The sequence below is a fragment of the Ensifer adhaerens genome (assembly GCF_013283195.1).
Lineage (GTDB): Bacteria > Pseudomonadota > Alphaproteobacteria > Rhizobiales > Rhizobiaceae > Ensifer > Ensifer adhaerens_G.
The window spans coordinates 326,234-441,576 of sequence record NZ_JABEKT010000004.1; the positions used below are offsets into that span (position 1 = coordinate 326,234).

Annotated in this window: 97 protein-coding genes (2 of these 97 running past the window's edge); 48 read left to right on the plus strand and 49 right to left on the minus strand. The window is 62.4% G+C overall.

Annotated features, from left to right (window positions below; translation table 11 throughout):
- Window positions 1–60 carry the beginning of a hypothetical protein gene (locus LPJGGPFB_RS28005; RefSeq protein WP_173423200.1) on the minus strand. Its footprint begins 90 nt before the window's first position, so the window shows 60 of its 150 coding nt (coding positions 1–60); the start codon lies at window positions 58–60; its stop codon lies beyond the left edge, outside the window.
- 204 nt (window positions 61–264) lie between these two features.
- Between LPJGGPFB_RS28005 and LPJGGPFB_RS28010 the strand changes: the two genes are divergently transcribed.
- The 11 genes from LPJGGPFB_RS28010 to LPJGGPFB_RS28060 all read left to right on the plus strand — a co-directional run bounded on the left by LPJGGPFB_RS28010 (window position 265) and on the right by LPJGGPFB_RS28060 (window position 9,753).
- Window positions 265–744 carry a GNAT family N-acetyltransferase gene (locus LPJGGPFB_RS28010; RefSeq protein ID WP_173423201.1) on the plus strand — a complete coding sequence of 160 codons (480 nt, stop codon included), beginning with the start codon at window positions 265–267 and terminating at the stop codon, window positions 742–744.
- Between the two features lie 24 nt (window positions 745–768).
- The gene (locus LPJGGPFB_RS28015) at window positions 769–1,791 is read left to right on the plus strand and encodes a glycoside hydrolase family 3 protein (RefSeq protein ID WP_173423202.1); all 1,023 of its coding nucleotides are present in this window, start codon (window positions 769–771) and stop codon (window positions 1,789–1,791) included.
- Window positions 1,792–1,826: 35 nt separating this feature from the next.
- Entirely contained in the window at window positions 1,827–3,476 is a 1,650-nt protein-coding gene (locus tag LPJGGPFB_RS28020; RefSeq protein ID WP_173423203.1) for an ABC transporter substrate-binding protein, read from the plus strand.
- 159 nt (window positions 3,477–3,635) lie between these two features.
- Window positions 3,636–4,613, plus strand: coding sequence for an ABC transporter permease (locus tag LPJGGPFB_RS28025; protein WP_173423204.1), 978 nt, complete (start codon window positions 3,636–3,638; stop codon window positions 4,611–4,613).
- A 1-nt stretch (window position 4,614) separates the two neighbouring features.
- On the plus strand, window positions 4,615–5,505 hold the full coding sequence (locus tag LPJGGPFB_RS28030) for an ABC transporter permease (RefSeq protein ID WP_173423205.1): 891 nt from the start codon (window positions 4,615–4,617) through the stop codon (window positions 5,503–5,505).
- Window positions 5,502–6,305, plus strand: a complete 804-nt coding sequence (locus LPJGGPFB_RS28035) for an ATP-binding cassette domain-containing protein (RefSeq protein WP_173423206.1) — start codon at window positions 5,502–5,504, stop codon at window positions 6,303–6,305. The genes LPJGGPFB_RS28030 and LPJGGPFB_RS28035 overlap by 4 nt, the downstream gene beginning before the upstream one ends.
- Before the next feature lie 5 nt (window positions 6,306–6,310).
- Window positions 6,311–7,210: an ABC transporter ATP-binding protein gene (locus LPJGGPFB_RS28040; RefSeq protein WP_173423445.1), complete on the plus strand. Its 900-nt coding sequence runs from the start codon at window positions 6,311–6,313 to the stop codon at window positions 7,208–7,210.
- A gap of 417 nt (window positions 7,211–7,627) precedes the next feature.
- Entirely contained in the window at window positions 7,628–8,866 is a 1,239-nt protein-coding gene (locus LPJGGPFB_RS28045; protein WP_173423207.1) for a tyrosine-type recombinase/integrase, read from the plus strand.
- Complete coding sequence (locus tag LPJGGPFB_RS28050; protein WP_173423208.1) at window positions 8,863–9,171, plus strand: hypothetical protein; 309 nt, start codon at window positions 8,863–8,865, stop codon at window positions 9,169–9,171. The genes LPJGGPFB_RS28045 and LPJGGPFB_RS28050 overlap by 4 nt, the downstream gene beginning before the upstream one ends.
- A 157-nt stretch (window positions 9,172–9,328) precedes the next feature.
- Entirely contained in the window at window positions 9,329–9,553 is a 225-nt protein-coding gene (locus LPJGGPFB_RS28055) for a hypothetical protein (protein ID WP_173423209.1), read from the plus strand.
- Entirely contained in the window at window positions 9,550–9,753 is a 204-nt protein-coding gene (locus tag LPJGGPFB_RS28060) for a helix-turn-helix domain-containing protein (RefSeq protein WP_173423210.1), read from the plus strand. The genes LPJGGPFB_RS28055 and LPJGGPFB_RS28060 overlap by 4 nt, the downstream gene beginning before the upstream one ends.
- Before the next feature lie 70 nt (window positions 9,754–9,823).
- Here the strand turns inward: LPJGGPFB_RS28060 and LPJGGPFB_RS28065 are convergent, their stop codons facing one another.
- The 12 genes from LPJGGPFB_RS28065 to LPJGGPFB_RS28120 all read right to left on the minus strand — a co-directional run bounded on the left by LPJGGPFB_RS28065 (window position 9,824) and on the right by LPJGGPFB_RS28120 (window position 21,526).
- Entirely contained in the window at window positions 9,824–12,163 is a 2,340-nt protein-coding gene (locus LPJGGPFB_RS28065; protein WP_173423211.1) for a phage tail length tape measure family protein, read from the minus strand.
- 3 nt (window positions 12,164–12,166) lie between these two features.
- Window positions 12,167–12,637 carry a hypothetical protein gene (locus LPJGGPFB_RS28070; protein ID WP_173423212.1) on the minus strand — a complete coding sequence of 157 codons (471 nt, stop codon included), beginning with the start codon at window positions 12,635–12,637 and terminating at the stop codon, window positions 12,167–12,169.
- Between the two features lie 48 nt (window positions 12,638–12,685).
- Window positions 12,686–13,003 carry a hypothetical protein gene (locus tag LPJGGPFB_RS28075; RefSeq protein WP_173423213.1) on the minus strand — a complete coding sequence of 106 codons (318 nt, stop codon included), beginning with the start codon at window positions 13,001–13,003 and terminating at the stop codon, window positions 12,686–12,688.
- The gene (locus tag LPJGGPFB_RS28080) at window positions 13,000–13,344 is read right to left on the minus strand and encodes a hypothetical protein (protein ID WP_173423214.1); all 345 of its coding nucleotides are present in this window, start codon (window positions 13,342–13,344) and stop codon (window positions 13,000–13,002) included. The genes LPJGGPFB_RS28075 and LPJGGPFB_RS28080 overlap by 4 nt, the downstream gene beginning before the upstream one ends.
- Window positions 13,345–13,349: 5 nt before the next feature.
- The gene (locus LPJGGPFB_RS28085) at window positions 13,350–14,462 is read right to left on the minus strand and encodes a phage major capsid protein (protein WP_173423215.1); all 1,113 of its coding nucleotides are present in this window, start codon (window positions 14,460–14,462) and stop codon (window positions 13,350–13,352) included.
- A 395-nt stretch (window positions 14,463–14,857) separates the two neighbouring features.
- Window positions 14,858–15,238 (minus strand): hypothetical protein, encoded by a 381-nt coding sequence (locus tag LPJGGPFB_RS28090; RefSeq protein WP_173423216.1) that lies wholly within the window; start codon window positions 15,236–15,238, stop codon window positions 14,858–14,860.
- Window positions 15,238–15,534: a hypothetical protein gene (locus LPJGGPFB_RS28095; protein WP_173423217.1), complete on the minus strand. Its 297-nt coding sequence runs from the start codon at window positions 15,532–15,534 to the stop codon at window positions 15,238–15,240. The genes LPJGGPFB_RS28090 and LPJGGPFB_RS28095 overlap by 1 nt, the downstream gene beginning before the upstream one ends.
- A gap of 83 nt (window positions 15,535–15,617) precedes the next feature.
- The gene (locus LPJGGPFB_RS28100) at window positions 15,618–16,280 is read right to left on the minus strand and encodes a hypothetical protein (protein ID WP_173423218.1); all 663 of its coding nucleotides are present in this window, start codon (window positions 16,278–16,280) and stop codon (window positions 15,618–15,620) included.
- 33 nt (window positions 16,281–16,313) lie between these two features.
- On the minus strand, window positions 16,314–16,757 hold the full coding sequence (locus LPJGGPFB_RS28105) for a hypothetical protein (RefSeq protein WP_173423219.1): 444 nt from the start codon (window positions 16,755–16,757) through the stop codon (window positions 16,314–16,316).
- A 143-nt stretch (window positions 16,758–16,900) separates the two neighbouring features.
- A complete protein-coding gene (locus tag LPJGGPFB_RS28110) occupies window positions 16,901–17,980 on the minus strand; it encodes an AAA family ATPase (protein ID WP_173423220.1) in 1,080 nt (359 codons plus the stop codon).
- 716 nt (window positions 17,981–18,696) lie between these two features.
- A complete protein-coding gene (locus LPJGGPFB_RS28115) occupies window positions 18,697–19,740 on the minus strand; it encodes a glutamine synthetase beta-grasp domain-containing protein (RefSeq protein ID WP_173423221.1) in 1,044 nt (347 codons plus the stop codon).
- A 388-nt stretch (window positions 19,741–20,128) separates the two neighbouring features.
- A complete protein-coding gene (locus tag LPJGGPFB_RS28120) occupies window positions 20,129–21,526 on the minus strand; it encodes an aminotransferase-like domain-containing protein (RefSeq protein WP_427858586.1) in 1,398 nt (465 codons plus the stop codon).
- A gap of 101 nt (window positions 21,527–21,627) precedes the next feature.
- Here LPJGGPFB_RS28120 and LPJGGPFB_RS28125 point away from each other — a divergent pair, with 101 nt between their 5' ends.
- Window positions 21,628–22,491: a DMT family transporter gene (locus LPJGGPFB_RS28125; RefSeq protein WP_173423223.1), complete on the plus strand. Its 864-nt coding sequence runs from the start codon at window positions 21,628–21,630 to the stop codon at window positions 22,489–22,491.
- Between the two features lie 22 nt (window positions 22,492–22,513).
- Here LPJGGPFB_RS28125 and LPJGGPFB_RS28130 read toward each other — a convergent pair whose 3' ends face one another.
- Window positions 22,514–23,407: a LysR family transcriptional regulator gene (locus tag LPJGGPFB_RS28130; RefSeq protein WP_173423224.1), complete on the minus strand. Its 894-nt coding sequence runs from the start codon at window positions 23,405–23,407 to the stop codon at window positions 22,514–22,516.
- 117 nt (window positions 23,408–23,524) lie between these two features.
- Between LPJGGPFB_RS28130 and LPJGGPFB_RS28135 the strand changes: the two genes are divergently transcribed.
- A complete protein-coding gene (locus tag LPJGGPFB_RS28135; protein WP_173423225.1) occupies window positions 23,525–24,436 on the plus strand; it encodes an NmrA family NAD(P)-binding protein in 912 nt (303 codons plus the stop codon).
- Between the two features lie 26 nt (window positions 24,437–24,462).
- A complete protein-coding gene (locus LPJGGPFB_RS28140) occupies window positions 24,463–24,711 on the plus strand; it encodes a DUF2798 domain-containing protein (RefSeq protein ID WP_173423226.1) in 249 nt (82 codons plus the stop codon).
- 211 nt (window positions 24,712–24,922) lie between these two features.
- Here LPJGGPFB_RS28140 and LPJGGPFB_RS28145 read toward each other — a convergent pair whose 3' ends face one another.
- Complete coding sequence (locus LPJGGPFB_RS28145) at window positions 24,923–25,963, minus strand: dipeptidase (RefSeq protein ID WP_173423446.1); 1,041 nt, start codon at window positions 25,961–25,963, stop codon at window positions 24,923–24,925.
- A gap of 285 nt (window positions 25,964–26,248) precedes the next feature.
- Between LPJGGPFB_RS28145 and LPJGGPFB_RS28150 the strand changes: the two genes are divergently transcribed.
- The 7 genes from LPJGGPFB_RS28150 to LPJGGPFB_RS28180 all read left to right on the plus strand — a co-directional run bounded on the left by LPJGGPFB_RS28150 (window position 26,249) and on the right by LPJGGPFB_RS28180 (window position 33,871).
- Window positions 26,249–27,847, plus strand: coding sequence for an ABC transporter substrate-binding protein (locus LPJGGPFB_RS28150; protein WP_173423227.1), 1,599 nt, complete (start codon window positions 26,249–26,251; stop codon window positions 27,845–27,847).
- A complete protein-coding gene (locus LPJGGPFB_RS28155) occupies window positions 27,844–28,857 on the plus strand; it encodes an ABC transporter permease (RefSeq protein ID WP_173423228.1) in 1,014 nt (337 codons plus the stop codon). Before LPJGGPFB_RS28150 ends, LPJGGPFB_RS28155 begins: the two co-directional genes overlap by 4 nt.
- A complete protein-coding gene (gene nikC, locus LPJGGPFB_RS28160; protein WP_173423229.1) occupies window positions 28,854–29,756 on the plus strand; it encodes a nickel transporter permease in 903 nt (300 codons plus the stop codon). The genes LPJGGPFB_RS28155 and nikC overlap by 4 nt, the downstream gene beginning before the upstream one ends.
- Before the next feature lie 3 nt (window positions 29,757–29,759).
- A complete protein-coding gene (locus tag LPJGGPFB_RS28165; RefSeq protein WP_173423230.1) occupies window positions 29,760–30,590 on the plus strand; it encodes an ABC transporter ATP-binding protein in 831 nt (276 codons plus the stop codon).
- Entirely contained in the window at window positions 30,587–31,327 is a 741-nt protein-coding gene (locus LPJGGPFB_RS28170) for an ABC transporter ATP-binding protein (protein ID WP_173423231.1), read from the plus strand. The genes LPJGGPFB_RS28165 and LPJGGPFB_RS28170 overlap by 4 nt, the downstream gene beginning before the upstream one ends.
- Window positions 31,328–31,366: 39 nt before the next feature.
- Window positions 31,367–32,881 (plus strand): serine hydrolase domain-containing protein, encoded by a 1,515-nt coding sequence (locus tag LPJGGPFB_RS28175; protein ID WP_173423232.1) that lies wholly within the window; start codon window positions 31,367–31,369, stop codon window positions 32,879–32,881.
- 87 nt (window positions 32,882–32,968) lie between these two features.
- Window positions 32,969–33,871 carry a LysR substrate-binding domain-containing protein gene (locus LPJGGPFB_RS28180; protein ID WP_173423233.1) on the plus strand — a complete coding sequence of 301 codons (903 nt, stop codon included), beginning with the start codon at window positions 32,969–32,971 and terminating at the stop codon, window positions 33,869–33,871.
- 72 nt (window positions 33,872–33,943) lie between these two features.
- Here LPJGGPFB_RS28180 and LPJGGPFB_RS28185 read toward each other — a convergent pair whose 3' ends face one another.
- The 3 genes from LPJGGPFB_RS28185 to LPJGGPFB_RS28195 all read right to left on the minus strand — a co-directional run bounded on the left by LPJGGPFB_RS28185 (window position 33,944) and on the right by LPJGGPFB_RS28195 (window position 37,097).
- Complete coding sequence (locus LPJGGPFB_RS28185; protein ID WP_173423234.1) at window positions 33,944–34,810, minus strand: D-amino-acid transaminase; 867 nt, start codon at window positions 34,808–34,810, stop codon at window positions 33,944–33,946.
- Window positions 34,811–34,835: 25 nt separating this feature from the next.
- Complete coding sequence (locus LPJGGPFB_RS28190; RefSeq protein ID WP_173423235.1) at window positions 34,836–35,891, minus strand: P1 family peptidase; 1,056 nt, start codon at window positions 35,889–35,891, stop codon at window positions 34,836–34,838.
- A gap of 168 nt (window positions 35,892–36,059) precedes the next feature.
- Complete coding sequence (locus LPJGGPFB_RS28195; RefSeq protein WP_173423236.1) at window positions 36,060–37,097, minus strand: DUF930 domain-containing protein; 1,038 nt, start codon at window positions 37,095–37,097, stop codon at window positions 36,060–36,062.
- A gap of 123 nt (window positions 37,098–37,220) precedes the next feature.
- Between LPJGGPFB_RS28195 and LPJGGPFB_RS28200 the strand changes: the two genes are divergently transcribed.
- From LPJGGPFB_RS28200 to LPJGGPFB_RS28220, 5 genes are all read left to right on the plus strand, one after another.
- A complete protein-coding gene (locus tag LPJGGPFB_RS28200; RefSeq protein ID WP_173423237.1) occupies window positions 37,221–37,499 on the plus strand; it encodes a hypothetical protein in 279 nt (92 codons plus the stop codon).
- A 206-nt stretch (window positions 37,500–37,705) separates the two neighbouring features.
- Window positions 37,706–38,749, plus strand: a complete 1,044-nt coding sequence (locus LPJGGPFB_RS28205; protein ID WP_173423238.1) for an amino acid ABC transporter substrate-binding protein — start codon at window positions 37,706–37,708, stop codon at window positions 38,747–38,749.
- Between the two features lie 19 nt (window positions 38,750–38,768).
- Window positions 38,769–39,959: an amino acid ABC transporter permease gene (locus tag LPJGGPFB_RS28210; RefSeq protein WP_173423239.1), complete on the plus strand. Its 1,191-nt coding sequence runs from the start codon at window positions 38,769–38,771 to the stop codon at window positions 39,957–39,959.
- The gene (locus tag LPJGGPFB_RS28215; RefSeq protein WP_173423240.1) at window positions 39,956–41,029 is read left to right on the plus strand and encodes an amino acid ABC transporter permease; all 1,074 of its coding nucleotides are present in this window, start codon (window positions 39,956–39,958) and stop codon (window positions 41,027–41,029) included. Before LPJGGPFB_RS28210 ends, LPJGGPFB_RS28215 begins: the two co-directional genes overlap by 4 nt.
- 82 nt (window positions 41,030–41,111) lie before the next feature.
- Entirely contained in the window at window positions 41,112–42,320 is a 1,209-nt protein-coding gene (locus tag LPJGGPFB_RS28220; protein ID WP_173423241.1) for a TIGR03862 family flavoprotein, read from the plus strand.
- A 118-nt stretch (window positions 42,321–42,438) separates the two neighbouring features.
- On the opposite strand, the gene LPJGGPFB_RS28225 is transcribed toward LPJGGPFB_RS28220, so the two are convergent.
- Window positions 42,439–44,253, minus strand: a complete 1,815-nt coding sequence (locus LPJGGPFB_RS28225) for an ABC transporter ATP-binding protein (RefSeq protein ID WP_173423242.1) — start codon at window positions 44,251–44,253, stop codon at window positions 42,439–42,441.
- A 500-nt stretch (window positions 44,254–44,753) separates the two neighbouring features.
- On the opposite strand from LPJGGPFB_RS28225, the gene LPJGGPFB_RS28230 reads away from it, so the two are divergent.
- The 7 genes from LPJGGPFB_RS28230 (at window position 44,754) to LPJGGPFB_RS28260 (ending at window position 54,616) form a co-directional block, all read left to right on the plus strand.
- A complete protein-coding gene (locus tag LPJGGPFB_RS28230; protein WP_173423243.1) occupies window positions 44,754–46,103 on the plus strand; it encodes an ABC transporter substrate-binding protein in 1,350 nt (449 codons plus the stop codon).
- Window positions 46,103–48,007 (plus strand): ATP-binding protein, encoded by a 1,905-nt coding sequence (locus LPJGGPFB_RS28235; protein WP_173423244.1) that lies wholly within the window; start codon window positions 46,103–46,105, stop codon window positions 48,005–48,007. The genes LPJGGPFB_RS28230 and LPJGGPFB_RS28235 overlap by 1 nt, the downstream gene beginning before the upstream one ends.
- Window positions 48,004–49,344, plus strand: a complete 1,341-nt coding sequence (locus tag LPJGGPFB_RS28240) for a sigma-54-dependent transcriptional regulator (protein WP_173423245.1) — start codon at window positions 48,004–48,006, stop codon at window positions 49,342–49,344. The genes LPJGGPFB_RS28235 and LPJGGPFB_RS28240 overlap by 4 nt, the downstream gene beginning before the upstream one ends.
- 161 nt (window positions 49,345–49,505) lie before the next feature.
- Window positions 49,506–50,825, plus strand: a complete 1,320-nt coding sequence (locus LPJGGPFB_RS28245) for an ABC transporter substrate-binding protein (RefSeq protein WP_173423246.1) — start codon at window positions 49,506–49,508, stop codon at window positions 50,823–50,825.
- Window positions 50,826–51,042: 217 nt separating this feature from the next.
- Window positions 51,043–52,752: an ABC transporter permease gene (locus tag LPJGGPFB_RS28250; protein ID WP_173423247.1), complete on the plus strand. Its 1,710-nt coding sequence runs from the start codon at window positions 51,043–51,045 to the stop codon at window positions 52,750–52,752.
- Between the two features lie 18 nt (window positions 52,753–52,770).
- Window positions 52,771–53,871 carry an ABC transporter ATP-binding protein gene (locus tag LPJGGPFB_RS28255; protein WP_173423248.1) on the plus strand — a complete coding sequence of 367 codons (1,101 nt, stop codon included), beginning with the start codon at window positions 52,771–52,773 and terminating at the stop codon, window positions 53,869–53,871.
- An 85-nt stretch (window positions 53,872–53,956) separates the two neighbouring features.
- Window positions 53,957–54,616, plus strand: a complete 660-nt coding sequence (locus LPJGGPFB_RS28260; protein ID WP_173423249.1) for a histidine phosphatase family protein — start codon at window positions 53,957–53,959, stop codon at window positions 54,614–54,616.
- Window positions 54,617–54,745: 129 nt separating this feature from the next.
- Here the strand turns inward: LPJGGPFB_RS28260 and LPJGGPFB_RS28265 are convergent, their stop codons facing one another.
- From LPJGGPFB_RS28265 to LPJGGPFB_RS28275, 3 genes are all read right to left on the minus strand, one after another.
- The gene (locus tag LPJGGPFB_RS28265; RefSeq protein ID WP_173423250.1) at window positions 54,746–56,530 is read right to left on the minus strand and encodes a sensor domain-containing diguanylate cyclase; all 1,785 of its coding nucleotides are present in this window, start codon (window positions 56,528–56,530) and stop codon (window positions 54,746–54,748) included.
- A 306-nt stretch (window positions 56,531–56,836) separates the two neighbouring features.
- A complete protein-coding gene (locus LPJGGPFB_RS28270; RefSeq protein ID WP_173423251.1) occupies window positions 56,837–59,047 on the minus strand; it encodes a TonB-dependent siderophore receptor in 2,211 nt (736 codons plus the stop codon).
- Window positions 59,048–59,226: 179 nt separating this feature from the next.
- The gene (locus LPJGGPFB_RS28275) at window positions 59,227–60,111 is read right to left on the minus strand and encodes a helix-turn-helix domain-containing protein (RefSeq protein ID WP_173423252.1); all 885 of its coding nucleotides are present in this window, start codon (window positions 60,109–60,111) and stop codon (window positions 59,227–59,229) included.
- Between the two features lie 249 nt (window positions 60,112–60,360).
- Between LPJGGPFB_RS28275 and LPJGGPFB_RS28280 the strand changes: the two genes are divergently transcribed.
- Complete coding sequence (locus LPJGGPFB_RS28280) at window positions 60,361–60,567, plus strand: hypothetical protein (protein ID WP_173423253.1); 207 nt, start codon at window positions 60,361–60,363, stop codon at window positions 60,565–60,567.
- Window positions 60,568–60,612: 45 nt separating this feature from the next.
- On the opposite strand, the gene bla is transcribed toward LPJGGPFB_RS28280, so the two are convergent.
- A complete protein-coding gene (gene bla, locus LPJGGPFB_RS28285) occupies window positions 60,613–61,473 on the minus strand; it encodes a subclass B3 metallo-beta-lactamase (protein ID WP_234903106.1) in 861 nt (286 codons plus the stop codon).
- A gap of 253 nt (window positions 61,474–61,726) precedes the next feature.
- On the opposite strand from bla, the gene LPJGGPFB_RS28290 reads away from it, so the two are divergent.
- On the plus strand, window positions 61,727–62,776 hold the full coding sequence (locus LPJGGPFB_RS28290) for a polysaccharide deacetylase family protein (RefSeq protein ID WP_173423254.1): 1,050 nt from the start codon (window positions 61,727–61,729) through the stop codon (window positions 62,774–62,776).
- A 96-nt stretch (window positions 62,777–62,872) separates the two neighbouring features.
- Here the strand turns inward: LPJGGPFB_RS28290 and LPJGGPFB_RS28295 are convergent, their stop codons facing one another.
- Window positions 62,873–63,790 carry a LysR family transcriptional regulator gene (locus LPJGGPFB_RS28295; RefSeq protein WP_173423255.1) on the minus strand — a complete coding sequence of 306 codons (918 nt, stop codon included), beginning with the start codon at window positions 63,788–63,790 and terminating at the stop codon, window positions 62,873–62,875.
- Between the two features lie 448 nt (window positions 63,791–64,238).
- Here LPJGGPFB_RS28295 and LPJGGPFB_RS28300 point away from each other — a divergent pair, with 448 nt between their 5' ends.
- Window positions 64,239–66,692 (plus strand): penicillin-binding protein 1A, encoded by a 2,454-nt coding sequence (locus LPJGGPFB_RS28300; protein WP_173423448.1) that lies wholly within the window; start codon window positions 64,239–64,241, stop codon window positions 66,690–66,692.
- 1 nt (window position 66,693) lies between these two features.
- Window positions 66,694–68,433, plus strand: coding sequence for a peptidoglycan D,D-transpeptidase FtsI family protein (locus LPJGGPFB_RS28305; RefSeq protein WP_173423256.1), 1,740 nt, complete (start codon window positions 66,694–66,696; stop codon window positions 68,431–68,433).
- A gap of 13 nt (window positions 68,434–68,446) precedes the next feature.
- On the opposite strand, the gene LPJGGPFB_RS28310 is transcribed toward LPJGGPFB_RS28305, so the two are convergent.
- The 3 genes from LPJGGPFB_RS28310 to LPJGGPFB_RS28320 are packed head-to-tail and all read right to left on the minus strand — an operon-like array spanning window position 68,447 to window position 70,117.
- Complete coding sequence (locus LPJGGPFB_RS28310) at window positions 68,447–68,851, minus strand: DUF2177 family protein (RefSeq protein WP_173423449.1); 405 nt, start codon at window positions 68,849–68,851, stop codon at window positions 68,447–68,449.
- Window positions 68,852–68,885: 34 nt separating this feature from the next.
- Window positions 68,886–69,551, minus strand: coding sequence for a ChrR family anti-sigma-E factor (locus LPJGGPFB_RS28315; protein WP_173423450.1), 666 nt, complete (start codon window positions 69,549–69,551; stop codon window positions 68,886–68,888).
- Entirely contained in the window at window positions 69,551–70,117 is a 567-nt protein-coding gene (locus LPJGGPFB_RS28320) for a sigma-70 family RNA polymerase sigma factor (RefSeq protein ID WP_173423257.1), read from the minus strand. Before LPJGGPFB_RS28320 ends, LPJGGPFB_RS28315 begins: the two co-directional genes overlap by 1 nt.
- Before the next feature lie 229 nt (window positions 70,118–70,346).
- Here LPJGGPFB_RS28320 and LPJGGPFB_RS28325 point away from each other — a divergent pair, with 229 nt between their 5' ends.
- Both LPJGGPFB_RS28325 and LPJGGPFB_RS28330 read left to right on the plus strand, forming a co-directional pair.
- Window positions 70,347–71,702, plus strand: a complete 1,356-nt coding sequence (locus LPJGGPFB_RS28325; protein ID WP_173423258.1) for an NAD(P)/FAD-dependent oxidoreductase — start codon at window positions 70,347–70,349, stop codon at window positions 71,700–71,702.
- Window positions 71,699–72,517, plus strand: a complete 819-nt coding sequence (locus LPJGGPFB_RS28330; protein ID WP_173423259.1) for a DUF1365 domain-containing protein — start codon at window positions 71,699–71,701, stop codon at window positions 72,515–72,517. The genes LPJGGPFB_RS28325 and LPJGGPFB_RS28330 overlap by 4 nt, the downstream gene beginning before the upstream one ends.
- 9 nt (window positions 72,518–72,526) lie before the next feature.
- Here the strand turns inward: LPJGGPFB_RS28330 and LPJGGPFB_RS28335 are convergent, their stop codons facing one another.
- The 18 genes from LPJGGPFB_RS28335 to LPJGGPFB_RS28420 form a co-directional block, all read right to left on the minus strand.
- Window positions 72,527–73,318, minus strand: a complete 792-nt coding sequence (locus tag LPJGGPFB_RS28335; RefSeq protein WP_427858597.1) for an SDR family NAD(P)-dependent oxidoreductase — start codon at window positions 73,316–73,318, stop codon at window positions 72,527–72,529.
- 49 nt (window positions 73,319–73,367) lie between these two features.
- Window positions 73,368–74,696 carry an MFS transporter gene (locus tag LPJGGPFB_RS28340; RefSeq protein WP_173423261.1) on the minus strand — a complete coding sequence of 443 codons (1,329 nt, stop codon included), beginning with the start codon at window positions 74,694–74,696 and terminating at the stop codon, window positions 73,368–73,370.
- The gene (locus tag LPJGGPFB_RS28345) at window positions 74,693–75,199 is read right to left on the minus strand and encodes a DUF3833 family protein (protein WP_173423262.1); all 507 of its coding nucleotides are present in this window, start codon (window positions 75,197–75,199) and stop codon (window positions 74,693–74,695) included. Before LPJGGPFB_RS28345 ends, LPJGGPFB_RS28340 begins: the two co-directional genes overlap by 4 nt.
- Window positions 75,200–75,270: 71 nt before the next feature.
- On the minus strand, window positions 75,271–75,657 hold the full coding sequence (locus LPJGGPFB_RS28350; protein WP_173423263.1) for a hypothetical protein: 387 nt from the start codon (window positions 75,655–75,657) through the stop codon (window positions 75,271–75,273).
- A 302-nt stretch (window positions 75,658–75,959) separates the two neighbouring features.
- Complete coding sequence (locus LPJGGPFB_RS28355) at window positions 75,960–76,562, minus strand: nitroreductase family protein (RefSeq protein WP_173423264.1); 603 nt, start codon at window positions 76,560–76,562, stop codon at window positions 75,960–75,962.
- 49 nt (window positions 76,563–76,611) lie between these two features.
- Window positions 76,612–76,815: a hypothetical protein gene (locus LPJGGPFB_RS28360; protein ID WP_173423265.1), complete on the minus strand. Its 204-nt coding sequence runs from the start codon at window positions 76,813–76,815 to the stop codon at window positions 76,612–76,614.
- 201 nt (window positions 76,816–77,016) lie between these two features.
- Window positions 77,017–77,613 (minus strand): DsbA family protein, encoded by a 597-nt coding sequence (locus LPJGGPFB_RS28365; protein ID WP_173423266.1) that lies wholly within the window; start codon window positions 77,611–77,613, stop codon window positions 77,017–77,019.
- Window positions 77,614–77,662: 49 nt separating this feature from the next.
- Entirely contained in the window at window positions 77,663–78,724 is a 1,062-nt protein-coding gene (locus LPJGGPFB_RS28370; protein ID WP_173423267.1) for an LLM class flavin-dependent oxidoreductase, read from the minus strand.
- 9 nt (window positions 78,725–78,733) lie between these two features.
- Window positions 78,734–79,678, minus strand: coding sequence for an ABC transporter substrate-binding protein (locus LPJGGPFB_RS28375; protein ID WP_173423268.1), 945 nt, complete (start codon window positions 79,676–79,678; stop codon window positions 78,734–78,736).
- 70 nt (window positions 79,679–79,748) lie between these two features.
- Window positions 79,749–80,693 (minus strand): ABC transporter substrate-binding protein, encoded by a 945-nt coding sequence (locus tag LPJGGPFB_RS28380; RefSeq protein ID WP_173423269.1) that lies wholly within the window; start codon window positions 80,691–80,693, stop codon window positions 79,749–79,751.
- Between the two features lie 77 nt (window positions 80,694–80,770).
- Window positions 80,771–82,546, minus strand: coding sequence for an amino acid ABC transporter permease/ATP-binding protein (locus tag LPJGGPFB_RS33550; protein WP_173423270.1), 1,776 nt, complete (start codon window positions 82,544–82,546; stop codon window positions 80,771–80,773).
- Window positions 82,547–82,594: 48 nt separating this feature from the next.
- Complete coding sequence (locus tag LPJGGPFB_RS28390; RefSeq protein WP_234903107.1) at window positions 82,595–83,146, minus strand: GNAT family N-acetyltransferase; 552 nt, start codon at window positions 83,144–83,146, stop codon at window positions 82,595–82,597.
- Window positions 83,147–83,172: 26 nt separating this feature from the next.
- The gene (locus LPJGGPFB_RS28395) at window positions 83,173–84,360 is read right to left on the minus strand and encodes a M20 aminoacylase family protein (protein ID WP_173423271.1); all 1,188 of its coding nucleotides are present in this window, start codon (window positions 84,358–84,360) and stop codon (window positions 83,173–83,175) included.
- A gap of 19 nt (window positions 84,361–84,379) precedes the next feature.
- A complete protein-coding gene (locus tag LPJGGPFB_RS28400; RefSeq protein ID WP_173423272.1) occupies window positions 84,380–85,729 on the minus strand; it encodes an LLM class flavin-dependent oxidoreductase in 1,350 nt (449 codons plus the stop codon).
- Window positions 85,730–85,752: 23 nt separating this feature from the next.
- Complete coding sequence (locus LPJGGPFB_RS28405; protein WP_173423273.1) at window positions 85,753–86,748, minus strand: LLM class flavin-dependent oxidoreductase; 996 nt, start codon at window positions 86,746–86,748, stop codon at window positions 85,753–85,755.
- Between the two features lie 382 nt (window positions 86,749–87,130).
- Window positions 87,131–87,658 (minus strand): DUF992 domain-containing protein, encoded by a 528-nt coding sequence (locus LPJGGPFB_RS28410; protein ID WP_173423274.1) that lies wholly within the window; start codon window positions 87,656–87,658, stop codon window positions 87,131–87,133.
- A gap of 293 nt (window positions 87,659–87,951) precedes the next feature.
- Window positions 87,952–88,179 carry a hypothetical protein gene (locus LPJGGPFB_RS28415; RefSeq protein ID WP_173423275.1) on the minus strand — a complete coding sequence of 76 codons (228 nt, stop codon included), beginning with the start codon at window positions 88,177–88,179 and terminating at the stop codon, window positions 87,952–87,954.
- 114 nt (window positions 88,180–88,293) lie between these two features.
- Window positions 88,294–89,472, minus strand: a complete 1,179-nt coding sequence (locus LPJGGPFB_RS28420) for a glycosyltransferase (RefSeq protein ID WP_173423276.1) — start codon at window positions 89,470–89,472, stop codon at window positions 88,294–88,296.
- A 417-nt stretch (window positions 89,473–89,889) separates the two neighbouring features.
- Between LPJGGPFB_RS28420 and LPJGGPFB_RS28425 the strand changes: the two genes are divergently transcribed.
- From LPJGGPFB_RS28425 to LPJGGPFB_RS28455, 7 genes are all read left to right on the plus strand, one after another.
- Complete coding sequence (locus tag LPJGGPFB_RS28425) at window positions 89,890–91,128, plus strand: polysaccharide biosynthesis/export family protein (protein WP_234903108.1); 1,239 nt, start codon at window positions 89,890–89,892, stop codon at window positions 91,126–91,128.
- 46 nt (window positions 91,129–91,174) lie between these two features.
- Window positions 91,175–93,448, plus strand: a complete 2,274-nt coding sequence (locus tag LPJGGPFB_RS28430; RefSeq protein ID WP_173423278.1) for a GumC family protein — start codon at window positions 91,175–91,177, stop codon at window positions 93,446–93,448.
- Window positions 93,427–94,365, plus strand: a complete 939-nt coding sequence (locus LPJGGPFB_RS28435) for a glycosyltransferase family 2 protein (RefSeq protein WP_234903109.1) — start codon at window positions 93,427–93,429, stop codon at window positions 94,363–94,365. Before LPJGGPFB_RS28430 ends, LPJGGPFB_RS28435 begins: the two co-directional genes overlap by 22 nt.
- Window positions 94,366–94,369: 4 nt before the next feature.
- Window positions 94,370–95,677: a glycosyltransferase family 4 protein gene (locus LPJGGPFB_RS28440; RefSeq protein WP_173423279.1), complete on the plus strand. Its 1,308-nt coding sequence runs from the start codon at window positions 94,370–94,372 to the stop codon at window positions 95,675–95,677.
- 229 nt (window positions 95,678–95,906) lie between these two features.
- Window positions 95,907–96,584 (plus strand): sugar transferase, encoded by a 678-nt coding sequence (locus tag LPJGGPFB_RS28445; protein WP_173423280.1) that lies wholly within the window; start codon window positions 95,907–95,909, stop codon window positions 96,582–96,584.
- A 441-nt stretch (window positions 96,585–97,025) separates the two neighbouring features.
- The gene (locus LPJGGPFB_RS28450; protein ID WP_173423281.1) at window positions 97,026–98,546 is read left to right on the plus strand and encodes an oligosaccharide flippase family protein; all 1,521 of its coding nucleotides are present in this window, start codon (window positions 97,026–97,028) and stop codon (window positions 98,544–98,546) included.
- A gap of 46 nt (window positions 98,547–98,592) precedes the next feature.
- Window positions 98,593–99,414 (plus strand): methyltransferase, TIGR04325 family, encoded by an 822-nt coding sequence (locus LPJGGPFB_RS28455; protein WP_345791090.1) that lies wholly within the window; start codon window positions 98,593–98,595, stop codon window positions 99,412–99,414.
- Between the two features lie 129 nt (window positions 99,415–99,543).
- On the opposite strand, the gene LPJGGPFB_RS28460 is transcribed toward LPJGGPFB_RS28455, so the two are convergent.
- Window positions 99,544–101,268: an FAD-dependent oxidoreductase gene (locus tag LPJGGPFB_RS28460; RefSeq protein WP_173423283.1), complete on the minus strand. Its 1,725-nt coding sequence runs from the start codon at window positions 101,266–101,268 to the stop codon at window positions 99,544–99,546.
- A gap of 275 nt (window positions 101,269–101,543) precedes the next feature.
- Between LPJGGPFB_RS28460 and LPJGGPFB_RS28465 the strand changes: the two genes are divergently transcribed.
- Together LPJGGPFB_RS28465 and LPJGGPFB_RS28470 are read left to right on the plus strand one after the other, a co-directional pair.
- A complete protein-coding gene (locus LPJGGPFB_RS28465; RefSeq protein ID WP_173423284.1) occupies window positions 101,544–102,725 on the plus strand; it encodes a DegT/DnrJ/EryC1/StrS family aminotransferase in 1,182 nt (393 codons plus the stop codon).
- Window positions 102,715–103,515, plus strand: a complete 801-nt coding sequence (locus LPJGGPFB_RS28470) for a 4'-phosphopantetheinyl transferase family protein (RefSeq protein ID WP_234903110.1) — start codon at window positions 102,715–102,717, stop codon at window positions 103,513–103,515. The genes LPJGGPFB_RS28465 and LPJGGPFB_RS28470 overlap by 11 nt, the downstream gene beginning before the upstream one ends.
- Here the strand turns inward: LPJGGPFB_RS28470 and LPJGGPFB_RS28475 are convergent.
- The 3 genes in view from LPJGGPFB_RS28475 to LPJGGPFB_RS28485 are tightly spaced (at most 24 nt apart) and all read right to left on the minus strand, a layout consistent with a single transcriptional unit that may run on beyond the window.
- Window positions 103,436–105,022 (minus strand): glucosamine inositolphosphorylceramide transferase family protein, encoded by a 1,587-nt coding sequence (locus LPJGGPFB_RS28475; protein ID WP_173423285.1) that lies wholly within the window; start codon window positions 105,020–105,022, stop codon window positions 103,436–103,438. The two genes, LPJGGPFB_RS28470 and LPJGGPFB_RS28475, sit on opposite strands and share 80 nt — an antisense overlap.
- 24 nt (window positions 105,023–105,046) lie before the next feature.
- Entirely contained in the window at window positions 105,047–107,851 is a 2,805-nt protein-coding gene (locus LPJGGPFB_RS28480) for a condensation domain-containing protein (protein WP_173423286.1), read from the minus strand.
- On the minus strand, window positions 107,848–115,343 hold the 3' portion of the coding sequence (locus LPJGGPFB_RS28485) for a non-ribosomal peptide synthetase/type I polyketide synthase (RefSeq protein ID WP_173423287.1). 592 nt of this gene lie beyond the right edge of the window; the window shows 7,496 of its 8,088 coding nt (coding positions 593–8,088); its start codon lies beyond the right edge, outside the window; the stop codon is at window positions 107,848–107,850. The genes LPJGGPFB_RS28480 and LPJGGPFB_RS28485 overlap by 4 nt, the downstream gene beginning before the upstream one ends.

Sequence of the window (115,343 nt, forward strand, 5' to 3'; positions counted from 1 at the left end):
CCGCAGCTTGGTGACGTCGAAGACATTGGATTTTGAAGAGAACTTGGCGATTCGCTGCATCGCCGATTGCAGATTTGCCGAAGCGAACAGGTTTTCGCACGACAATACTATGCGCCGCTCAGCGGTCTCGCCCTCTCCCTGAACGACAGGCCAAGCGTACCACCTTCCCCGCGATTGCCGGTTGACAACCCGCATGAGATCAGGACACATATTGCATTACAAAGGGATCAATTCCTTAATAAGGGAATAAACGGAGGACTTGGGGTGCCGGACTTGCTTGTGAGCTTGTATTCGCCGACGCTCGCCAATCTCAAGCGGAAAACCGACACGACGGGCATTCGCATTCGCCCGGCGCTTCCGCCGGAAATGCATGTCGTCGTCGAATGGGTAAGGCAGAACTTCAGTGAGAATTGGGCGAGCGAGGTTTCCGTCGCCTTTTCCCGCCAACCGATTGCCTGCCTGATTGCGGTGGACGATGGAAAGCTGCTCGGCTTTGCCTGCTACGACACGACCGCGCGCGGCTTCTTTGGCCCGACCGGAGTGTCGCCCGAAAGTCGCGGCCGCGGCATCGGCGTCGATCTGCTCACCGCGTCGCTCGAGACCATGAAGACACTCGGACACGCCTATGCCTTCATCGGCGATGCCGGTCCGGTCGACTTCTACGCCAAGACCATCGGCGCGGTCGCCATCCCCGCCACCGACAAGGGCATCTACGAAGGCATGCTTCGTAGCCCATCCAAATAATCACCTGAACATCGGAGCTTTCCCATGGCATCGACGCCGCTTGCCCTTTTCGTCGGGCTTCCCAATCCCACACTCTCGGACGACGAGTTCGCGCTGTTTCGCGAAACCAATCCGCTCGGTCTCTTCGTCGGCCGCCGCAATCTGCGCGAGCCTGGCCAGGTCAAGATCCTGATCGAGCGTTTTCGCGAGGCCGTCGGCCGCGAGGACGCGCCTGTCTTCACCGATCAGGAAGGCGGTCGCGTCCAGCATCTCGACGCCGGTCCCTGGCCGCTTTTCCGTAGCTTCGGCCAGTTTGCCGAACTGGCACGCCATGACCTTGACCTCGGCCGGAAGGCGCTTCGCCTGTCGTCGCAGGCCATGGGCACCATGATGACCGAACTCGGACTGACCAGCGGCTGCTCGCCGGTTCTCGATCTCGTCTTCGAAACGACCAGCTCCGTCATCGGCGCGCGTTCCTTCGGTTCGGATCCCGATTTCATCGCAGCACTTGGCCGCGAAGTCGTCGACGGCCTGCTCGAGACCGGCAACATGCCCGTGATGAAGCACATCCCCGGCCATGGCCGCGCAACACGTGATTCCCACAAGGAACGCCCTGTCGTCGACGCGTCGCGCGAAACGCTTGAAGCGACCGATTTCAAGCCCTTCGTTGCCCTCAAGGATACACCCTGGGCGATGGTCGCCCACGTCGTCTATTCGGCCTATGACAGCGAGCTGCCGGCCTCGATCTCGCCGACTATGCACGACGTCATCCGCAAGGACATGGGCTACGAGGGCGTGCTGGTCTCCGACTGCATCTTCATGGAATCGCTGCGCGGCACCCTGCCCGAGCGTGTGAAGCAGGTGCTCGACGCCGGTTCCGATATAGCACTCCACAGCCACGGCGACCTGGCCGAGAGCGAGGCCGCGGCCAAGGCCGCGCGTCCGCTGACGGAGGCGGCGCAGAAGCGCATCGCCGCCGGCCAGAGCCGGATCGGCAAGCTCAAGGTCGACGTTCGCGCGGCGCACGCCGAAGTCGAAGAGATGTTCAAGAGCGTTCTCGTCGCCTGACGAGACGCCATTCACCAATCAAGGGGGGAGAAACCATGAAAAGATCCGTTCTCTGGGCAGCGACCGCGCTGACCCTTTTTGCCGCACCGGCGATGGCGCAGTCGGTCCTGACCGTCAACATCGAGCCAGCCACCACCTGGGTTCGCAACTTCAACCCGTTCAACCAGACATCGGCGCGCCAGAGCACGCTCGACTTCATCTATGAGCCGCTGATCGTCTTCAATCGCTTCGACGACAACAAGCCGACGTTCCGCCTCGCGGAAAGCTTCAAGCTTGCCGACGACCTGAAGTCGATCGAGTTCAAGCTGCGCCCGAACCTGAAATGGTCCGATGGCAAGCCACTGACCGCCGCCGACGTCAAGTTCACCTATGACTATCTGAAGAAATTCCCGGCGCTCGATTTCGTCAGCATCTGGACCTTCATCACCGGCGTCGAAGCCGTCGACGGCCAGACCGTGCGCTTCACGCTCGCCAATCCGAGTTCGCTTGCCGCCGAGCAACTGGCGCAGCTGCCGATCGTGCCTGAACATGTCTGGAAGGATATCGCCGAGCCGGTGACCTTCGCCAACGAGACACCTGTCGGCAGCGGCCCGATGACAGAAATCCCCCGCTTCACCGGTCAGACCTATGACCAGTGCCGCAACCCGCACTACTGGGATGCAGCGACCCTGAAGGTCGATTGCATGCGCTTCCCGCAGTTGGCCGACAACAACCAGATCCTGACCGCGACCGCCTCAGGCACGCTCGACTGGGGCGTTTCCTTCATCCCGGATATCGAGAATGTCTATGTCGCCAAGGACCCGGAGCACTTCCATTTCTGGTATTCGCCGAGCAGCATGGTGGCTTTCCTGTTCAACCAGGAAACCGCCAACGAGAACAACCGCAAGGCCTTCAACGACGTAAAATTCCGCCGGGCGGCCTCGATGGCGCTCGACCGGGGCACCATGGTCGACGTTGCCGGCTACGGCTATCCGACGCTCAACGAAGATCCGGCCGGCATGGGCGAACTCTACAAGAGCTGGGCTGACCCGTCGGTTGCGACCGACTTCGGCACCTACGGCAAGTATGATGCCGATGCCTCCAAGGCACTGCTCGACGAGGCCGGCTATGTCGACAAGGACGGCGACGGCTTCCGCGACAATCCGGACGGCAGCAAGATCGCCTTCTCGATCATCGTGCCGAGTTCCTGGACCGACTGGATCGACACGGTGACGATCGCGGTGGAAGGCCTGCAGGCCGTCGGCCTTGATGCCAAGATCGAGACCCCGGAGGAAGCCGTCTGGACCGGCAACCTCATCAACGGCACGTTCGACGCGGCGATCAACAGCCTGCCGGCATCCGCCTCGCCCTACTATCCCTACAAGCGTGCTTTCAGCGCTTCGGACAAGGGCAAGACACGCTTCACCGCACAGCGCTGGTTCAACGCCGACGTGGAAAAGCTCCTGACCGAGTTCACCCACACGGCCGACCTTGCCAAGCAGAAGGAAGCCATGAACAAGGCCCAGCGCATCGTTGCCGAAAACATGCCTGTCATGCCGGTGTTCAACAACCCGAACTGGTATCAGTACAACACCAAGCGCTTCAAAGGCTGGGTGACGGCTGAAACCCCGTTCGTCAATCCGTCGATCTCGCGGACCAACCCGGCGCGCCTGCTGCACCTGTTGGCTCTTGAGCCGGTCAACTAAACATCCCAGGACTGGCGGGAGCGGCTCACGATCGGGCCGCTCCCGTCTCCGCGTGGGCTCTTTGAGAGCAGACCTGCTCAGCGAAGGCTCGCGCCGTTTCTAAAGGTTTCTGCCGCCTCTCTGCCGGTAACGGGATCAGGCGCAGTCGATGGAGTCCCCATGGCTTTCCTGCTTCGCCGCCTATGCTTCTATCTGGCAGCCTTCGTCGCGGCGGCGACGATCAATTTCTTCCTGCCGCGACTGATGCCCGGCGATCCCGTGCAGATCATGTTTTCGAGCGCGGGCGCGGAGCTGCCGCCTGAAAGCCTGCAGGCGCTGAAACTGACCTTCGGTTTCGTCGACGGCCCGCTCTGGCAGCAATACCTGACCTATCTCGGCAGCATCTTCAGCGGCGATCTCGGCCGCTCGATCAAGTATTTCCCGCTGCCGGTGTCGACGGTTCTCGGCAATGCACTGGTCTGGACCGTGGGCCTGATGGGCACGGCGACGATCATCAGCTTCACGCTTGGCACCTTTCTTGGCATTCTCGCCGCCTGGCGTCGCGGCAGCCTTTTCGACGTCATCGTTTCCGTCGGCGCGATCTTCGCGACCTCGGTTCCGGCCGTCGTCACGTCGCTGATCGTCGTCTTCTTCTTCGGCTTTACACTCAACTGGTTCCCGACAGGCTACGCCGCCGACCCGGCGCTCGACCCGGCCTTCACGCTGCAATACATCGGCAGCGTGCTCTATCACGGCCTGCTGCCGATGCTGACGCTCTGCACGGTGCTGACGGGCGGCTTTGCCGTCACCATGCGCAACAACATGATCAACCTGCTCGGCGAGGACTATATCGTCATGGCCCGGGCGAAGGGGCTGTCGGACGGCCATGTGATGCTCTGGTATGCGGCGCGCAATGCGCTGTTGCCGACCGTGTCGAGCCTGGCCATCGCCATCGGCACGATCCTCGGCGGCTCTTTGGTTACCGAAGTCGTGTTCAACTATCCGGGCCTCGGCAACATTCTCTATCAGGCGATCCTTGCCCGCGACTACCCTGTCATCCAGGGCCAGCTTCTGATCATGACCGCGACCATGCTCGTCGCCAATTTCATCGTCGACGTCAGCTATGTGTTGCTCGACCCCCGCTTGAAGAGGGCGTGAGATGAAGTCCCAACCCTTCGGATTGATCCGAAACCGCAAGGCCCTTGTCGGCGTCGCCATCATCGCCTTCATTCTCGTTGTAGCACTCGCCGCACCGCTGCTGACCCCTTATGATCCGGGCGCGCGCGTCGGCCGCCCGCATCAGGCCCCGTCGCTCGCCCACTGGCTCGGCACCACCCGCATCGGCCAGGACGTGTTCACGCGGCTGATCTATGGTGCCCGCACCTCGTTGGCCGTCGGTTTCGGTGCAGGCCTGCTCATCACCATCGTCGGCACCGCGCTTGGCATTCTGGCCGGCTATCGCGGCGGCAAGGTCGACGAGGTCATCAGCTTCTTCACCAACATGGTGCTGGTGGTTCCCAACCTGCCGCTGCTGCTTGTTCTCGCCGCCTTCATCGGTCAGGCGAGCCCCTGGGTCATCGCGCTGATCCTTGGCGGAACATCCTGGGCCTGGGGCGCGCGCGTCACCCGCGCCGAGACGCTGTCCGTCAAGCAGAAGGACTACGTCAAGTCGGCGGAGATGATGGGCGAGCCACGCTGGCGCATCATGACCTTCGAGATCTTTCCCAACCTGATCTCGATCGTCGGCATCAACTTCATCGGCAGCGTCATCTTCGCGATCATCACCCAGGCAACCCTTGAGTTTCTCGGCCTTGGCGATCCGAAGGTCGTCTCCTGGGGCACTATGCTCTATGCCGCCCAGAAGGCCTCGGCCCTCTCTGTCGGCGCGTGGTGGGACATTCTCACGCCCTGCTTTGCGCTTGCCTTCCTCGGCATCGGCCTGTCGCTTCTGAATTTCGCCGTCGACGAAATCGCCAATCCCAGGCTGCGCACCGGCAACCGCCTAGGACGCTGGTCCGCGCTCATTCGTTCCGGGGAGGGTCGCCTGTGACCGCACCATTGCTATCGGTGAAAAACCTGACGATCGACTATATCGGCGAGGAGAAGGATTTTCGCGCCGTCGACAACGTCAGCTTCGATGTCGCACCGGGCGAAGTCTTCGGACTTGCCGGCGAATCCGGCTGCGGCAAGAGCACCATCGCCTTTGCCATCAGCCGGCTGCACAAACCGCCGGCGCTGATCCGGCGCGAAAGCACCATCCTGCTCAACGGCCGCAACGTGCTCGATCTCGACGACAAGGGCTTGCGCGATTTCCGCTGGCGCGAAGTCGCAATGGTGTTCCAGAGCGCGATGAATTCGCTCAATCCGGTGCTGCGCATCGAGCAGCAATTCTATGATGTCCTGAAGACCCACAAGGGCATGAGCCGCGCCGAGGCCCGCGACCGCACCGCGGAAATGCTGAAGCTCGTCGACATTGCCCCAGACCGCATGCGTGATTACCCGCACCAATTTTCCGGCGGCATGCGCCAGCGCATCGTCATCGCCATCTGCCTGGCGCTCGATCCGCGGCTGGTGGTGATGGACGAACCGACGACCGCGCTCGACGTCGTCGTGCAGCGCGAAATCCTGCAGCGGATCAACGAACTGCGCCGCAGCCTCGGCTTCGCGGTGCTGTTCATCACCCATGATCTCGGCCTGATGGTACAGTTCTGCGACCGCATCGGCATCATGCTTGCCGGCAAGCTCGTCGAGCAGAACACGGCGGAAGCGATCTACGGATCGCCTCAGCACGACTATACCAAGAAACTCTGGGCCTCCTTCCCCTCTCTCCATGGAGGTGTCCTGCTATGACCGGCATGCAGACCCCGATCCTCGCTCTCGACAATGTCACCAAGACCTTCGGCAACGGGCCAGGCGCCGTTCGCGCTGCCCGATCGATCTCGTTCTCGCTGCATGCCGGTCGCGCCCTTGCGCTTGTCGGCGAATCCGGCAGCGGCAAGACCACTTGTGCCCGCATGGCGATGCGCGAATATCTGCCGACGGAAGGCAAGATCCTGTTCAAGGGTCAACCGGTCGAAGGCAGCAATGCCGCCGAAGCGGCCCACTACCGCCGCGCGGTGCAGATGATCTTCCAGGATCCGTTCGCCTCGCTCAATCCGGCCCACACCATCGCCTATCATCTGAAGCGGCCGCTGCTGCTGCATCGCCCTGACATCAAGCGGTCGGAGATCGACGCGACGGTGCGGGCGCTGCTGCAGCAGGTGAAGCTCGATCCCGACCTTGTCGCGCCGAAATACCCGCACGAACTCTCCGGCGGCCAGCGCCAGCGCGTCAACATCGCCCGCGCGCTTGCCGCCAAGCCGGAGGTGATCGTCGCCGACGAGCCGACATCGATGCTCGACGTCTCCGTTCGCCTCGGGGTGCTCAATCTCTTGAGCGAAATGAAGCAGCAGATGAAGCTCGGGCTGCTCTACATCACCCACGACATCGCCACGGCGCGCTATGTCGCCGAGGATATTGCCGTGATGTATTCCGGCCAGATCGTCGAATGGGGCAATGTCGGCAAGGTGATCGACAATCCCGCCCATCCCTATACGAAGCTCCTGCTTTCCGCGGTTCCCGACCCGGATATCCGCTTCGACGACCCGAGCGTGCGGCTGCGGCCGGAGGATGTGGAGGAGATCCGGCGCAAATCGGCGATGACGCAGGACAGGATCGTCGAGGTCGACAGCGATCACTTCGTTCGCGCCGCCTGAGCCGGCAGCGACGGCCGGTGGTCAGCCTCTGGCTAAGCCATCTTCGCAAAGTGCCGAAACAGCACGCGCCCCGCATTCGAACGGGGCATTCTCCATAGCACGGGCGCAAACCCTGAGAATGCATGTCTGCCGACAGCCTTACTCAATTCTCCCTCATTCCGGCCTTGTGCCGGAATCCAGCGAGCTGACGTCCGTCAGATCAAGATACCCTCCCACCCAGGGACTTGGGTGGGCTAGATTCCTGTGACGAGCGAAGGAATCTTCTCGTTTCTTCTTACCCCAAACCTAAACATTCGATATCGCGTACACGCTTCAAACCCATATATTCCGGGTAGTTGACCATTACAGTACCGTACAGTTGACATCATTTGCAGACACGCCTATTTCTTACCCCTAGGGTAGACGGGGTAAGACAAGATGCTTCTCACGGACAAGACAATACAGGCTTTGAAGCCGAAGCCAAATCGGCAGGAGATCGCCGATACCGGCGCGAAAAATCTCTATATCGTCGTGCAGCCGTCCGGCTCGAAGAGTTGGGCCTATCGCTTCTCGCTGAATGGCAAGGGTGCGAAACTCACCTTCGGCGGATATCCCGCCATCTCCCTTCGTGAAGCGCGCAAGCTGGCTGGTGAAGCCGCCGCCCTCGTCGAGGCTGACAAAGACCCGCGTATCGTCGAGAAGGAGCGCAAGGCCGCTGAAGAAGAGGCGAAGGCCGATACCGTCGCCGCCACGCTCAAGGCCTATGACGAACGGCGGCTATCGAAGAAGTCGGCTCGCACCCGCTACGAACAGAAGCGCATCCTGAAGAAGGATTTCGAGAAGTACCACGCCGACACGCCGGTCACGAAGTTGCGCCGCCGCGACTATGCCGATGCGATCCAGCGCGTCTATGACCGTGGCGCGACGACCATGGCGAACCGATTTCAGGAAGCGCTGTCGGGTTATCTGACGTGGCTTGCCGACCGTGGCATCCTCGATGTCAATCCAATCGCCCGCATGGAGCCATTGACAGAGGAAGAGCCACGCGACCGGGTGCTCGACCTTCGCGAGCTTCGCCTCGTCTGGCTCGGCGCTGTGCGGCTTGGCGGTGCCTATGGCGACATCGTGCGCGCCCTGATCCTGTCCGGTCAGCGCAAGATGGAAGTCGGTGCCGCGCGCTTCTCCGAGTTCAAGTCCATCGACAATCATCGCACCCTCTGGACCATCCCGAAGGAACGGGTGAAGACGAAGGTCGAGCAGCGGCTGATTATCCCGGCCATGCTTGCCGATATCTTCCTGTCGCGCCCGGTCATCAACTTCTCCGATCTGGCCTTCACCACGACGGGAGAGAAAGCGCTCTGGTCCTATTCGAAGGCGAAGCGCGACCTCGACGCCGAGATCGCCAAGGTTGCCGCTGAAGAGGATCAGGAGCCGCCTGAAGCGTGGACCTTCCATGACCTTCGCCGCACCGCCGCGACGCATATGGGCCGGATCGGTGTCGATCCCTACGTCGTCGAACTGGTGCTCAACCACGCGGTCGGCTCAAGGATCGCGCGGACCTACAACAAGCATGACCCCCTCGACTTGAAAGAAGACGCCCTGTTGCGCTGGTCGGTCGAGGTCGAGCGCATCGTTCGCGGTGCCGATGTCATCCCGTTCAAGAAAGAAACGAAATGAAACTGATCATCGCCGCCGCTCTGGTCGCTGTTGCACCGGTTCCGGCGTTCTCTGCACCCGCGAGCGCCAATTCCGATTACGCCTGTCGGGAAGCAGCGTCGGAAAACTTGCAGCCGACCGTTTCCAGTGCCGACCGCAATCGGATCGTTCGCGCTTGCAAGGCGGCGTTCGCCGACAAGAACTATTGGAAGAGCCCGGAAGCTGCTTGCCAGCGGCAAGCGAAGAAGTTCAGCGACAAGGGACTGTCCTTTACGGTCGATTACATCTGCATGAGCGCGGCTTTACTGGCCTCCGGCGAGCAATAGGGTGCTCGCCTTTCCGTCCCAACCATGAGACACTGCGGGTGCCTTTTCACTGAGGCTTCATGGTGGGAAAAGCGAAGGCCGGGTGCCCAATCATCCGGCCTTTTGCTTGCCTTGAGCATATCTAGCGTGACAAGCCCGCAAGCGTTATCTTTGCCGCATGAGCGAAACGACTCCCTCTATCGAACAAGCCCGCGCCGCCTACAACGCCTTGAAGCAGAGCTATGAGGCGTCGGTGATCCAGCGCCGTCTCGGCCTATCCGGGCAATCCCGCCATTCCCTCGATCACATCGTCGCCGATGCCGGACGCCGGGTAAAGTTGATCAATTGGCTGAAGGCGACGCAAGCTTTTGACCGGCAATACGAGCGGCGCGGCCCAAGATGAACCGTGAACCGACCGGCGCGCAACTGATGGAAAGTCTGGTCGCCGACCTTCAGAAGCTCGGCTATTCGCCCCGGCAGATTGCGAAGGAATGCGGTGTCTCACACAATACCGTCTGGCGCGCATCGGTCGGGCAAGCGACCGCCCCGCTATGGTCAACCTTCGAGAAGCTGCGCGATTTCCATGACCGGGTGAAGGGATGATGGCCGGGCATAGCCAAACACCCGGCCATCCTTCCGACTGAAGCGGCTCTCTCATGCTCCGGTCAGGTCGCTATCTTCCTTGCTTCAGCAGTCCACCCGGCCTTGATTCAGCGACAAGCACCGCTTGGACCGCGACATTGATCCGGTTGCCGAGATCGCGCGCATCTTCGCTGTTGGCGGTCACAAGCCCGGTCGCGACATCGATCTTGATATCGTTCGAGATGCTGGTCGTATTGCCCATGCCGCCGCGCCGAACGGTACTCCTCGGAATGACCACTTCACCTTTCTGAAGGACCGCCCCGAACTCGTCGGGCATCAGACCATTATGCAAGCGCGGCGCGTTGGCGAAAATGGCCGGTGAAACCCCGCTGCGCATGGAGCGGACACCACCCGTCTTGCTGCCGTTGTGCATGGTCGGCGCTGCCGGGAATGGCAAGCCTTTGACGATGCCGCCGCCGCCGAAGCCGAGAAATTGCTTGATCAGCCCACCCAACGCGTCTTGCGCGAACATGGTTTCAATCGCCGTGTTGATCATGCTGTCGACGATCCGGTCGAGCGCGTTGCGGAAAGCGTCGGCGGCACTGACGCCGTTCCTCAAATCGTTGACGAAACCTGAGACGGCGACCTTGGCGGTCTGAGTGACAGCCTGTGCGTAGCGCTCCTGCGCCTGACGGTCCTGCTCGCGCGCCTGCGCCAGTTGCCGGTGTTGTTCGGCGAGCCCCTGCGCGGCGATGCCGGTGGCGACCATGGCTGCGGCAATTTCGTTGTGCTTGTCGATCAACTGTTGATCGACGACAAGGCCCGCCGCCTTCGCCGCCGTGTTCAGTTCCTCGACGATGCGCGCCTGTTCGATCAGCGCCGTGCGGTCGCTCTCGCTTTTCGACAAGTCGGTGTTGACGACGTTCTCACGCGTCGCGGCTTCGGTCTTGGCGTTGATCGAGGCGAGCAACTGGTCGTATTGCTCGCGCTGGTTTCTGAGGCTTTCCGTCGCCTTGTCTGCGGCTTGCTGCTCGGCTTCCATGCGTGGTCGCATCGACTGAACGTGCCCGGCATCGGTGCCGGGAAGCGGGAAGTTGAGACCGAAGTCGCGCGCGCGGCTCTGCACGCGTCTGATCTCGTCGGCGCTCATGCCGCCGAAGTTGAGGTCTGCGGCCAGCCCCTTCTCATGCAGCGAGGTTCCGGGTTTGGCGGCTGGTCGGACACCGCTGTCATAGATGCGCCTCTGCTCCTCAAACGAACGGAAGGCGGAGACGACCTTGATGGATGGAAATTCCTTCAACAACTCGGCGAGGCTGTCGGCGAAGTCGCCGTCGAACTTAGTGATCGCCGCGCGGATTTTCGTGCTGACCGCCCTCGATTGCAGGTAGCCGGTCGAAGGGCCGTTGGCGATGTCGCGGTCGCGGATATTCGCGTCGCGCCTGGCCTCGCGGAGGCTTGTCAGGCTTTCGAGCTTGCTGTCGAGGTTGTCGAGACCCTTGGCTTCCTGCACGAGATTCGACATCGCCGTGACCGCCGCCGTCAACGCCGGAACGACGCTGTTCTCGAAGATGGCGGCGAAGTCGCGAATCTTCTGGTTTGGCAGCTTGGCGACGGTCGCGTTGAACAGCGCCTGAAAGCGCTCGACATCGGTGAGTGTCGCCGTCTGGTCGGCGATCTTTCGCTTCAGCGTTTCCCATGCCTCGATGACCGGAGCGAGCTTTTCCTTCATCTTCGGGGTTTTGTTGAACAGCGCGACCGCGTTTTCCATCTGCGCGTTGACAGCAGCCATCGCCTCGGCTGACCGCGCCTGCGCTTCAGAGACACCAGCCGCTGCGGCCTTGCGTTTCTTCTCTGCCTCTGCGGCCCGCTCGACCTGATCGTTCCACGCCTTCAGTTGCGGCATTGAGGTGGCGTATTCGCTGGCGACTGAATGGATCAGCTTGCGCTGCTCTTCCATCGCCTTCTTCGCCTCTTCGCCGCCCTCTTCGGCCTCGTTGAAATACCCTTCGGCTGCTTGCATCAGATATCCGAAAGCCAAAATCGACGCGCCGACGCCGAGCGTCGCGGGTGAGAGCATGCCCGCCAGCGACGCGCCGATTCCCTTCAGGAGCCCGCCCGATTTGGCAAGGTCTTGTATTGCAACACCAGCTTGCGACGCTTGCTGGCTCATGACCATGAACGGCGATGCGCCCGACAAGAGGCTGGTTGTGACATCTTGCAACTGAAATGTCAGGTTGCGCGTCGAGTTCGCCATCGACTTGCTGATCTGCTGCGACGTCCGGTCGATCACCTTGTCGGTGTTCTTCCAATCCTTCTCGATCGCCTTCGTCGTGTCGTCGGTCGCCTTTTGCGAATCCTTCAGCGCTCGCTTTAGCTGCCTGTTATCCGCCAGGATTTCCAGCATCAGTTTTTCGGTGAGTGACGCGGCCATGATCTAAACCTTCTTCAGCGCGTTACGGAGCGCCTTGCCCATCATCCTGCGGATATCCTTGCGCGATGCCCGGAATACGGGGCGGACGTGCGGCTGCGGCGCGATGCCGGGATGCTGACCGCCCGACTGCTTGCCTGTCTTCAAGACAGAGCCTTTGCCGATGGCATGCGACCGCGTGCCATATTCGAGGAATTTCCAGATGAAGTCGCCGATGACGCCGGTCGCGTTCGGATCGGTGGTCTGCGACGCGGTGAAACTAGCCGCCCGTTGTTCGGCAGTGATGTCGGCAAGCTTCACTGCATGGATCGAATTGGCATAGTCGCCGAACTGGCGGGGTGCGACACTGGCGATACGCTCGGCCACCATTTCCGCCGCCTCGACCTGCACCTTGGCGACCTCCGGCACGATGTTCTTGTCGATGCGATTGAAGGCGTCGAGAACCTTCTGCCTGCCGATGAACCTGGTACGCGCCATTTGAATTACCCGATAGGTGCTCGATCAATAGAAGCCCGTAGACGCGCGTTAGCTGTCGCGGGTGACGTGAGATGCCAGCCCGACCACGTTTGACGCCTGACGCGCCGCCTTGAGCGCCGCCGACGCCTCAATCGCGCCGCTCGACCTCAGTTTTGCGATGAAGGCTTCGATTTGCTCGACGGCATCGATCAGGGGAAGCGTTTCGGTGGTGATGAAACCCTCCTCGCTGCCTTTGATGAACATGGCTGCGCCGCTGTTGACGATGACAAATGTCAACTCGCCGGGTTCACTCGGAAGAACCGGAACGTCGTGGCGCACGCCACCGGTCATGGTCGGAAAAGGTGCAATCCTCACTGGTTCGCTCATCGGTATTCACTCCCCATCTGTTGCCGTAGTTTCTCGACCTCATCGCGCAATTGCGCGACTTGGCGCTGCAACGCGACCCGCTCGGCGCGATGGCTTTCGAGCGCCGCTTCGATCCGGCCATCGACCTCAGTGCGCGCCAGTTCGGATGCGCGCGACCTCGCTGAAGTGATGAAGTCGCGCCGAAGCCCGGCGAACCTGCCGTCGAGGCTGGCGAGCGTCGAGGCCTCGAACGCCCTGAACTTCTCGCCAATGAAGGCGGCGAAGCGGTTGAGCGTTTGCTTGCTGGCCGGTGCCTCACGCTCTTTCGGTTCAACGCGACCGTTCCGGTGGATCATGTTCATGGCGGTCACCACGCGACATCGGTGATCTGCGCGGCTGGCTTCAGCAGCAGCCACGAGACGTCTTCAAGCAACATGCAACCGGTGCAAGCGGTCTGGAAAAGCGACCGCGACGGGCTCGCGGCGATGGCGCTACCATCGACGATCTGCAACGGCGTGCTGTCCTCATGCACAACGGCAGAGGTCGTCACATCGACCGCGAACGAACTAGGATTGCCGCCGACGAAAAACTCGCTCGCATCGACAGCAGCCAGCACCGTTTCGCCGACGAACTCGCTGCCGATGATCGGAACCGCCAAGCCGGGATGCAGCATTTCCAACAGCACTTTCCTTGCCGGGCTGGCGAGCAGGACGGGCTTCTCCGGTGCGGCTGGCGACGTGAGCGCCGCGACCAGTGCGGCCACGTCGGCAGCAGATGCGACGGCGCTATCGGTCGAGGTCGAGGCGGTCACCACGACGGCATTGTGCAGCAGACCTTCCGGCTGCACCGCATCGGCAGCAGCAGCGCCGAGCAGAACCTTGTCGACTCCGCGTTTGATATCGACTTCGAGCAGCCGACCGACGATGGAGAGCACGGTCGCTTCCGTCCGGCGCAGCATTTCGTCCGTCACGATCGAGATCAAACCGCCCTTGAACGGCACGAGCTTCTTGTTGCTGAGGAACTGAGAGCGCGCCGCAATCGGCTGGCCTTCGCCGACGAAAATCGGCAGCGGTTCATCCTCGACCTGCGCATCAGGGATGAGCATTTCCTTCCTGCCGAGTTCCACGGTGTTGCCGACAACGGCCAGCTGCGCAAAGGCAGAAGACGGCGACAACAGCGCCAGAGCAGGCAGGTAGATTTCCGAGTCGACCAGCGAACCGGCCCACGCCGGGACCGATGTCATGGCCGGTGAAACCGCCGCCTTGATCTTCAGCCCCTTCGTCAACCGTTCGGCAATCGCCTTCAGCCGCTCATTCGCCGAGCCCGGTTTGCTTGAGTCCTGCAAGCTGGCGACGATGCCCTTCACAAGGTTGCGCTGGACGTCGCGCCATGCGCTGTTCGGATCGATGCCGCGCCGAAGCCGCTTCTCGACGCCGATCACAAGGCTTTTGATGATGGTGAGATCGTCCTGATACGACATACGAAAACCCCCTGACACGGCAGGGGGCGGAAGAGCGGGAACTCGTGCGCCAGGCACCTGCCCATATGGACATGACACGAGGATAGCACGGCTAAATCATTGGTTCTGCTTACATTTTGGGTAAGTTGAGAGGGGAAAGGTCCCGTTGGCGGGACGTTCGAGGGTGGTTAGGGGGGATAGAACCGTTATATCCGGGCGGATATAACCCCTTTTCCAATATCCCGCGAACGAATTCTCGATTAGGGCGTCGGTCCCGTAGGTACTACTTCTTGGCGATCTAATGTGCCCCCCCTCAATCTGGCCGTGCCCCGATCAGAGTCCGAATTTGGACTTTGATGGATCAAGCTGCAAATTTGCGTCTTGCTCGCGGAACCTCGTCCGAATTTGGACTAGGTTCAAACCCTCAATTGATGGTTTGCATCACCGGATTCATTCCGCTCCTGCATCACGTGTTCCAGCACTTGCCTCGCAAGCTCATCGAAGGCGTCGCACAGGTCCGGCATGATATCGATCATATCGACCTCACCAGATGCGACCTGCTTGCGAAGGTCAGGCCGCAGCAGCCCGATGGCGCGGCTGAAGCCAATGCCACAGCGTGGAACCTTGAAAGCCTTGGCGTGAGCGTTCAACGCTTTCAGCGCGCCGTTGCGGTGCGCCTTGACGCGGCATGCGCCGGAGCATGTCACTTGATCCTTGCGCACTGTCTCAAAGAGCAGGTCGCAACCGACACAGACCGATATGTAACGTTTTCTAGAATATGTTACATCGGTGCTCATCACGCGCGCCCTCTCGCCTTGACGCGCCACATCGTCCAATGCCAGCCGATGCGATGGCTGACGATCTTCACATCGGCAGCGATCCGGGCTGTGAGCTTCGGCGACTGGTGCGGATAGAAGCGATAGGCGCTCAACCCCAGTCCGATGGCAAAGGCTTCGAGCTTCGGCATGAACTCGTCAGGATCGGTCGCGGTCCAGCACGCTTCGAACTTCGCGTCGTTGCCGTCGAGGGTGAGTGCTGCGCGCACCGCTGGCATGACGCCCGCAAACAGGCTTATCCGCTCTTCCTTGTTCATGGTATCCTCCTCCCTGTTGGAACGCATACACAATCACGATTTGCCATTGCGGCTGGCGGGGAAACTCGCCAGCCGCTTCCGTGTCAGGCATCAGCTTGGCTTTCGTCTGCGACGCTCGGTAACGTTACATCGCTGTCACGTAACGCCTTCTGTTTCTCGCGGTAACGACGTTGGCGGATGGCATTCGGTGTCAGGATTTGCTCGATGATCGGCGGATCGCTTTCGCCCGCGATGGCCTCATAGCTGAGTTCCGGCATCAGGCTATCGACCGATGGCAAGGTCGCAAGGAAAGCGTGAGCCGCTTCTGATGTAAGCCCGGCCATAGCGATCTGGGTTTGCGCCTCGACCGACTGTAGTTCGATCTGGACAACGGCCTTGCTTTCGAGTGCAGCAACCTGCGCCTTCGCCGCCAATCGCAATTCCTCTCGGCGTTCCTTCACGCTGCTGTGGTAACTGCGATTTGCCCAAGTGAGACCGAGTTTGGGGGCGAACTGGCGCGGGATGCCGAGTTCGACGCAACGGCGTGCGACGGCCTCCTGCGCCTTCTTGATTTCAGGTTCGACGATGCGGACGGCCTCGGCCCATACCTTGTCGTCGTCGAAGGCGTACTCGGCGCTGATCTGGTTTTCGAAGTCGGCGAGCAATTCGCGGCTGCGCTGTTTGGCGGCGGACTTCATCACCTTCTCACGCTGGCGCACGAGGCGTTGAAGTTCCTCGCGTTCGCCTTTTGTCATTAGGGAACTCATGCTCTTCCTCCTTGGTTGATGATGCTTGCCGTGTCATGCGTGGCCGATGTCTGGCGCGACAACGCATTCGGTAGCGTTCAAGTCCTTCTCGACCTGTTTCCTGATGAGATCGTGTTTGCCGCTGCACTTCGGGCAAACCCCCATGACGACGGCATGGTCGCCAAGATGATCCCCCATGACGAAACCGACAGAGACGGGCAAGAATCGTTCCCACTCCCAAGCCCGGTCGCAGACGTAGCAACTCATCGGATCGATCAGACCGCGTGCCGCTCGAAACACGCCGTTGAGATAGTTTGCGGTTGCGCTGGCGATGGCGGGGTCCGGGTGGATGATGGCTGTGAACGCGTCATAAATCTCGAACGTGTAGAGCGGTTGTTTCTTCTGGCTGCGAATGGCGGCGTCGGCTTGCCTGAACTCACGGAGTCCGTTCCGCCGCTGTAGTCGTTCCTTCCGCCTTGTTGCCGATGCTTTCGTCATCTTCTTCCCTTTCTTCTCTTTGGACAGAGGGTGACTTGTCACCCGATGTCCGATGGTGTCGTCGCTGGTACGGTAAGGGGGTTGACAGACGGACAGACAAGTGACAAAACGCTCGGGCGTTTTTTGTCCTTGTCTGTCCTCCTTCACCCCACCACCAGCCAGACATGCTCGTTCCAAGTCCCTATCTTCTTGTTTTCTAATAGTTTTTGCAGTGTCCTTTGGAACGCCTTGTTGAGAGAGTTCGGATCGTCCGATGTACTCAACCCTCGTTTGGCGGCATGAGCCTTCCACACGTTAACGTTCACCGTTCTCACTCTGTCAGGGATATAATTGTTCGACGGTGGAACGCTTCCCCGGTCGTTGAGCACTTCGATCAGTGCGTCGAGCGCGATGGCTGTCGCGCCTGTCGCTTGCCATGGCTTCGCAGTGTGCTTTCTGAGTTCCGGTTGCGTGAGTTCCTGCACGACGCACGTGCTTGTCTCGTCGGCGAACTCGTGGACCTCCAATGCGAAATCCATGCTCAGGTTCGCTTCACCTTCGCGCATCTTCTCTAGTCTTGCCGTGTGCACTCCGTTTTCGCAGCGGATCGACCATTCGGCATCGGTAGCGCCGTTGAGCGCTGATGAGCCGCGCATGCCGCGCTCCTGGTCTTTTCCCGCGTGATGGACGCCGACGACGAGACAGTTGAAATGACGCGCGAGCCTGTCGGCAGTCGCCACGAATGACCCCATATGCATCGAATTGTTTTCATCGGTGCCCGGAATGCAGCGTGCCACTGTGTCGATGAAGATGAGTCCAAGGTTCGGGATGCGCGCATTCTGAATGTCGAAGATCAGCCGATTGGCGTCGTTGGGAGTGGCGAAGCCGAGATTGGGCGCTTCGGTGATGATGTAGAATTCAGCGTCGGTGATGTTGAGCCGGTCGCGGGCTGCGATCACCCGCTTCTTGATGCCGCTTCCGGCTTCCGCCGCGATATAGACGACAGCGACGGGCTCGCTTGTGTTGCCGAAGAAAGGGAGGCCGGATGCGACACAGAGGCCGAGATGAAGAGCGAAGAACGTTTTACCTGATCCGGGTGCGCCGTAGATCGTGGCGAAGCCGGTGCGCGGCAAGAGACGTTGCACGAGCGCTTCCGGTTCCGGCTCGTGCTCGTCGAGTTCGCTGATGTGGATCAGTTTGAAAGGTTTACGTGTCGCGTCTTGGCCGTCGTAGTTGCCATGCATGGGAAACTTTTCCTTTCCGTTTGTAACGAGAAGGAAGTCGCCGTATTGTGATGTGGTCAGTCTTTCCCCAAGACTCCACGGCGAAAACCTTCAAGCCGGTGACCTTTCAGAGTCACCGGCCTTTTCGCGTCTTGCGAACGATGGATAGCCAAGAATTCCCGGTTAGGGATTTGCCGCCCCGGTTATCGGGTGTCGGCGCGCTTGAGTGTGCGTATCACTGGCGCTTTGATCTGATTTTGCACCGAAGCGGAAAAGAGTCCAGAGTGGCAAATGTTGCGGTTTGATCGCGAATGCACGCGAATGATCGCAAATGATGCTTTTTCCATTTTGGAACAAGCAAACCGGGATTATTGCCGTGAGGGAAAAGATTGGATGTTTCCCCAATGGGGAATGTTTCCCGCGCCGGGAAACTTATGTTTGCCACCGTGGCAAACAATTCCTTCCCCGATTCCTTACCCGTACTCAGGGTAAAGGGCTTATGAACGTTGATTTAATTGGAGAAACGGCTTTGACGATTCCTTTGACAAGCACAGGAAAGAAGGTGGTTGTGACGAGCGCTGAGCCTTCCCGGCTACCAACCCGGGCATTATCGGCAGCCTAAAACAAAAAGCCCCGCTCGAAAGCGGGGCGTTTTGTTTTGGCGACCGTCGCCGATCGCCTATCCTTGGAGGCAGAGCCGTTTGTGGCGTGCCGCTAGGGCACGCCACAAGCCATGCTCAGGCCGCCTTCATCTGGCTTTCGACATCGGTCGGAACCGTGGAGATCGTCTTCAGGATCTGCGCAGCGATCTGGTAGGGGTCACCCTTGGAGTTCGGGCGGCGGTCTTCAAGATAGCCCTTGTAGTCGTTGTTGACGAAGCTGTGCGGAACGCGGATCGAGGCACCGCGGTCAGCAACGCCGTAGCTGAACTGGTGAATCGAGGCGGTTTCGTGCTTGCCGGTCAGGCGCATGTGGTTGTCAGGACCGTATACGGCGATGTGGTCGGCGCGAGCTTCGGCGAAGGCCGCCATCAGGTTTTCGAAGTATTCCTTGCCGCCGACTTCGCGCATATAGGTGGTCGAGAAGTTGGCATGCATGCCCGAACCGTTCCAGTCGGTGTCGCCGAGCGGCTTGCAGTGGTATTCGACGTCGATGCCGTATTTTTCGGTCAGGCGCTGCAGGAGGTAGCGGGCAAGCCAGATTTCATCGGCGGCCTTGCGCGAGCCCTTGCCGAAGACCTGGAATTCCCACTGGCCCTTGGCGACTTCGGCGTTGATGCCTTCATGGTTGATGCCGGCGGCCAGGCAGATGTCCAGATGCTCTTCGACGATCTTGCGGGCGATGTCGCCGACATTGCCGAAGCCAACGCCACAGTAGTAAGGGCCCTGCGGCGCGGGGAAGCCAGCTTCCGGGAACCCGAGCGGGCGACCGTTCTGATAGAAGAAATACTCCTGCTCGAAGCCGAACCAGGCGCCGTCGTCATCGGCAATCGAAGCGCGGGTGTTGGACGCATGCGGCGTCTTGGCATCGGGCATCATGACTTCGCAGAGAACGAGCACGCCGTTCTTGCGCTCCGGGTCCGGATAGACGGCAACCGGCTTCAACACGCAGTCGGAGCTGCTGCCTTCGGCCTGCATCGTCGAGGAACCGTCGAAGCCCCAGAGCGGAAGCTGTTCAAGCTGCGGAAAAGCGTCGAATTCCTTGACCAGGGTCTTGCCGCGCAGGTTGGGGGTCGGCTTGTAACCGTCGAGCCAGATGTATTCGAGCTTAAACTTTGTCATTTCTTTCTCTCACGTGACGCCAGGAATGGCTTGGTTCCGAAGCGGTTGGGCAATCCAGATCGGTTGCCCGACGACCGTTAGACATAAGAAAGCATTAATCGTGCCAGTTCGCTTTTTCTGGCCAAAACACGAAAAAATCAACGCCCGCGGCATCCGCTGTCCAGTGCAAGCGGTAGCACAAGACTAAGGATGAAGCGGACTGCACAGAAAATAGGCACCATCAGCCGCGCTTTGAGGCACGGCCACGCGCAATCCGCTGCCAAAGAAGGCGTCGAGCGGCAAGGCGGCCGCCGCGTCGTCGCAGCCCGGTCAACAAGGGCCATCACAAAGGCTGCTCGAAAAACATGCAGGCAGTCACCAGCCCGAAACGACACTGCCAGACGCGTGACTACCGGGTAATCATCGCCAGTACGCGATAGAGCCGTTCATCGGTCGATTGGGCGACGTTGAAGCGCAGAAATCCCGAAGCCGCGCCGGAATGGCTGAAGGCATTGCCGGGCGCCAGAACGATATCATGCGCCAGCGCCTTCTGCGCCAGCTCCGACGCATCGAGCCCCTCCGGCAGCCGGCACCAGAGGAACATGCCCGCCCGCGGCTCGATCCAGGGTGTAATCCCGACGGCAGCAAGCCGCGCGGTGGTTTCGGTCATCGTTCGGGTCAGGCGCAGCCGCAGCGCCTCCATATGTTTTCGGTAGCTGCCGTCGCGAAGCAGGGTCAACACCAACTCGGCGGCGAGGTTCGGGCCGCCGAATGTGGTGGCGATCTTGAGGTCGATCAGCCCCTCGATCCAACTCCTGGGAGCGGCGATGTAGCCGCAGCGCATCGATGCAGACAACGTCTTGGAAAAGCTGCCGATCTGCACGACACGGTCGAGACCGTCGAAGGCGGCCAACCGCGGCGCCGGCTCATGCTCGAAATCGGCAAAGATATCGTCCTCGACGATGGTCAAGCCCGCCTGCTCGGCCAGCCGCAGCAGGCGATGCGCAACCACGGGAGACAGCGTCGCGCCAGTCGGATTGTGCACGGCGGAGTTGGTGATGTAGAGGCGGGGGCGATGGGCTTCCAGCACTTCAGAGAACCGATCGAGATCGGGACCGACAGGCGTGTAGGGCACGCTGACGACATTGACGCGGTGCGCCCGCAACAGCGCCTGGAAATTGAAGTAGCAGGGATCGTCGACCATGACGGTGTCGCCTGGTTCGAGCAGGAACCGGCAAAGCAGATCAATCGCCTGGGTGCCGGACTCAGTCAGGATGATCTGATCGGGCGATGCCTCGACGCCATGTTCGCCAAGGCGCCGCGCCAGCAACTGCCGCAAGGGCCGCAGGCCGAGCGGCGTACCGTATTCCGTCAGGCTCGCCGTCTCCGCGCGTGCGATCGAGCGCAGCGCCCGCCTGAGTGCTGCCTCCGGCATCCACGACGCCGGCAGCCAGCCGCAGCCGGGCTTCAGCACCTCGGCATCGGTTTCAAGGGCTTGTCGCGAAACCCAGAGGGGGTCGACCGCGCGGTCGAGCCGCGGGCCGACCTCGGTCAGCGACAACGGCGCCAGCGGCGCAGACACGAAAAAGCCGGAACCGGGCCGCGAGCGGATGGCGCCCTCGGCGGCAAGACGCTCATAGGCTTCCACAACCGTCGACTTGGAAACCCGCATGGTCGTCGCGAATGCCCGAATGGAAGGAAGCTTGGCACCCGGCGTCAACAATCGCCCGGCAATGCGTTGCCGGATCGTGCCCATGACGCCCTCAATCAGGGTCTCACTACCGGTCTCCGTCTGCTGGAATGCCATCTGTATCGGACCTTGATGCATGACAGTTTGGCGCAACTGTACCGCATTGTCTCTGGAAGAACCACTGTCTCCGACCGATACATGTAGAAAAGGAGACGACAATGGACAGAACGACTACCGGCTGGTTAAACGGCTTCCTCGGAGTATTGATTTTCAGCGGCTCGCTGCCGGCCACACGCGCTGCCGTCATGGACTTCGATCCAGTATTCCTGACCGTCGCCCGCGCGGCGATCGCCGGTGCGCTGGCGCTCTGCCTGCTCCTCGTCTTTCGCCAACCCAAGCCGACGCGCACCGATCTCGTGTCGCTGGCAATCGTCGCCTTCGGCGTCGTTCTTGGCTTCCCGCTCCTGACCGCACTGGCGCTTGAGCATGTGACATCGGCCCACTCGATCGTCTTTGTCGGCCTGCTGCCTTTGGCGACCGCCGTCTTCGGGGTGCTTCGCGGCGGCGAACGGCCGCATCCGGCCTTCTGGCTGTTTTCCTGCGTCGGCAGCGCGCTGGTTGCTGGTTTTGCACTGACGCAGGGCTTTTCCGCCTCGCCGGTTGGCGATCTCCTTATGCTCGCCGCCATCATCGTCTGCGGCCTTGGCTATGCCGAGGGTGCTGCCCTTTCGCGCAAGCTCGGTGGTTGGCAGGTCATCTGCTGGGCTCTGGTGCTGTCGCTGCCCGTCATGATCGGCATCGGTCTTTTCACCAACGCACCAGCCGTCGAGATGGTGAACGGTGGCGCCTGGGCTGGCCTTGCCTATGTCTCCGTCTTCAGCATGCTGATCGGCTTCGTCTTCTGGTATCGCGGACTGGCGCTCGGCGGCGTCGCCGGCGTCGGACAGTTGCAACTGCTGCAGCCGTTCTTCGGCCTGGCGCTGGCAGCAGCACTGCTGCATGAGCCGGTGAGTGGAGCGATGCTGGCGGTCACCGGCGCGATCGTGCTTTGCGTCGCCGGCGCCAAGAAATTCGCGAAGTAGAAGGCTAGCTTTCGGCCCATCGTCAGAGATGGTCGAGCTTAAGCCGCTTGCTCAACAGGTCGATGAACGTCCGGACCTTGGCCGTGGGCGCCCTGCCCTCGCGCCACAGGATATGAAGCGGCACAGGGGCCGGTTCGAATTCCTCAAGTACCACCTCGACCCTGCCGTCGGCAATCAGATGCTCGATTTGCCAGAGCGGGGAATACCCGAGACCGAGCCCTTCGCCGACGGCGGCATAGATTGCCGCCATGGCGTTCACCCGCAAAGGGCCGCCAACCTTTATCCCACGTGACTTGCCGTCGATCGTCAGCATCCAGGTGCCCTGCCGATCATCGCCCAGGCGCGTGACGCAGTCGTGGTGCTTCAGGTCATGCGGGTGCTTGGGCCGACCGCGTGCGGCAAGATAGGAGGGTGCACCGAAGACGACGCGGCGCAGACCGCCCAGCCGCTTCCCCGTCAGGCTCGAGTCGGCCAGATCGCCAATGCGCACCACCATGTCGAGCCCACCGCCTACGAGATCGACGAACGCGTCGGAAAGGTCGAGTTCGACTTCGACTTCCTTGTATTGCCGCATGTATTCGGCAACGATCGGCATCAGGAAGCGCGGAGCAAACAGCGCCGGAGCCCCGATGCGCAGCACGCCTGAAGGCTCCAGTCGGCGCCGCGCCGCCTCCAATCGGGCTTCACGGATTTCATCGATGGCGGGCTTCACCCGTCGATAGAAGATCTCGCCCGCCTCGCTCGGCGAGGAGCGCCGGGTCGTTCGGTGAACGAGTTCCACCCCAACATCGTCTTCAAGGGTTGCAAGCGAACGGCTGACGGTCTGCAGCGGCCGCGAAAGGCGATTGGCAGCCGCCGTCAAGCTCCCGAGCTCGACCACGGCGACGAACACTTCCAGATCCTCGATACGGCCCATTCAATTCTCCCATTTTTCGGGAGTATTAATCACATTTCTGGCCAATTGTCTGTATTTCCGCCGCGCAATACCCTGTCTTCACATTGCATGAGACGAACGTCAGGAAGGCGAATTCGCATGGCACCGACAACGACAAGAACCGCGGGAAACAGGATACTCGTCGTCGGTGCGACCGGCCGGTTTGCCGGCCTCGTCGTGCCCGAGTTGGTGGGCCGCGGAGCTATTGTTCGCGCCCTAGTCAGGGACCAGTCCAACACCGGCTTGGCGCAGTCACTTGGCGCCGCGGAAATTGCGGTCGGCGACCTCAGGGATCGCCAAAGCCTCGACGTTGCGCTGCAGGGTATCAACGGTGTTTTTCCTCTCGGACCGGCCTTCGCGCCCGATGAAACGGCAATGGGCGTTGCAATGGTCGAGGCGTCGGTTCGCGCGGGTGTGCGCAAGTTCGTCTTCTCCTCGGTCATCCAGCCAACCAACACACGACTGAAGAACCATGCAGCCAAGATCCCGGTCGAGGATGCGCTCTATTCGTCCACGCTCGAATACACCATTCTGCACCCGGCCAACTTCATGCAGAACCTCCGCTCGGCGTGGCCGGCGATCGTCGAACACGGCGTCTTTTCAGAACCCTTTCCGAAGACCACGCGCCTGGCGCGCGTCGACTATCGCGACGTTGCCGAGGTGGCGGCGATCGCTTTGACTGAGGATCGCCTCGCCTATGCCACCCTCGAATTGTGCGCCGATGGCCGCCACAACAGGGAGGAAATCGCCGCGATGATGGCAAGCGCGTCGGGTCACCCTATCGAGGCGGGCGAGATCAGCTTCCACGATTGGGCCGCACCGGCCCGGACCAAATACACCGAACAGCAACTCGGCTTGCTCGCAAAGGTCCATGAGCACTACGCAGCCGTTGGCCTTGGTGGCAACAGCCTGTCGTTGAGAGCGGCACTCGGGCGGGAACCGCGAAGCCTGCGGGCCTTTATCGAAGAGCTCGCGACCGCTGCCACTGCTCGCCCACACCTCCAAGCCTGACACTTCCAAACCGGAGCATCACCGCCATGCCAAAGAAACTTCCCGCTCGCTACAACGCCATCGCCATGCCTCTGGTGCTGTCGGTCCTGATGTCCTGCCTTGTCTCGGCAGTTTCCACAGTCGCCAGCGTCGGAGCCAGCGCCGACCTCTTCGCCCTATGGATGAAAGCCTGGGGCATCTCGTGGCTCGCGGCGTTTCCGAGCCTGCTGCTCGTATTGCCGCTGGTGCGCATGATCGTTGGCGCGCTGGTGCAAGCGCCGCAAGCCCGGCGTTGAACCGTTAAGCCGGCGGTGACTGAAAGGCCGTTGCGGGGCGATCACTGCCGCGGAACGATCGAGGTCGGCGAGTGTCTCGGCGGTAACGCGGCCGTCGTCGCGCGCCGGCACACGCCATGGCATCCGTGAGACCGTCGGCATCAATTGAGAACGGGACTGTTCGCCGGCGCTGCGATCGCAGCGAGCCGATAAGCCCGCTGCACGCCCACCCTCACGCGCCCCAGGTCGTTTCCAGCACCCGGATCCAGTTGCCGTGGCAGATTTTCGCCAGCGCGGCCTCGTCGTAACCGCGCTTGCGCAAGAGGTCGACGAGCAATTGCAGGTCGGCCGCGTCGCGCATCGACGCAGGGATCGTCGTGCCGTCGAAATCAGAGCCGAGCGCGACGTGGTCGAGGCCGATGCGGTTGGCGATATAGTCGATGTGATCGGCCAGAAGGTCGAGACTGGTGTCCGGGTGCCTGATGCCGTCGGAGCGCAGGAACAGGACGCCGAAATTGATGCCGGCCAGCCCGCCGGTGTCCTTGATCGCGTCGAGCTGGCGATCCGTGACGTTGCGGCTGTGCGGGCAGAGCGCATGCACGTTGGAATGGGAAGCGACCAGCGGCCCGTTGGAAAGTGCCGCGATATCCCAAAAACCCTGCTCATTCATATGCGACAGGTCGACCATGATCCTGAGCTCGTTACAAGCACGGATCAGGTCCTTGCCGCTTTCCGTCAGCCCCGGACCGATATCGGGCGATGACGGGAAACGGAACGGCACGCCATAGGCAAAGATGTTCGGCCGGCTCCAGACGGGTCCGAGCGTGCGCAGGCCGGCAGCATGCAGCACGTAGAGCGCGTCGAGATCGGCGGCGAACGCTTCGACACCTTCGATATGGAGCACCGACGCGAACACACCGTCTGCGATCGCCTGGCGGATATCGGCTGCCGAGCGGCAGATCTTCAGCTTGTCTTTGGCCCGCCGCTCAAGGCGCATCAGCAGGCTCGCCATGCCGAGTGTACTCTTCAGCGCGTCCTGTTGATCCGGCGTCGCGAAATCGCCGTTGGTGTCCTTCTGCATGCTGGGCGAGGCGACATAGACGGCGCAAAGGCCACCGGCGAGCCCGCCCTCTTTGGCCTTCGCGAGATCGATATGGCCGGAGCTGCCGCCATCGATGAAACGGGCTTGAGCGTCTGGCTGCTGCGAGTGCCACAAACGCGACAGCACATCGTTATGTCCATCGAAGACCGAGATTTTCGCCTGTGTTGCCAATTGGGGATCGCCTTTCAACCTGTTTTCCGGCCACGCCGGCCGGTTGCGCGCGACTCATCGCATCGTCGTGCGCGACCATAATCTTCCGCCAGCCCTAGGGGAAAGCCGTCCACCGACGCAAATGCAAACCGTGCATAGGCCTTGCCGAAATCGGAATTGGTCGCGCCCAGCCATGTTGTGCTTAATCCGCCCCCTACAAGGGAACACGGCCGGCATTGAGGTTATCTGCAAAAGCCTCACGGCGGCCGTTCGCATGACGATAAGTCCGAGAAGGGGATATTTCCGATGATTTCCAGACGCAACCTGTTGATCGGCGGTGCTGCCGTGCCGTTTCTGTCCTATGTCAGCCTGGTGCCGGCCTTCGCCGAAACCCCGAAAGACATCCTGGTTGTCGCCCAGCAGCTCGACAACATGACGAGCCTCGACCCGCACGAGAGCTTCGAGGCGGTCGGCAGCGAAATCTGCGGCAATATCTACCAGAAGCTGGTTCACCCCAATCTCGACGACGCCAACAAGGTCGACCCGACGCTGGCCGAATCCTGGGAAGCGGACGCCGACAGCAAGGTGTTCACCTTCAAGCTTCGCGCCGGCGCCACCTTTGCGAGCGGCGCGCCGGTCACGGCCGAAGATGCGGCCTTCTCGCTGCAGCGCGCCATCAAGATGAACAAGGGCCCTGCCTTCATCATCGCCCAGTTCGGCTTCACGCCTGAAAACGTCGAAGAGCGCATCGTCGCCGTCGACGGCTCGACGCTTCGCCTCACGCTCGAACAGCCGGCCTCGCTCGCCTTCCTGCTCTACTGCCTCTCGGCCAATGTCGGCAGCATCCTGGAGAAGAAGGTCGCGCTCGAAAACGAAGTCGACGGCGACCTTGGCAATGCCTGGCTGCAGAAGAACACCGCCGGTTCGGGCGAATTCGCGCTGCAATCCTGGAAGCCGAGCGAGAGCGTCGCGCTGACGGTCAATCCGAACGGCCCCTACAAGGGCAACATCAAGCGCATCATCCTGCGCCATGTCGCCGACCCCTCCTCGCAGCTCCTGATGCTGCAGAAGGGCGATGCCGATATCGCCCGCAACCTCAGCTCCGAGCAGCTGCGCACGCTGCAGGGCGACGAGAACTACACGCTGGTCCGCAAGGGTGTGGCCTCGCTGGTGCTGATCTCGCTCAACCAGAAGCAGGCGAACCTGGCAAAGCCGCAGGTCTGGCAGGCAGTCAAGCACGCGCTCGACTACAAGGGCATGCAGGAAAACATCGTTCCGCTGACCCACAAGATTCACCAGAGCTTCCTGCCGGAGGGCTATCCCGGTGTCGTCAACGACACGCCGTTTGTGAAGGACGTGGCCAAGGCCAAGGCACTAATGGCCGAGGCAGGCCTCGAGGCCGGCTTCGACATCGTCATGGATCACTATTCGGCGCAGCCCTATCCGGATCTGGCGCAGGCGATCCAGGCAAACCTCGCCGAAATCGGCATCCGCGTGCAGCTGCAGGCGGCCGAAAACCGCCAGGTTCTGACCAAGATGCGCGCTCGCGAACACCAGATGGCGCTTTCGGCCTGGGGCTCGGACTACTTCGACCCGCATGCCAACGCCGACGTGTTCTGCATCAACCACGACAATTCCGATGACGCGAAGTCGCGTCCGTTCCTGTGGCGCTCGTCCTGGCAGGATGAGGAAATGGCAACAAAGGCCGAAGCGGCACGCGACGAGAAGGACCCGGCAAGGCGCATCGCGCTCTACGAGGAACTGCAGCGCGCCCACATGGAGCACAGCCCCTTCATCTTCATGCTGCAGACGACGACCACGGCCGCCTGCCGCAAGTCGGTTGCCGGCATCCGGCTCGGTACGCTCTCTGACGCCCACTCCTATGCAGAGGCGTCCAAGGCTTGAACAAGCGTATCAAAAGCTTTTCCACCACGTTGAGCAGCGTCTTCCTAACGCTGCTCGGCCTGACGATCGTCACCTTCATGATCGGGCGCGTCATGCCGGTCGACCCGGTGATTGCCGCGGTCGGCGACAACGCGTCCGAGGCAGTGATCGCCCAGGCCCGCATCGAAATGGGCCTCGACCAGCCGCTGATCGTACAGTTTTTCCGCTATCTCTGGCAGCTGCTGCACGGCGATCTCGGCATGTCGATCCTGACGCGCAACCCGGTCTCCACGGATATAGCCCGGTTCTTCCCGGCAACGCTGGAGCTGGCAACGGCAGCACTGCTTCTGTCGGCGGCGATCGGCATTCCGCTCGGCGTCTGGGCCGCTGTCCGCCAGGGCAAGTTCGTCGACCAGGCGATCCGCGTCGTCTGCCTTGCCGGCCACTCCGTTCCGGTGTTCATGCTGTCGCTGATTTCGCTTTTGATCTTCTACGCCACACTTGGCCTGGCACCGGGACCCGGCCGTCAGGACGTCATCTTCGATGGCATGATCGATCCGGTCACCGGCCTTCTGACGATCGACACGCTCGTTGCCGGCGACTGGGATGCCTTCCGTGACGCCGTGGCGCACATGGCGCAGCCTGTCTGCATCCTTGCCTATTTCAGCATGGCCTATATCACCCGCATGACCCGGGCCTTCATGGTCGACGCCTTGAAGGGCGAGTTCGTGATCACCGCACGGGCCAAGGGACTTTCGGCCTCCACCGTCATCTGGAGCCACGCGTTCCCGACGGTCGCGGTGCAGCTGGTGACGGTGCTGGCGCTTACCTATGCCGGGCTTCTCGAGGGCGCCGTCGTCACCGAAACGGTGTTCAGCTGGCCGGGCCTCGGACAATATCTGACGGTGTCGTTGATGAACGCCGACATGAACCCCGTGGTCGGAGCGACCCTTCTGATCGGCCTCATCTATGTCGGGCTCAACCTTATCGCCGACCTTCTCTATCGTGTACTGGATCCCCGCGTCCGATGATGCTTACGACCTTCAGAAACTGGGCGCTGGATGAAACGCCCGCCTCCCGCACCCAGGCCTCCTGGGGCCATCGCTATCGAATCTGGCTGAAGCTCAGGTCCAACCCGCTGGCGATGATCGGGCTTGCGATCATCCTCTTCTTTTCGCTGCTTGCCTTGTTTGCTCCGGTGCTGGCGCCGCACGATCCGGCGATCCAGAACCTGGCCAACCGGCTCGCCGCACCGAGTGCCGCCCATTGGCTCGGCACCGACGAGCTTGGCCGTGACATCTTCTCGCGCATCCTTTTCGGCGGTCGCGTGACGCTCGGCATGGTCGTCTCCGTGGTCGTCCTCGTCGCGCCGATCGGCCTTGCCGTCGGCTGCATCGCCGGCTATTTCGGCGGCGTCGTCGATACGGTGCTGATGCGCGTCACCGACGTTTTCCTCGCCTTCCCGCGCCTCATTCTGGCGCTGGCCTTCGTCGCGGCGCTGAAGCCCGGCGTCGAAAGCGCCGTTCTCGCCATCGCGCTCACAGCCTGGCCGCCATATGCGCGCCTCGCCCGTGCCGAAACCATGACGGTACGCCGCAGCGACTTCATCGCCGCCTGCCGGCTGACCGGCGCTTCGCCATGGCGCATCATCATGCGTCATGCCGCACCGCTTTGCGTGCCGAGCCTGATCGTGCGCATTACCCTCGACATGAGTTCGATCATCATCACCGCGGCCAGCCTCGGCTTCCTCGGCATGGGCGCGCAGCCGCCGTCGCCGGAATGGGGCGCAATGATCGCCACCGCCAAGCGCTTCATCTTCGATCAATGGTGGGTTGCAACCGTGCCCGGCATCGCGATCTTCCTGGTGTCGCTCGCGTTCAATTTCCTCGGTGACGGGTTGCGCGACGTGCTCGATCCGAAGGGAGACTGAGCCATGCTGGTTGATATCCAGAACCTTCGCATCGCCTTCGAGAACCGCTCCTCCCGCTTCGAGGCCGTGCGCGGCATCTCGCTTTCGCTCGGCGCGGAGAAACTCGGCATCGTCGGCGAGAGCGGCTCGGGCAAGAGCCTGACGGCTCGGGCGTTGATGAAGCTCTTGCCATCCAATGCCGCCATTACTGCCGATCGGCTCTCTTTCGACGGTATCGACGTGCTCGCCGCCTCGGAAACGCAGATGCGCCAGATCCGCGGCAAGCGGGCGGGCTTCATCCTGCAGGACCCGAAATACTCACTGAACCCGGTGATGAACATCGGCCGGCAGGTGTCTGAAGCCTGGCGCGCCCACAAGGGCGGCAGCAAGAAGCAGGCGCTCGAGGCGGCGATCCACCTTCTCGACCAGGTCAAGATCCGCAACCCGCGCGAAGTCGCCGCCTCCTACCCGCACGAGGTCTCGGGCGGCATGGGCCAGCGGGTGATGATTGCGATGATGCTGGCGCCCGACCCGGAACTGCTGATCGCCGACGAACCGACGAGCGCGCTCGACGCGACCGTGCAGGCAGAAATCCTGCGGCTGATCGAAGAATTGGTCTCGGAGCGCAACATGGGCCTCATTTTGATCAGCCACGACCTGCCGCTCGTCTCGCATTTCTGCGACCGCGTCGCCGTCATGTATTCCGGACGGGTCATGGAAGAATTGAAAGCCTCGGAACTGCTGAACGCGCGCCATCCCTATACCAAGGGGCTCCTCAACTGCATGCCCTCCCTTACGCATCCCAGGGACCGGCTGCCTGTTCTCAACCGCGATGCTTCGTGGCTCACCGCATGATCGACGTTGAAAATCTCCGCATAAGGTTCGGTGACCGCGAGGTCGTCAAAGGTGTCTCGTTTTCGGTGAAGAAGGGCGAGAGCTTCGGCATCGTCGGCGAAAGCGGCTCGGGCAAGTCCACCATCCTCAGGGCGATGGCCGGGCTCAACGAAAGCTGGGAAGGCCGCATCGCCTTCGGCGGCGAGCCGGCCGCGCTGAAACGTCCGCCGGGCTTTTTCCGCCGAGTGCAGATGGTGTTCCAGGACCCTTACGGCTCCCTGCACCCACGCCAGACGATCGACCGCATTCTCAGCGAATTGCCGCTGGTGCACGGCATGGACAACATCGACAAGCGTATCGTCCAGGCGCTGTCCGACGTGGCCCTGCCGCAGGCCGCCCGCTTCCGCTTTCCACATCAGCTGTCCGGCGGCCAGCGCCAGCGCGTGGCGATCGCGCGCGCCTTGATTGCCGATCCGCAGGTGCTGCTGCTCGACGAGCCGACGAGCGCGCTGGACGTCTCGGTGCAGGCGGAAATCCTCAATCTCCTGTCCGACCTTCGCGAGGCGCGCGGTCTCACCTACATTCTCGTCAGCCACAACCTCGCCGTCATCGCCCATCTCTGTGGTCAGGTGGGTGTGATGCTGAACGGCGAGATGGTCGAACAACTGAGCGCGCAGGATCTGCGTGTAGGCAAGACAAGCCACGCCCATACGACGGAACTGCGCACGCTGAGCGTCGGGCTGGAAGAACCGGCCTGACTTCAGCCCTTCGTGACAACAAGCACAATGGAAGACATCATGCCGGCACATCTCGATTGGCACGCCGCATCCGCCACCGCCGAAGCTTTCGCCAGGCAGTGGGCGGAGAACGAACCGGGTGGCGCCGTCATCGGCTTCGATGAGAGCGGCATCCGCTTTTCGCATGCGCGCGGCGTCGAGAGCCTGTCGACGCTCACGCCGTTTTCGGCCGACAGCGTCGTGCGCTACGCCTCCGTCACCAAGCACTTCTTCTGTGCCATGGTTCTTCAACATGAGGACATCATCAAGCTCGACGATCCGCTCGGCCAGCATCTGCCGGAACTCGCCTCGCCGCTTGCCGACGTGACGGTCGGCCAGGCGCTCGACATGAGCGGCGGTCTGCCGGACACGCGCGAATGCCTGTCGCTGCTTGGCCTCTCCGTCTACACCGAGACCGAGGCTGCTCCACTTCTGGCGTTCTTGGCACGGTTGCGGCGGCTGAATTTCGATGCCGGCAGCGAAGTTTCCTATTCCAACACCGGCTATCGCCTCGTCGAGGCGGCGCTGGAGCACCGCGGCTTCAACTTCGACGACTTCATCCAGAGCGAGGTTGCCGGGCCACTCGGCGTCACCTTCAAGGCGCCCGACGTCTGGAACGATCCGGTCGCGGGCCTGGCGCCCGGCTATTGGCACAATGGCGAACGGTGGCAGCTTTCCGCCGCCGGCCTGCATATCTCGGCTTCCGGCAGCCTGACGGGGAGCGCCAATGCGCTGACGGCCTGGCTGCAGGCGTTGATGCGCGGCCAGGGCCATTTCGAAGGCGTGCTGGAGATGTTGCAGGCGACACGCTTTCTGGCAGATGGGCGGCCGAGCGGCTACAGCCTCGGCCTACGCCTTTCGACACTCGGTGAGCGCAACTTCGTCGGCCATGGCGGCTCGCATCCGGGCTACAAGACTTATTTCCTCATCGACCCGGAAAACCGCTCGGGCTTCGTCGTCGTCTCCAACCGCGAGGACACCAACGGCAACAAGATCGCGCTCGAAAGCATGGCGGCGTTGACCGGCTTGCCGCTGCCGACTCCGGCGACCGGCATTCGCGACGGTCTCTATGTGACCGAACGGGGGCCGTGGTGGCTGGAGATCAAGGGCAGCGTCTGCACCTATCTCGATGCCGACGATACGCTCTATGACGACGGCGACGGCTGGGTATCGTCGCGCTCTGCCTCCTCGCCGATGCGGTTGCGGCTGGAGGGATCGGCGCTCGTCGGCGAGGCCGGTCATGCGGCACGACACTTCCTGCCGGTCGCCGTTGACCAAATGGTGCCTGTATCGCTTGCCGGCACATGGCGTTCCTCAGAGGATGCTGAGTTCGAAGTCCGCGATGGCGCGGTGGTGATGGGGGTTGGCCCGGTGCGCCACGTGATGCCACTCACGGCGCTCGGCAACGGCCGCTACCTCTTCACCCTCCATGACGGTCCGTGGACGAAGCGTGTATGCCTCCATGTGCTCGACGACAACAGGGTGGAACTGGTGCTCAATCGCGCGCGGATGATGGAATACCACCGTCGGGGCTGATTTTTGTTGAAGCCTGTCGAACAGTGCCTAAAAGGGGTCATGCTCCCGCTGCAAGGCGGGGAGTGACGTCTTTCAGGAGTGCATGCTGTGGAAATCAAGTGGCTCGAAGACTTTCTGGCACTGGCGAGCACGCTCAATTTCTCCAAGGCGGCCGACGAACGGAACGTGACGCAATCCGCTTTCAGCCGCCGGATCAAGCAGCTGGAGGCCTGGGTTGGCGCCAGCCTCGTCGATCGCGCCACCTACCCTTCGCGATTGACCGAGGCGGGCCAGAAATTCGTGCCGGTGGCGCAGGAGACACTGCAGCATCTCTACCAGTCGCGGCGCAACCTGCAGAAGGAAGAAGGCTCGGACGCCAAGACGATCAAGGTGACCGCGCTCCACACGCTCTCCTTCACCTTCTTTCCCGACTGGATGAACCGGATCAACAGGAAGGCCGGCCCGGTGTTTTCGCGGCTGCGCCCGGATTCCGGCAGCATGGAAGAGAACCTCAACTCGCTGGTCGACGGTTCCTGCGATTTCCTTCTGACCTATGCCCATACGCAGGTGCCGCTGCTGCTTGACCCGCAGGCGTTCGAGCACCGCTCGCTCGGCCACGAAAAGATCATTCCGGTTTCAGCCCCCAACGACACCGGAGCGGCCGCACACCTCCTGGAGGGCGGCACGAAGCCTTTCCCCCACATCAGCTATGAGAAATCGTCGTTCTTCGGGCAATTGCTGGGTGAATTGGTCGGCGCCGACCTGCCGCCGTTCCAGCGGGTGCATGAGGGCAGCATGTCCGTCGGCCTGAAGGCGATGGCGCAGGCCGGCTGGGGCATCGCCTGGGTGCCGGAAAGCCTGATGGTCGCCGAGTTGGCGTCCGGCGCGCTGGTGCGCGCCGCCGACCCGCGTTGGGATATCAGCGTCGAAATCCGGGTTTACCGCGCCAAGGACAATCGGCGCCCGGTCGTCGGGCGGATCTGGCAATCGCAGGAGACGGTTGCCGCTTGAAGGGAAGATATGAAGCGGCTCCCGTCAGGATGCGCTTCATACCCTCGACCGTTCAAAGCGATCCACAGACGGCTAGATTGCCGTCCGACGGGCATTCTCCAGGTAGAGCTCACGCAAGCGCCTGACCATCGGCCCGGGCTTGCCGTCACCGACAGGCTTTCCGTCGATGCGCGTCACCGGAACGACGAAGTTCGACGCGCTCGTCAGGCAGGCCTCGCGGGCAGAGAGCGCCTCCTCCAGCGTAAACGGCCGCTCCTCGACCGTCAGCCCTTGCTCGCGCGCCAGCTCCAGCGCGGCAAGCCGGGTGCAGCCGGGCAGCGTGGCATTGCTGTTGCCGCGCGTCACGATCCGGCCGTCGTCGGTGACGATATAGGCAGTCGAAGATGCTCCTTCCGTGACAAAGCCGTCCTCGATCATCCAGGCTTCGTCGCAGCCTTCGGCCTTGGCGATGCGCTTGGCCATCACCTGCGGTAAGAGACACACGCTCTTGATATCGCGTCGCGCCCAGCGCTGGTCGGCGACCGACTTGACGGAAACCCCCTTGTCGACGGCAGCCACATGTTCCAGCGTCTTGACCTGGGTAAAGAGCAGCAGCGTCGGCTTGATGTCGCCTGAAAACAGGAAATTGCGATCCTCGGCACCCCGCGTCAGCTGCAGATAGACGACGCCCTCGGTGAGGTTGTTGTCGCGCACCAGCCGCCGCTCGATCTCGACGATCTCGGCAACCGACACCGGGAGCGGCACATCGATCTCGCGGGCGGAGCGTTCGAGCCGTGCCATGTGCAGCGCACTGTCGATCAGCTTGCCTTCCAGCACGGCGGTCACTTCGTAGATGCCGTCGCCGAACAGGAAGCCGCGGTCGAAGACCGAAAGATGGGCCGCGTTCTCGGAAACGAACTCGCCGTTCAGGTAAACGATACGGCCGGTCGGGTTGGACATGGGAACTCCGTCTGAGGGAAGAGAATTAGGCCTTGAGGGCTGCAAGCCGATCAAGCGAGATCGCCTCGACCGAACTTGCCTTGCCGGTGGCGGCGTTGAAGCCGCTCGTGGATTGCGCCGTGACCAGCGAATTGAGGATCGCCTCTTCGGCGGCCTCGATCGTCGCTTCGAACAGCGGTGAGATCAGGTCGTTCGGCAGATCGGGATATCCGGAGATCGCGGCGCGTCGCTCGCGCGTGCGCCGGACGGATTCTGCGGTCGAGAATGCCAGCGAATAGTCTCCGGACCCGTTGCTGAGGGCAGCACCCGTGCGGGACAGCCCGCCAAAGGCGCGCTCGGCCAACCGTTTCAGGTTGCGGGCCGACAGCGGCGCGTCGGTTGCGACGACGATGACGATCGAGCCGTCACGATCATGTCCCGACGGCGCGTCGTAAGGCTGGCCGCAGACCAGCAGTCTGCCGCCATAGTTGGACTGCACCAGCACACCGACGGTGAAGATCTCACCCGCCGCCTTTACGCGACGGGAACTCGTGCCGATCCCGCCCTTGAGACCGAAGGCGACCGTGCCGGTGCCGGCGCCGACGGCGCCCTCCTCGACCGGGCCGGGTTCAGCCGCAGCAAGCGCCAGGCCGATCTCATCGACCGTTGGGCGTCCGGCGCGGATATCGTTCAATCGGCTGTCATTCGTCTCGCCGACGACGGCATTGAGTGACACGACCTTTTCGTTGCCCGGCTGGGCCAGTGTCCAGCGGTTGATCGCCTCGATCGCCCGGCCGGTCGCGAGCGTATTGGTCAAAACGATTGGTGTTTCAAGTTCGCCCAGCTCTGCGATCTGGGTGGAGCCGACAAACTTGCCGAAGCCGTTGAGGACCGCGAGCGCGGCCGGCACCTTGTCCTGAAACATGTTACCGGAGTGAGGAAGGATGACGGTTGCCCCGGTACGGATCCTGTCGTCCTCGACGATGGTCGCATGGCCAACGGCAACGCCGGCAACGTCGGTGATCGCATTCAGCCCACCGGTCTCGTAGACGCCAGGACGAAATCCGAGATCGCGAAGTCTCTGACGCTCATTTGCCGCCATGTGGCCGTTTCCCCATTTTGCCAGAGGGCGATCGGTTGCACACGACCGTCGCCTTGATTGGCTGGAAGCTACTCCGCCCCGCGAGAAAACGGCATCGCAAAAATGGAATAGTTCTATGAGAAGTCCGCAAGACGACCTGATATCTCGCGCAATGGAACGCGGACCGCCTCAGTTCGGCGGCAGCTTGCGGCTCTTCCAGCTTGCCTCCGGCACGACGCCACCAATCGCGTAGCTGAAGGAAACAACCTCGACCGTCTCGAGGTTGACCTTGCACTTGAAGTTGACGTCGTACCAGGTGCCCTTGCTGCGGTAGGCGCCGCCGCTCGCGTCGATCTGTTCCTTGCCGATGAACCCGCCGGAAGGCCCGAACGGCACGAGCATGTCAGGAAAATCCCTTGGCCGCTGATTGCGGATCTGCTCCAGCGCCTCGATGCTGCAAAGCTGGAGGATGCGCTTCTTGACCGGCAGCTGCCCCATTGCCTGCTTGACGCGTGGATCGGCGATCGATTTTGCCGAAAAGAGCTCCTTCGCCTCGACAAAACTGTCCGCGGGCAGCTTCGCCTTGGCCTCGGCCTTGCCTTCGGTTGCGTCACCCTTCTCCTTGTCGTCCGACGGCTTGCGCACCGGCACCGGATCAGCCTTTGGCACCGCCTTTTCGGCCTCCGTCTTGGCCGCCGGCTTGTTCTCGACAGCACTCTTGTCACCGTTGGTGGAGCTTGAAAGAACAGCAAGCTGCTGCTGTTGCGGATCTTTCACCTCCGGCTGCTTCTGCGCCTTGGCCTCCTCTTTCGCAGCCTTCAGCGTCGCAGTCGCATCATCGGCGGCCGCTTTCTTCGCCTCGTTTACCGCATCCTTCTTCTCAGCTTTGGCGGTCGGTGGAAGCTCAGCGACCTTGGCCTCTTGCTTGATCTTGGCGGCGGCCGATTCGAACGCCTGTGGCTGTTGGCGGGCAGGTGCTGGCTGGGGCTTCGGCTGTTCCTTCTTCGGCTCTACCTTCTTCGGCTGCACCTGCTGCTTGGGCTTTTCTGCCTGCTTTGGCTGCGGCGGCGGCACGATTTCGACGTTGATGCTCTGCTCGCCCTCAGGCTTGGGCGTTTCCTGCGGCAAGCGAAACAGCACGAGAACGATCACGAGCAGATGCAGGCCCACCGAGACCGGCGTGCCCCATCTTATCTTCTCCCACCATTTTTCGGAAAACAGCTGCATCGCCTACGAGATAATAGAGCACAGGGGCGGAAGCTAGGTGCGCGCCAAATCTGACGGAATTATTGCGTGCTGGCCCGGACTTTAAATATGGGACGTCGTCCTGTGGCGCAGACGGGAGGCCTCGTGGAAACCGGGCAGATTTTCATTGCTTTGCTTGTCGGCCTACCGATCATGGCGCTCGCCATGCTCGGCTCTCTATGGCTGGTCTATGTCGTCAAGCGTCCACTTCTCGGAATTGTTGGACTAGCAATCGTCGGTACGACGTATTGCGACGGCGAGGGGCCTGCCCTCTTGTTGCTCGCTCCGGGTGTCTTTTCCTGCATCGCCGCCACCAAGGGGTCTGGAATGACCCTGTCGAAAAAAATGCAAAGAGCTAAACCCTCATCGTCTCGCCGCCCGTAGCGGACGCCGAGAAGCGTGGCCGCTTCACCTCGAAGCTGACATCGCCGCCATTTTCAATTGAGATCGGAAATTTCTTCCCGCAATCGCGGAGATTCAGCACATTCATCCCTATTCTATATTTTCTATAGATTTAAAACTCTCCGGAGTTGCGGCCCTGGATTTGACGGGCGGCGCGACGGACGAACATCATGGCCAGGAGCCTCTTCATGCAGCGCAATTCCACACGAAGCCGATTTTTCACAAAGGCATTTGCAGCGACGGCAGCCCTTACGGCGGCGTTGATCGCGTCGTCGGCGCTTGCCGGCGAAACCCTCGACAAGATCAAGGCGCGTGGCCTCATCAAGGTCGGCGTCGGCACCACGCCGGGCTTCTTCACGCCTGATAGCAGCGGCCGCTGGCAGGGCTTCTTCGTCGATTTCGGACGGGCCCTTGCCGTCACCGTCTTCAACGATGCCGAGAAGGTCGAGTTCACCAACTCCTCGCCGCAGCAGCGGCTTCCCGCTCTGCAGTCAGGCGAGTTCGACATCCTGCTCTCCGGCGTCACCCAGACCGTGACCAGAGCCTTCAAGCTCGGCTTCCACTTCGGCCCGGTGGTCTTCTACGACGGCCAGGGTCTCTTGGTGCGCAAGGATCTCGGCGTCGGCAAGGGTGAGGAACTCGACGGCGCGACGATCGGGGTTCAGAGCGGCACGACCGGAGAGCTGAACATCGCCGACTTCTTCCGCAAGACCGGCAAGACCTTCACGCCAGTCACGATCGAAGAGACCGGCGAATTCCTGAAGGCGCTCGATTCCGGTCGCGTCGACGCGCTGACCCAGGACGCCACCGACCTTGCCGCCAAGCGCACGCAGCTGACGAAGCCGGACGACTACGTGCTTCTGCCTGAGCGCCTGTCGAAGGAACCGCTGGCACCGGCCATCCGCGCCGGCGACGACCAGTGGCTCGAAATCGTCAACTGGACCGTCTACGCCACCATCCAGGCGGAAGAATTCGGTATTACCCAGAAGAATGTCGACAGCTTCCTCACCAGCGAAGATCCGGGCATCAAGCGCTTCCTCGGCGTCGATCCGTCGCTCGGCGAAGCCATCGGTCTTGATCCGAAGTTTGCCTACAACATCGTCAAGGCGGTCGGAAACTACGGCGAGATCTTCGACCGCAATGTCGGCAAGGGCACGCCGCTCAATTTCGACCGCGGCTACAACCAGCCCTGGACCGCTGGCGGCCTTCTCTATTCGCCGCCGTTCCGTTGAGCCCTTGTCGGTATCTGCGATGACATCCACTCTTCAACCGGGCCCTCAAGGGCCCGGCTTTCCCTCACGCCTGCGCACCTGGCTCGGGCCATTGCCGTTTCAACAGCTTCTCCTGTTTGCCGGCGTGCTTGCGATCTTTGCCCTCTTCGGCTCCAACACCGCCGACAGCATGCAACGCATGGGTCTGACGCCCGGCTTCGGCTTTCTCTTCCATCAGGCGAACTTCGAAATCGGTGAGACCGTATTTCCCTATGCGGCGGGAGATACCTACGCCCGCGCACTTGCGGCCGGCCTTGCCAACACCGTCAAGGTCGCCATGGTCGGCTGTGTGCTCGCCACGGTGCTCGGGGTTGCCCTCGGCATCGCCCGCCTGTCCGGCAACCTGCTGCTGGCGACCTTCGTGCACGCCTATGTCGAGCTGCTGCGCAACACGCCGCTCCTACTCCAGCTCTTCCTCTGGAGCGCAATCATCCACGCGCTGCCGCCACCGCGCGGCGCCTATGCCTTCCTTGACAGCGTCTATCTCAGCAATCGCGGCGTCTACGTCCCGTCCGTCTCGCTGCACGGCCTCTCCTGGGCGATCTGGCTGCCGGCGATCCTGCTGACTGCCTATGCGTCGCTGTCGCTCGCCCGGCGTCTGCTGACCGGGGCTGCGTTCTACATGCCGAAGGCCGCCGTGACCGTGCTCGGGTCGCTTATCGTTTGCAGTTTTGCGCTCACCTCCTTCGGTCTTGCGGCCACCGTCGATCTGCCGGCCAAGGGTGGCTTCAACATCAAGGGCGGCCTTTCGCTGACGCCGGAGTTCTTCGCGCTTCTGATCGGTCTTGTCGTCAACGCCTCGGCTTCAATTTCCGAGATCGTGCGCAGCGGCATCCAGTCGGTGAAATCGGGCCAATGGGAAGCCGCGCGCGCGCTTGGGCTGAGCCCCGCGCAGATCCTGCGCCTCGTCGTCCTGCCGCAAGCGTTGCGCGTCATCACGCCACTGATGATCTCAAGCTTTCTCGACCTGACCAAGAATTCGAGCCTCGCCGTCGCCATCGGTTACCCTGATATCGTCAGCGTCGCCAACACCACTGCCAATACCACCGGCCAGGCTCTCGAAGCCATCTGCATCATCGCGGCGGTCTATCTCACGCTCAGCCTTTCGGTGTCCGCCCTGATGAACCTCTATAACCGGCGCGTCGTGCTTCGCGGGGAGTTGCGGCGATGAGCCACATCGAACTGCCACCACCAACAGCACCAGACTGGCATCGCTGGCGCAGCGGCCTCTTCGGCGGCTGGGGCAACAGCCTCATCACGCTCGCAGCTCTCGGCGCCTTCGTCTGGCTTCTGCAGCCCTTCTTGCGCTGGGCAATCTTCGACGCGGTGTGGACCGGAACGGCTGGGGAGTGCGCCGTCGACGGCGCCGGCGCTTGCTGGGCTTTCATCGGCGCCAAGCTGCGCTTCATCCTCTTTGCGTTCTACCCACCGGACCTGCAATGGCGTCCCGCGCTTGTCGTCGTGGTGGTGATCGCCTTGCTTGTGCTGTCGGCATTGCCGCGTTTCTGGAGTTTCCGGCTGGTGCCGCTGTGGATCGCCGCACTCGTCTTCAGCTGGCTGCTGATGGCCGGCACGCTGACGCCGCCTCAGGTGTCGACCAACAATTGGGGTGGTCTTCCGATCACCCTGGTGGTCTCGATCGCCGGTCTTGCCTTTGCGTTTCCGATCGCGCTCCTGCTGGCGCTTGCCCGGCAGTCAAGCATGGGCATCGTCAGGACGCTCGCGATCGCCTTCATCGAGACGCTGCGCGGCGTGCCGATGATCGCGGTCCTCTATGTGGCAATGCTGATCGTTCCGCTCGCGCTGCCGAGCGGCGCTGCAATCGACAAGCTCTTGCGCGCGCAGATCGGCGTGACGCTGTTCTTTTCGGCCTATCTTGCCGAAGTCATCCGCGCCGGACTGCAGGTGGTGCCGTGGGGGCAGCGCGAAGCAGCGCTTTCGCTTGGCCTTGGCTATATCCAGACGATCCGCCTTGTCGTTCTTCCCCAGGCACTTCGCGCCGTCATCCCGGCGATCGTCAATCTCTCGATCGGCATCGTGCTCAACACGTCGCTCCTGGCCGTGATCGGCATCTATGACCTGCTGAACGCGGCAAGGACCTCGGCCACCGATCCGACATGGCTCGGCTTTTACACCGAAGCCTATGTCTTTGCCGCCGTGGTCTACTTCGCCATCTGCTTCACCGGATCGCGCTACAGCATCTGGCTCGAGAAACGTCTGAACGACGCCGCCCGCCATTGAAGCGGCGCGTTCACACCGCCTTGCGCGCGGCGCACTGACGCGCCAAGAGTGGCGTCAACAGAATCGGATGCCGGACGAGCGCATGAAACGAAGCGAAATCGCGATCATCGGCGGAGGGCCGAGTGGGCTGATGGCTGCAGAGATCCTGTCTCTGCAGGACCATTCAGTGACGGTCTATGACAGCATGCCGACCGTCGCGCGCAAGTTTCTGCTCGCCGGCAAATCCGGGCTCAACATCACCCATTCCGAAGACTTTCAGCAGTTTGCCGATCGTTTCGGCGAAGCGTCGAAGGCCATGCGAAGCGCACTCGACGCCTTCACACCGGCGGACGTGCGCGCCTGGGCGGACGATCTCGGCACGGAAACCTTCGTCGGCTCCTCCGGCCGTGTCTTTCCAAAGGCCATGAAAGCGTCGCCGCTGCTGCGCGCCTGGATCAAACGCCTGGAAGCGCAAGGGGTGCGGATCCTGACGCGGCACAGATGGACAGGCTTTGACGGATCCGCCCTGACCTTCGACACACCGGATGGACGCAAGATCGTCCATTGCGACGCCGTGTTGCTCGCACTCGGCGGCGCCAGCTATCCGCGGCTCGGGTCCAATGCGAGTTGGCTTGAGGCTCTAAAGGAAGTCGGCGTCGAAATTGCCGATTTCCGTCCCGCCAATTGCGGTTTCGACGTTGCCTGGAGCGATCCATTCCGAGAGCGTTTTGCCGGCGAAGCGCTGAAATCCGTGACCGCGACGTCGAATGCGGGCACCATTCCCGGCGAATTCGTCATCTCCCGGCACGGCATCGAGGGCAGCCTCGTCTATGCGCATGCGGCCGAGTTGCGCGATCGGCTGGAAGCTGATGGAAGTGCAGTGCTGACCATCGATCTCGCACCCGGCCGTACCGGCGAGCGGCTGGCGAAAGACCTGGCGCGCCAGGACGGCAAGGCGAGTTTTTCCAACCGGCTGCGCAAGGGCGCAGGACTGGAAGGCGTCAAATCGGCGTTGCTGCGCGAGATCGCGCCCGACGCGTCGCGCGCCGACCCGAAAGCTCTCGCCGATCTGATAAAGGCGTTGCCGATCACTGTCCTTAGGACCCGCCCGATCGCCGAGGCGATTTCCTCGGCCGGCGGCGTACGGTGGAGCGCCGTGGACGAGACTTACATGCTGAAGGCGCTTCCGGGTGTTTTCGTCGCGGGCGAGATGATCGACTGGGAAGCGCCAACCGGCGGCTACCTGCTCACCGCCTGTTTCGCCATGGGCCGCGCCGCCGCGCGCGGCATCGACGCCTGGCTGCGGCGATAGGCATAGTCACGAAACCTGCAAGGCGGCATCGCCCTTACCGCCGAGACCAGAAGACAAACGCAAGACGCCGGCACACTCGGGTGCCGGCGTCTTGCGTTTCAGCGGTTATGCATCAGCCTCAGCTGTCGTTGAGCACCAGGCCCTTGGTCAGTTCCAGAGCCTGCCGCTCGAACAGGCCGCGGTAGATGCCGCCGTCGAGGCGGATGAGCGCCTCGTGTGTGCCCTCTTCCGCGATCCGGCCATGGCTGAACACCAGCAACCGGTCGAGCGCGCGCACCGTCGACAGCCGATGGGCGATCACAAGGGTTGTGCGACCGAGCATCAGCCGTTCCATCGCCTGCTGGATCAGCACTTCCGATTCCGAATCGAGGCTCGACGTTGCCTCATCCAGGATCAGGATCGGTGCATCCGCAAGGAACGCCCGGGCAATCGCAATGCGCTGGCGCTCGCCACCCGAGAGCTTCACCCCACGTTCACCCACCAGCGTGCCATAGCCTTTCGGCAGGCCGGTGATGAAGTCATGGGCGCTCGCAAGCTTTGCCGCCTTCTCGATCTCGGCTTGCGTCGCCGTCGGCCGGGCATAGGCGATGTTTTCCGCAAGCGAGCGGTGGAACAGGATCGGCTCCTGCTGGACGATCGCGATCTGCTGGCGCAGCGACGCCTGGGCAACGCCCGCGATATCCTGGCCGTCGATCCGGATTTCACCGGACTTCAGGTCATGCAGGCGCTGGATCAGCTTGACGAACGTCGTCTTGCCCGAGCCAGAGTGCCCGACAAGGCCGACACGCTCGCCCGCCGGGATCGTCACCGAGAACCGGTCGTAGAGCGGCTTGCGGTGGGCACCGTAGTGGAAGGTCACATCGTTGAATTCGATGCGGCCATCGGTGATACGGATCGGCTTGGCGCCATGCTTGTCTTCGATACCGAGGGGCTGGGCGTGAATGTCCACCAGCTCTTCCATGTCGTTGACCGACCGCTGCAGGTTGCGGATGTGCATGCCCACTTCACGCAGGTACCCCTGCAGGATGAAGAAGGAGGTCAGTACAAAGGTGATGTCGCCAGCCGTCGCCTGCCCTTTCGACCAGAGAAACAGCGCAAAGCCGATAACGGCGGCGCGCAGGACGAGCAACAATGCACCCTGTGTCGTGCCGTTCACCGTGCCACGAACCCAGGTGCGGCTCGTGCGGTCACGCCATTTTGTGATCACCTTGACGAGGCGCGCATCTTCGCGCGCTTCCGCGCCAAAGCCCTTGACGACGTTGTTGCAGCTGACGGCATCGGCAAGCGAGCCGCCGAGCTTGGTATCCCAGCTGTTGGCGAGCCGCGCCATCGGCGCGACATAGCCCAGCGACAACAGGACGGTCGCCGCGATGAAGATGAGCGAGCCGACACCAATGATGACACCCATCATCGGCCAGTACCACGCCATCAGCGCCGTCGAGCCGACCAGCATGATAATAGAGGGAAACAGCGCGATCAGCAGCGTGTCGTTGAGCAGGTCGAGCGCCCACATGCCGCGCGTCACCTTGCGAACCGTCGAGCCGGCAAAGCTGTTGGCATGCCAGTCGGACGAGAAGCGCTGAATGCGGAAGAAGGCGGCCGAGGCGATGTCGGACATCATCTTCAGCGTCAGGTCGACGACGCCCATGAAGGTGAAGTGCCGGAAAATGATGGCACCGAGCGACAGCGCCGTCATCGTCCAGAATGCAGCCAGGGCTGCATCCCACGCGACCTGGTCGGAGGCGGCACCTGTCACGACCGCGTCAACCAGCCGACCGGAGTAAAGCGGCGTGAGTACATCGGCGATCGTCGACAGCATAACGGCGCCGAGGATGAAGGAAAGGCGAAGCGGCTGGCGCTTCCAATGAACCCAGGTGAAACCGAGAACGCTGCGGAACGCACCGCCGCGCAAGGCGAAACGAGTAAAAGCCATAGTGATTGCCCAACGCATCGAGCGTTGGCCTCAAAATTCTAGTCAATGAAACATGCCGAAAAGGGAAACGGTTTCCGATCGGCATCAACGATTGGTCGCTTCCGCATTGAGGGAAGGCCAAAGTCAGCGAGACATGTTCTGACTTGAAAGAGCTAAAGAGCGATACTCTCCAGCGTCACTTTCAGAACTGTACGCCGCCCCGTAGGGAGAAAGAATAAGCTGGCATCTGAAACCTCCCTGATCTGTTGCCGGAAGTCGGGTTATAGGCGAATCGCCCGCAACCGCCAAGCGAGGAAATCTAGCCATGCTGCCAAAGTGCAACCGGTGCGGCCCGATTGCAACAGTGTATGGAGGCCTGTCGGGGTTTACGACGGGACGGTCTTCGTAGAAAAGTGACCCGTCGACCGATGGCGAGATCAACCCGCCGGGACGCCGACAAAGAGGGAGGGACCGCGCGGGCTTTTTCCAGAAAGAGCTGGCGCCGGTCGTGGTGACGTAAAGTGCTGAAGTTTCGGTTCGTCATTCTTGCGGCGTTGCGGCTGCTGGCTTTTGCCGGCCTCGCCATGCTCGTGACCGCCGCGCGTGCCGCCGAAAAACAGGATCTGGTGATCGTCACCTCCTACCCGCCATCCTTCTTCGAGCCGTTTCGGCGTGCATTCGAGACTGCAAACCCTGATATCCGCCTGTCGATCATCCAGCGCAACACGGCAAGTGCCACGCGCTTCGTCATGGAGAAGACCGATGTGCCGGCCGACATCTTCTGGGCCTCGGCGACCGATGCTTTCGAACTGTTGAAGCGCAGCGGCGAACTGCGGCCCATCGCACCGCGCCAGACAGGCGCCGCGGAGAAGGTCTTCGGCTACCCCGTCAACGATCCCGAGGGCTATTATCTAGGCTTTGCCCTGTCCGGATATGGCTTCGTCTACAACCAATCCTACCTCGCCCAGAACAAGCTGCCGGTGCCGCGGGACTGGCAGGACCTTTTGAACCCCGTTTATTCCGGACAGATCGGCATCACCACGCCGTCGCGATCCGGCACCACCCATCTGATCGTCGAAGCGCTGCTGCAGACCTACGGCTGGGAAAAGGGCTGGGCGATGCTGTCCCAGCTCGGCGGCAATCTGTCGACCGTCACAGCTCGCAGTTTCGGGGTTGCATCCGGTGTCGCCCAAAGGCGCTTCAGCATCGGCATCACCATCGACTTCCTCGCCAATGCACCTGAATTCGCCGACGCTGGCAACGTCTTCATCCTGCCGCCCGATACCGTTTTCGTGCCGGCCAGCATCGCGATCTTGTCGCGGGCGCGCAATGTTCCGGCCGCCGAGCGCTTCATCGATTTCGTCCTGTCGGAAGACGGCCAGAAGGTGCTGTTGCTGCCGACCGTCTCCCGCATCCCGCTCAACCCCGCGCTCAACAAGGACCTGCTGCCGCAGGAAAGCGGTGACGGCCTGTTGAAGTACAGTGGTTTCGATGCGGCGCTGTCGGCGCGCCGTTATGGTCTCGTCAATCTGATCTTCGACGACTATATCGTGCGCCGCCGCGCAACGCTTGCCCGGCTTTGGAAGAGGGTGACGGACCTGGAAGCGATCGAGATCGAGGACGCGCAACAGCGCAGTATGCTCGCAAGAGCCCGGCGCCTGCTCGCCACGCCGCCGCTTTCAGCAAGTGACGTCGAAAACGCGGACGAAGCGCTGAAGGCCGAGTGGCCGCGCAGTATCGCCCGTTCACCGGCGCATACGGCGATGACGCAGAGGCTGCGGGCCACGATCGAGCGGAACCTGGCGACGGCCGAAATGCTTCTGTCCTCTGTCGGGCGGCCGGCGGCGGACCTGACGCCATGGCGGCAATGATGAGCCAATCGATAGCGCCTGCGGGCGACATCCGCCGCTGGCGCTTCGGTATCGGTGCACGCCTTATCCTGGCCTTCGTCGCCATCGTCGGCCTCGCCGTTGGCGCTTGCCTGGTTGGCTGGCTGTCTTATGAACGGCTGTCGGGCGAACTGTCTCGAATTGCCGAAGACCAGATGCCGCAGCTCGCTTTCGCCTCGCGGCTGTCGAAGGCGGGCGCGGATATCGGTTCGGTCACCACGGTTCTCGCTGGAGCCGAAACACGTGCGGAGTACAACGAGATTCGCAGCAGCTACGCCGCGCGCCTGCTGACGCTTCGATCGCTGCTCGGGGAAAGCGGGCCGAAGTCGGATGCGACCGACCTCTTACCGCTGGCAGAAGCGATCGGCGAGAACCTCAACAAGATCGACCTTGCCGCCGGCAAGCGCTTCACTCTTCGCGAAGCGATGCGTTCCGACATCGACGAGTTGCGTTGGGTCCAGGCGGACCTGCTCGAGGAAGCTGATCCGCTCGTCGACGATATTCGCTTCAACATCGAAGCCGAGACCCGCAACGGCCACGGGGCTGCAGCGCTTGCGGAACAGCAAAAGAGCGAGGCCCTGTTGACGGCGGTGTCGCAGGCAAACCTCGCCACCGGGCTGATCGGCAGGCTCGTCAACGCCACCACGCAAGAGGAAATTCAGGAAACCAACGCCTTTCTCGGCGACAGCGCCGACGACCTTGCAAGCCGCATCGCCAGCCTCGAAAACTGGCCGGATAGCATCACCGTCCGCCAGCTGGCGCGCCGCATTCTCGACCAGTCCGACGTGTCGACGGGTATCCCCAATCGCAAGCGTTCGGAAATGATCGAGGCGGCAAAGCTCTCCGAACTTGCCGCTCAGAACGGCCGCCTTGTCGACGATCTCGCACGCAGGATCGAAACAGAAGTCGTGGCGATCGAGGCGAGCGCCGCCGCCGCCGCGCAGCGCGCCGCCACCGCGATCGAAACCGGCCGCAGCCTGCTCTTGGCGATCGCCATTCTCGCGGTGCTGCTGGCGACAGCGATCGGCTTCTTCTACGTCTACCGCAATCTGCTGGCGCGCATCCGGCTGCTTTCGGCCGCTGCCGGCGCGATCAGCAGCGGGCGTCCGGCAACCGCCATCCCGGCAGCAGAGGCGGACGAACTCGGCGATCTCGCCCATGCCCTGGTTCTCTTCCGCCAGACCCGCGACGAATTGATCCAGTCGGCAAAACTCGCCGCCCTCGGACAGATGGCGGCGGGCATCGGCCACGAGCTCAATCAGCCACTGGCAGCCCTTCGGGCACATATCCATAGCGCCACGACGCTGATCGGACGCGGCAAGGGCGAGCAGGCGGTCACCAATCTCGACAAGATGAAGGGATTGACCGGGCGCATGGCCGACCAGATCAGCCATATCCGCCGCTTTGCCCGCCGACCCGACGCGCAGTTGCGGCCGGTCGATCTGACCGCTGCCGTCCGTGACGCATTCAGTCTGCTTGAACACAGGTTCGAGGAAGAGGCTGTCGAAATGCAATTGCGCCTGCCGGAGGACGCCGCGGTCATGGTCATGGCCGAACCTGTGCGGCTGGAACAGGTGGCGGTCAATCTCATCGGCAATGCCCTGGACGCTATCAAAGACAGGCCCGTACGCCGGGTACATGCGACGATCGAACAGGCAGGCGCCGATGCCCGACTCATCGTTGGCGACACCGGCAGCGGCATTGCCGCTGATGACGTTGCCGCGGTCTTCGACCCGTTCTTTACCACCAAACCAGTCGGCACCGGTCTCGGTCTCGGTCTTTCCATTTCCTACAACATCGTCAAGGACTTCGGCGGCGAGATCTCGATCCTTGAGACCGGTGTGCATGGCACCCAATTCCTCGTATCCCTGAAAGGCCCGCAATGACGTTGGACCCGGATATCATCCTGATCGACGACGATGCCAGCGTGCTTGACGCCTGTTGCCAGGTGCTCGAACTGGAAGATTTCAGCGTATCCCCGCACGGTTCGGTGGCATCGGCGCTAACGGGCCTTTGCGCCGACAGCCGCGCCGTCATCGTTTCCGACGTGCGCATGCCGGATCATGATGGCTTCGATCTGGTTGCAGCTGTGCGCAAGATCGACCAGGACATCCCGATCATACTGATGTCGGGCCATGGCGACATCCCGATGGCCCTTCGCGCCATGCGCGACGGCGCCTGGGATTTTCTGGAGAAGCCCGCCGATCCCGTGCATCTCATCGAAACCGTACGGCGCGCCCGCGAACATCGCCGCCTGCTGCTCGAAAACCGGCGGCTGCGGCTGTCGGTCGATGACGATGGCTGGGAAACGCGCCTGATCGGGCATTCAGCGCCCATGGTGGCATTGCGCGAAAAGCTGAAGCGGATTGCGGCAGCGGCGACCGATGCGCTCATCATCGGCGAGACCGGCACCGGCAAGGAAGTGACGGCACGCGCGCTCCACGATTTCAGCGGGCGCAAGGGGCGTTTCGTTGCGGTCAACTGCGGCGCCATCCCCGAAACCATTCTGGAATCCGAACTCTTCGGCCACGAAGCCGGCGCCTTTACCGGCGCGCGCGAAAAGCGCATCGGCAAGATCGAATACGCCGACGGCGGCACGCTTTTCCTCGACGAGATCGAATCGATGCCGCTTGCCGCCCAGGTGCGGTTGCTGCGCGTGCTGCAGGAGCGCGTCATCGAGCGGCTCGGCTCCAATATCGAGCTGCCGGTCGACATGCGCGTCGTGGCGGCGACCAAGGCGGATCTGCACGCGGCGGCAAAGAAGGGCGATTTCCGCGAGGATCTGGCCTACCGCCTCGACATCGCCCGCGTAGAATTGCCGCCGCTGGCGCAACGCAAGGGCGACGTCGGCCTACTGTTCCAGCATTTCCTCGGGCTCGCCGCCCGTAGGCAGGGCCGCACGCCGCCACGGGTAAGCGCCGAACTTCTGGCCGATCTTAATGGCAGGCCATGGCCGGGAAACGTTCGCGAGTTGCGCAACGTCGCGGAGCGCTTCGTGCTCGGGCTTGAGGATCGGTCCGAGCTCGACCGGGCGACGTCAAGCGGCGAGACGCTGGAGGTGCAGATGGACCGGCTGGAGCGCGCCATCCTGCTCGACAGCCTCGCCAGAAACGACGGCCGCGTCGGCGCGACCGCAGATGCGCTCGGCATTTCCCGCAAGACGCTCTACCTCAAGATGCGCAAATTCGACATCGCTGCCCAGAATGATGGTGACGCCGGGTGATGTTACCGGTTTGACCCCACGGTCTTGCCGGGATGTTACCGTTTTTACCCAAAGCGCAATGCGAACCCCTGATTTCCGGGCATTCTCAAACTGGCACGGCGCTTGCTCCCATAGGGTCGGACACCAAACAAGCGGTGTCCCTATTGGGAGGAGATACCTATATGTTGAAGACCATTGCTGCGGCGATGCTGATGTCGGCCGCCTTCGTTGTGACGGTTCACGCCCAGGACGGCGGAAAAGTCACGATCGTCACGTCGTTTTCCAAGGACGTAACCGATCCGTTCAAGGCGGGTTTTGAGGCCGCAAATCCCGGCTTTACCCTCGACGTCCAGAACAAGAGCACCAGCTCGGGCGTCAAATACATCGATGAAACCAAGGTGAACAACCAGGTCGACCTGTTCTGGGCGTCGGCGCCGGACGCATTCGACAGCCTCAAGAGCCGCGAACTGCTGGCCAAGTTCACCCCTTCGGTCACGGGCCTTCCCGAAAAGGTCGGCTCCTACCCCGTCAACGACAAGGACGGCTATTACTTCGGCTTTGCCGCCTCGGGTTACGGCATCATGTCCAACGACCGTTATCTCGAAGCCAATGACCTGCCGAAGCCGGTCGAGTGGAGCGATCTCACCAAGCCGGAATACCACGACCACATCGCGATTGCCGCCCCTTCGCGCTCGGGCACGACCCACCTGACGATCGAAACGATCCTGCAGGGTGAAGGTTGGGACAAGGGTTGGGCGACCCTGAAGGGGATCGGCGGCAACCTGCAGCAGGTCACCGAACGCTCGTTCGGCGTGCCGGACGCGGTCAACTCCGGCCAGACCGGTATCGGCATCGTCATCGACTTCTTCGCCTTCTCGGCGCAGGCAAGCGGCTTCCCCGTTTCCTTTGCCTACCCGTCGGTCACCACGGTCGTTCCGGCCAACATCGGCATCGTCGCCAACGCGCCGAACCAGGCTGGTGCGGAAGCCTTCGTCAACTACCTGCTGTCGGAAAAGGGCCAGGCCGTGCTGCTCGAGCCGGCGATCCGCCGTCTGCCGATCAACCCGGCGCTCTACGAGAAGGCACCGGAAGGTTTCCCGAACCCGTTCAAGGATCCGCGCTTCCAGTCGATGATCACGTTTGATGCCGACGTTTCGAAGAAGCGGACCGACGTCGTCGATACGCTTTACGACCAGCTGATCTCGTTCCAGCTCGACAACATCAAGGGTGCCACCAAGGCGATCCATGAAGCGGAAAAGGCCGTTGCAGCCAACGAGCAGGCAGCCGCCCGCGCATTGTTGACGGAAGCCCACGCGCTGATCGCCGCCATGCCGATCACGGCCGAAGAAGCTGCCAGCCAGCAGATCCGCGACGCCTTCACTGGCGGTGAGGAAAAGACCGCCCGCCAGGCGGAGCTCGAGCAGAAATGGGCCGCCTTCGCGAGCGAGAAATACGCCGCCGCCAAGGCCAAGGCCGAAGAAGCGCTGGCGCTCGTCGACTGACATCGGCTCAAAAGGCCGCCTGCCACGGGCGGGCGGCCACCCCGAAAACTTTTGCCTTCGCCAAGCCTGACGCGCCTGCCAGTCGGCTCTCAGAGATCTGAACCGATCCTGGAGCAACGGTGCAGCAGTCGAAAGCGTTGCCGCGACCCCAGCGATCCAGAGGCGCGGGGCGCAGCAAGCGCGTCAGGCTTGTCGACCACAATCCGGAGTCTGCCCCATGGCGCTCGTTCAATCCATTCTCATAAGACGTGTTTCGGCCAAGCCCGGACAGATCTTCGCGATCTCGGTAATCGCCCTTTTCCTTGCAATTTTCCTGATCATCCCGGCCGGGACGGTCATCTACACCGCCTTCACCGAAAAGGGCACCGGCGCGCTGACGATCGTCAACTTCGTCGATTTCTTCAACACCGACCTGTTCCGGCGGTCGTTCTTCAACTCCGTTTACGTCTCCGGCATGTCGGTGGTCTGGGCGAGCGCCATCGCACTGCCGCTTGCGGTGCTGACGACGCGCTTCGACTTCCGCGGCTCGCTGATCATCCAGACGCTCGGCTTCGTGCCGCTGATCATGCCGCCTTTCGTCGGCGCCGTCGCGATGCAGCTGCTCTTCGGCCGCAACGGCACCGTCAACCTGATCCTTAACGACTGGTTCGGCATCCGCATTCCCTTCATGGAAGGGCTGAACGGCGTCATCTTCGTGCAGTCGCTGCACTACTTCCCCTTCATCCTCATCAATCTGTCGACAAGCCTGCGCAACATCGACCGCTCGATGGAGGAAGCCGCACAGAACCTCGGTTCGTCGGGCGTCCGGCTGTTCCGCCGCATCGTCTTCCCGCTGGCAATGCCGGGCTACCTCGCCGGCGCCTCGCTGGTCTTCGTCAAGGTCTTCGATGACCTGGCCACACCGCTGCTTCTCAACGTCAAGGACATGCTGGCGCCCCAAGCCTATCTGCGCGTCACCTCGGTGGGCCTCACCGACCCGATGGGCTACGTCATCTCCGTCATTCTGATCGCCGTCTCGATCTTCGCCATGTGGCTTTCCGCCATTGCCATGCGCGGCAAGGACTATTCGACGACCCAGCGCGGCGGCGGTGGTCTATCCCGCCGCAAGCTCAGCCGCGGTGAAAGCATCATTGCCTATGGCGTCGTCGGCCTGATCCTGCTGCTCGTGCTGTCGCCGCATATCGGCCTGTTGCTGCTGTCGCTTGCAACCGTCTGGTCCTTCAGCCCGATGCCTGATGGTTTCACCATGGCGCACTACGGGCGGGTGTTCGGCGAAAGCTCGCTCTACATCAAGAACACGCTGATCTACGCCAGCCTCGCCGGCCTGATCGACGTGGTCATCGGCGGTGCGATTGCCTATCTCGTGCTGCGCACCAAGGTCGTCGGCCGCCGCTGGCTCGATTGGGCGGCAACGTCCGCTCTTGCAATCCCCGGCGTCGTGCTCGGTATCGGCTACCTCCGCACGTTCTACGGCGTAACGCTGCCGGACGGCACACCGCTCGCCACCCTCTGGGTCATGGTGGTTCTGGCGCTTGCCATCCGCCGGCTGCCCTACGCGCTCAGGGCCTGCTACGCAGCACTGCAGCAGGTTTCGGAATCGCTGGAAGAGGCGGCGGAAAACCTCGGCGCCACCAAGCAGCGGACGATCCGCCGCATCGTGTTGCCGCTGATGACGGGCGGTCTGCTTGCCGGCTTCGTCACCAGCTTCTCGACGGCTGCCGTCGAGCTGTCGGCAACGCTGATGCTGATCCAGAGCAACTCGGACGCACCGCTCGCCTACGGGCTCTACGTCTTCATGCAATCGCCGGCGGGTCGTGGCCCGGGTGCAGCCCTCGGCGTCATCGCCGTCGTCATGGTCGCACTCTGCACCCTGCTCTCGCACTACGTCATCGAGCGCCGCCAGAAGGCGCTGGGTATGACGAAATAGAAATTCGGGAGGAACATTATGACTGTCAACATCAACAGCGCCGCTCTCGCGGTCAGCCCCGCCAAGGCGATCAGCATCAGCGACGTCAATCTCTATTACGGCGCCCTTCACGTGCTGAAGGACATCAACCTGGAGATCCAGCCGGGCGAATTCTTCGCCTTTCTCGGCCCGTCCGGCTGCGGCAAGACCACGCTTCTCCGTCTGATCGCCGGCTTCAACAACGCCCGGCAGGGCAAGGTCGTCATCGGCGGCCAGGACGTGCTCGACATGCCCGCATGGAAACGCGACGTCGGCATGGTCTTTCAGTCGTATGCGCTTTGGCCGCATATGACGGTTGCCGCCAATGTCGCCTTCGGCCTGGAAGAGCGGCGCCTGCCCCGCGCCGAAGTCGAGCGCCGGGTCCAGGCGGCACTCGAACTCGTGGGGCTGAAACATCTCGCCGACCGTCGCCCGTCGCAGCTTTCCGGCGGACAGCAACAACGCGTGGCTTTGGCGCGCACCATCGCCATCGAGCCGAAGGTGCTCTTGCTCGACGAGCCGCTCTCCAACCTCGACGCCAAGATGCGCGTCGAAGTCCGGCGCGAGTTGCGCGAGCTGCAGCAGCGGCTGAAGCTGACGACGATCTTCGTCACCCACGACCAGGAAGAGGCCAACACCGTCTGCGACCGCATCGCCGTCTTCAACGAAGGGCGCATCCAGCAGGTCGGCACGCCGATGGGGCTCTACGAGAAGCCCGCCAACCTGTTCGTCGCCAACTTCCTCGGCACGGCGAACATTCTTGACGGCACTGTCTCGGGTTCCGGCACGCAGCGGACGTTTGAGGTAGCCGGTGCCGGCTCGATCCCGATCCCGGCCGGCGCGTCCGTGCCGGCAGGCGCCAAGCTCGTCTTCCGGCCGCAATATGCCACCCTCGGCACACTGGAGCCGGGCGCGGTAGCCTTGACCGGCACGATCGCGCATCGCGAATTCCTGGGCGCGACCGTGCGCTACGGCGTGCAGGTCGGCACCACCACGGTACTGATCGATGCACCGTTCCACTCCGGCGAAGCGCTGCTTGAGACCGGAGCGACGACGATGCTCGGCCTCAAGCCGTCCTCGGCGCTCTGGCTTGCCGAGTGAACCATCGGGCACCCGCCGGCCATTCTCCGGCGGGTGCCCTCCTCTCTTCAATTCCGGCCCGAGGCCGCAATATTTCGAGCATGCCATGACCTCCCCCCTGCCCAACATCATCCTCATCCGCCACGGCGAAACCCAATGGAATGTCGCCGGCCGACTGCAAGGCCGAAAGGATACGCCGCTGACGGCGAACGGCGTGCGACAGGCGCTGGCCGTCGGGCTGCGGTTGTCCGAGCGGATCGCCGCCGAGACCAACCTCAAATTTTGGGTCAGTCCACTCGGGCGCGCGCGCCAGACGGCCTCGATCCTGGCCGACACCTGGTCGGTTCCCTTCGAAGAGTTCACCCATGACGAGGCGCTGGTGGAAAGGGCCTATGGTACCTGGGAGGGCCGCGCCCACGACGAGATCGAGCGGGATCTGCCGCATGAATACGAGGCGCAGAACGCCGAGCCTTGGGATTACGCCATGCCTGGCGGCGAAAGCCGGATCATGCTCGACACTCGCCTGCTCGCCTGGCTTACGACCCTCGATCGCGACAACACGCACGTCGTAGTCACCCATAGCGGCTGTGTGCGCGCCCTGCGCGGCATTTATACCAAGGCCTCCCGCGAGGAGATCCTTGCCTATCGCGAACCGCAAACAGCGTCCTTCCTGCTCTCATCAGGCCAGGAAACCATGGTCGGCATTCCGCTCAGCATCCTGCGAGCGCTTGGCTGCGAGGGCGAGGGCCGAACAGTCTGGATCTGAACGGCGCGGGCCGACGTTGGCTTGAGCAGGCCGGCTGCGAGCGCTAGCGGCTTTCAGTCCGGAAAGGCTTGAAAACAAAGAGATAGAGCGCTTCCGGCCAAACCGGAAATGCTCTATTCCAGAAGACTGTTAGGTGACGACCAGACCCGAAGAGCAGACCGTCATGCTCCGTCCCCGCGCCTTGGCGTCGAGCAGCGCCGCATCGGCTCGCGTCAAAAGCGTTGCCACCGTACCCTCGCGCGGCGACGAGGCGATGCCGATCGACACCGACACGGAGCCGAGGATGCGGCCACGATGGGAAAGCGGCGTCGTGCCGATCTTGTCACGCAGGCGCTCGGCAAACTCGAAGCCCGCCGCCTCGCTCATGTCTGGCAGAAGCATGGTGAACTCTTCGCCGCCGAAACGATAGGTCGTTGCGAGTTCGCCGGCCGCGTCGAGCATGATCTGGGCCACATACTGCATCACCACGTCGCCGGCATCGTGGCCGAACTCGTCGTTGAAGCGCTTGAAATGATCGATGTCGATCATCAGGCAGACGAGTGGTTTTCCGGCCCGCTCCCGCGATTGCTTGTTCAGCGCTTCATCAAGGCAGCGCCGGTTGAGGAGCCCCGTCAGGGCGTCACGGACAGCCAGATTGGTCAGCTTCTCGCGCAGTTGCAGATTGGCGACGGCAAGGCCGATGTTTTCCGCGATCAGTTCGAGATAGAGCCGCGACGTCTCGACGGCTGGCTGCTCGGGTGAGCGCTCCTCGAAATAGAGCAGGCCGATCGTATCGCCCTGCGCCGTCAGCGGCACGCATAGCCCCGCGACATCGCTCTCGTCCAGATGCTGGCAGGCGATATCGCTCTGGCCGCCATTGCTGACATGCGGCCGGCCGCGCCGCAGTCCCCAGCAGGCACTCGACGGGAAAGCGTCTGCCGAATGCTGCGGGTAGAGCCAGGTTCCGACAAGCGTCAGCGACGTCCGGTTGTCATTTAGCACATAGAGATGGCCGGCAAGGTTGGGAAAGATCTGCGGCGCAAACCGTGCGACCACCTCTGCCAGCTCCTCCTGGATCTGGCAGGCCTGTAGCCGGTGCATCATCTGCAGGATCAGGTCCTTGGTCTGCTGATCGAGCCGCCGCTCGGCATCCAGCCGATCGCGCTCCAGCCCGTTGGTGCGAAAGATATGGATCGCCTCGTTCATCTCGCCGATCTCGTCGCGACGGCGGTCGAGCGGCACTTCCACTTCGTAATCCTGCTTGGCAAGCCGCGTGACGATGCCGGTCATGCGCACAAGCGGCATGGCCACACGCCGTTTGAGCACGAAATAGAGCACGCCCAGGAACAGTGCCGCCGTCATGGCGAGCATCGTCTTCGCCGCGATGCCGAACCAGTCGCTGCGCTCCTTCGCCTGTTCCAGAGCAGCACCGGTCCTGGCCTTCGTCAGTTCGCGGAAGCGGACGACCGTTTCAAGCAACGCGGTCTGAAGCCGGTCGTGCTCCGGGCCGAAGAGCATCTGTTGCGCCGCCGCCTGATCGCCCTTCTGATAGGCGTCGATCGCGGCAACCTCGATCTTGTCGAGAGCCTCCGCCTCGCGCTCGACCTCCTGAAGAGCGGCCAGTTCCTCAGGCGCAGCACCGAGTTCGCGCACGCTCCGGATTGCCGCCTCGTGGGTGCGCTCCTCCTCTTCCTTGCCATGGAAGTCTTCCAGATGGCGCAGGTCTCCCCGCATCACATAGAGGCGTGCGGCATCGCTTCGCTCTTCGGCACCGAGCGCGAGTTCCTCGCCAAGCGTGTCGAGCACAAGGTGCTGCTCGGCCGCCTGCCGCTCCTCGATCGCGCTGTTCGTCGACAGGATGAAGGCCACACCGGACAATCCGGTCAAAAGGACCGTGACGCCGTATGCCCAGTTTGTGATCGCATTGATTCTCATGGGATGAACTATAGCCGATGCCGATGGAGAGCGGATTAAGCGCTTCGGCCGCTTTTGGCGACAGTTTTTCTACGTGTACGGGCGGGCGCCCATGTAATCGCGCTCAAGCCCCTCCTCTCCCCGGTCCTGCGACGTTGACAATGGCTATCAGCCGTCGCGTCCTGAGGTTCTCGTTATCTTTCGATCGTCCGGAAATCACACCGCACACACTGCTCGTGCCGGAAGTGCGTCTCGCAAAGTCGAGCGCGCCCCGGACAGGGCCCTGCCCCGGGGTCGCTCGGATCAGCTATGTTGCAGGGCGTGAGACTACCATTCCTTGCTGAGCTTCAAGGTAAACGTCCGGCTTTCGCCATAGCCGCAGACCGAAAGTCCCTGGCACCCCTTCACATATTCCCTGTCGAAGAGGTTGGAGACATTCAGCGACGCCGCCCAATCGTTCTTTTCATAGCGGATCGCCGCATCGACCAGGGCGGCGGAAGAGACCTTGCGTGTGTTTTCCGCGTCAGCCCAGGATTCCCCCTGGTACCTGACGCCTGCGCCAAGGCTGACCCCTTCGAACGCTCCTGATGGCACGGTATAGTCAAGCCACAGCGATGCCTGGGCGTTGGGAACAAGGTACGGCGTCTTACCCACCAACGTCGTGTTGGCGTCTTCGGTCACCTCAAGATCGATGAAATCAAGGCCGGCGATCAGCTTCCAGTCCTCGTTGATGTTGGCCTTGCCCTCAAGCTCGATGCCGCGGGACCGCACCTCGCCCGTCTGGGTGGAAATGCTCGTCAACGGGTTGGTCACGAGGGCATTGCGTTTGGTGAGCTGGTAGAGCGATGCGGTCAGTACACCGTCGAAGAACGTTGGCTCGTACTTCACCCCGACCTCGAACTGTTCACCTTCCTGGGGCTTGGTATTTCCTGTGGCGGTCACCGCCACGATCGGGTTGAAGAAAGTTGCAACGCTGACATAAGGCGTCACGCCGTTGTCGAATTCGTAGGCAAGGCCGGCGCGGCCGCTGAAAGCGCCTTCGTTGTAGCTGAAGCTATTGTCTTGCGTCGGCGCCCAGAAGGTCGGACCGTTCCTGGTCTTGGTGTCCACGTAGTCGTAGCGGCCATTGAGCGTCACGAGCCAGCCGTTGCCGAACCTGATCTGATCCTGCGCGTAAACGCCCAACTGCTGCTGCGTCACCACCTGATTGATATAGATGGCGTTGGCGGGCTGCGGCGCACCGTAAATCGGGTTGGTTGCGCTGATTGGCGTGGCAGCCGACGAAGCCTGAACATGATCCAGCCGGTAATATTTGTAATCGAGACCAACGAGTAGCGTGTGCTCCAGCGCTCCTGTCTCGAACTCTCCCTCGACACGGTTGTCGACGGCAAAGGTATCGACCTTCGATGTCGCTTCGAACCCCACGCGATAGAGCAGATTGTCCGGGGTGGCCGGCACTGTCGACGACGGGAAAGGCAGGCTCGGATCGTAGTATCCGTAGGGATAAGGGCCGTTCTCATGCTTGTAGAGATGGCCGTAGCGCAGGTTCTGGCTGAACTGCCATCCACCTTCGAACTCGTGCTTGAATTCATAGCCGGCCATCTGCTGGACATAGCTGCCCTCGTCCAGATCAGGCTCGCCAAAAAATGCATCGCGATCGATCTTGCCGAACGGCGCATCGACGACAGTGCCGACATAAGGCAGGAAGCCATTGCCGACATGCACCTGATCGAGACCCTGCAGGACGCCATAGACCGTCAGGCTGGTCGCATCATCGGGTGCGTAAGTGATCTGCGGAATGAGCAGACCACGCAGATCGTTCGAGAAGTCGGTATAGGTGTCGCCGCCCGACACCTTGCCGGTGACGCGATAGCGGATGGTGCCGTCGTCCGTCAGCTTGTCGTTGACGTCGAAGCCGGTGAAGGCGTTGCCGTCACTGTTGATGCCGATCTCGGTATAGTACAGCGGCTCGTCGAGCGGCCGCTTGCTGATCAGGCTGATGATACCCCCCGGATTGGCGCCGCCGTAGAGAACCGATGCCGGGCCTTTGAGCACCTCAACGCGCTCCAGCATGAACGGGTCGATCTGGAAGCCACCGAAGCCGAAACTGAACAGCGACAGACCATCGAGGAATACGCCGGTCTGCGACGCGTCGAAGCCGCGGATGTAATACCAATCCGTATCGGCATCGACACCGAAGGGCTCGGTGGTCACGCCGGGCGTGTAGCGCAGGGCCTCGTCGATCTTGTTGACGACGCCGCGATCGTCAAGTTCCTCGCGACCAATAACGGAGACGGATTGCGGAATTTCGCTGATCGGCGTGGCCGATTTCGAGCCGGTCGTCGATGCTTTTGCGACGTAACCCTCGACAGGGCCCGTGGCGTCGTCGCGCCCGCCCGGCGCCTGCACCTCGATCTTCTCGAGTTTCGTGGCGCTACCGTCCTGGGCCGCAGCCGCGGTCGACACAAGCAACGCGATGCCGGCAACGCCGCTCGCCAGAAAATCTCTCAAACGCACACTCTTGCCATCACGCTGCATCGTATCGTCGCCCCTGCTTGCCCGGCCTGCTATCCCCACAGCGTAGGGCCTGGCTTTATGACTGCTGATAAGATGACCGTTTATATCAAGTATTGGGGCGCGGCTTGTTTCGATCGCTGAAAGTTGAACACTTTTGGGCAAATGTGCACGGGCAACTGTTCAACGAAAATGGCATTTGCTCAAGAAAGACGGCTTCTTTTCCAAAGAGCCGGCGTGGCGCCGACCGCCTTGCGGAAGACCCGGGTGAAGTGAGCCTGGTCCGAAAAGCCCGTTTCGGCAGCGATCTCGGTCAGCGACACCTCGTTTTTCACGAGGAGATGCTTTGCCCGCTCGATCCGGGCATTCATCTGCCACTGGTGTGGCGCCACCCCGGTCGAAGCCTTGAACGCGTGGCTGAAATGCGATTGCGAAAGGCCGGCAAGGCTTGCCAGTTCCTCCAGCCTGATGTTGCGAACGCTGTTTTCCTCGATGTAGTCCACCACCCGGCGCAGCTGCCAGGACGCTAGCTGGCTGCGCTTGCGGACGCTGTTGCGGTTGAGCTTCATCAGGTCGATGAAAAGAGCGACCGTCAGCCCGTCGCCATAGAGATCGTGAAGCGGCTGCGGGTTCAGGCATTCCGACGCGATCAGCCGGGCGAGCTGAAGAAATCGCTCGTCCTCAAACATCAGCCGCGGCACGTCGCACTGACCGGCATCGAGGTCCTCCATCAGCCGCCGGCTGAGGATGTCGATGTTGAAGTGCAAATCGAGGTGGCGGATATATCTGACATCGACCACATCGGCCCAGATCTCCATGCCCGACGGGATGTAGGAGATCGCCTGTTCGCGGTAATCCTGCACGATGCCGTTCGCCTGGGATGAGAGTTTGACGTTGCGGTTGCTCCCACCCTGCGCATCCAGCACGATGAACATCCGTGGATCGCTGGAGACGTAGTAGCCACCGGCATGCGGGTCGCATTCGACGTCCCACACGTCGGCGATGATCCCGTTCCATTCCCGACGATGCAACTCGCCCAGGACCTTGAAACCGGCAATCTTGTTCTGCATGCGCGGCTGAAACGTCATTATCGCGTTGCCCGTCTTCGGGAAGGTGGAGTTTTCGGTTGCTTTATTCTTTCCTCTATTACTCACCTTTAAACCGCAACGAAAGTCCCCGGCGGTGGCTTTTCCGATGGGCACAGCCCAGAGGGCCTAAGCACAAAACCCGCTGACCACACGACTATTTCACGCAGTCCACACCAAAGGACCACACGGGCAGTCCCCACGATGGTCGATCAGGCTATAAGACCTTCCATGAACAATCTGGAGACCACAATGGAAACCGTTGAAATCGCCGACCGCAGCGAGTTTGCCCTCTGGGCAATCCAGCGCGCCCAGGAAATCGTCGTAACCGAAGGCGCGTCTTTCGCGATGGCCGCACGCGATTTGGACGACGCAGCCTTGAGTGCGGCTGCAGCAGCGCTCGGCAAGGCCATCAGCGAGGCCATGCTCGAAGTCTTTGACGGCCTCGTTTCCGACTGATTGGGCAGACACAAAGGGCAGCGCACATGCGGCCCTGTCTCCCTGTCATTGTCTGGCCTTCTGCCTTGCGAGTTCCTTCTTGAAGGCGGCGCGGGATTGCTCGACGATCCGGCCGAGCAGCCCCGGATCGACGAAGGCATCCTTGTCGCCTGCGTCTCGTCGCGCCGCCCTTCCGAGAACATCGGCGAATTCCGGATGCGCGGGCAACACCACATCCGCCTTCATGGCCGCAAGCCGGTCGAAGCTCACCTCGAAATCACCGACGATGCCGGGGTAGCGCCTGTTGCCGAAGAGCTTGTTGCCGGCAACGGTGACGCTGCAGGGAAAGACCACCTTGAGCGCGCGTCCGTCCTCGATCGCCGATGTCGACCAGGTGGTGCAGCCCGGTGTGTGCCCTGCCGTCAGCGTCGCCTTCATACTGACATCTCCGAGCGTCACAGCGTCGCCGTCGGCAAGAACATGATCGACTTTGACAGGCGGAAACGTCCCGCGCTTGTAGCTGGTCTCGCCGCCATGCAGACCGTTTTCCAGAGCCCAGCGATCGGCCGCGATCGCATGGAGCTTGGCGCCGCTATCTCGCTTGATCTGGGCTACCCCGGCGACGTGATCGTAATGGGCATGGCTGGTAACGATGATCTTGACATCCGAGAGCTTGAAACCGAGCGCAGCGATATTGTCTTCGACAAGCGCGGCCGTGCTTTTCAGCGTGCCGTCGAGCAGGATCGCCTTCCTGCCCGAGGTGATAAGATAGGCCGACAACCCCTTGGTGCCGACGTAGTAAATGTTGCCGACGACGCGAAACGGCTTTGTCGGTCGGGACCAGTCGGCGTTGTCGGCCGTGGCCGCACTGGCCATGCAGAAGGTGGCGACCACCGTCGCCAGACCGAGCCTCTTCAACGTTCTCATACATGCCTCCGCATCTCGAATTTGGTTTCCGCGAACTTTGGATGCGCCTTGCCTAAGCAGCCGCGACGAGGACGGCAAACGACGATAATTTGCGGCAGCCATTAGAATTATTTGGATTTCGACCATCGGTGACGATCACTATCGGCAGCCGCGCCGCTGACGATTGCGGCAGCGAGAAAATTTCGACCACGCAATGCTCATGCAACCCTTGAGACCGAGTGTCGCTCGCATTGCGACCAGCGGAAGAGGGACGATGGTGAAGGGAACCGGGCTTCACGGCGACGGCGGCACGCAGCAAAGCGTGGTCCGGGCCTGCGTGCGAAGGGTTCGCACGATCGGGCGTTTCCTGCTGCTTGCTTTCACGCCCTGGCTCGCCCTCGGTTTCTTCCTTGTCGAGGCCCATGCCGAGACCAAAGGCGATGCACGAGAGAAATCCGTCGCCATCACCTTCGACGACCTGCCGCATGCCCGCGCCGGCGAGGACGGAACGGATGGGCCCTCCATCCAAAGCATCGAAGAGACAAATGCCCGCATTCTTTCAGCCCTCAAGGCACACAAGGCGCCGGCGATCGGCTTTGTAGTCGAGAGCAAGGTTCGCGCTGTCGGGCCGCGAGCGAAAACCATCCTGAAGAGTTGGACCGGACCGCGGCTGACGCTCGGCAATCACACCTTCTCGCATGCGGACACCAATGCGCTCGACCTTGCCGGCATCAAGCGCGAAATCGTCGATGGCGAGAAAACGGCGCGGCAACTCCTCAGGGCCGCGGGAAAGGAGCTGCGCTTCCTGCGGTTCCCTTACAACCACACCGGCGACACCCCGGAAAAGCAGAAAGCGATCGCGACGCTTGCGGCGAAGCGTGGCTACACGATCGCCGCCTCGACCATCGACACCTCGGACTACGTCTTCGATTGCGCCTATGAACGTGCTCTTGCCGAGAACGACACGGAAGCGGCCCACCGCATCAGGACGGCCTATCTGATGCACACCCAGCAACAGATCGCCTATTACGCCGATCTCAACGCGCAGGTCCTTGGCTACGAACCGCCAGCGATCATGTTGCTACACGTCAACCGACTGAATGCGGACGCGATGAAGGCGATCTTGTCGCTGTTCGAAGAAAGCGGCTACGACTTCGTCACGCTCGAGAAGGCGCAGGCCGATGCCGCCTATCGGCGTTCGCCCTCCTATGCGACGAAACACGGTCCGATGTGGGGCTATCGTTGGGCGAAAGACAGAAACGTACAGGTTGACGGCAGCCTCGAAAGAGAGCCGCCGGAATGGATCGTCAGCTACGGCGAATAGCCACAAGCTGCAGCTGTCGGCCTGACCGCCCCACCACGCCCAACTCCGAGACATCGCCCATGACTTGGCAGAGCTCCCGCCCGAATGCGGTGGTGCCTATGCCGCGCTGCTCGCGGCCGCTCGCTCGGATTGCAGGCAGCTATCTTCCTTTTCCGCCATCAACCAATCGTGGAAGGCGGACATCGCCGGCGTCGGGGCGCGCGATTTCAGCCGGGTCAACCAGTAGCTGCCCATCGAGGTATAGACGTCGAAGGGCTGGCGCACCGTGCCGTTCGACAGCAGCCGGGAAAACATGAGAGGCGGCGCAAGCGCAACGCCGATGCCCTGGGCTGCCGCCTCCATCATGGCGAGCGACGAATCAAACACCACACCTTTGAGAAGCGGCGCCGGATAGGTGATGCCGGCTGCGGCAAACCAGTTCACCCATTCATCCGCCCGGTAGGAGCGCAGCAGAGTCTGGCTGAGGAGATCAGCAGGACGACGCAGCGTATCGGCCAGCTCAGGAACGCACAGGACCGAAAGCGGCGCTTCGAACAGCCGCGTCGCCTCGATGTTGTGCCACGAACCGCTGCCGAAGCGAATGGCGTAGTCGAGCCCCTCGGCCGCCATGTCGACGCGATTGTTGTTCGTCGACAACCGGATATCGATGAAAGGATATTTTTCCTGAAAATCCGCAAGCCGGGGCAACAACCAGCCAACGGCGAAGGTGCCGACGGCGCCGATCATCAGGACCTCGCGAAGATGACCGCCCTCGAAGCGTTCCAGCATATCGGCCATGCGATCGAAGGAATCCTGAAGCACCGGCAACAACGCCTCGCCCTCGGCGGTGATCATCAGGCCGCGCGGCAGGCGCTTGAACAGCGTCACGTTCAGCCTGCTTTCCAGGAGCTTGACCTGATGGCTGACAGCCGCCTGCGTCACGCACAATTCGATCGCCGCGCGGGTGAAGCTCAGATGTCGTGCGGATGCCTCGAAAGCGCGCAGTGCATTGAGAGGGAGATGCGGCCTGACCATGAATGCCCTAATTCAGCTAATGGGTCCTGCAAATAAACGTCGTTTGCTGCCAAGCTGCAAGCCCTTTACGGTGAACTCATGTCGGCACCCCGTTTTGTCGGGGCATGGCCACCAACACATCGAGGTTTTGCCTCTCGTACATGCCCCCTGTGGAGGATCCAACCATGTGTCGTCTCCGCTGAACGCCCATCAGCCACGCGCCCTGCACATGTCGCACCGTCATGCCTGCGTGGATCGCCGCCGCGAACAAAAGCGGCATGTTGCGGGCTTTGGCGGCGAAGGCGGACGACGCTCCCCCTGATGGAATAGACGAAACACCGGGCTCCTGAGCCTCGCCCGCCACCGGCGCATCGCCTTCACGCAACAGGTCTGCGCATGCCAGCCGCTCCCTTGAGCAGCGGATGGCGAAGCCATGTCCTTCGAACCCCGAAAGTCGCCCACGTCCGCCATGAAATTCACTGCAAACCTGTTCGCCACCCTGATCAACCTTGCAACGCTTCTCGGCGTCGGGCTGGCATTTTGCGTGGCCGCCCTGACACGTGACCTGCCTGACCATCGGGCGCTGGCGACCTGGGAGCCGGCGGTCACCACACGACTTTATGCCGGCGATGGCGCGATGATCGCGCAGTATGCGCGGGAACGCCGGTTGTTCCTGCCGATCGGCGCCATGCCGGCGCGGGTCAAGCAGGCATTCCTTTCCGCCGAGGACAAGAACTTCTACCTTCATCCCGGCATCGACGTGGCGAGCCTTGCCACCGCGCTCTGGTCGAACGTCGCCAACTACGGCTCCGGCCGGCGCATGATCGGCGGCTCGACGATCACACAGCAGATCGCCAAGAACTTCCTGCTGTCTTCCGATCGGACAGTGGAGCGCAAGCTGCGCGAAGCGATCCTGTCGATCCGCATCGACCAGACCTATTCCAAGGAGCGCATCCTCGAACTCTATCTCAACGACATCTATCTCGGTCTCGGCGCCTACGGGATCGCGCAGGCCGCGCTGACCTATTTCGACAAGCCGGTCGATCAGCTGACGGTGGCCGAGGCGGCCTATCTCGCCGCCCTTCCGAAAGCTCCGAACAACTACGACCCGTACCGCCATCCGGATCGCGCCGTGACCCGGCGCGACTGGGTCATCGAGCAGATGCGCCGCAACGGCGTCATCGATGCCGACGTTGCGGCGGCAGCGACCGCTTCGCCGCTCGGCATCAAGCCGAAGCGGCAGGAGGCATCCGCCGACAAGGCGGACTACTTTACCGAGGAGGTACGCCGCCAGCTCGGCACCCGCTATGGCGACGCTGCCCTTTACACCGCCGGACTTTCGGTGCGCACGACCCTCGATCCACGGCTGCAGCAAGCCGCCATGCGGGCGTTGCGAAAGGGGCTTGTCGCCTACGACCAGGCAAAAGGTTACAGGGGACCGATCGCCCGCCTGCCCTCGCTTGACGGATGGCAGCAGGCGCTCGCAGAGCGCCAGCCTCTTTCGGACGTGCCGGAATGGCAGCTGGCTGTCGTCCTCTCCACCGCCAAGGACAAGGCTGAGCTTGGCCTCAGGCCGACAGGAACAGACGCATCGGCAGCGTCCGCGCCGATGGCCACGATCAGCCGTGACCACTCAGCCTGGGCCTTGTGCCGGCTTAGCGAAGGCAGGCGCCGCTGTGCCACCTCGCTCAAGGATGTGCTGTCGCCGGGCGACGTTGTCTATCTCGAGAAACTGGAAACGGGTTACGCCCTGCGCCAGCCGCCGCAGGTACAGGGAGCGCTGGTCTCGATGGATCCGAACACCGGGCGTGTACTTGCGGTCGCCGGCGGCTTTTCCTATGCGCAATCGGAATTCAACCGCGCGACCCAGGCCTATCGTCAGCCCGGCTCATCGTTCAAGCCGTTCGTCTACGCGGCAGCTCTCGACACCGGCTACGCGCCGACCACGCTCGTCATGGACGCGCCGATCGCCATTCCCGATGGCACCGGCAAGACATGGCGGCCGAAGAACTACGACGGGCGCTTCAGCGGTCCCTCGACCCTGCGCACCGGACTTGAGAACAGTCGCAACCTGATGACCGTTCGCCTTGCCCGCCATCTGGGCATGGATCTTGTCGCCGACTATGGCAAACGCTTCGGCATCTACGACGAGTTGCGCACCTACCTGCCGATGGCGCTCGGCGCCGGCGAAACCACGCTGCTCAGGCTCGTATCCGCCTATGCCGTCATCGCCAATGGCGGCAAGGCCATCAATCCCTCGATGATCGACCGCGTCCAGGACCGCTACGGCCGCACGATCTACCGACAAGATGTCCGCCAGTGCCCGGACTGCAACGCGCTCTCCTGGAAAGATCAGGAGGAGCCCGATCTCGTCGATACCAGGGACTATGTGCTCGACCCAATGACGGCCTATCAGATCACCTCGATGATGCGCGGCGTGGTGGAGCGCGGCACGGCCCGGAATGTCGCCACGCTGGGGGTCCCGATTGCCGGCAAGACAGGAACGACCAACGACGAGAAGGACGTCTGGTTCGTGGGCTTCACCCCCAACATCGTCACCGGCGTCTTCCTCGGCTACGACACGCCGAAGCCGATGGGCTACGGCGAGACCGGCGGCGGGCTGGCCGCCCCGATTTTCATCGACTTCATGAAGGTCGCGCTTCAGGGAAAGCCAGCGGCTGAATTTCGCCCGCCCACCGGCATGTCCTTCCAGATGGTCGACCGCAAGACGGGACGGCCGGCCGAGGAAGGCACGCCGGGCGCCATCGTCGAAGCCTTCAAGCCTGGGACCGGTCCCTGCGACGGCAACTGTACCATCATCGACGACCGGGAGATCGCCGAGTTGCCAGCCACTGAAGCCGACAAGGGACTCTCTCCCGATCTGCGGGAAAAGCTGCTCAGCAATACCGGCGGGCTCTACTGATATGGTTCAACGCATTTCATCACGCGCGGATCGCCGCAAGCGCATCGCCTTTCTGATCGCCGTCTTTGTCGTCGTGTTCCTGACGATGCTCGGGCGCCTCGTCCAGCTCGGCACGGCCGAGATCGAGACCACCGGTTATGTGCCGAAGCGCCCGTCCGTCGGCCGCCCTTCGATCCTGGACCGGAACGGCAACCTGCTGGCGATCGATGTCCCGAGCTCCGGCGTCTATGCTGAGCCCCGCTTCATCGTCGACGCTGATGAGGCGGTCGAAAAGCTGACGGCCATTTTCCCCGATCTAGATTCCCGCGAGTTGCATCAGCGCCTGAAAAGCAAGGCGCCCTTTGCCTGGATCAAGCGCCAGGTCACGCCGGCGCAGGAACAGGCGCTTTGGGATGCCGGCATTCCGGCGGTTGGTTTCCAGCGCGAAAAGCGGCGCGTCTACCCGAACGGTTCGCTTGCCGCCCACGTGCTTGGCACCGTCGATATCGACAATATCGGCATCGCCGGCATCGAAAAGTGGATCGAGACGCAGGGGCTCGACGTGCTGCGCCAGACGGGCATGGATCTCTCCCATCAGAACCTGCAGCCTGTCACCCTGACGCTCGATATCCGCATCCAGCACGCGCTGCAGATCGAGCTTGCCAAGGCGATCGAAAAGTTCAAGGCAAAGGCCGGCGCCGGGCTGGTGCTCGATATCACCAATGGCGAAGTCCTGGCGCTGGCCTCCGCTCCGGATTTCGACCCGAACAATCCCGCCGATGCTCTGAAGCCGGACCGCATCAACCGCATTGCCGCGGCTACCTTCGAGATGGGATCGACGTTCAAGGCGCTGACCACGGCCATGGCGCTCGATTCCGGTCAGTTCGACATCCGCTCGGTGATCGACGCCAGCAAGCCACTCGCCTTCGGCCGGTTCCGCATCCGCGACTATCTCGGCAAGTATCGGCCACTCAGCCTGCCGGAAGCCTTCATCTATTCCTCCAACATCTCGATGGCGAAGATGGCGATTGCGCTCGGACCGGAGAACTTCCGCGCCTTTCTCTCGCGTTTCGGACAAATGTCGCGGCTGACGACCGAGTTGCCGGAAAGCGCCCGTCCGCAGCTGCCGCGCTCCTGGGGACAGATCGATACGGCAACCGCCTCCTACGGCCACGGCATTGCGGTGACACCGCTCCAGGCAAGCATTGCCGTTGCAGCCCTCGTCAACGGCGGTCGCCTGATCAGGCCGACGCTGATCAAGGGCTCCGATGTCGAGGAGCGGCTCCTTGCCACTGACCTCATCAAGCCCGAAACCGGCGAGGCCATGCGCTTTCTGCTTCGCCTCAATGCCAGGACCGGTTCGGCTCGAAAGGCCGAGGTTAAGGGCTACTTCATCGGCGGCAAGACCGGCACGGCCGAAAAGGTCGTCGGTGGGCGCTATGCCAAGGATCTCAACCTCACGTCCTTCATGGGCGTCGTGCCGGCAGATAATCCACGCTACCTGCTGCTGACCATCCTGGACGAGCCCAAGGGCCTGCCGGAAACCTACGGCTTTCGCACCTCCGGCTGGAATGCGGCGCCGCTCGGCGGCGCTGTTTTCGAGCGCATTCTGCCGATGATGAACCTGATGCCGACATTCGAGGTTCGCGACGTCACATTTCCTTCGATTGCGGCCCAGAATGCCTATGGCTCCGAGCTGTTCTCCGGCCCGAACCGGGGAGAGCACGCAGACCCGGCAATGCCGTTGGGCACTCCTTTGTAGCTGGCCGGACCACCTAGAGCGCAGAGACGCGAGCTGCGGCCTGATATCCCGCGGTTGCGGCAATCGCGGTCAAGGCCGCGCCCCAGATCATGTCGACGATCGTCAGCGTCAGCGACCAATTGCGAAGCGTCGCCAGATTGCTGAGGTCGTATGTGCCATAAGCGACGAGCCCGAGGACGGCCCCTGCCATCAGCGCAGTGGTCCAGCTTCCGGCCTGGAGTGCTGGAGATACCGCGAAGTAGACGATGCCGGCCACGTAAATTACGTAGAAAGCGCCCGCGGCGGCGAAATTGGGCTGGTCAAGCAGCAACCCGCCCAAGCGCTCGCGATAGAACCCCGATGCGACACGCGTGAGCCACAGAAAATCCAGCACCAAAAACACGAATGCGGTGGCGAGGTATGCGGCGACGTGCACCAGCATCAAATCTGCTCCCGTCGGATAGGCCGATCGCTCATATGCCGAGCACCGGCTGGATGAGCCGGACCAACCAGCTCTTGAATTTCAAGGGCGCATCGGTGACTGCAAGGCAAATGCAATCCTCACCTTCGCTTGCCAGAGGTTGATGCGTCAGGCTGGCATCGGCCTCTTCCAGATCGCCGCGCGCAAAGACATCGCTGCCGTCGCGGAAACTTCCGGCGAGCACGAGGGTCAACTCCTGCCCCGCGTGACCATGCTCAGGCACAGGCTTGCCGGCCGGAATCCTGAGCAGTCTTGCAATGGTGCTGGTATCGGCCAACCGGATCGGGATCTGGTAAGCCCCCATCCCGAGCGAGCGCCATTTGAGGCTGTCGATATCGCCGCCGAGATAAGAACGCAGCGGCTCCGGCAAGATGGGCTCGGCACGGCCCGCCTGTCGATGGTCTTCCATTGGCTGCGACACGCGCACGTCTGCCTTGTCCATCCGTCTGCGCATGCGTGCCCAGGCATCGTCGGATGCGGCACCCGTCGATATGTTTTCGAGAAGCGCTCCGCCGATCGTCTCCATCTTCGACAGGCGTTGGCGACAAGACGGGCAAAGCGCAAGATGCGTCGCAACCGCGAGGCTCCAGCCTTCCGCCAGCTCGCCCGAAGCGTAGCGCAGCAGCAACTCGTCGCTAATGTGGTGGTTGATCGACATCATCGCTCCTCCAGTGCCGCGCGCAGCTTGGCAAAGGCAAGACGGATACGTGACTTCACCGTGCCGAGCGGGATCGAGAGCGCCTCGGCAATGGCACTGTGGGAGCTGTCCTCGTAGAAGGAACGTTTCAGAAGATCGAGCTGCTCGGCCGGCAAAGCCGCCATCGCGCGGCGCAGCCGCTCGGCCTCCTGAAACGCCTCAAACGCCTTGTCGGCAGGCGCCGCATCGTCCTGAACGAAGGCGGGATCATTGAGGTCGAACTCCGGTCGCTTCGTCCGGCGGTAGACATCGACCCGCACGTTGCGGGCAATCGTATAGATCCAGGTCGAGACAGTGCCACGCGAAGGCTCGAACTGGGCAGCCTTGTTCCACACGACCATCATGGTTTCCTGCATCAGTTCCTCGGCGGCGGTGCCATCCCTGGAAAGGCGCGCCATGTAGGCCTTGACGCGCGGCGCGTAGTGGCGAAACAGCACCTCGAAGGCCTCGACATCCCGGTTCAGCCCGACCGAAACAAGCAGGCCGGACATGTCGTCCGTGGGCTGTTCCTGATCGCTTTCATCCATGCGCGTGCGCCTGCTCCCGCTTTTCGGCCAAGCCTCGGCGAGACGATCCGGACTTGGCTTCCGCTCGTTTTCGCATGGCGCCGCAAGGATGGGAACAGCGATTGTCATGCGGGTTGATACGGATGGTCGGAACCGACGGATCACCGCGCCGAAAAATTCTTCGGGCGATCGATCCAATCACGCACCGGCTTCGTAGTGATGAGCAGGTTCAAACGTGAGAGGTTCGTGAATGGATGTCGGGGGCGGAGAAAAACGGCAGCAGCGAAGGCGCGTTGCGGTCATCGGAACCGGCATATCCGGCCTGTCAGCCGCGTGGTTGCTCAGCAAGAGCATGGACGTCGTCCTCTATGAAGAAGCCGACCGCCTCGGAGGGCATGCCAACACCGTGACCGTGCCCTCCCCGATCGGTTCCGTCTCCGTCGATACCGGCTTCATCGTCTACAACGATCGCAACTACCCCAACCTTGTCGCGCTTTTCGACCATCTCGACGTCCCGACGCTTGCCTCCGACATGTCGTTCTCGGCCTCTCTGGATGGCGGGTCGTTCGAATACTCAGGATCCGGTTTGCGCGGGCTTCTCGGCCAGAGACGCAATGCGGTGCGTCCGCGCTTCTGGCGGATGCTGTCGGAGATCGTCCGGTTCTATCGCGAGGCGCCGCCCCTGCTTCGGCAGCCGGAGTTCGAAGCGGTCTGCCTCGGCGACTATCTCGACCGCGGCGGCTACGCACGATCCTTCGTCGACGATCACCTGCTGCCGATGGGTGCAGCCATCTGGTCGACGACGGCCAGCGAAATGCGCGCCTATCCGCTGCACGCCTTCATCCGCTTCTTCGAAAGCCATGGCCTGCTTTCACTGTCGAACCGGCCGCGCTGGCGAACCGTCGAGGGAGGAAGCCGCCAATATATCCAACGGCTGATGGCAGATTTCTCGGGTACCGTGCGGCTTGCGAGCGCCGTGCGCAGCGTCCGCCGTATCGGTGGCGAGGTCGAGGTCATCGATCGACGCGGTCACGTCGACCGTTTCTCGGATGTGGTCATCGCCACCCACGCGGACCAGGCGCTTGCGATACTCGACGATCCCGACGGCCAGGAGCGTCGCCTGCTTTCGGTGTTCAAATACACGGCCAATCATGCGGTGCTCCATTGCGACGAGAACCTGATGCCGCAGCGCAAGCAAGTCTGGGCGAGCTGGAACTATATCGGCGACAGCGCACATGAGGGGGTGAAACCGCTCTGCGTCACCTATTGGATGAACCGCTTGCAGGGGATCGATCCTTCGGCGCCGCTGTTCGTGACCCTGAACCCCTGCCGTCCGGTTGCAGCGGAGCGCACGCTCGGAACCTTCGCCTACACCCACCCGCTCTTCGATCAGGTCGCCCTCGTTGCGCAGCGTCAGCTCTGGCAGCTGCAGGGACGCCGCAACACGTGGTTCTGCGGTGCCTATTTCGGCAGCGGCTTTCATGAGGACGGGCTACAATCAGGCCTCGCGGTCGCAGAGGAGCTCGGCGGCGTTGACAGACCCTGGGCGGTTCACGAGCCGTCAGGCAGAATTTTCCGCAGCGAAGCATTGTTGGCAGCCGAATGAGCCTGAAGTCATCGATATACACCGGGCATGTCGCCCATGCCCGCCATCGGCCCCGCTCACACCGGCTGCGCTACCGCGTGTTTTCGCTGCTGCTCGATCTCGACGAACTGCCCAGCCTCGACGCGGACAGCCGGTTGTTCGGCTACAACCGCGCGGCCATCTTCAGTTTTCGCGACGAAGACCATGGCGATGGCAGCAGGGGTGGTTTGAGGGATTGGGTCGGCCGACAGCTGGAGGAAGCCGGCCTCGCGGCCGGTGACCTGCGGGTGCGCGTGCTCTGCTATCCCCGAATTTTCGGTTATGTCTTCAACCCGCTGACAGTCTACTTCTGCTATCGGCCCGACGACAGCCTGTGCGCCGCGCTGTACGAAGTCTGCAACACCTTCCACGAGCGCCACACCTATGTCATCCCGGTCGGCGAACCATCCGGCGGCGCGATCAGACAGTGTTGCGACAAGGCGCTCTACGTGTCGCCATTCACCCCCATGGCAAGCCGCTACGACTTTCGCGTCGAGCCGCCGCGCGAGCGCGTTTTCGTCGGCATCAACCAGTCGGACAACGATGGTCCGCTTCTGGCGGCGAGCTTTGCCGGAAAATACCTCGCCTTCTCAGACAGGGCGCTGCTGAAGCTGCTTCTCGCCTATCCCCTGATGACCCTGAAAGTCATGGGCGCGATCCACGTGGAGGCCCTTCGGCTATGGCTCAAGGGCGTGCCCGTTCATCCGCATTCGGCGGCAAACATGCCGCGCGCCACCACCATCGTCATCGAGCAAAACGCCTCTCAGCCGAGCCATGCGAAGGCGCGGGCCAGTTAGTCCCTCGCCTCAGTCGCGCAGCATTCGCCGCGTTATGGCAAATCTCAGGCGGGCGGGCATCAGCCTCAGAGCCTTCATCGCCATGGCCATCTGCCAGGGAAAGATGATCTCGTAACGGCGCGCCTTCAGCCCGCGCACGATGATCGTCGCAGCCTTGTCCGCCGGGACCAGAAACGGCATCGGAAAATCGTTCTTCTTCGTCAGAGGCGTGTCGACGAAACCGGGATTGATCAGGCTGAGATCGATCCCAAGCTTCCTGAGTTCAGGATAGAGCGCCTCGCACATGGCAATCAGCGCCGCCTTGCTCGCGCCATAGGCTGCCGCACCCGGCAAGCCGACGAGGCCGGCGGTGGAGGCGACGACGGCGATATGCCCGCTGCCGCGGGCGAGCATGTGCGCCATGGCGATGTCCAGGCAATGGACCGTGCCGAGAAGGTTCAGATTGACGATCGACGAGAAGCGAGTGGCATTGAAATCCTGAACACCATCACGCGCGTAAGTGCCGGCCGAAAACACGGCAAGATCCACCGGCCCGAGGCCGTCCTCGATCAGTCGGAACGCTCTGGTGACAGACGCAGCATTTGTGACGTCGACGGGAAATGCAAAGATCTGGCCGGGAACGGCGTCCTCAAGCGCCAGCAAATCGTCCTTGCTGCGCGCACTGATGGCCACCTCCCAACCTTCGCGCGCCAACTCCACCGCAAGCGCGCGCCCTATGCCGCTGCTGGCGCCGGTGATCCAGGCGATCCCGGCGGTTGTGGAAGTCTTGCGCCTCGTTGTCTCAACGACCAATTTCTGCACCCGAATGAGATTTCAACATATGCAGATACGGTGTGGCACGGCAGATGGTTCACCCCGCCTCGATTTTTTGCCTCAAGGCGCGCTGCTCGGCCTCGCCGATCGGAAAACGCCACATCAGGGCGATGGCCGTGAGCTTGGCGGGGATCGGCAGCCAGGCGTAGAGCATCGAAAGCGCATCGAGCGCTCCGGCGGAATTGTCGCTTTCACCTGCAAAACCGGCAAGGGCAAGCAGCGGAAAGACGATGCCGACTGCGGCGGCAAGCGACAGTTTCGTCGCAAGGCTCCAGGCAGCGAAATAGACGCCAGACCGCTGTTCGCCCGAAGAGGCGGTATCCTGATCGATCACGTCCGCCTGGATGGCAGGAGGCAGCACGAGATCGAAACCGAGCATCAAACCTGTCGCAACGCAGATGGCAGCGAACAGATAGACATCCCCCGGCCCAAGAAAGCCGGCCCCGGCGAAGACGGCGCAAGCCACCGCCATCGCGATGCACCAGGCCCGGTGCTTGCCGAGGAAGCGGGCGGAGAAAAGCGCAAGCGGAACGCCAGCAAGGCCGCTGACGAAATAGGCAAGCAAAAACGGCCCGCTCCATTGCGCCGCCTCCAGCCGCTGGCCAACGAAATAGAGGAACAGCGTCGCCGGGACGGCATTGGCAAAGCCGTTCATGACAAAGGCAAGGATCAGCCGCCTGAAGGGTCGGTTGGCGGCCAGAAAACGTCCCGCATCTCCAAGCGAGAGGCGATGCCTTGATCTGTCCAGCGGTTCGGGCACGCAAAGGAAGGCGACGCATGCCGAAAATGGCAGAAAGACCGCGACGAAGATCGCGAGCGGTCGCAGGCCGCCTGGGGTCGACAAGGCCTCGTTGCCGGCTGCGAACGGCAAACCGATCGCGCATAGCGTCCCGATCAGGGTCGCGCCCTCCCTCCAGGCCGATACGCGCAGGCGCCCCGAATAGTCGTTCGCCAGTTCCGCTCCCCAGGCGGAATAGGGCAGCAACATGCCTGTATATCCGAGCGACAGGACAGCTGCCCAAAGAGCGAGATAGGCGAGCCCTGCGTCATCCGGCGGCCAAAACAGCATGAAGGCACCGAGTGCGGTGGGCGCGGCCGTGGCCAGAAACAGCGAGCGTCTGCGCCCGGCCCGCGCGACGATCCGGTCCGCCAGCCAGCCGATGGCGGGGTCGGCGATCGCGTCGACAATACGGATCGCAAGCAGCACAAGACCGACTGCGCCAAGCGGCAAACCGAGCGTGCTGACATAGAAGGTCGGAACGACGATGTAGAGCGGCAGGGCGAGGGCCGCCAGAACCACGGCGGGCAATGCGTAGGCAAGCAACAAGCGGCTTGTCAGCGGGTGCTGGCCGGAGCGAAACGTCATCGCCGGGAACGCCGAAACGTGACGCTCGTCCATGCCACGGGCAGGCCGTACTTTGTCACAAGCGCCGTGTTTCGGACCTCGCCGTCATAGCCGAGCACCATGAGATCGTGGAACCGGACTTTGTTCTTCCGGGCAGCGTCGAGATAGACGACATATGAGAACCGCGCCTTGCGGCCATCGATCGTGACTGCCACGTCGCCGACCACATCCTCGCGCGAGCCGAGATATTCCCCCGGCCCCGTCTTGCGAAACCGCCAGGTCTTCGTATCTCGGGCACCATCATCGAAGGTGAAGTCTTCGCGAAGCGTCAGCGTCGCACCGTTCCAGCGCCCCAGCAAGGCGACCGAGAACCGCCGCGACACACCGTTGATCGCCGTGAAGCTGCCCGTCGCCTGAGTTCTGCCCACGAAGTAGCGTTCAAGCGAGAAGACGGGGTCTCGTGCCTGAGCAAAGATCGGCAATGCGAAGATTGAAGCCAAGAAGGCAATGGCAACGATACGCATGACGAAGGTCCCGTGCGCTACGGTTGTCGTGAGCGTTGAGGTCGGTCTGGCGGTAAAGGCGTTGCGCCGTGTCATAGCGGCGGCCCGATGCGCGCGGTTCCCTTGTCGCCATTGTCCTGGATCCATCGGATGCGGGTTTCATCAAGGCGATAGAGTTCGAAACAGAGCTGCGAACCGTCGTACCAGGTGCTGAACTTCTGGCAGAGCCGGTCACCGGCTATCCACCAGGTGCCGCTATCGCGCGGGCGCGTGAACTTTCCCAGCCCCAAAGCTTCGCCAGTACCATCGACGCGGCCGTCGCGGCGATAGTTCAACGGAAACTCCCCGCCGAACGGGACGGCAAGAAACACCGTCTTGCCGACGATCTGGTCGCGGATGTCTTCGGCCGACAGGCGATCCGATGCCGCATGACTGGAATGGGCAACGAGCATGAACAGCAAAACTGGCAGTAGACGCATACGCTCCTCCCTACTGCATCGGTGGACGTGTCCGGTTCTTCCCTGTGAGGTACGCGACATCGCTCGCCTCGGATCACCGGCGGCGGTCGAATTCATGATTGACAGAAGGCATCGGGGAAGCAGGGCCGGCGGCGGATGGCAGAACGAAAGGTACGGCGACCGTCGTCACGCAATCATCGGCAGGGCGGCAAAGTCGCCGGAGCGCCAAGACGCCGGAAATGTCGGCAATGAGGCGCGACATTGCCCGCTTTCAGAGGGGTGGCCGGCTCGCCCGTTGCGACAGGCGAGCCGGCCGACTGATGTCAAGCCTGTTCGAACCGGCCTTCGGAGACGATCTCGGAAAGTGCCTTGCGCGGACTTGGCACTTCGCGCTCCCTCAGGCCCTCGGGCAATTGCGCCTTGTCGCCGATCCTGCCGATCGCCACAGCGGCCTCGATGCGGTAGTCGGACGGGACGCCAAGGTCGGCCCGAGCCTTGTCATAGTCGAGACCAGCCATGCCGTGCGCCTGCCAGCCGGAATAGGCGGCCTGCAGCGCCAGTGCACCCCAGGCAGCACCGGTGTCGAACGAGTGCGTGTAGGAGGGCACTTCTTCGCCGGCGCCCGGCGGCACCAGCGTTGTTTTCGACAACACGAAGACCAGCGCGGACGCGTCCTTCGCCCAGCTTTGGTTGAAGGCGTTGAGAATGCCGAACAGCTTGTCCCAATGTTCCGTGCCGCGGCGGGCATAGATGAAATGCCACGGCTGGGCATTGTAGGCCGAAGGTGCCCAGCGCGCCGCCTCCAGGATGCCGAACAATTCGGCTTCAGCGATGTCCGCTCCGGCATAGGCGCGTGGCGACCAGCGTTCGAGAAAGAGCGGATTGATCGGGTGGCCGGCGATCCGCGAATTGATTTCGATGGTCATGGTTTTCCTGTGTGTTGGCTTTGGTATCTGCTCTCAGCCGCAATCGCCGTCACCAGGCTTCGTAACGTTCCGGTCGGCGCTTGAGATTGGAAATCTCGTCCGAAAGCTCGGCGATGCGATCGCGAAGGTCGTTCGTCGTTCCGTCCTCGAGATCGTCGATGCCGAAACAGTCCCTTGCTTCGTAGAGCTCAAGCTTGCCTTGCAAGACATCGCGGATCGCGCTCAAGCGTTCATATTGTCGCAGGACACTCATGACACACCTCGTCAAAAGCCATCGTTGTTTAGAAATGCGCAAACAACGGAAAAGGTTTCGTTCGATCGCTCGGCTTCAAGCATTCCGAAAATTATCGAGTTAAACAGTAGATTAAAGGAACCGCGGCCCAAAGATCGTGCCAGGCTTGGAAAAGTGATCCGGCGCAGTGGCGCAACCACTCAACCCTCGCTCGGTGTATGCCTACGGCCTTTCGCCTTTCAGGTGCTGCTCCAGGAACGCCAGATTGTCCTGACCCCAATAGATCTCGCCGTCGTAGCCGAAAGTCGGGAAACCGAAGACGCCGCTCCGGACGGCATGATCGCGATCGGAGGCCCATTTCCCGGCAACGTCTTCATCACTTTCCCGCGCGCGCAGGGCGCCGCCGTCGAACCCCGCTCGGATGGCCACCGCCTCGCGCACGTCTGGCTGGCCGATATCCTCGGCGCGGACCCAGAAGGCCTCCTGCAGGGCCGCCGTCAACGCGAGCCAGTCCTTGCCGTCGAGATAGGCGGCAATCACCAGCCGCGACGCAGGCGTCGGATCGGAAAGCGTCGGACGGCCGTCGATCCGAAGGTCCTTTCCGCGAGCCCGGCTCCAACGTTTCAGGTCGCGCGTACCGTACGCGCGGCGCGCCTCCGGCTTGTTGCGCGACAGGATGCCGCCATTCTCCTCGACGACGGTTGCCAGGTACGGCTTGATTTCCGCTTCATGGCGGCGAACCAGAGCGGCAAAGGCTTCGAGCCCGATGAACGACCAGGGAGAACCGATCGAGAAGAAATAGTCGATGCTTTTCGTCACTGCAGGAATGCCTTCATGGAGTTTTGATCGGGGACTGATGGCGAGGGTTTCAAGCCGCCGCCGGGTTTGTGGAGGATGCCTCGGCGATCTCGCCGCTTGTTTGCGACCAGCCAAGCGCCGGCGCGATGCGCGTGACGACGTCATCGAGAATTTGCCGGTACTCGTCGTGTTCGAATTCGTAGGGCAACTCGAGCCGGAGTTCGCGCACGTGCGGCAGGATCGGATCAGCCAGCAGCCGCTCGAGGATCTGCTCGGACGTGCCGACGAGATCGCGGGCATAGAGTGTGCGCCGCTCGCCTTGCGGCGTCAGCGTGCGCTCATGCCGGCCGGCGGCGTAATCGAGATACCGGCGCCTTGTGCTGGCATCGGCACCATCGAGCGGCACGATGACGCGGCCGAGTGCCACGCGTTTCTCTGCCCCGCCCGCCTGCCGATAGGTTTCGAGCTGGCGCGCCTGCGCCTCGAAGAAATCGTCGGTCTGCTCACCGGTCGTGACGTTGCCGATCAACAGATTAAAGCCGTTTTCACCGGCCCACCGGGCTGAACGCAAGGATCCGCCGCCGTACCAGAGCCTGTTGGAAAGCCCCTTGGCATAGGGTTGCAGCCGCGGTCTCTGCGGACCGAAAGGCGTCTTGATCACCGTGTGCGCATCGCCGAGGAAATCCCCGCGCAGATTATCGGCAAAACGCAGCACCCGCTGATGCGAGAAATCGTAAGCAGACCAGTCTCCGTCAAACGCCAGCGGCCCGATGAGGTCGAGATGCGGCGGGCGACCCGCACTCAGGCCGATGTTCAGACGGCCGCGCGACAACACGTCGACGGTCGAGAGATCCTCGGCGAGCCGGTAGGGATTTTCGTAGCCGATCGGGATCACCGCGGTACCGAGCTGGATGCGGCGGGTCCTCTGCGTCGCCGCCGCCAGAAAGGCGGCCGCCGACGAGATGCCGGGTTCCAGATGGCGTTGCCGCACCCAGGCGCTCGCGAAACCGAGCGTCTCGCCATATTCGAGCAGCCGCAGCGTCTGTTCCAGGCCCGCAAGCGGATTGTCGTTTGCGTAATTTCCGGGCGTCAGAAAGCCGATATGATCGATCGAGATCTTGTGCGTCGACATCCTTGCACCTCAGGTTTTCGGCAGACCGGGAGGATTGGTCTCAGACTTCGGCAGCGCCTCTTCCGCCAGATGCCAGCGATCAAGGATCTTGGCATAAGTGCCATTTTCGATGAGGCCATTGGTGGCGACGGTCAGCGCATCGGCAAGGCCGCTGCCCTTGCGGGTGGTGATCGCCACGTCGGAGCGCTCCGGCCAGCCGGCGCTCAAGGTGCCGACGCGCTTGATGTTCTGGTCGCGCGCCGCAATGAAGACAAGCTGTGCATGCGGCTGGACGATCACGTCGGCGCGGCCGGAAGCCAGTGCCACAAGGCTCGTCGCCTCGTCGTCGTAATATTGCAGCTCAAGTGGCTTCAGGCCGGCGGCGATATTCTCGTCGTTCCATTTGAGAAGAATGCGCTCCTGGTTGGTGCCGGCGCCAACGATGATCCGCAGACCCGCCGCATCCTTGGGCTCTCTGATCGAGGTGACCCCACTGTCGGCCTTGACAAAGAAGCCGTGCAGTCCCTGGCGGTAGCTCGAGAAATCGAACTTCTCCTTGCGCTGTTCGGTGACGCCGACATTGGAGATGACCGCATCGTATTTGCCCGATGTCAGACCAAGCGGCCAGTCGATCCAGGCGATCGGCACGAGTTCCAATGTCAGACCGAGGCTGTCGGCGACCGCCTGGGCATAGTCCGGATCGGCCCCGATCACGGTTTTTGCATCCGTCGCATAGGTCGCCAGCGGCGGCCCGCCGGGGCTGACGGCGACAGTGAATTTTCCGGGGGTCACGAACGTGAATCCCGGCGCGATAGCCGCAACCGCCGCGTCGTTGCGTTCGGCCCTGACGCGCCCCGGCTGTTCCGGGCTGAAGTCAAAACCGTCAGCTTCAGTGGCTGCGGCCGGGCCGAAATGGAAGAGCGCGGTCACGAATGCGGCGATAAAAGCGGGACGTAAGGCAGCTAGACCGAACATGTCTGTCGTCTCCTGAGGGTATGGTGGGGACGTGGGCCGGCGACGAGCCGGCCCGCGATATCAGCGAGATTTAAGAGCCGCTCTTCGGCAGGCCGGGAGGATTGGTCTGCGACCCGTCGACGGCCTCGTCGGTCAGGCTCCAGCGCTTCAGCACCTCGCCGTATTTGCCGTTCTTGATCAGGTCGTTGACGGCAAGAGTGATCGCGTCGGCAAGCCCGCCACCCTTGCGGGTCGTCACGGCAATCTCGGCGGTCAGCGGCCAGCCGCCGCTGGCGACGCCGACGACCTTGGTGTCGTTGCGGATCGAAGAGGCATAGGCGCGCGTCGCGTTGGGATTGAATTCGACGTCGGCGCGGCCCGACTGCAGCGCCAGGTCACCCGCTGCACGGTCGTCGTAATATTGCACCTCGATCGGCTTCAGCCCGGCGGCAACATTCTGCCGGTCCCATTCCAGAATGATCTTTTCCTGGTTGGTGCCTGCACCGGTGATCACCTTCAGGCCGGCCACGTCCTTGGGCTCCTTGATTGAGGTGATCGGGCTGTCGGACTTGACGAAGAAGCCGAGCACGTCGCGCCGGTAGGTGGAGAAATCGAACTTCTCCTTGCGCTCCTCGGTGACGGTGACGTTGCTGATCACGGCATCATACTTGCCCGAGGCAACGCCGAGCGGCCAATCGGCCCAGGCCACGGCCACGAGGTCCAGTTCGAGGCCGAGGCTGTCGGCAACCAGCGAAGCGAGATCGGGATCGGCGCCGACGACCGTCTTCGAGTCCGAGGCGTAGGTGGCGATCGGCGGATCCCACGGGTTGACGGCAACCGTGAACTTGCCGGGATTGACGAACTTGAAGTCCGGCGAGATCGCCTTGATCGCCGCTTCGTTACGTTCAGCGCGCACGCGGTTGGAGGTATCGGGGCTGAGATCGAATTTTTCCTGGGCCTGAACCGAGGCAGTACCGAGCGTTGCAACAGTGACCGCTCCTGCCAAAAGCAGCTTTGCTCTGTCGAAGAATGCCATGTGTCTGGACTCCTTTTCATCTTTGGGTTGTGGTTGCTGTCAGTCAGATCCAGCGTCTGCACGCAGGCCTGGAAATTTCAGAGAACCTTGGCGAGGAACTCGCGGGTGCGGGGGTGTTCCGCGGCGGTGAAGATACGGGACGGCGGGCCGGCCTCAAGGATGCGGCCCGCTTCCATGAAGACGACGGTGTCGGCGACCTCGCGGGCGAAACCGGTCTCGTGGGTAACGATGACCAGCGTCGTGCCGGTGCGCGCCAGTTCCTTGATGACATCGAGCACTTCGCCGACCAGTTCCGGATCGAGGGCCGAAGTCGGCTCGTCGAAGAGTAGGACCTTCGGTCGCAATGCCAGGGCACGGGCAATTGCAACGCGCTGCTGCTGGCCGCCCGAGAGCTGTCGGGGATAGGCGTTGATCTTGTCGCTCAAGCCCACTCGCGCCAAGAGATCCTGCGCCAGCCGCACGGCGTCGTCGCGTTTCAGACCGCGAACCTGGATCGGCGCCTCGATAAGATTTTCGAGCACAGTCAGATGCGGAAAGAGATTGAAATTCTGGAACACCATGCCGATGTCGGCGCGGCGCTTCAAAATGTCCTTCTCCTTCAGTTCATAGAGCGTGTTGCCCTTCTGGCTGTAGCCAACGAGATCGCCATCGATCGAGATGAAGCCGTCATCGACCCGCTCCAGATGGTTGATGGCGCGCAACAGCGTCGACTTGCCCGAGCCCGATGGCCCGAGGATCGCCGTGACGCTACCGGCCGGCAAACTCAACTCGACATCGTCAAGCACTTTCAGCGAACCAAAACTCTTGGAGATGCCGTGGATGCGGACGGCACCGCCGGCGCGAAAGGCGGTTGCGTCCTGAAACCCGGCCTTGCGGGCAACAGCACCATTGCTCGCAACCTCACTCAGCGGACGTCGAAACCGCGAGAAGAAGGCCTGGAACGGCAGCGGCACCGGATTGCGAACCGCACCCTTGGAGAAATGCCGCTCGATATAATACTGGGCGATCGACAGCCCGGTCATGATCACCAGATACCAGACGGTCGCAACCATCAGGAGCGGAATGACTTCGAGATTGCGGCGGTAGATGACCTGAACGGTGTAGAAGAGTTCCGGCAACGCCAGCACATAGACCATGGACGTGCTTTTCGCCAGACCGATGATCTCGTTGAAGCCCGTCGGCAGGATCGAACGCATCGCCTGCGGCAGCACGATCCTGAACGCCTGGCGATGACGCGGAAGGCCAAGTGCGGCCGCGGCCTCGTGCTGCCCATGATCGACGGAGAGAATGCCGCCGCGCACGATCTCGGCAAAGAAGGCCGACTGATTGAGCGTGAGCCCCAGGAAGGCAGCCGCAAACGGCGTCAGCAACTGGGTGGTCGGATAGGTGAAGAAGGTGGTACCGGTGAAGGGAATACTGAGCGAGATCGTCTCGTAGAGATAGCCGAGATTGTTGAGCACGAGCAGCAGCACGATCAGCGGAATCGAGCGCAGCAGCCAGATATAGCCGAAGGAAAGGCCACCCAGCAGCGGCGACTTCGAGACCCGGGCAAGCGCCAGCGCCGTTCCGAGCAGCGAGCCGGAAACGGTAGCAAGCGCCGTGAGCAGCAAGGTCCGCCCGAGGCCCGCAAGCACCGGCTCGGCAAAAAACCACTCGGCAAAGACCGGCCAGCCCCAGCGCGGATTGGTCAACACCGAATAGAGCACGCCGGCAATGACGAGTGCTGCAAACAGCGTGCCGAGCGCGCGGCCGGGATGGCGCGCCGGCACGACACGATAATGCGCGAAGCCCGGATTGGGTTCGCTCGTTCGCCCGGCGCCGGCAACGCCGGCATAGTCGGTCAGAATGGCCATGATGCATCCTCTCTGGAAGTGGTTTCGTGCGCCTGTCGGACGCTGGCGCTACGGGTGATGGGCTGCCTGCGGATGCGATGGATTCGGGTCGCCGAGAAGTGCCAGCGACGTGACGAGATGGGTGATGTCCTTCTCGAACGGCAGCGTCTTGTAGACCTCCGGATCGGTGTCGACGTCGAACAGCGCCGTGTACCCGTTGACGAGATAGAGGCCGACGGCCTCCGGCTGCCGGAAACCGGTCGTCAGGTAGATGCGGGAGTAGCCTTGGCGCGCGGCCTGGGCTTCGAGTTCGAGCAGAACCTTGCGTGCCAGCCCCTGGCGGCGCAGGTCGGAACGCGTCCAGATGCGTTTAAACTCGGCGGTGCGGTCGTCATAGTGCTTGAAGGCGCCGCCGCCGATCGTCTCGCCATTGCGCACCAGCAACACGAAGTTGCCGTGCGGCGGCGCAAATGCCTCCGGTGGGTAGCGGTTGAGTTCTGCCGCAGCCCCCTCTTCGTTGAAGTAGGTGCCGTAGCGGCTGTCATATTCGATGATCAATTCGTCGATCAGCGGCTTGGCACGCGGGTCGAGGGGGGTGGTGTAAAGAAACGTATCGCTCATGGGTTTCGCCAATCCCGTTATCGTCGTCATGCGAGGAAGGTTTCGACCAGCCGCACCCAATAGCGGGCGGCGGGCGCAATGATTGCGTCGTTGAAGTCGTAGTTGGCGCTGTGGAGCGGCGCGCTGTCGCCGTTGCCGACAAAGAGATAGCTGCCGGCCTTCTCCTCGAGCATGAAGGCGAAGTCTTCGCTGGCCGTGCGCGGCTTGAAATCGCTGACGACCTGGCCCGCACCGAAGGCCTCCAGCGCGACGCTGCGGGCAAGATCCGTCTCCGTGCGGTGATTGATGAGTGCCGGGAAGCCGCGACGGTAATCCACCTCCGCGGTGGCGCCGAAGCTTTCCGCCTGGGCACGCGCCAGAGCCGGAACGCGCTCGCCCAAAAGGCCACGGGTCGTCTCGCTGAAGGCCCGCATGGTCAGCTTCAGCACCACACTTTCGGGAATGACATTGGAGGCAGAACCGCCGTGGATGGAGCCGACGGTGACGACAGCCATCTCCTGCGGATCGACATTGCGTGAAACCACGCTTTGCAGCGCCGTGATCAGCGACGCTGTGGCCAGCACCGGATCGACGGTCAGTTGCGGTTCAGCGCCATGACCGCCTTTGCCGACGATCTTGATGTTGCACTGGTCCACAGAGGCCATGGCCGGGCCGGCGACGAAGCCGAACTGCCCTGATGGAACACCCGGCCAGTTGTGCAGGCCGAAGACGGCATCGACGGGAAACCGTTCGAACAGGCCCTCGGACAGCATCTTGCGCGCGCCGGCGCCGATTTCCTCGGCCGGCTGGAAGATCAGGCGTAGGGTGCCGTCGAAACGACCGGCCTCCGCCAGATAGCGGGCGGCGGCAAGCAGGATGGCCGTATGGCCATCGTGGCCACAGGCATGCATCACGCCGCGATTGGTGCTCGCATGGGCAAGGCCCGTCGCCTCCTCAATCGGCAAGGCATCCATGTCGGCACGAATGCCGATGCGGCGCGATCCCTCGCCACGGCGCAAGGTGGCGACAACGCCGGTCCCGGCAATCCCCGTTTCCACCTCGTAGCCCCAGGACTTGAGCCGGGAGGCGACGATCCCGCTTGTACGGTGTTCGTGAAACGAGAGCTCCGGGTGCCGGTGAAGGTCGTGCCGGAGAGCAACGATTTCATCGAGATAGGCGCCGATGCCCCGCTCGATCGCGTCCGCGGCCTGTGCGTCCTTGACGATCATGTTCATGGGCAGCTCCATCGACGCCTCAGGCGCCGACGGCCCTTCCCTGCTCGATGTCTTCCTCCGGGGCCGCATAGCGGCTTTCGCGATAAGGCAGCCCCAGATGGTCACGCAGAGTCTCGCCCTTCAGGTGCGGGTCGAAATAGCCGCGCTGTTCCAGGACCGGCAGCACGTGGGCGGCAAAGTCTTCAAGACCTTCGGCAATGACGGAGAAGCCGAGGATGAAGCCGTCAGCCGCATCGGTGTCGACCCATCGGATGATCTCGTCGGCAATGTGCTCGGCGGTGCCGATGAAGGCGGTTCGCGGCGTTGCGACATCGAGCGCGATCTCGCGCAGTGTCTGGCCGGTCTCGCGCGCCGTCTTCTTGATGCGGTCTGTCGTTGCGCGAAAGCTGTTCTTGCCGATGTCGCCGATATCGGGGAAGGCTTCGTCCAGCGGATAGGCGCTGAAGTCGTGATGATCGAAAAACCGGCCGAGATAGAGCAGCGCCTCCTCGATCGTGACCAGCGCGCGGATCGCCTGGTATTTGGCTTCCGCCTCCTCGGCGGTCGCGCCGACGATCGGGGCGATGCCTGGGAACAGGCCGATATCGGCCGCCCTTCGCCCTTGCGCGATCGCGCTCTGCTTAATCTGCTTGTAGAAAGTTTGCGCGTCTGCGATCGGGCCGCCATTGGTAAAGACCGCATCGGCGTGTTTTCCGGCAAGACGAATGCCGGAGTCGGAGGCTCCCGCCTGGAAGATGACCGGCTGCCCCTGGCGCGACCGGCTGATGTTGAGCGGTCCTTCGATGCGGAAGAAACGACCCTTGTGGTTCAACCGGCGCAGCTTGGTCTTGTCGACATAGACGCCCGCCTGACGGTCGCGCACGAAGGCATCGTCGTCCCAGGAGTCCCAGAGGCCCTTGGTCGCATCGAGATATTCGTCGGCGATCTCGTAGCGCAGCTCGTGTTCCGGATGCTCGCGCCCGTAGTTGCGGCCGGAACCCTCGAGCGGCGACGTCACCGCGTTCCAGCCGGCACGCCCGCCGCTGATCAGGTCGAGCGAGGCGAACTGCCGGGCAATGGTGAAGGGATCGCTGTACGAAGTCGAGACGGTGCCGACGAGCCCGATCTTCGAAGTCGACGCCGCAAGCGCGGACAGAATGGTCAGCGGTTCAAAGCGGTTGAGAAAGTGCGGGATCGACTGTTCGTTGATGTAAAGTCCGTCGGCAACGAAGGCGAAGGCAATACCGGCGGCCTCCGCCTTGCGCGCGGTGTCGACGAAGAAGCCGAAATTGACGCTGGCATCGGCGGGACCGCTCGGGTGCTTCCAGGCATTCATGTGGCCGCCGGGACCTTGCAGCATGATACCGAAGGTGACGTTTTTCTGGGTCATGGACGAGATCCTCTTGCGGATGTTCAGGCGACGAGCGAAAGCCGCTCTCTTGCGATGAGTTCGATCGATGCGAAGCGCTCGGCCGCTGGAAGCGCCGGCGTGTCGATCACGAATTCCTTGACGCCGTAGCGGCGATGGAGCGCATCGAGTTCCTGGCGCACCTGACGTGGCGTCCCGTGCAGCACGCTTGGGCTCTTTTCCTCCACCCGGTAATCGCTGACACCGGCCTGACGCGCGAATTCGGCCGCCTGCTCCTCGCTGCCGACATTGACGCTCTGCCCGTTGCCGAGGAAAACCTTGAAAATGCGAAGGCCTGCGACACGCTCGCGGGCACGCTCTTCGCTTTCGGCCGCCAGTGCCGCGACCGCCAGGATAGGGCGTCCGCCGCCCGTCGCACGCTCGTAGGCTGCAACCGTTCGCTCGAGGTTCTCAGGATCGCCGTTCAGATGCGCGGCAAACACCAGCTGCCAGCCTTTCGCGGCGGCGAGCTCAGCACTTTCGACGCTGGCGCCGAGCAGGAACCGCTCCGGCGGTTGCGCCGGCAACGGCGTTGCCAGCAAGTCTGCCTCTTCGGTCCTGCCGGGCGCGAGATAGTGGTTGAGGTCGCTCAGCTGTTCGGCAAAACCCGGCTTGCGCTCGTGGTCGATGCCGATCTGCAGCGCCCGCGTCGAGAGTGGAAAGCCACCCGGCGCCTTGCCGACGCCAAGATCGACCCGTCCCGGTGCAAGCGACGCCAGAAGATTGAATGTTTCGGCGACCTTGTAGGCGCTGTAATGCTGCAGCATGACGCCGCCGGATCCGATGCGAATCTTGGACGTGCGCGCCAGCAGGTAGGCGATCAGCGTTTCGGGTGCCGAACTTGCAAGGCCGGCCATGTTGTGATGTTCGGCCAGCCAGAAGCGGTGATAACCCCACTCCTCCGCTTTCGCTGCCAGCCGGGCGGTCGCCTGCAGCGCGTCGGTGGCGGTACTGCCGGGATCGATGGGGCTCTTGTCGAGAAGGCTGAGAAGATAGGACATGCCACGTGTTCCAGATTGTCTCGGCGCCGCCGTCGGTCGCCATTAATCTATAAAACACATAGACAATATGCATTATAAGAAATGCGTTTCTATTTCGCGCCGGCTTGAGAGAAAAACCCGCCCACGCTCAGACCTTGCTGTGCAATCGAAAACACCGAGCGCCAGGCGCGGTTAGTGTAAGCACTCGCTCGTAGTGACGAGAGCTCGCAAATTGGGAAATTGGGTGGGATGCCGTGGCACCTGGGAGGACCAGCGCTCAAGCGCGGTCGCACGAGGGTGTTACCGTCGCAAGCCTCAGCTGGGCAGATCGACGATCCGGAAATGCACGGACGCCGAGCAGGCATCGGCGCGCAGCAGAGCCGCGCGCCGATCGAAAACAAGATCAGTTCACCGAGGTGAGCGTCATGGATGTGCCGGTGGCGGCAACATTGAGGCCGAGCTGGCCCGTGACGCTGACCGTCTGCAGGTGGATGGAGCCAGCCGTGCCGCCGATGAGAATGTTGGCCCCGACGCCGGCGCCAAGCGTCGCTTCGGCCGTCGCGCCCTTGTAGATACCGCTGAGCGCACCCTGGTGGTAGCCGGCCGTCGGCGCAAACACAGCCCAGATCAGGCGGCTGCGGGTGGTGAAGCCGACATCCACGCCGAGCTTGCGGATCGCGCCGGCATAATGATCGGAAGCCTCGGCACCGACGGTCGAACGGAAGACGCACTCGACTTCCTTGGCAGATCCCAGCACATAGCCGGCACCGCCGGCAATGTTGCAATCGAGGTAACCGATCTTCACGCCGTTGCGCGCGTCCGGCTCCCTGTAGGTTTCCTTGTAGGTCGGCAAGTCCGCAGCATTGACAGCCCACGCACCGGCAGACGCCAGGGAGGCGGCGGCAAGCGCCATCGCAAGGGTCTTTTTCATGTGTTCGCTCCTTTTCGGGTCGTTATTGATCAACAGCACTCGGTCTTCCGGCAAAAGAATCGAGCTGCAGAGGCGTCACAGTTGAACGCCGATCGGACATTTCGAAGGCACCGCGCCGGACGCGGGGCCCGGCATTGAATTTTGCAGCGGACTGTTGCTCCGGGAGAACACCCGCCTAGAGGCAGCTGCGGCCAAGTACACACAGGATTGCTGATTCCCGGGCCCAGTGTGGTGGGAAGACCTCACCGCACGGTGGCCTCGAAAAAGGAAATGAGCGGTTATTCTCCCGCGTTTCAGAAGCCAGGGCGCGAGGGCGTCTTGCGGTCGAGACCCATCACCCACCCGATCGCCATCAAGAGGACGATTGCTGCAAGGGCGATCAGGCCAATGGCATACATCACCAGGAGTTCGACGAGGCGCGGCACGAAAAGCACGGCCTTGGTCGGCAGCGGCTGAGCGCCCCGCCACGCGGACAACTCATCCCGGTTGAAGGCCTCCAGTCGACGAACAAGAAAACGCATGCTCACCTCTTCCCGCCGACAGCAAGCCCATGCGGCGCGTCGGCAACTCCCGTTTGAACGTTGCACCCCAGTCGTTCGTGCCGGTTGGCAGCCAATCCCAGGTGCCGCGCGGGCTCAATGCAGCGGCGTGGCGCTTTCGGGCTCACGCATCTGGAAACCGCCGATCGCCAGCTTTCCGTCACCGAACGGCAAAGCACGGCGCAGGCGAAGCTCGTCGTCGATCACGGTCTGCATGCCGGCCTTGAATTTCCTGACGCTGAACTGCGCCGTGTGCGCCCTGATGACGTCGGGGCGGAACGCGTCTTCCCGTGCCTCGAAGGCATAGATCGTCTTGATCAAAGCATCGACGCTCTGCTGTTCGAAAAGCATGCCCGTCAGATTGGGCACGACGGTCTCGAGCGCTCCACCGGCGCCAAAGGCGATGACCGGGCGGCCGCTTGCCATAGCTTCGACAGGCACGATGCCGAAGTCTTCCTCGCCGGGAAAAACCAGGGCGCGACAGCGGGCGAGCTTTTCCTTCAGCACGGCAAAGGGTGCGCGACCAAGGAACGTGACGGTCGGGCCGGCGATCCGCTTGAGCCTGGCGATATCCTGTTCCTTGCCGTCGCCGATCACGACCAGGTTCTTGCCCATTTTCGTGAAGGCTTCTACGGCCAGGTCGATCCGCTTGTAGGGAACGATCTGGCCGGCGCAGAGGTAAAAGTCCTCGATCTGGGTCGAGGGCGCAAAGTCCTCGGTGCTGACGGGCGGATAGACCACGGTTGCCGGGCGCCGATAGTATTTGCTGATGCGTGCTGCCACGTGATGCGAGTTGGCGACAAAACGGTCCACCCGCATGCTGGTGTTGACGTCCCAGGTCCGCAGCATCGGCGCCAGAACCGGCATCATCATCCGCGACAGGAGGCCAGCACTCGAGCGATAGGCGTGATAGTGATCCCAAAGGTAGCGCATGGGCGAGTGGCAATAGCAGATATGGGCTGCATGCGGCGGCGGGATGATCCCCTTCGCCGGTCCGGATTCGCTCGAAATGATCAGGTCGTAACCGCTGAGATCGAGACTTTCGAGCGCGAAGGGCATCAGCGGCAACAGCGATTGATAATGCCCGATGGCACCGGGAATGCGCTGCAGGAACGACGAAGTGACCTTGTGCTTCTTGATCGTGTCCGACACGCGGCCCGGATCATAAACCAAAGTGAAAATGTCGGCCTCGGGATAGAGATCGCATAGTGCCTCGATCACCTTCTCCCCACCCCGCATCGATACCAGCCAATAATGAACGATTGCGACGCGCATGGCGCTCCCCTACTGCAACGATCCTGCCGCAGCATGGGGCAGACGGACCTCGCGTGCACAGCGCCAAGATCGGTCCGGCAGTGCATCCGAAGGAACGATCGTCCTACTCGAAAGGTTTAGGGGCGGTGCAGGCCGACCGGTGTTTAACCATCGGCCGGGGCAACCCTATCCGATGGTGCCGCCGGTTTAGAATTGCTCCCCTAAAGGGATTAGCCGCGATTAGACCGCAGGGAATTTACCTCGAACGTTTTGGGCCGACAATCAATCCGACGCGCCACGCCAAGCTGAACTGTCCAGCACCGCGGCGCGCAGGAACATCTGCGAGGCCCCATGCCCCATGCCGATCACAGTCTTTCGTATCGCCTGTCGTGCCTTGGCCGTGCCTCGACTCTCTGTCTTGCGATAGGCTTAAGCGCTTTGGCTCCACTCCAGCAGGCGCAAGCCGAGCCAGTGTTCCGCCTGCAACCTCAAACGAGGGTCAAGGTCGCGATCGTCGAGTGGGTCGCCTCGACAGGAGAATACAAGGAATGGACGGCGCTCAACGGCGAATATGTCGTCTCGCCCGCCGGCACGATCTCGGTTCCGCTGGTCGGCGAAGTCAAGGCCAGGGATAGAACGCCCTCGGAACTGGCGGCCACCATCGCCGATCTCCTGAAGGAGCGCACCGGCCTCAGCAAGGCGCCGGAGACATCCGTCGAAGTTGTCCGTTACCCGATGATCTACGTCACGGGGCTGGTCGATCGGCCGAGCGAACTCGAATTCCGGCCCGGCATGACAGTGATGCAGGCGGTGGCCATGGCCGGTGGACGCGAACGCCGCACGAACCCTGCCGGCGGCTACTCGGACATGGAGCAGATCCGCTACACCGGCGAATTGAACCGGATGGAACTCGAGATGATGCAGCTGGCCGCCCGTCGCGCCCGGCTGAGGGCCGAGTTCACCGACAGCGCCAAGATCGAATTTCCCCAGGCGCTCAAGGCTGCCGATGGCGCCGCCATCCAGCAGATCGTGCGCGACGAAAGCACGCTCTTCGACGCCCGGCTCGAGGCCATGCGCCGGCAACTCGATTCCCTTTCCGAGCTCGGCACGCTGCTCAAGAACGAAATCGACGTGCTCGATGAAAAGACGACAGTCCAGCAGCACCAGATCGACATTTCCCAGGACGAACTCAAAGGCGTATCGAAACTGGTGAGTGACCAGACGGTGACGAAGTCGCGCCAGACGGCACTCGAGCGCATCGTCGCCGAGCTGCAGAGCGACAAGCTCGACCTTCAGGTCGCCGCCATGCGCGCCAAGCAGAAGCTGAGCGAAACCGAGCGCGACGCGGTGACCTTGCAGGGGCAGCGCCGCACGGAGGCCGGCCGCGACCTGCAGACGACGGAAGCCGCGATCGAGGATCTGAAGCTCAAACGAAGCACGACGCTGCAGCTGCTGCAGATCAACGGCGCCTCGCTCTCCCGCTTCGCCGACATGAAGGCGATGGACCTTGAGCCGCTGGAGTACTGGATCACCCATGGCGGTGGCACCGAACCGGCCGTGAAGGTCACGGAAGCAACTCTGCTCGTGCCGGGCGACGTGCTCGACGTGCGCTCGGCGCTGACGGCAGCGCTGGACAAGAAACTTCTGACGTCGGTCGGCATAGAACAGTCCCAGTAGCAGCGGCAGATCGGTTGAAGCGCAGTGAACTTCGTGGGGAACACAAATGGTCGTGCATGACATCTCAAAAATCGTGATGGATGAGAATTTCGAGGCCAAGCGTTCGGCCGGCCAGGAGAGCATATCCTTCCGCGATGTTTCCGACTTCCTGCGGCGTCACCTCGTTCGTATCGGGATTTGTGGCCTGATCGGCCTTGCGCTCGGCGCGTTCTACATCCTCAACACGGCACCGACCTTTACTGCGACCGTCCGTCTGGTGATTGACCCGGAACAGGGGCGCATCGCATCGCAGGATGCCTCGACCGGAACGATCATCATCGAAGCGGCCGAGATCGCCAGCGAAGTCGAAATCGTCAAATCCGAAGCGATTGCCCGCGCCGTCATCGAACAGCTCGACCTGACCAACGACCCGGAGATCGTCGGCGGCGGCGTCTCGATCCGGGGCATGATCGGCTCGCTGTTCTCCGCAAGCACCAAGAACGCCGACAATGATGCGGCCGACGACGAGTATCTGATGCGGCGCACGATGGCTGCGTTTCTTTCGCGTGTTACCGTGCGGCGCGTTGGCCAATCCTACGTGCTCGAGATCGGCTATTCGTCCACGGATCCACAGAAGGCGGCGAAAACGGCCAACGCCATCGCCGGCGCCTACATCCGCACGGGCATGAACGAGAGATCCGACGCCGCACGAAGTGGCGCCAAGTGGCTCGAAAGTCGCCTGATCGAAGTCGGCGCGCAGGCACGCGCGGCCGCCATGACTGTGGAAGAGTTTCGCGCCAAGAACGACATCACGACGGTTGGCACCGCGTCGACGCTCGACCAGCAGCAGCTTTCCGAACTCAGCAGCCAGATGCTCGCAGCGCGCGCTGCGACGGCGGCGGATACGGCCAAGCTGATGACGCTGCAGCAGCTCATGTCGCAAGACACGATGATCGGCAGCGTCAACGACAGCCTCGACAATCCGCAAATCCAGAAGCTCAACGAAGAAATGCGCCTGGCGAAAGCCAAGCTCGACAATCTCAAGACGCGATACGACAGCGGAAACCCCGCAATTACCGCCGCCGAGGCAGACATTGCGCGGCTCGATGCCTCTCTTCGCAACGAATTCCTGCGCATCGAACAGTTCTACAAGTCGAATGTCGAGATCGCCAAGACCCGCGAAAAGCTGCTCGAAAGCGAGCTTGCCAATCTGACCGCGACGGGTGCCGGCAAGAACGTTGCACGCGTCGAACTGTCCGAGATGGAAAGTCGCGCGACGACCTATCGCAACATGTACGAGGGTATTCTTCAGCAGCTCATCGGCGCGCTGCAAAAGCAGTCCTTTCCTCTCGGCAAGGCACGTATCGTGACGGCGGCAACCGCGCCCTTGGGAAAGACCTGGCCGAAGCCCTCGACGATCATGCCGTTCTCCCTGATGTTCGGATTGGCGACCGGCCTCATGTTGTCGGTGCTGCGTGACGGCCTCGACCGCCGCGTCAGCTCCAGCGAACGCCTGCGCGCCGAACTCGGCATTACCTCGCTCGGCCACGTGCCGATGTTCAGAAGCAGCCCCCGCCCGCATCAGCCTCCAATCGCCTCCACGATGCTGCCGCTCAGATCGGTGCTGGACATGCCCTATTCGCGGTTCTCCGAGGCCTTGCGCGGCGTGAAGAATTCCGTCGATTCGGCTTTCCCCGCCAATGCATCGGCAGTCATCGGGGTGACCTCGGTCGGCCCCGGCGAAGGCAAGACCACGATCGCTGCCAACCTCGCCCAACTCTACATGAACGAAGGCACATCGGTCCTGCTGGTCGACGCGGATTTCATCGGCTCGCGCCTCAGCCGCGTCGCCACCGAGGACGGCGCGGGCTTCGGCATGGAGAGCCTACGGATCCTCGGCATTCCCGGCCAATATTCCAGGCGCAGGTCGAGTGAGGGACAACAGCACGTCGAGGAATTCGACGGCAAGGCGGTGCGCTGCGTTCCGGTTCTGACCGTCGAACAGACGCGCAAGGCCGCGGTCGGACATCAACGCTACGGCCACCTGCCGGCGCTGAAATCGGAACTCGAACTGCTGAGACAACGCTACAAGGTGATCATCGTCGACATGTCCGGCTTCGAAGATTCAGCCGACACGCGCGTGATCTGCACCTATCTCGACGGCATCGTCGTGGTTCTCGGACAATCCGACAAGATGACTGTCGAACGGCTCGGCGAGGCCCTGTCGACATTCGGCAAATCGCGTGTCGCGTTGCTCGGTGTGATCTCCAACAGAAGCGACGGCCCTCGCCGGACCAACATTCGCTGGGACCGAAAACAATGGCGCAAGTTCAAGAAATGATGCCGGCAACGGGTAACCATCCCGCCGCTCGCCCGCTAACGGTCGCCATCGGCATACCGAGCTGCGGCCGCAGCGACATTCTCTCCGCTGTCCTGCCGCTCATCGCCCGGCAGTCCCGGCAACCGGACGCGATCTATGTCTGCCTGTCGTCGCCGGAGGATATGGACCCTCGCTGTGTCGAGGGGCTCGCCTGCCCTGTCACCGTGGTCCTGTCCGAACGTGGCCTCTGCCGCCAACGCAACCGGATACTGGCGGAAGTAAGCGCCGATATCATTCTGTTCCTTGACGACGATTTCCTGATGGCTCCGTCCTATGTCAGCGAACTCGTGGCGCTGTTTGCCAGCCAGCCCGATGTCGCCATGTGCACCGGCACTGTCATCGCCGATGGCATCATCGGCCCCGGCATCGCAGTCGATGATGGCCTTGAGATGATCGAGGCCGGATTGTCTCGGCCGGATCTGCCGGTGACCTTCGCGCCGATCTACAGCGCCTACGGCTGCAACATGGCTGTAAGGACTGCCGCGATCCGGCGCTCGGGGCTGCGCTTCGACGAAAATCTGCCACTCTACGGCTGGCTCGAAGATGTCGATTTCAGCCGCCTGGTTGCCCAGCATGGGCGTGTCGTTCGGTCGAGCCGACTGCTGGGTGTCCACCTTGGAACGAAGAAAGCCCGCACCCCTGGCATCAAGTTCGGCTACTCGCAGATCGCCAACCCCATCTACCTGATGCGCAAGCACACGATGAGCATCCGTCACGCCACCGTCCAGATGGGGCGAAACCTGATCGCGAACATCGTCAAGGTCTGGAACCCGGAGCCTTGGGTCGATCGAAAAGGACGTCTGCGCGGCAATGCTCGCGCGGTCGTGGATCTGCTGACCGGTCGGCTCGCCCCGCAGAACGTCGAAAGGCTCGAGTAACATCATGGCTTCTCTGCCGCCAGACCGCGTCGTCGTCATCAACGATCGCTCCACCAGGGTCGGTGGCGCCACGAACCTCGCCATCCTGTCGGCTGAACTGCTTCAGCAGCGCGGTATACCGGTGACATTCTTTGCCGGCGACGGCGCGCCAGCCAACAAGCCGGCGGCCGATACGATCAATCTCGACGCCGTTCCCCTGATGGAGCGGCGGCGAAGCCACGCACTGCGTCTCGGCCTTTACGACCCGCCCGTCTATGAGAGACTGAGCGGGCTAATCTCCAGCCGCGACACGCCGTCGACGATCTACCATCTCCATGGCTGGTCGAAGATCCTGTCGCCGGCGATCTTTCGGGCACTCGCGCCCGTGCGGGATCGCGTCGTTCTCCACGCTCACGATTACTTCCTGGCCTGCCCCAACGGCGGCTTCGTCAATTTCCAGACCCATCGTGTCTGCGAGTTGAAGCCGATGTCGGGTCGTTGCCTGACGACTCAATGCGACAAACGCGGTCTGCACGAGAAGGCCTGGCGCACCGCGCGGCACATGCTGCGGGAGCAGTTCTTTCCAACCAAGCGAATGCCCGCAAACATCATCGTCGTGCACGAGAGGATGCGCGCTTATTTCGAGCGTGCCGGCATGGATGGCACCCGGATCGAAACGATCCGCAATCCAGTCCTTCCCTTTGTCGATACCGGGCTCCAGCCCTGGACCAACCGCAACTTCGTGTTCGTCGGCCGGTTGGAACCCGAAAAGGGCTTCGAGGATGCGGCCAAGGCGGCGACGCTTGCCGGGTTGCCGCTTCACTTCATCGGTGACGGTGCCGGGCGCGCGCTCATCGAAGCACGGTTTCCCGATGCAACGGTTCACGGCTGGAAAACCAAGGACGAGATGCTGGATATTATTCGCAGCGCACGCGCCGTGGTGGTTTCCTCGCGTGTGCCGGAACCGTTCGGGCTTGCGGCGCTCGAAGCCGTTTCTTGCGGCATACCGGTCATCCTGCCGGACGCGGCATTGCTCGCCGACGAGATCGTCGCGCTGGGGTGTGGGCTCAAATTCCGGATTGCCGATGTCGAACATCTTGCAGCCGCGATGCAGTCTATCGCCACCGACGACGCATTGGTGCATCGGATGAGCGACAACTGCTTGAGAGAGGCAGCCAGGCTCGCGCATTCACCGGCAACCTGGGCGGACGAATTGATTGCTCTCTATGCGAGCGTGCTGCAACGCGCCAACGGGAGCCCGAGCGATGTCATGCGACGGCGCCTGGCAACAGTTGGGACCGCGCATGATCTGCATGACGGAGGTGTTCGATGAAACGGCATCGTTCGTCGCTGCAAACCATCGATCGGCAAGGGACACGTTCATCTGGCGAAACCGGCGGGCATACGGCCCTTTCGCGATTAGCAGGTTTACCCGGCTGCGCATTAATGCTGCCCGGCGCGTACCTCCATTGGACTAGGCCTTGCCCATCAGGATCGATTGTAAATCCGGGCGCCCACTGGCAGCCTGTTAAAGGCGAACGGTGTTGGGAGGGGTGAGAGATATGCTGTCTGTTTCTGATGGCGCTGCACGTCAAGGACACACCGCGCGCGGAACCATCGCAGCACGACGCGGCAGCAGGTCCAAGCGATTGATCGACGTGACCGTATCGGTCCTGGCGCTCGTCTTCCTTGCGCCGGCACTCGCGTTGATAGCGATAGCCCTCGTCATCGTCGATGGCCGACCGATCATTTTCCGACAAGCCCGCGTCGGTGCGCAGGGCAAAATGTTCGAGTGCCTCAAGTTCAGAACCATGCGCCGTGATGCGGCGGAAAGGCTTGCCGAACTTCTGGCCAACGACCCCGAACGAAACCGGGAGTGGACTGAAAAACGCAAACTCGTCGGCGACCCGCGCGTCCATTGGCTCGGCAAGATCCTCAGGATGACCTGTCTCGATGAGTTGCCGCAGTTCTACAACGTGCTGCGCGGCGACATGAGCCTTGTCGGACCTCGCCCGATCTCGCTGGAAGAAACGGAAAAATACGGCCCGAACCTGCACTATTACACAAGCCTGAAGCCCGGCATCACCGGCATGTGGCAGGTCCGAAGACGGCCGGAGACCACCTATGACGAGCGGGTTCAGTTCGACATCGACTACTATCAGTCCCGGTCGATCTATCTCGACATCGTGATCATCGTAAAAACGGTGGGCGTCGTCCTCTTTGCAACAAACGAGATCTGACGGGGGCGTTTACCAGATGAAAAAGATCACGGCCGCCCAGAAGACAAGGCACAGCACGACCACGAACCAGCGAATGGCCAGCTTCGTGTTCCATGAAGACCGATTGGTCATGGCGCCCTCTTTGTCCAACGAGATCCGTCTCAACATCGACTGCGAGCTCCCCTCTCCCGCGCGTACCCCCGACTTCTCCGTGTCTGCAACACGCCGTCGAATTCAGGCGAACGGCGGGCGCCAAAGTCCGTGCCATAACACACCCTACCGTACAAACGGGGCAAGACCCGAATCACGGTTTCAACGCATACCATACCGTACGAGTTTCGAATTTTCAGGCAACCGGGGTTTTTTCCCGAAAGTCGGTGGGCAAACGTTCGCTCGCCCGATCGGGCCGCCCACGCCCCCGCCACCTCATCAATGCCGCTTACCGCCAGTCGTGGTGCAATGATGCCCCGCTGGTTCGAGACCGCAACTCTCCCGTTGCGACGGGTGTCATCCGTCTTCCCCAGGTCATTGCGCTTACCGCATCTGATCGGCGACGGCTTTGCCGCGCTGTGCGCCAAAGTCATCTCACAGGCCGCACAACTGTCGATCTTCATCGTTGCGGCGCATGTGCTAGCGGCCGCCGAATTCGGCTTCTTTGCCTTCGCATCCTCCTTCGCCATTTTCGTTCTTGTGGTCGCCGAGGGTGGATGGGGCGAATTCATCATGAAAGGCGGCGTCGACAAGACGGACATCGATCAGCTTGCGACCCTGTCGATGCTATCCGGGCTTGTTGCGACGATCCTTGGCCTTTCTGCCGCTGCAACCATGTACACGCTGGGCCACGGCTGGGACGCGCTGCTGATCGCCCTCTTCAGTTCCTGGTACCTACCAGCGTCGCTGTCGACGGTTTACGATGGCATTCTCATTTCACAAGGGCGCCTGAAGAGCCAATCCATCATCCGCATTGCGGCCGAGATCATCGGGCTGTTCGTCGCGATCGGCGGGCTTTCGCTGGGGTGGAACATCGTGGCGCTCATCTGCGGGCGATTGGCGCAACAACTGACGATCCTTGCCGCCTCGATGATCATGCTAAGGTGGCTGCCACGTCTGCGCCTGCACCGTGCATACGCCGCCCAAGTGCTGGAGTTCTCGCGCCATATCGTCGCCAACCGGCTTGTGGTGTTCTTCCGTTCCTACGCCGGCACGCTGGTGGTCGGAAGCTTCCTCGGCCTGGCCGAGGCGGGCTACTATCGCGCCGCCGAACGGATCGTTGCCGCCTTCTCCGAACTGATGGGCGAACCGGCCCGGATGCTGGCCTGGATCCTCTTCGGCCGCGCCGCCGGCAAAGACAGGGGCGACGTCGACCGGGCGGCGATCGGGACGACAGCCACGACCTTCATGACGGTGCTGATGGCGATCTCGACGCCGATCTATCTCGGTCTCGCGCTGATTTCGGCAGAACTCATCGACGTCGTCCTGGGCGACAAATGGGCGCCTGCAGCGATCCTCGTCGCAATTCTCGCCGCAAAACAGACCCTTCTGATCCCGGGCTATGTGACCGAGCCGTTGTTGTCGCTGAGCGGCAACATTCACAGGATGCCGAAAGCCGTCATGTTGAACGGCGCGATCTCCGTCGGGCTGATTGTTCTGCTGACCCCGTTCGGCGCGGTTGCGACAGCGTTGGGGCAATGCGTCGCCGCAGTGTTCTCGTTCAACATTTCGATGCGCCTGCAGTCCCGCGAGGGTGAACTTGCCTGGAACCGCGTCCTTCGCGACTGCGGCCTGGTGGCAATCGCCGTCTGCGCCATGGCGGCCGCCGTCTTTCTGTTCGGCCGGATAGCCGAAGCGTCGTCGCTCAGGCAGATGTCGACAATCGCCCTGCAGGTGGTCGCCGGCGCGGCGATCTATGTGGCGGCACTGGCCATCCTGCAGCGATGGAGCGATGCCTTGCGGCCCATCTTCGCGTTCGGCCGTCACGGATGAGGGACAAACCAGACAAAACAAGCGCGACAATCAGGGGAGATGCATCGTGCTGACCAGCGACATCAAGAACACCGCTTATCCGCTTTTGCGCAGCGCCGTGCGCAGCCTCAACCGCTCCCTGACGCCGTTGAAGGCAGCGAGCGGCCGGCTGCGCTATCTCTCGCCTTTCCCTCAGCGTTTTACCGGCGCCTATGGTTCTTTCGAAGACGCCATCGCGGCGGCCCGCTCCAACGGACTTGCCGGCTATGATCACGAAGAGATCGCCGAGGTCGCCTTCGAAAAGATGTGCCAGGTCGCCCCCTGGGACTACCCGGTGCTTTTCTGGATGCGGCAGGTGATGGGTGAGGTTAATGGGCTTGTCGATGCCGGCGGACATATGGGCACGAAATACCGGGCATTCCGCGACCTTCTCTCCCTCGACGGGTCTTTCCGCTGGGTGGTCTACGATCTGCCGGCCATCGTGCAAGCGGGCCGGCGCAGGGCCGAGCAGGACAAGCTCGACAATCTGCATTTCGTTGAGCGCATCGCCGATGCCGGCCCAGTACCGTTGTTTCTGGGCTCCGGACTGCTGCAATATCTCGATATCCAGCTGTCCGACCTCCTGGCGCGGATGCCGTCCCTGCCCCGCCACCTCCTGCTCAACAAGGTGGCGCTGAGAAAGGGGAGCCCCGTCGTGACGCTGGAGCGCATCGGCAAGGCAATCGTGCCCTACCAGATGCGCAACGAAGACGTCTTTTGCTGTGACGTCGAAAGGCTCGGCTATCGCCTTGTCGACCGCTGGTCGATCCCGTCACTCGCACATGTGATCGAGACACATCCCGAGTTGGGGCCGAGCGAAAGCGCCGGCTTCTATTTCCGGCTGCAATGACGAACGAGCAGCGGTGCTGCCGAAGTCCTCATACTGGATTCGATCCAACGAATTATACTGCAACTTCATAGTGTTACGGCACCGTGCATCATATTTTCCGATCGGCACTGTCGCCGAAAGGGTCTGGCGTCACGCTCCGGAGGCGACGGCTGCTTCCTCGGCAACCGCACGCGGTGTCACGACAGGAACCGAACGCCTTTCCAATCGCATCTTCAGATGATCGGCAAGACGCATCGCCAGGCCAAGTATCATCAAGGTCGGGTTGGCGTGACCTGGCGTGGAAAAGACAGAGCTTCCGGCAACAAAGAGCCCATCGACACCATGCACCATCGCGTCGGGATCGACGACGCTTGTGGCCGGATCGCTGCCCATGCGTGTGGTGCAGGACGGGTGCGCCATGTCTGTGAACGCAGCTCTGTCGTCTTCGTCCCAGGCAATCCAGTCGACCAGGTGCGGCTGGGGAAGCGCATTGCGCCCGAATTCGCAGACCAATGCTCGCGCCAGCCGCTTGACGCTCTGCACCTCCGTGGAGCCAATTTTCCAGGCGACGCGCGGCATCGGCACGCCGTATCGGTCAAGCTGGTCAGACAGGGTCACGCGGCTCTCCGCATCGAGCTTCTGCTCGACCATGACATCGAACCGCAGTTCGTCGGATCTGTGCATCATCCCTCGTTTTTGTACCATCCGCCGGAAAGCGCCCTTTGCCAGAAAGCCGGGAGACCGCGCGACGACGGTCAGGTCGCGCGCCATCCGCGTACGATCGCCCCGCATCAACCGTTTCAGTGCGGCCCAGGGGTCGCCGGGTGAATGGATCTGTACGGGATAGGCCGCACAATTGACGAGCTCCTCCTGTCTTTGCACGGTCGGACTGAGGCGCAGGCCGTGAAGATAGAACTGGGTCCTGCCGTGATCCACGAGACCGTAGAAATTGAAGTGCCTGGCCACGGCATCGATATCCGGCCGGTCGAAGCGCAGAAGTGTCGAGCGCGGGTGATCGGAAAGGTAGCGTCCTACGACATCCCTGGCGTTGCCGACGCCGCCAGCTGCCAGCGATCTGGAGGCCAGCAGCAGACGGGCGTTTTCGATGCCCCCGGCGCAGAGGACGACCGTCTCGGGCCATACCGTTGCACAACCACCGTCAACACTGCGCAGATCAAGCGACGCGACGCGCCTGCCGCTCGTATCGAGCTGGATCTGCGTGACCGTGGCATGCGTCAGGATATCGATGTTCGGGGCGACCAACTCGGCTGCCACATGGGCAAAGCGCATGGGTTCGCCGTGCTGATCACGTTCATGGCTGAACTGCCAGAAGAATGGGCGAAGCAGATCACGGTCGAAGCCGAGTTCGTCCGGAGGCGAATGCAACCGGCCAAAGAGCCTCTCGTCGTAGAGATTGGGCCCGAGATTGAGCAGTTGTGCCGCGCGATCGAGCGCCGGCGCCAGGCTTTCGCGGGTCATCGGCCAACCGGACACCGGCAGCCAGGACCGGCGCTCAAAGTCGATTTCGTCGAAACTTGCGCATTTACCGATCCAGGTATGTGTGCTGCCGCCGAGCCCTCGATTGCGCAACTCGAAGGGCGCTATGTCATTCAGCCACGCGAGGCTGCCGTTGTATCCCCTGCCCGGGCCTTCGACGCCCTCTCGGGCAATCGGCTCGCCGACATTCTCGACGGCATTCAAGGTCTGCTGCGCTGCCTCGAAGTCGGCACTGCCGCTTTCGATGACGAGCACCCGGCAGCGGCTGTTCGCGAGCTCACGCGCGATCGTCAGACCGACGGGACCGCCGCCGACGATGGCCACATCAGGACGAAACTCAGTGCCTGTGGGGGCTGATCGGAGATCACGGATCGGCATGAAAAGAACTCCCGCGTGCTACATACCGGTCGTAGCACCAGCGCTTTCGCACCGAAATCTCCCAATATGCATAGGGGAGTAGGGCAACTACTGATTTCGGCTAGTTGCAGCCTGCACACTTTGTTCAGCAGCTGGCCGGATGTCCATTTTGAAACGGTGCCGCGAGGCGACTAGGCTTGATCATTGGGGCCGGTACCCAGCAGGCGATTTGTCCTTATCCCTGGACGCCGATGGTCGGCGAGCGCGGAGAGCCGGCAAAGATCGGAGACTGAGGCATGGCGCGTGTAGGTATGAGAGAATGGCTGGCACTTGCTCCTGTGTTTGCGTCGGGCAAGCTGGCCCGCTTCAGCAGCGACGGCAACGGGCCACTCACGCGTTTCGAAGCGGATTTTTCCGCCAAGTTCGGCGTCGAGCATGTCCTGACGGTCAGCAGTGGCACCGGCGCGCTCATAGCAGCACTTGCGGCAGCCGGCGTCGGACCGGGCGATGAAGTGCTGGTGCCTGCCTACACCTGGATTGCGACGGCGGGCGCGGCACTTGCCGTCGGTGCCGTCCCCATCATCGTCGAGATCGACGAGACCCTGACGATGGATCCGGCAGATATCCTGCGAAAGATCACCCCCTATACGCGCGCCATCATTCCCGTGCACATGGCCAACATGGTGTGCGACATGGAGCGCATCATGCAAATCGCCCGCGACCACGGGCTCATCGTCGTCGAGGATGCCTGCCAGGCGGTCGGCTTACCTTACAAGGGGGTGCGCGTCGGCACGATCGGCGACGCCGGCGCCTTCAGCTTCAACCAGTTCAAGAACATCAATATCGGCGAAGGCGGCGCAGTCGTGACCAACGATCCCAGGCTCTTTGCCAGGGCGCGCATGTACCATGATATCGGCGCGCTGTTTCGCGGCCATCTCGACAATGCCAACGAGCCGCCCATGCTCGGCATCAATCTCAAGGCCAGCCAGATCCAGGGCGCCATGCTCAACGTGCAGCTGAAGAAGCTGGATCCGATGATCCGCCGCATGCGTCGTCACTACGATGCAATTGCCGAGATCCTGTCGTCCAGCAACGCGATGCGCATCGGTCCGCACAACGATCAGGACAATGCCGCCGGCCTGCATGTCATCTTCGACACGGCCGAGGAGGCGCAGGCCTTTGCTGCCGAAAACAAGCGCGGCGTCTACCGCCTCTACGATTCCAGCCGCCACGTCTACAGCAACTGGCTGCCGGTGCTCGAACAACGCACGGCAAATCCCAAGATGAACCCCTATGCCTGGACCTCCCGCAAGATTGAATACGCCCCGGATATGTGCCCGCGGTCGCTCGATATTCTCAAGAGGACATGCCGCATCGGGCTCGGCGAGAACTATCCCTTGCCGCTCATGACCTATTTCGCCCGACGCATGGTGCGCCAGCGGCCCGCCGCCAAGGGGAGCCTCGTCTATGCGACCTAGTCTGGACCGGATCGGTCCCAACTTCATCGATATCTGGCGCTGGAACCTCGACCAGACCGAGCGGGAAATCGATCGCCTGTTCCCGATATTGAGCGGCGAGGAAAGGGCGCGAGCCTCGCGTTTCGTCTATCCGGAACATCGACAACGTTTCATTGCCGGCCGTGCCGGCCTGCGCCTGGTGCTCGGTCACTACCTCCACCTTCCGCCGCACCGCATCGGTCTTTCCTGCAACGTCTTCGGCAAACCGCGCATCGCCGGCGCATCGGAGTTGCTGCAGTTCAATCTCAGCCACAGCGCGGACGTGGCGATGCTGGCGATTTCCGACCATTACCCTGTCGGCATCGACGTCGAGGCGATCAAGCCTCTGAAGGAGGATATTGCCGGGCATTTCTTCTCGAAGCGCGAGTGCGAGGCTCTGGCCGCATTCCGCGGCGACGATTATCTGCACGCGTTTTATCGCTGCTGGACGCGCAAGGAAGCCTTCGTGAAGGCCCATGGCGCCGGGCTGTCGCTACCGCTTGACTCCTTCGACGTGACCGTCGACGCGACCTCCCGTCCAAAGCTCGAATCGCTGGATGGTGATCAGGACGCGCCGCTGAACTGGAGTCTGTTCGACCTCGCGACGCCGACGGGTTTCGCCGGCACCTTGGCGGCGCTCACCCTCGGCAACGCCGTGCATCTTCGTTACTGGAATGACGATGTGCTGACGCTCAAAGCGTCAGTCGCGCATCCAGCACATAACGATCCCCGGCCGCGTCAAAGTGGTGGCAACCGAGCAAGCCCGGCTTGAAATCGGGCTTGATCGTCCTGATGCATCGTTCGCGGTAGTTCTCCAGGTCCAGTTGCTCGATCTCCATGATGTTCAGCCCATAGCCGTAGATCCCGTGCGCATTGTGCTGCGACGGGCGGAACACACGTCCTTCGCGCGCGAAAATACGGCCGGCATTGCGCGCGACCGTGCTGCCGAGCACCACCGGATTGCGCTTGTGCGGCGTGATGCGTGCGAGCCCCGGGCCATCGACTTCAAAGACGTGAAGTTCGCTGCAATGGTCCTCGTAGGCGTGAAACTCCGACAGGTTCGTAAACAGCCACCACCGCCCCTCGTGACGTGTCAGTATGCTGTCTGCGGCGGACAAACCGTTGAGTGCCGTTGCGTGCAACTCCCACTTCAGTGGAAATTCGACGCAGCGCCAGATCTCGATGCGCTTGGATTGATGTGTCTCGGGCATCATGAAGATGTCGTCGCCGTCGCGAAAGACGAAAGGGTAGGACAGATGGTAGTCGCAATTCAGCGCTACGCCCACCGGCTCGAGCCGGTCGCCGTCAAAACGACCGACCGCGATATGCGCCTTGCGGTCGCCATCGGCATAGGCTTCGTAGAACAGGTAGCATTCGTCCTCATGCTGAAGCAGAAACGGATCCGCCTTGATGTCCGTCGCCGTCGGTGGGATCTCGACGGATCCGCCCGGTTCGAAATCGTCGATCCGGCCGCTGCCGGTAAAGAGCGTCCAGACGGCAGCCCCTGTCCCGGCCTTGTGCTGCACGGCCTTCTTTACCCGTCCGACAAGATGACCGCTCAGGATGCCGAGATATCGCGCCAATTCGTCGATCGACGGCGGCGAGGCTTGGCGGCGCGCCGGCAGTGGCGTGGTGATCAGTTCCCCTGTATCGGCCAACCGCGAGAGTTCGCGCACTAAAAGGGTGGCCGCACGCTCCTTGATGAAGTTGATGTTCCTGACCGCGCTGAACTTGATGTTGAAGGACGACGACGCAATTGCAACGGACGAGGCAGACGCCCCGAGCCGAACGTAGAGCGCCAGGTCCACGGACGGCGCGCCGGTTGCAACCTCAAGATAGCTGAACCACTCACCCGCTCCCGATTTCTGATCGGAGAAGGACAGCGCCCATTCGCCATAGGGCAACTCGCGCACGGCGTCGTCAGGAAGACCATTCGGCGTCATGCGGATCACCAGGTCGAGGCCAAGCTCCGCCACTTGCGCCTGCGCAGCGCCTGGCTCCGCTGATGCCAATGGCACGATGCGTTGCTTGTGCGCATCGAAGTTGCACGGATTGTAAGCCGCCTGACGGCCGAACGCCGTCTGCTCCAGCCGATGGGCAAGCTTGAAGAACACGGACCTCCGACCGGCCCCATAGGGCGCGGGGTGAACGAGCAAGGCAGTCAGGGCATATCTCGGATCCGCAACGATCCGGTCAAAGACCATCAGTTGCCAATTCTCGAAGCCCTCGTTCTGCTCGACCAGGATGCCGATGCGCAAGGGGAGGCTTGTGACACGCATGGATGTTGCCTTCGTAAGCCGGGTTCAGCTCTCGTGATGTGAGCGAAATCTGTTGATGACAATCGTCGCCAGTGCCTGAATGCTGTTGCTGTTCAGGCTATCCTCATGCCAGCCCTCGAGGTCGAAGACCTCGCTGTCTGCAGCGATTGCACCACCCCAACCGAAAAGCAACTTACGGGCGCGGCGGTGGGTGGCTTCGCTTCGAAACAGCAGAACGGACTTCTCGTTCGTCGCTGCCGGGCGGTAGCGACGGGCCGCATTGACCAGCAGATCGGTAACATCGGCATTGACGGCTTCTTCCCGGGAATAGGTCGCCGCCCGCACGCCAAGGCGCTGGAGGAAGGCAAGCGTGAAGTTGAACTCCCTGAGATAGTCGACAAAACCGAGGCGGCCGGAAAACAGCTTGCGGGTGAAGTAGCCAATGCGCTTCACGCGGCGCTCGGCGTTCCAGCGAAGGCGCCGGAGCCGGGACTGCGACCTGACATAACCAGGCGCCCAGGCATCGATGACCGCCGTGAAACGCAGATCGGCGCCACGCTGGCGCAGCTGGCGGGCAATTTCGACCGCCAGCACGCCGTTGACGCAAAGCCCCATGACGCCAACCGGCCCTTTGAGAATGTCTGTGCCCATGCTGTCGACGGCATGCCCGGCGATCTCCTCGAGTGACATTGAGGCGAGATCGCCAGTGAGATCCGCATGAAACATGTTGGCATTGTAGACCGAGACGCTATCGCCGAGGTCGGTGGCAAGCCGGTAGTAGAGGAACGGATGATTGAGCGTGTAGAGCGTAAAGGGCGCCTCGGTTTTCCCGCAGGCACTGACAGTCCAGGGACTTGCACTCGCTCCGTCCTGTTCCGTTCCTCTCGGTTCCGTTCCGCCGAACAGCGCCTTGGCAAAGCCGCCAAATGTCGGCTCCTTGAAGAGCAGCTCCAGGTCGGCCTTCGCACCAAGCTTCGATCGGGCGCCGGAGAGCATGCGCAATGCCAGGAGCGAGTGGCCGCCGAGCGCGAAGAAGTTGTCGTCCGGCGCGATTGTCGGGACGCCGAGAACGTCCGCCCATATCGCCGCAAGGGCCTTGGTTTGGTCGGGTTGCGCCGGGGTCGGCACCGGCGCGTTCACCGTTTCGAGCCGGTCGACAACCGGCTTGGCAGCGGCGGGCGGGGCCACAGGAATGCGCAACGCTTTTCGATCGACGGTGCCACTGGCATCGCGCGGCAAATTGAGGAGTACGCTGATGCCGCCGGGCATGGCGGATTGGGACAGGTGCCGGCCCAGATAGTCCATCAGGTACTCCGGCAGACTGTCGAGCGGTTCCGTGGTCGTCGGAGCTGGTGTGACAAAGGCATGCGCGCGTTTTCCATCCTCGTCGAGCAGGACCGCGGCCGAACCGACGGATGGATGGGCGGCAAGCATTTGTTCGATCGCCGTCGCGCGCCCCGTCTCGAGGGGCTGCGCCTTGATCTCCCGCGCCGGGATGGCCAGGGCTGAAAGCAGAGCAGTGGGCCGCTCCAGCGCCATTTCGTAGGCTTCCTGCCAGAGCCGCAGCAGGGATTCGATCGTCGCCTTTTCGAACAGGTCGGCATTATATTCGATGGACATGCGCCATCCGCTCGGTCTGCCGATCATGATGAAGCTCAGATCGTAGATGACACCAGGGGATTGCGACGGCGCGCTGAGCAGTTCGAAGCCACCATACTGATGGTCTTCCAGGAAGGCCTTCTGCAGGTTGAAGTTCACCGAGATCAGCGGATTGCGCGAGGGGTCGCGGACCGGATTGACCAGTTCCACCAGCTTGTTGAACGGCATTCTGTGGTGGTTGAGCGCAGCGGTCACCGTTGCGCCTGCCGAACGCACATGTTCGGCAAAGGTGATGTCGCTGCCCATGTCGAAGCGCAGGACGACATTGTTGATGAAGACCCCGATGAGGTTCTCCAGGTCCGTCTCGTCGCGCCCGGCGACCTGGGAGCCGAACATGACGGTATTCTTCCCGGTGTAGCGCTGCAGCAAGGCGCTGACGACGGCCGCCCCGAAACTGTAGAGCGACACCCGGTGAGCGCGCGCGGCGGCGTCGATACGCTCGCTGAAATCGCCGGTATTGTTGACAGAGAGGATGTTGCCGCGGCTGGTCTTGACCGGTCCACGCGGCGTATCCGGAACAACCTCGAAATAGGGTGCGCCAGTCAACTGCTCGCGCCAGAACGACTTCTCGGTCTCGAAACCATAGCTGCCCAGATACTCCTGCTGCCACAGCGAGAAGTCGCCATATTGCAACGGCAGTTCGGGTACGGCCGGCTGCCGTCCGGCATCAAGCGCCGATGCGATCTCACCGACCTCGCGGCCCAGCACGCGGATCGACCAGCCGTCGAAGCAGCTCTGGTGGGCGGTGATCAGCAGAAAGCCCCGCTCGTTCTCCACCATCAGCAGCGAGACGCGGAAGAGATAGGGGCTGCTGAGATCGAAAGGCGCGCGGGCGGTTTCCTCGCCAATCGACAGGATGCGCTGATCGCGCTGATCGACCGGCACGTTTCGCAGGTCGATGACCGACATCCTGAAGTCGACCTTATCGACCACCTGCTGGCAGGGCCTGCCGCCGACCTCGACGAACCGGGTGCGCAGGATCTCATGGCGCTGGATGACGGTGCGAAAGGCAGCCTCCAACGTCGAAGATCGAAAGGTGCCACGGATCTCCCAGCGGACCGCGACGTTGAGCGCCGGATTGCCCGGCTTCAACTGGTCGAGGATCCAGCAGCGCAGCTGGGTCTGGGAACAGGGAAACTCCGCGATCACGGTGGCTTCGGCGGCAGGTGCAGTGTTGTTGGTCTCTTTCATACGCGTGATACCTGCTCAAACCGGCGCCGCGCGCCATTGCGGAAATCTCTCAGCGAAGGAACTTGCGGTTGGGCGGCGTTCAGCTCGCCGTCGTCGCGTGTTTCGGCAAAGGTGGCGAGTTCTGCGATGGAGGGATGCATCATCAGATGCTTGGCCTCCAGCTGCAGGCCACTGTCCAGCATGCGGGCAGCGATGCGGAAGATGATCAGAGAATCCGCACCCAGCGCGTAGAGGTTGTCCTCGACACCGATCTCCTGCGCATTCAGGACGTCGCGCCAGATCTCGCAGAGCCGTGTTTCCATGGCAGTGCGCGGCGGCACCCGGATGGCCGCGACCTCTCGTTGCGGCAGGCCGCGCTGTTCGAGCGCCTTGCGGTCGAGCTTGCCATTGGCCGTCTGGGGAAGCGCTTCCTCCAGCACCCAGAACCCGGGGAGCATATGCGCCGGCAGGTTGGCCTCCGCATGTGCCGCGAGCATGGATGTCGTGGGCTTGCCGTTCTCGTTCTGCGGGATCACGTAGCAGACGAGCTGTTTGTCGCCGTTCTTGTTCTGAGCGGCGACGACGGCGCATTGGCGAACGCCTTCTGCGCTGGAGATCGCAGCCTCGATGTCGCCAAGCTCGATGCGGAAGCCACGCAGCTTGATCTGCTGATCGCGTCGGCCGAGCAATTGCAACGAACTATCCGCGAGCCGACGCCCGACGTCGCCCGTCTTGTAGAGACGCTGAACCGCTCCCGTGCCGATGTCGATATCGACGAAGGCCTTCTCGGTGAGGTCGGGGCGGGCGAAGTAGCCGTTGGCGAGGCCCTCGCCACCGATATGCAGCTCACCGGTGACGCCGATGGCGGCGACGCGGCCCGCCTTGTCGAGGATGAGAAGTTGCGTGTTGGCGATTGGATGACCGATGGTGATCGGCTTTTCGCTATCCTCGATCCGCTGGACGGACGACCAGATCGTCGTCTCGGTCGGGCCGTACATGTTCCACAGTTCGCCGCCGAGGCCGAGCAGCGAGGACGCAAGTGCCTTGGGAAGCGGCTCGCCACCGCACAGCATCTTGAGGCCGGGGCGGCTAAGACCAGCCTCGACCAGCATCTGCCAGAGTGTCGGCGTCGCCTGCAGCACGGTCGCACCACAGCTTTCGACGAGCCGAACGAGAGCAAACCCGTCGCGCACCGTGTGCCGGCCGGCAAGCACGACCTTCGCGCCTGCGACCAACGGCAGGTAGAGTTCAAGGCCGGCGATGTCGAAGGAGATCGTCGTTACCGCGACGATGGTGTCGCGATCGGTGAACCCAGGCTCCCGCGCCATCGATGTCAGGAAGTTGACGAGGGCACGATGGGAAACCTCGACCCCCTTCGGTGCTCCGGTCGATCCCGAGGTGAAGATGATATAGGCCGGCGTCGCCGCGTCCGTCGGGACTTGCGGCAGTGCCGCGGCCGGGCCGGTCGCGCCCTGTTCGCCGTCGATGCGGATGATCACGACGTCCTTGCCAGCCAGAGTTTCTGCCCGGTCGCTGTCGCAGATCATGCCGGCAACGCTCGCAACCGCCAGTGTCTGGGACAGACGCGTCTCCGGGTGGGCCGGGTCGAGCGGCACATAGGCGTGCCCCGATTTCATGATCGCCAGCAGGGCGACCACCATTTCAAGCGACCGTTCGACCAGGAGCGCGATGCGCTGCCCCGGCTGCGGGACGGCCTTCTGGATCCGGCAGGCCAATTGGTTGGATCGCGTTTCGAGCTCGGCATAGGTCATCGCCTGGCCGTCGAGTTCGACAGCAATCGCCGTCGGCCGTTCGGCAGCCTTGCGCGCAAACAGCGAGAAGACGAATGCGTCGCGGTCGTAGTCGGCGGCGGTGTCGTTCAGGCCCTCTGCAAGCCAGGCCTGTTCGACTGCGGACAGAAGCGGCAGGTCGTTGATCGGCCGGGCAATATCGGCGGCCAGCGCCGCAACCAGTGTCGCGTAGTGGCCGATCCAGCGCTCGATCGTGCTGCGTTCGAAGACTTCCGCATTGTAGTCGACGTCGATGCGAACGCCCGCGGGGCTTTCAGTCAGGTTGAAGAACATGTCGAAGTTGGAGAAGGCCTTGGCGTTCGAGGAAATCTTGGTCTGCAGGCCGCCGAAATCCAGATTGTCCGGCACCCGCTCCAGATTGAACTGGATCTCCGTCAACGGCAGGCGATGCGTGTCGCGCTTGACGCCCAGTTTGCGCACAAGCGTGCCATAGGTGTAGTCCTGGTGCTCGAACGCGCCGAGCACAAGCTGCTGCGTGGCTTTGAGATGCTCGTCAAAACGTCTGTCAGACGCGACTGTCTGGCGAAGCGGCAGAAGATTGACACAGTGGCCGACGAGCGTCTGACCATCGAGCAGGCTCTGCCCGGCCGAAGGCACGGCAATGACGATGTCGTCCTGGCCGGAGAGGCGGGAGATCATGATCTGCAGCGCCGCCAGCAAGGTGGAGAACAGCGTTGCTCCGGACTTTGCCCCTGCCTTCTTCAGCGCTTTGTAGGTTTCCGCCTCGATATGTCCGGTGACGGTCCCGCCGGCAAAGCTGCGGCGTTCCGGCCGTGGCCGATCCAGCGGCATATCAGGCAGATCGGGAACGTCCCTGTACTGGTCGAGCCAGAACTGCTCTGTCGCACCGGCGATCTCCGCATCGGGTGCCAGATCGATCGCGTAAGTGGCAAAGGACAGCGGCGACGCAAGGTCGGCCTCGGCGTCACGTACATTGGCCGAGTAGATCGCGGCGAGCTCTTCGATCACGACATTCACCGACCAGCCATCGCAGATGATGTGGTGCGCCGTGAAGACCAGACGGTGGCTGTCGGGAGCCATCCTGACGATGGACGCCCTGACCAGCGGCCCGTTGGCGAGATCGAAGGGGGTGCGCGCATCCTCGTCGATCAACTGCCGGAACAACACTTCGCCATCGCTCTCGCCTCCAAAGTCGATATCGGCGACATCGAGCTCGAAATCGGGAATGAATTCGAAACGATCGCCTGCCCGGGCAAACCGGATCTGCAGTGCGTCGTGTCTCGCAACGACGGCATCGAGCGCCCGGCCGAGGCGCTCCCGGTCGAACGGCCCGTCCAGTACCATCGTGAAGGACTCGTTGAAGGCACAGGAGGCTTCATCGCCGGCCTGGGCGGCAAGCCAGATCTCCTTTTGTGCCTCCGTCAGCGGCGCCGTCGACGGCCGGACAAATTCCACGCCGGCGGACGCTGGGGCGATTTCCTCTGCCTGGTCTTGCGTGCCGAGAATCCCGACCGATTGAAGTGCATCGAGGCTGTTGCGGAAGGCGGCGGCGATCGCCTGGAAATCCGCCTCGCTGTGGGCGGTCGTCAGGAAGCAGGGATAGCCGTCCTGGATATGGATGCCTTGCATGCGCATCTTGGCGTAGAGAAGTGAACCAAGCGGATCGTCGCTGCCAAACTCGGTGAAGAACCAGCTCTTGTAGCCGTTGACGGACCTGGCGATCCCGCGCCGTGCGAGATCGCCATTGATCTCGGCGACCAGAGCCTGCGTACGATCGGCGACCGCGCCGTAGAGTGCCGCCCCCTCGCCCTTGATGTGCTGAAGAACGGCGCGCGCCGCTGCCAGCACCAACGGATGGCGCACGAATGTTCCGGCAAAGAAGGTTGGCGCCGTCATCGGAACGCTGTCGTCGCCATAGTTCCAGCAACCGCCGTCAAGCGCATCCATGAAGCGGCTGTCGCCGACCAGCACGCCGATCGGCATGCCGCCGCCGATGACCTTGCCATAGGTCGCCATGTCGCCCTTGATGCCCCAGATCGCCTGCATGCCGCCGGGATCGACCCGGAAGCCGGTGACGACCTCGTCGAAGACCAGGGCGAACTCGGATTTCGTTGCGATATCGCGCAGCGCACGCACGAACTCGACCGGCCGCAACTCCGGATGACGGCTCTGAACAGGCTCGATGATCACCGCGGCGATATCGCCGGCATTGGCTTTGATCCAGTCAAGGCTTTCCGGATCGCCGTAGCGAAGCACGGTCATGTTGGCGACGGAGGCGGCCGGGATACCGGCTGCAACCGGTATCGCGACAGGAGCGCCCGCCCGGTTCTTGCCCTTGACCAAAACTTCGTCGAACTGCCCGTGGTAGTCGTTTCCGAAAATCACGATGCGGTCCCGGCCGGTGACCGTGCGCGCCACCCGCATCGCCGCCATCACGGCTTCGGAACCGGTGTTGCAGAAGGTCACGCGCTCGTGGCCGGTCATCTCCGCGATCATTTCCGCGACTTCGCCGGCAAGCGGCGTTTGCGGGCCGATGGCAAATCCGGCGTCCGCCTGCGCCTTCACGGCTTCCACGACGAAGTCCGGCGCATGTCCGAAGGCCGTCTGGCCCATGCCGTTCACGAGATCGATATACTCGTTGCCGTCGACATCCCAGATGCGCGACCCCTTCGACCGATCGGAGACGACAGGGAACACGATCTCCTTCCAGTCCTGACGGAAGCCGGCAGCAGTGCGCGGGTCGGCGAGCCACTTCCGGTTCTGGCCGGTAAAGCTCTTCGACTTCCCGTTCCGTGCCTCGTAGGCTGCAATCAGATTGGCGACGAACGCCTGTTTTTCCGGGGTCATCTCGGGCGCCAGGCTCTTGGCGCCTGGACGATAGAGCTTGATACGGCCCGCTCCGATTTCGCCGTCGGCCGTGGCGTCGACCCCATCCTTCGCCACCGGCTGCGGCGCGCTCGTCGCGGCCGGAGTGGCTATCGCTGCCGCAGTAACGGTCGCCGTCACGGGCGGGGCGGCGGAGCCCGCTGCCTGAAGCACCTGGAGCTGCTGCGAAACGACCGCCTGCAGCATCTGCAACTGCGACTGCAGGACGGCTTCGATGCCGGCAACCGGCGCGGCCGTTGTGGCGGGGGCAGCGGCAAGAAGCGGGAGAACCTGTGCGGCGACGGGCGGGGCGGCTGCGGCGGGGAGCGGCAGGGTGGCTTCAACTGCTGCAGCCACTGACGCCGGCGCCTGCTGCGGCTCGGGCGGCAGCTGCCGATCGAGATGCGCGGCCAGATCCTGTATGGTGGGAATGTTGCTCAACAGTTCCCGGAACGAGAGCTTGATCTTGTAATCCTTCTCGATCCGCTGGGCGAACTGACCGATGAAGAGCGAGTCAAAGCCGAGCTCAAGGAATGTCGCACCCGCTTCGCCGGGTCCAAGCGCCTCTCCCGACATGTCGCTGAGCAGGGTAATAAGCGAGGTTTGCAATGCGGGGATACGGCTTGCAGCAACGGCTGGTGTAGCAACATTCATGATTTTCATCCCGTCAAACGGTTGCGCTTGCGTGTCGGTGGAAGACGGCTCGGCGGCTAAGAGCTGCGCGACCGATGACGCCGGCCGGCTTTCGCCGCGCCGCGCGGAGGCAGGTGCGTCGATCCAGTGTCTTTGCCGCTGGAACGGATAGGTGGGCAGAATGAGGGGCGCGCTGCCGGCTGCCGGCGATGTCGGCCAATTGAGATCACAGCCGGACATCCAGAGCTTGCCATGGGCTTCGGCGAGCGTGTCGCCGGCGGCATGCGCACGGTCATGTTCCGGCAGCGACTGGACGACGGCGCTGACCGCATCGCGGCCGAGCGTCTGCGCGGCGAAGACCGACAGGGTGCGACCCGGCCCAACCTCCAGCAAGACAGGCTTCCGCCCGTCGCAAAGGGTCGCCAATCCATCGGAAAACCGGACGGCGGCACGGCAATGTTTCGCCCAATAGTCGGGCGACATGCCCTGCTCACCCGTCTGCCAGGCGCCGGTGACGCAGGAGATGTAAGGCGTAATCGCCGTGCCGTAGGTGACCTTTGCGGTCTCCTCGCGCAAGGCATCGGTGACACCGTCCATCATTGCGGAATGAAATGCATGTGAGGTGTGAAGCCGGCTGAAGGCGATACCTGCGCGCTCCATCGCCGCGCACGCCGCATCGACGGCATCGAACGTTCCGGAAATCACGCAGAGTTTCGGCGCGTTGACCGCAGCGACCTCGACCCCGTCGCCGAGATAGGCTGAGACGGTCTCTACATCGGCGCGCACGGAAACCATCGCGCCCTGAGGCTGCGACTGCATCAAACGTCCGCGCGCGGCCACGAGCCGCAATCCGTCCTCAAACGAGATGACATTGGCCAGTGTCGCGGCGACGAATTCGCCAACGCTGTGGCCGATCATCGCGTCGGGTTTCAAGCCGCGGCTCATCCATAGGCGCGCCAGCGCGTATTCGACGAGGTAGAGGCAGGGCTGGGCGATGCGGGTTTCGCGCTGTTCGTCTGCCATCGCCTGGCTGACGGTGCCACTGTGGCAGATGAAATCGCGCAGGTCCGTCTTCAGTGGTGCCCGGAGCAGATCGGCGCCCCGGTCTATCCAACGCGTGAATTCCGGTTCGCGGCTGTAGAGTGCGGCTCCCATGCCGACATATTGCGAGCCCTGGCCGGGAAACATGAAGGCGAGCGGAGGACGGTCGGTCGCGACCGCGCTTGCCACCCGTTCGTCGCCGAGGCGCTCGATCGCCTGGTCGATATCGTTGACGGCGACCGCGGTGCGATGGCTGAAGGCGCGCCGTCCGGTCTGCAGCGTGTGGGCAACCTGCGCCAACGGCAATGCCGGGTTGGCCTGCAGGTGATCGCGCAGGTTCGCCCGCATGGCCGCAAGCGCGGCCTCGTTGCGCGCGGACAACGGCAGGATGTACGGTCCCCGCGCCATGGCGTCGACATCACCCTGCGATGCCGGTGCCTGCTCCAGCACGAGGTGCACATTGGTACCTCCGACGCCGAACGAGCTGATGCCGGCGCGGCGCGGACCCTCGGTAACCGGCCAGTCGGTGGTGCTGGCGGGAATGTAGAAGGGGCTTTCATCGAGATTGATGCGCGGGTTCGGACGTTGATAATTCGCCATTCCCGGAATCTTGGCGTGATAGAGCGCCAGCGTCGTCTTGATCAACCCGCAGACACCGGCGGCGGCATCGAGGTGACCGACATTGCCCTTGACCGAGCCCAATGCGCAATGCTGCCGCATGTCGCCAGCATCGGCAAAGGCGGCGCGCAATCCGCCGAACTCGATGGGGTCGCCGAGCGGCGTCGCGGTGCCGTGGCATTCGACATAACCGATCGTCTGTGGATCGACGCCGGCATTTGCCAACGCCGATGAAATCGCATCCGCCTGCCCCTCGACGCTCGGCGCCGTAAACCCGATCTTGTCCGAACCGTCGTTGTTGATGCCGTAGCCGCGAATGACCGCGAAGATCCGGTCTCCATCCTCAAGGGCGTCTTCCAGCCGCTTCAGCAGCACGATGCCGGCGCCGCTGCCGAAAACGGTTCCGGCCGCCTGCTCGTCGAACGGCCGGCAGACGCCATCGGGCGAGACCATACCGCCCTCCTGGTAGATATAGCCACGCCGCTGCGGAATGGTGATCGATACCCCACCCGCAAGCGCCATGTCGCAGCTATAGGTCAGAAGGTTCTGGCAGGCCTGGGACACTGCCAGAAGCGACGTCGAGC

Coding starts and splice junctions, on each gene's coding strand:
- LPJGGPFB_RS28050 (WP_173423208.1), top strand. CDS start 8,863: ATGAAACTGATCATCGCCGCCGCTCTGGTCGCTGTTGCACCGGTTCCG.
- LPJGGPFB_RS28260 (WP_173423249.1), top strand. CDS start 53,957: ATGACCTCCCCCCTGCCCAACATCATCCTCATCCGCCACGGCGAAACC.
- bla (WP_234903106.1), bottom strand. CDS start 61,473: ATGAGAACGTTGAAGAGGCTCGGTCTGGCGACGGTGGTCGCCACCTTC.
- LPJGGPFB_RS28185 (WP_173423234.1), bottom strand. CDS start 34,810: ATGTCCAACCCGACCGGCCGTATCGTTTACCTGAACGGCGAGTTCGTT.
- nikC (WP_173423229.1), top strand. CDS start 28,854: ATGATGCTTACGACCTTCAGAAACTGGGCGCTGGATGAAACGCCCGCC.
- LPJGGPFB_RS28220 (WP_173423241.1), top strand. CDS start 41,112: ATGAAACGAAGCGAAATCGCGATCATCGGCGGAGGGCCGAGTGGGCTG.
- LPJGGPFB_RS28400 (WP_173423272.1), bottom strand. CDS start 85,729: ATGACCCAGAAAAACGTCACCTTCGGTATCATGCTGCAAGGTCCCGGC.
- LPJGGPFB_RS28060 (WP_173423210.1), top strand. CDS start 9,550: ATGAACCGTGAACCGACCGGCGCGCAACTGATGGAAAGTCTGGTCGCC.
- LPJGGPFB_RS28265 (WP_173423250.1), bottom strand. CDS start 56,530: ATGAGAATCAATGCGATCACAAACTGGGCATACGGCGTCACGGTCCTT.
- LPJGGPFB_RS28460 (WP_173423283.1), bottom strand. CDS start 101,268: ATGCCGATCCGTGATCTCCGATCAGCCCCCACAGGCACTGAGTTTCGT.
- LPJGGPFB_RS28225 (WP_173423242.1), bottom strand. CDS start 44,253: ATGGCTTTTACTCGTTTCGCCTTGCGCGGCGGTGCGTTCCGCAGCGTT.
- LPJGGPFB_RS28080 (WP_173423214.1), bottom strand. CDS start 13,344: ATGAACATGATCCACCGGAACGGTCGCGTTGAACCGAAAGAGCGTGAG.
- LPJGGPFB_RS28435 (WP_234903109.1), top strand. CDS start 93,427: ATGGCGCAAGTTCAAGAAATGATGCCGGCAACGGGTAACCATCCCGCC.
- LPJGGPFB_RS28410 (WP_173423274.1), bottom strand. CDS start 87,658: ATGAAAAAGACCCTTGCGATGGCGCTTGCCGCCGCCTCCCTGGCGTCT.
- LPJGGPFB_RS28300 (WP_173423448.1), top strand. CDS start 64,239: ATGAAATTCACTGCAAACCTGTTCGCCACCCTGATCAACCTTGCAACG.
- LPJGGPFB_RS28420 (WP_173423276.1), bottom strand. CDS start 89,472: ATGCGCGTCGCAATCGTTCATTATTGGCTGGTATCGATGCGGGGTGGG.
- LPJGGPFB_RS28450 (WP_173423281.1), top strand. CDS start 97,026: ATGCCCCGCTGGTTCGAGACCGCAACTCTCCCGTTGCGACGGGTGTCA.
- LPJGGPFB_RS28195 (WP_173423236.1), bottom strand. CDS start 37,097: ATGCAGCTGTTTTCCGAAAAATGGTGGGAGAAGATAAGATGGGGCACG.
- LPJGGPFB_RS28075 (WP_173423213.1), bottom strand. CDS start 13,003: ATGAGCGAACCAGTGAGGATTGCACCTTTTCCGACCATGACCGGTGGC.
- LPJGGPFB_RS28270 (WP_173423251.1), bottom strand. CDS start 59,047: ATGCAGCGTGATGGCAAGAGTGTGCGTTTGAGAGATTTTCTGGCGAGC.
- LPJGGPFB_RS28315 (WP_173423450.1), bottom strand. CDS start 69,551: ATGTCGATCAACCACCACATTAGCGACGAGTTGCTGCTGCGCTACGCT.
- LPJGGPFB_RS28380 (WP_173423269.1), bottom strand. CDS start 80,693: ATGGCATTCTTCGACAGAGCAAAGCTGCTTTTGGCAGGAGCGGTCACT.
- LPJGGPFB_RS28325 (WP_173423258.1), top strand. CDS start 70,347: ATGGATGTCGGGGGCGGAGAAAAACGGCAGCAGCGAAGGCGCGTTGCG.
- LPJGGPFB_RS28210 (WP_173423239.1), top strand. CDS start 38,769: ATGACATCCACTCTTCAACCGGGCCCTCAAGGGCCCGGCTTTCCCTCA.
- LPJGGPFB_RS28070 (WP_173423212.1), bottom strand. CDS start 12,637: ATGGCGCGTACCAGGTTCATCGGCAGGCAGAAGGTTCTCGACGCCTTC.
- LPJGGPFB_RS28020 (WP_173423203.1), top strand. CDS start 1,827: ATGAAAAGATCCGTTCTCTGGGCAGCGACCGCGCTGACCCTTTTTGCC.
- LPJGGPFB_RS28235 (WP_173423244.1), top strand. CDS start 46,103: ATGAGCCAATCGATAGCGCCTGCGGGCGACATCCGCCGCTGGCGCTTC.
- LPJGGPFB_RS28330 (WP_173423259.1), top strand. CDS start 71,699: ATGAGCCTGAAGTCATCGATATACACCGGGCATGTCGCCCATGCCCGC.
- LPJGGPFB_RS28305 (WP_173423256.1), top strand. CDS start 66,694: ATGGTTCAACGCATTTCATCACGCGCGGATCGCCGCAAGCGCATCGCC.
- LPJGGPFB_RS28395 (WP_173423271.1), bottom strand. CDS start 84,360: ATGAACATGATCGTCAAGGACGCACAGGCCGCGGACGCGATCGAGCGG.
- LPJGGPFB_RS28245 (WP_173423246.1), top strand. CDS start 49,506: ATGTTGAAGACCATTGCTGCGGCGATGCTGATGTCGGCCGCCTTCGTT.
- LPJGGPFB_RS28175 (WP_173423232.1), top strand. CDS start 31,367: ATGCCGGCACATCTCGATTGGCACGCCGCATCCGCCACCGCCGAAGCT.
- LPJGGPFB_RS28205 (WP_173423238.1), top strand. CDS start 37,706: ATGCAGCGCAATTCCACACGAAGCCGATTTTTCACAAAGGCATTTGCA.
- LPJGGPFB_RS28110 (WP_173423220.1), bottom strand. CDS start 17,980: ATGCATGGCAACTACGACGGCCAAGACGCGACACGTAAACCTTTCAAA.
- LPJGGPFB_RS28275 (WP_173423252.1), bottom strand. CDS start 60,111: ATGACGTTTCAGCCGCGCATGCAGAACAAGATTGCCGGTTTCAAGGTC.
- LPJGGPFB_RS28350 (WP_173423263.1), bottom strand. CDS start 75,657: ATGCGTCTACTGCCAGTTTTGCTGTTCATGCTCGTTGCCCATTCCAGT.
- LPJGGPFB_RS28240 (WP_173423245.1), top strand. CDS start 48,004: ATGACGTTGGACCCGGATATCATCCTGATCGACGACGATGCCAGCGTG.
- LPJGGPFB_RS28025 (WP_173423204.1), top strand. CDS start 3,636: ATGGCTTTCCTGCTTCGCCGCCTATGCTTCTATCTGGCAGCCTTCGTC.
- LPJGGPFB_RS28055 (WP_173423209.1), top strand. CDS start 9,329: ATGAGCGAAACGACTCCCTCTATCGAACAAGCCCGCGCCGCCTACAAC.
- LPJGGPFB_RS28105 (WP_173423219.1), bottom strand. CDS start 16,757: ATGACGAAAGCATCGGCAACAAGGCGGAAGGAACGACTACAGCGGCGG.
- LPJGGPFB_RS28480 (WP_173423286.1), bottom strand. CDS start 107,851: ATGAAAGAGACCAACAACACTGCACCTGCCGCCGAAGCCACCGTGATC.
- LPJGGPFB_RS28085 (WP_173423215.1), bottom strand. CDS start 14,462: ATGTCGTATCAGGACGATCTCACCATCATCAAAAGCCTTGTGATCGGC.
- LPJGGPFB_RS28255 (WP_173423248.1), top strand. CDS start 52,771: ATGACTGTCAACATCAACAGCGCCGCTCTCGCGGTCAGCCCCGCCAAG.
- LPJGGPFB_RS28040 (WP_173423445.1), top strand. CDS start 6,311: ATGCAGACCCCGATCCTCGCTCTCGACAATGTCACCAAGACCTTCGGC.
- LPJGGPFB_RS28170 (WP_173423231.1), top strand. CDS start 30,587: ATGATCGACGTTGAAAATCTCCGCATAAGGTTCGGTGACCGCGAGGTC.
- LPJGGPFB_RS28140 (WP_173423226.1), top strand. CDS start 24,463: ATGCCAAAGAAACTTCCCGCTCGCTACAACGCCATCGCCATGCCTCTG.
- LPJGGPFB_RS28375 (WP_173423268.1), bottom strand. CDS start 79,678: ATGTTCGGTCTAGCTGCCTTACGTCCCGCTTTTATCGCCGCATTCGTG.
- LPJGGPFB_RS28345 (WP_173423262.1), bottom strand. CDS start 75,199: ATGCGTATCGTTGCCATTGCCTTCTTGGCTTCAATCTTCGCATTGCCG.
- LPJGGPFB_RS28430 (WP_173423278.1), top strand. CDS start 91,175: ATGGTCGTGCATGACATCTCAAAAATCGTGATGGATGAGAATTTCGAG.
- LPJGGPFB_RS28130 (WP_173423224.1), bottom strand. CDS start 23,407: ATGGGCCGTATCGAGGATCTGGAAGTGTTCGTCGCCGTGGTCGAGCTC.
- LPJGGPFB_RS28405 (WP_173423273.1), bottom strand. CDS start 86,748: ATGTCCTATCTTCTCAGCCTTCTCGACAAGAGCCCCATCGATCCCGGC.
- LPJGGPFB_RS28390 (WP_234903107.1), bottom strand. CDS start 83,146: ATGAGCGATACGTTTCTTTACACCACCCCCCTCGACCCGCGTGCCAAG.
- LPJGGPFB_RS28045 (WP_173423207.1), top strand. CDS start 7,628: ATGCTTCTCACGGACAAGACAATACAGGCTTTGAAGCCGAAGCCAAAT.
- LPJGGPFB_RS28100 (WP_173423218.1), bottom strand. CDS start 16,280: ATGAGTTCCCTAATGACAAAAGGCGAACGCGAGGAACTTCAACGCCTC.
- LPJGGPFB_RS28320 (WP_173423257.1), bottom strand. CDS start 70,117: ATGGATGAAAGCGATCAGGAACAGCCCACGGACGACATGTCCGGCCTG.
- LPJGGPFB_RS28190 (WP_173423235.1), bottom strand. CDS start 35,891: ATGGCGGCAAATGAGCGTCAGAGACTTCGCGATCTCGGATTTCGTCCT.
- LPJGGPFB_RS28115 (WP_173423221.1), bottom strand. CDS start 19,740: ATGACAAAGTTTAAGCTCGAATACATCTGGCTCGACGGTTACAAGCCG.
- LPJGGPFB_RS28465 (WP_173423284.1), top strand. CDS start 101,544: ATGGCGCGTGTAGGTATGAGAGAATGGCTGGCACTTGCTCCTGTGTTT.
- LPJGGPFB_RS28150 (WP_173423227.1), top strand. CDS start 26,249: ATGATTTCCAGACGCAACCTGTTGATCGGCGGTGCTGCCGTGCCGTTT.
- LPJGGPFB_RS28090 (WP_173423216.1), bottom strand. CDS start 15,238: ATGAGCACCGATGTAACATATTCTAGAAAACGTTACATATCGGTCTGT.
- LPJGGPFB_RS28030 (WP_173423205.1), top strand. CDS start 4,615: ATGAAGTCCCAACCCTTCGGATTGATCCGAAACCGCAAGGCCCTTGTC.
- LPJGGPFB_RS33550 (WP_173423270.1), bottom strand. CDS start 82,546: ATGGCCATTCTGACCGACTATGCCGGCGTTGCCGGCGCCGGGCGAACG.
- LPJGGPFB_RS28340 (WP_173423261.1), bottom strand. CDS start 74,696: ATGACGTTTCGCTCCGGCCAGCACCCGCTGACAAGCCGCTTGTTGCTT.
- LPJGGPFB_RS28135 (WP_173423225.1), top strand. CDS start 23,525: ATGGCACCGACAACGACAAGAACCGCGGGAAACAGGATACTCGTCGTC.
- LPJGGPFB_RS28355 (WP_173423264.1), bottom strand. CDS start 76,562: ATGACCATCGAAATCAATTCGCGGATCGCCGGCCACCCGATCAATCCG.
- LPJGGPFB_RS28470 (WP_234903110.1), top strand. CDS start 102,715: ATGCGACCTAGTCTGGACCGGATCGGTCCCAACTTCATCGATATCTGG.
- LPJGGPFB_RS28360 (WP_173423265.1), bottom strand. CDS start 76,815: ATGAGTGTCCTGCGACAATATGAACGCTTGAGCGCGATCCGCGATGTC.
- LPJGGPFB_RS28065 (WP_173423211.1), bottom strand. CDS start 12,163: ATGGCCGCGTCACTCACCGAAAAACTGATGCTGGAAATCCTGGCGGAT.
- LPJGGPFB_RS28370 (WP_173423267.1), bottom strand. CDS start 78,724: ATGTCGACGCACAAGATCTCGATCGATCATATCGGCTTTCTGACGCCC.
- LPJGGPFB_RS28475 (WP_173423285.1), bottom strand. CDS start 105,022: ATGCGTGTCACAAGCCTCCCCTTGCGCATCGGCATCCTGGTCGAGCAG.
- LPJGGPFB_RS28415 (WP_173423275.1), bottom strand. CDS start 88,179: ATGCGTTTTCTTGTTCGTCGACTGGAGGCCTTCAACCGGGATGAGTTG.
- LPJGGPFB_RS28120 (WP_427858586.1), bottom strand. CDS start 21,526: ATGGCATTCCAGCAGACGGAGACCGGTAGTGAGACCCTGATTGAGGGC.
- LPJGGPFB_RS28125 (WP_173423223.1), top strand. CDS start 21,628: ATGGACAGAACGACTACCGGCTGGTTAAACGGCTTCCTCGGAGTATTG.
- LPJGGPFB_RS28440 (WP_173423279.1), top strand. CDS start 94,370: ATGGCTTCTCTGCCGCCAGACCGCGTCGTCGTCATCAACGATCGCTCC.
- LPJGGPFB_RS28015 (WP_173423202.1), top strand. CDS start 769: ATGGCATCGACGCCGCTTGCCCTTTTCGTCGGGCTTCCCAATCCCACA.
- LPJGGPFB_RS28280 (WP_173423253.1), top strand. CDS start 60,361: ATGGAAACCGTTGAAATCGCCGACCGCAGCGAGTTTGCCCTCTGGGCA.
- LPJGGPFB_RS28095 (WP_173423217.1), bottom strand. CDS start 15,534: ATGAACAAGGAAGAGCGGATAAGCCTGTTTGCGGGCGTCATGCCAGCG.
- LPJGGPFB_RS28165 (WP_173423230.1), top strand. CDS start 29,760: ATGCTGGTTGATATCCAGAACCTTCGCATCGCCTTCGAGAACCGCTCC.
- LPJGGPFB_RS28290 (WP_173423254.1), top strand. CDS start 61,727: ATGGTGAAGGGAACCGGGCTTCACGGCGACGGCGGCACGCAGCAAAGC.
- LPJGGPFB_RS28445 (WP_173423280.1), top strand. CDS start 95,907: ATGCTGTCTGTTTCTGATGGCGCTGCACGTCAAGGACACACCGCGCGC.
- LPJGGPFB_RS28215 (WP_173423240.1), top strand. CDS start 39,956: ATGAGCCACATCGAACTGCCACCACCAACAGCACCAGACTGGCATCGC.
- LPJGGPFB_RS28295 (WP_173423255.1), bottom strand. CDS start 63,790: ATGGTCAGGCCGCATCTCCCTCTCAATGCACTGCGCGCTTTCGAGGCA.
- LPJGGPFB_RS28250 (WP_173423247.1), top strand. CDS start 51,043: ATGGCGCTCGTTCAATCCATTCTCATAAGACGTGTTTCGGCCAAGCCC.